The 115,343-nt window shown below is 68.7% G+C and carries 99 protein-coding genes, 3 pseudogenes and 1 CRISPR repeat array; of the genes and pseudogenes, 43 read left to right on the top strand and 59 right to left on the bottom strand.

Going from position 1 to position 115,343, the window contains the following annotated elements; genetic code table 11:
- Positions 1-141: 141 nt before the first annotated feature.
- The 6 genes from F0L68_RS35940 to F0L68_RS35915 all read right to left on the bottom strand — a co-directional run bounded on the left by F0L68_RS35940 (position 142) and on the right by F0L68_RS35915 (position 6,872).
- Positions 142-630 (bottom strand): DUF4279 domain-containing protein, encoded by a 489-nt coding sequence (locus F0L68_RS35940; RefSeq protein ID WP_149854359.1) that lies wholly within the window; start codon positions 628-630, stop codon positions 142-144.
- A gap of 235 nt (positions 631-865) precedes the next feature.
- Positions 866-3,022 (bottom strand): MMPL family transporter, encoded by a 2,157-nt coding sequence (locus tag F0L68_RS35935; protein WP_149854358.1) that lies wholly within the window; start codon positions 3,020-3,022, stop codon positions 866-868.
- A 144-nt stretch (positions 3,023-3,166) separates the two neighbouring features.
- Complete coding sequence (locus F0L68_RS35930) at positions 3,167-3,991, bottom strand: ABC transporter permease (RefSeq protein WP_149854357.1); 825 nt, start codon at positions 3,989-3,991, stop codon at positions 3,167-3,169.
- Positions 3,988-4,947: an ATP-binding cassette domain-containing protein gene (locus tag F0L68_RS35925; protein ID WP_149854356.1), complete on the bottom strand. Its 960-nt coding sequence runs from the start codon at positions 4,945-4,947 to the stop codon at positions 3,988-3,990. Before F0L68_RS35925 ends, F0L68_RS35930 begins: the two co-directional genes overlap by 4 nt.
- Before the next feature lie 29 nt (positions 4,948-4,976).
- On the bottom strand, positions 4,977-5,822 hold the full coding sequence (locus F0L68_RS35920; protein ID WP_149854355.1) for a DUF4097 family beta strand repeat-containing protein: 846 nt from the start codon (positions 5,820-5,822) through the stop codon (positions 4,977-4,979).
- Positions 5,823-5,897: 75 nt separating this feature from the next.
- Positions 5,898-6,872, bottom strand: coding sequence for an epoxide hydrolase family protein (locus F0L68_RS35915; protein WP_149854354.1), 975 nt, complete (start codon positions 6,870-6,872; stop codon positions 5,898-5,900).
- A gap of 87 nt (positions 6,873-6,959) precedes the next feature.
- Between F0L68_RS35915 and F0L68_RS35910 the strand changes: the two genes are divergently transcribed.
- Complete coding sequence (locus tag F0L68_RS35910; RefSeq protein ID WP_149854353.1) at positions 6,960-9,806, top strand: helix-turn-helix transcriptional regulator; 2,847 nt, start codon at positions 6,960-6,962, stop codon at positions 9,804-9,806.
- A gap of 42 nt (positions 9,807-9,848) precedes the next feature.
- Here the strand turns inward: F0L68_RS35910 and F0L68_RS35905 are convergent, their stop codons facing one another.
- The gene (locus F0L68_RS35905; protein ID WP_188317015.1) at positions 9,849-12,164 is read right to left on the bottom strand and encodes a tetratricopeptide repeat protein; all 2,316 of its coding nucleotides are present in this window, start codon (positions 12,162-12,164) and stop codon (positions 9,849-9,851) included.
- A 313-nt stretch (positions 12,165-12,477) separates the two neighbouring features.
- Between F0L68_RS35905 and F0L68_RS35900 the strand changes: the two genes are divergently transcribed.
- Positions 12,478-12,915, top strand: a complete 438-nt coding sequence (locus tag F0L68_RS35900; protein WP_149854351.1) for a hypothetical protein — start codon at positions 12,478-12,480, stop codon at positions 12,913-12,915.
- Positions 12,916-13,013: 98 nt separating this feature from the next.
- Here F0L68_RS35900 and F0L68_RS35895 read toward each other — a convergent pair whose 3' ends face one another.
- A complete protein-coding gene (locus F0L68_RS35895) occupies positions 13,014-13,376 on the bottom strand; it encodes a nuclear transport factor 2 family protein (RefSeq protein ID WP_149854350.1) in 363 nt (120 codons plus the stop codon).
- Positions 13,377-13,552: 176 nt separating this feature from the next.
- Here F0L68_RS35895 and F0L68_RS35890 point away from each other — a divergent pair, with 176 nt between their 5' ends.
- A complete protein-coding gene (locus F0L68_RS35890; RefSeq protein ID WP_149854349.1) occupies positions 13,553-13,954 on the top strand; it encodes a hypothetical protein in 402 nt (133 codons plus the stop codon).
- 74 nt (positions 13,955-14,028) lie between these two features.
- Here the strand turns inward: F0L68_RS35890 and F0L68_RS35885 are convergent, their stop codons facing one another.
- Entirely contained in the window at positions 14,029-15,177 is a 1,149-nt protein-coding gene (locus F0L68_RS35885) for a DUF8189 domain-containing protein (protein ID WP_149854348.1), read from the bottom strand.
- A 194-nt stretch (positions 15,178-15,371) separates the two neighbouring features.
- Between F0L68_RS35885 and F0L68_RS35880 the strand changes: the two genes are divergently transcribed.
- Entirely contained in the window at positions 15,372-17,972 is a 2,601-nt protein-coding gene (locus F0L68_RS35880) for an ATP-binding protein (protein WP_188317014.1), read from the top strand.
- An 85-nt stretch (positions 17,973-18,057) separates the two neighbouring features.
- The gene (locus tag F0L68_RS35875; RefSeq protein ID WP_149854346.1) at positions 18,058-18,582 is read left to right on the top strand and encodes a ricin-type beta-trefoil lectin domain protein; all 525 of its coding nucleotides are present in this window, start codon (positions 18,058-18,060) and stop codon (positions 18,580-18,582) included.
- Between the two features lie 106 nt (positions 18,583-18,688).
- Here F0L68_RS35875 and F0L68_RS35870 read toward each other — a convergent pair whose 3' ends face one another.
- The gene (locus tag F0L68_RS35870) at positions 18,689-19,480 is read right to left on the bottom strand and encodes a neprosin family prolyl endopeptidase (protein WP_149854345.1); all 792 of its coding nucleotides are present in this window, start codon (positions 19,478-19,480) and stop codon (positions 18,689-18,691) included.
- 199 nt (positions 19,481-19,679) lie between these two features.
- Between F0L68_RS35870 and F0L68_RS35865 the strand changes: the two genes are divergently transcribed.
- Positions 19,680-21,251, top strand: a complete 1,572-nt coding sequence (locus F0L68_RS35865) for a helix-turn-helix domain-containing protein (RefSeq protein WP_306463211.1) — start codon at positions 19,680-19,682, stop codon at positions 21,249-21,251.
- Here F0L68_RS35865 and F0L68_RS35860 read toward each other — a convergent pair.
- The 8 genes and pseudogenes from F0L68_RS35860 to F0L68_RS35820 form a co-directional block, all read right to left on the bottom strand.
- Positions 21,208-21,402 (bottom strand): annotated as a pseudogene (locus F0L68_RS35860) (transposase); the annotation flags it as partial. The gene F0L68_RS35865 and the pseudogene F0L68_RS35860 sit on opposite strands and share 44 nt — an antisense overlap.
- A 17-nt stretch (positions 21,403-21,419) precedes the next feature.
- Positions 21,420-22,085 carry an SDR family NAD(P)-dependent oxidoreductase gene (locus F0L68_RS35855; protein ID WP_188317013.1) on the bottom strand — a complete coding sequence of 222 codons (666 nt, stop codon included), beginning with the start codon at positions 22,083-22,085 and terminating at the stop codon, positions 21,420-21,422.
- A gap of 17 nt (positions 22,086-22,102) precedes the next feature.
- Positions 22,103-22,882, bottom strand: a complete 780-nt coding sequence (locus F0L68_RS35850) for an NADPH-dependent F420 reductase (RefSeq protein WP_438672345.1) — start codon at positions 22,880-22,882, stop codon at positions 22,103-22,105.
- Positions 22,800-24,311, bottom strand: a complete 1,512-nt coding sequence (locus tag F0L68_RS35845) for an aldehyde dehydrogenase family protein (protein ID WP_223199434.1) — start codon at positions 24,309-24,311, stop codon at positions 22,800-22,802. The genes F0L68_RS35850 and F0L68_RS35845 overlap by 83 nt, the downstream gene beginning before the upstream one ends.
- Before the next feature lie 112 nt (positions 24,312-24,423).
- Positions 24,424-24,840: a DUF3224 domain-containing protein gene (locus tag F0L68_RS35835; RefSeq protein ID WP_149854342.1), complete on the bottom strand. Its 417-nt coding sequence runs from the start codon at positions 24,838-24,840 to the stop codon at positions 24,424-24,426.
- A gap of 64 nt (positions 24,841-24,904) precedes the next feature.
- Positions 24,905-26,398 carry a UbiD family decarboxylase gene (locus F0L68_RS35830; RefSeq protein ID WP_149854341.1) on the bottom strand — a complete coding sequence of 498 codons (1,494 nt, stop codon included), beginning with the start codon at positions 26,396-26,398 and terminating at the stop codon, positions 24,905-24,907.
- 92 nt (positions 26,399-26,490) lie between these two features.
- Positions 26,491-27,054 (bottom strand): UbiX family flavin prenyltransferase, encoded by a 564-nt coding sequence (locus F0L68_RS35825; RefSeq protein ID WP_188317012.1) that lies wholly within the window; start codon positions 27,052-27,054, stop codon positions 26,491-26,493.
- A 28-nt stretch (positions 27,055-27,082) separates the two neighbouring features.
- A complete protein-coding gene (locus F0L68_RS35820) occupies positions 27,083-29,800 on the bottom strand; it encodes an AfsR/SARP family transcriptional regulator (protein ID WP_188317011.1) in 2,718 nt (905 codons plus the stop codon).
- 280 nt (positions 29,801-30,080) lie between these two features.
- Between F0L68_RS35820 and F0L68_RS35815 the strand changes: the two genes are divergently transcribed.
- From F0L68_RS35815 to F0L68_RS35805, 3 genes are read left to right on the top strand one after another with little or no spacing between them, the layout of a single operon-like run.
- Positions 30,081-31,103, top strand: a complete 1,023-nt coding sequence (locus F0L68_RS35815) for an AraC family transcriptional regulator (RefSeq protein WP_149854339.1) — start codon at positions 30,081-30,083, stop codon at positions 31,101-31,103.
- Complete coding sequence (locus tag F0L68_RS35810; protein ID WP_149854338.1) at positions 31,100-32,764, top strand: NAD(P)/FAD-dependent oxidoreductase; 1,665 nt, start codon at positions 31,100-31,102, stop codon at positions 32,762-32,764. The genes F0L68_RS35815 and F0L68_RS35810 overlap by 4 nt, the downstream gene beginning before the upstream one ends.
- Complete coding sequence (locus tag F0L68_RS35805; RefSeq protein ID WP_149854337.1) at positions 32,761-34,173, top strand: ATP-binding protein; 1,413 nt, start codon at positions 32,761-32,763, stop codon at positions 34,171-34,173. Before F0L68_RS35810 ends, F0L68_RS35805 begins: the two co-directional genes overlap by 4 nt.
- A gap of 140 nt (positions 34,174-34,313) precedes the next feature.
- Here the strand turns inward: F0L68_RS35805 and F0L68_RS35800 are convergent, their stop codons facing one another.
- Entirely contained in the window at positions 34,314-34,511 is a 198-nt protein-coding gene (locus F0L68_RS35800) for a hypothetical protein (RefSeq protein WP_149854336.1), read from the bottom strand.
- Positions 34,512-34,885: 374 nt separating this feature from the next.
- Here F0L68_RS35800 and F0L68_RS42825 point away from each other — a divergent pair, with 374 nt between their 5' ends.
- The 3 genes from F0L68_RS42825 to F0L68_RS35795 all read left to right on the top strand — a co-directional run bounded on the left by F0L68_RS42825 (position 34,886) and on the right by F0L68_RS35795 (position 36,322).
- Positions 34,886-35,029 (top strand): hypothetical protein, encoded by a 144-nt coding sequence (locus F0L68_RS42825; protein WP_188317010.1) that lies wholly within the window; start codon positions 34,886-34,888, stop codon positions 35,027-35,029.
- Positions 35,030-35,177: 148 nt separating this feature from the next.
- A complete protein-coding gene (locus F0L68_RS44665; protein WP_276313917.1) occupies positions 35,178-35,309 on the top strand; it encodes a hypothetical protein in 132 nt (43 codons plus the stop codon).
- A gap of 374 nt (positions 35,310-35,683) precedes the next feature.
- Positions 35,684-36,322 (top strand): MerR family transcriptional regulator, encoded by a 639-nt coding sequence (locus tag F0L68_RS35795; RefSeq protein WP_149854335.1) that lies wholly within the window; start codon positions 35,684-35,686, stop codon positions 36,320-36,322.
- A 125-nt stretch (positions 36,323-36,447) separates the two neighbouring features.
- On the opposite strand, the gene F0L68_RS35790 is transcribed toward F0L68_RS35795, so the two are convergent.
- Positions 36,448-36,882: a nuclear transport factor 2 family protein gene (locus tag F0L68_RS35790; RefSeq protein ID WP_149854334.1), complete on the bottom strand. Its 435-nt coding sequence runs from the start codon at positions 36,880-36,882 to the stop codon at positions 36,448-36,450.
- Positions 36,883-36,935: 53 nt separating this feature from the next.
- Here F0L68_RS35790 and F0L68_RS35785 point away from each other — a divergent pair, with 53 nt between their 5' ends.
- Complete coding sequence (locus tag F0L68_RS35785; protein WP_149854333.1) at positions 36,936-37,430, top strand: winged helix-turn-helix transcriptional regulator; 495 nt, start codon at positions 36,936-36,938, stop codon at positions 37,428-37,430.
- 433 nt (positions 37,431-37,863) lie between these two features.
- Here F0L68_RS35785 and F0L68_RS43905 read toward each other — a convergent pair whose 3' ends face one another.
- The 5 genes and pseudogenes from F0L68_RS43905 to F0L68_RS35765 all read right to left on the bottom strand — a co-directional run bounded on the left by F0L68_RS43905 (position 37,864) and on the right by F0L68_RS35765 (position 40,830).
- Complete coding sequence (locus tag F0L68_RS43905; RefSeq protein ID WP_223199444.1) at positions 37,864-38,022, bottom strand: hypothetical protein; 159 nt, start codon at positions 38,020-38,022, stop codon at positions 37,864-37,866.
- Between the two features lie 70 nt (positions 38,023-38,092).
- A pseudogene (locus F0L68_RS35780) lies at positions 38,093-38,602 on the bottom strand (LLM class flavin-dependent oxidoreductase); the annotation flags it as partial.
- Between the two features lie 38 nt (positions 38,603-38,640).
- The gene (locus F0L68_RS35775; protein ID WP_149854332.1) at positions 38,641-39,597 is read right to left on the bottom strand and encodes a redoxin family protein; all 957 of its coding nucleotides are present in this window, start codon (positions 39,595-39,597) and stop codon (positions 38,641-38,643) included.
- A 20-nt stretch (positions 39,598-39,617) separates the two neighbouring features.
- Entirely contained in the window at positions 39,618-39,932 is a 315-nt protein-coding gene (locus F0L68_RS35770; protein WP_188317009.1) for a hypothetical protein, read from the bottom strand.
- A 4-nt stretch (positions 39,933-39,936) separates the two neighbouring features.
- On the bottom strand, positions 39,937-40,830 hold the full coding sequence (locus F0L68_RS35765; protein ID WP_149854331.1) for an AraC family transcriptional regulator: 894 nt from the start codon (positions 40,828-40,830) through the stop codon (positions 39,937-39,939).
- 130 nt (positions 40,831-40,960) lie between these two features.
- Here F0L68_RS35765 and F0L68_RS45560 point away from each other — a divergent pair, with 130 nt between their 5' ends.
- Complete coding sequence (locus F0L68_RS45560) at positions 40,961-41,917, top strand: SDR family NAD(P)-dependent oxidoreductase (RefSeq protein WP_438672344.1); 957 nt, start codon at positions 40,961-40,963, stop codon at positions 41,915-41,917.
- Here F0L68_RS45560 and F0L68_RS35755 read toward each other — a convergent pair.
- Both F0L68_RS35755 and F0L68_RS35750 read right to left on the bottom strand, forming a co-directional pair.
- A complete protein-coding gene (locus tag F0L68_RS35755) occupies positions 41,860-42,963 on the bottom strand; it encodes a phosphatidylinositol-specific phospholipase C domain-containing protein (RefSeq protein WP_149854330.1) in 1,104 nt (367 codons plus the stop codon). The genes F0L68_RS45560 and F0L68_RS35755 overlap by 58 nt on opposite strands.
- A 247-nt stretch (positions 42,964-43,210) precedes the next feature.
- A complete protein-coding gene (locus F0L68_RS35750) occupies positions 43,211-43,693 on the bottom strand; it encodes a hypothetical protein (RefSeq protein ID WP_149854329.1) in 483 nt (160 codons plus the stop codon).
- 259 nt (positions 43,694-43,952) lie between these two features.
- Between F0L68_RS35750 and F0L68_RS35745 the strand changes: the two genes are divergently transcribed.
- Positions 43,953-46,814, top strand: coding sequence for an AfsR/SARP family transcriptional regulator (locus F0L68_RS35745; RefSeq protein ID WP_149854328.1), 2,862 nt, complete (start codon positions 43,953-43,955; stop codon positions 46,812-46,814).
- Between the two features lie 255 nt (positions 46,815-47,069).
- Here the strand turns inward: F0L68_RS35745 and F0L68_RS35740 are convergent, their stop codons facing one another.
- The gene (locus F0L68_RS35740) at positions 47,070-47,324 is read right to left on the bottom strand and encodes a hypothetical protein (RefSeq protein ID WP_149854327.1); all 255 of its coding nucleotides are present in this window, start codon (positions 47,322-47,324) and stop codon (positions 47,070-47,072) included.
- A gap of 89 nt (positions 47,325-47,413) precedes the next feature.
- On the opposite strand from F0L68_RS35740, the gene F0L68_RS35735 reads away from it, so the two are divergent.
- Positions 47,414-47,887 (top strand): hypothetical protein, encoded by a 474-nt coding sequence (locus F0L68_RS35735; protein WP_149854326.1) that lies wholly within the window; start codon positions 47,414-47,416, stop codon positions 47,885-47,887.
- Between the two features lie 257 nt (positions 47,888-48,144).
- On the opposite strand, the gene F0L68_RS35730 is transcribed toward F0L68_RS35735, so the two are convergent.
- Positions 48,145-49,329 (bottom strand): MFS transporter, encoded by a 1,185-nt coding sequence (locus tag F0L68_RS35730; protein ID WP_149854325.1) that lies wholly within the window; start codon positions 49,327-49,329, stop codon positions 48,145-48,147.
- 68 nt (positions 49,330-49,397) lie between these two features.
- On the opposite strand from F0L68_RS35730, the gene F0L68_RS35725 reads away from it, so the two are divergent.
- Both F0L68_RS35725 and F0L68_RS44960 read left to right on the top strand, forming a co-directional pair.
- A complete protein-coding gene (locus F0L68_RS35725) occupies positions 49,398-50,363 on the top strand; it encodes a DUF5937 family protein (protein WP_149854324.1) in 966 nt (321 codons plus the stop codon).
- Positions 50,364-50,393: 30 nt separating this feature from the next.
- Positions 50,394-50,558: pseudogene (locus F0L68_RS44960) on the top strand (hypothetical protein); the annotation flags it as partial.
- 91 nt (positions 50,559-50,649) lie between these two features.
- Here F0L68_RS44960 and F0L68_RS35715 read toward each other — a convergent pair.
- Positions 50,650-51,258 (bottom strand): Rossmann-fold NAD(P)-binding domain-containing protein, encoded by a 609-nt coding sequence (locus F0L68_RS35715; RefSeq protein WP_149854322.1) that lies wholly within the window; start codon positions 51,256-51,258, stop codon positions 50,650-50,652.
- The gene (locus F0L68_RS35710) at positions 51,255-51,560 is read right to left on the bottom strand and encodes an NAD-dependent epimerase/dehydratase family protein (protein WP_149854321.1); all 306 of its coding nucleotides are present in this window, start codon (positions 51,558-51,560) and stop codon (positions 51,255-51,257) included. The genes F0L68_RS35715 and F0L68_RS35710 overlap by 4 nt, the downstream gene beginning before the upstream one ends.
- On the opposite strand from F0L68_RS35710, the gene F0L68_RS35705 reads away from it, so the two are divergent.
- Positions 51,561-52,433: a hypothetical protein gene (locus F0L68_RS35705; protein WP_149854320.1), complete on the top strand. Its 873-nt coding sequence runs from the start codon at positions 51,561-51,563 to the stop codon at positions 52,431-52,433.
- On the opposite strand, the gene F0L68_RS35700 is transcribed toward F0L68_RS35705, so the two are convergent.
- Positions 52,426-52,803 carry a hypothetical protein gene (locus F0L68_RS35700; RefSeq protein WP_149854319.1) on the bottom strand — a complete coding sequence of 126 codons (378 nt, stop codon included), beginning with the start codon at positions 52,801-52,803 and terminating at the stop codon, positions 52,426-52,428. The two genes, F0L68_RS35705 and F0L68_RS35700, sit on opposite strands and share 8 nt — an antisense overlap.
- A gap of 348 nt (positions 52,804-53,151) precedes the next feature.
- Between F0L68_RS35700 and F0L68_RS35695 the strand changes: the two genes are divergently transcribed.
- The 4 genes from F0L68_RS35695 (at position 53,152) to F0L68_RS35680 (ending at position 56,869) form a co-directional block, all read left to right on the top strand.
- Positions 53,152-54,582: an MFS transporter gene (locus F0L68_RS35695; protein ID WP_149854318.1), complete on the top strand. Its 1,431-nt coding sequence runs from the start codon at positions 53,152-53,154 to the stop codon at positions 54,580-54,582.
- A 21-nt stretch (positions 54,583-54,603) separates the two neighbouring features.
- The gene (locus F0L68_RS35690; protein ID WP_149854317.1) at positions 54,604-55,242 is read left to right on the top strand and encodes a TetR/AcrR family transcriptional regulator; all 639 of its coding nucleotides are present in this window, start codon (positions 54,604-54,606) and stop codon (positions 55,240-55,242) included.
- Positions 55,243-55,405: 163 nt separating this feature from the next.
- Positions 55,406-55,846, top strand: a complete 441-nt coding sequence (locus tag F0L68_RS35685; RefSeq protein ID WP_149854316.1) for a hypothetical protein — start codon at positions 55,406-55,408, stop codon at positions 55,844-55,846.
- 75 nt (positions 55,847-55,921) lie between these two features.
- Positions 55,922-56,869, top strand: a complete 948-nt coding sequence (locus F0L68_RS35680) for a MerR family transcriptional regulator (RefSeq protein ID WP_149854315.1) — start codon at positions 55,922-55,924, stop codon at positions 56,867-56,869.
- Between the two features lie 51 nt (positions 56,870-56,920).
- Here F0L68_RS35680 and F0L68_RS35675 read toward each other — a convergent pair whose 3' ends face one another.
- Positions 56,921-57,376, bottom strand: a complete 456-nt coding sequence (locus F0L68_RS35675; RefSeq protein ID WP_149854314.1) for a MarR family winged helix-turn-helix transcriptional regulator — start codon at positions 57,374-57,376, stop codon at positions 56,921-56,923.
- Between the two features lie 89 nt (positions 57,377-57,465).
- On the opposite strand from F0L68_RS35675, the gene F0L68_RS35670 reads away from it, so the two are divergent.
- A complete protein-coding gene (locus tag F0L68_RS35670; RefSeq protein WP_149854313.1) occupies positions 57,466-58,413 on the top strand; it encodes a quinone oxidoreductase family protein in 948 nt (315 codons plus the stop codon).
- A 505-nt stretch (positions 58,414-58,918) separates the two neighbouring features.
- Here F0L68_RS35670 and F0L68_RS35665 read toward each other — a convergent pair.
- Positions 58,919-59,404, bottom strand: coding sequence for a DUF4265 domain-containing protein (locus tag F0L68_RS35665; protein ID WP_149854312.1), 486 nt, complete (start codon positions 59,402-59,404; stop codon positions 58,919-58,921).
- A 140-nt stretch (positions 59,405-59,544) separates the two neighbouring features.
- The gene (locus tag F0L68_RS35660) at positions 59,545-69,198 is read right to left on the bottom strand and encodes a LamG-like jellyroll fold domain-containing protein (protein WP_188317006.1); all 9,654 of its coding nucleotides are present in this window, start codon (positions 69,196-69,198) and stop codon (positions 59,545-59,547) included.
- A gap of 567 nt (positions 69,199-69,765) precedes the next feature.
- Between F0L68_RS35660 and F0L68_RS35655 the strand changes: the two genes are divergently transcribed.
- Entirely contained in the window at positions 69,766-71,715 is a 1,950-nt protein-coding gene (locus tag F0L68_RS35655) for a tachylectin-related carbohydrate-binding protein (protein ID WP_188317005.1), read from the top strand.
- Positions 71,716-73,615: 1,900 nt separating this feature from the next.
- Positions 73,616-75,776: a CRISPR direct-repeat array (repeat unit 29 nt; unit sequence GTCTTCTCCGCGCAGGCGGAGGTGTTCCG).
- Between the two features lie 713 nt (positions 75,777-76,489).
- Here the strand turns inward: F0L68_RS35655 and F0L68_RS35650 are convergent.
- The 11 genes from F0L68_RS35650 to F0L68_RS35600 all read right to left on the bottom strand — a co-directional run bounded on the left by F0L68_RS35650 (position 76,490) and on the right by F0L68_RS35600 (position 87,827).
- Positions 76,490-76,717, bottom strand: a complete 228-nt coding sequence (locus tag F0L68_RS35650; RefSeq protein WP_223199433.1) for a helix-turn-helix domain-containing protein — start codon at positions 76,715-76,717, stop codon at positions 76,490-76,492.
- The gene (locus F0L68_RS35645; protein WP_149854309.1) at positions 76,714-77,271 is read right to left on the bottom strand and encodes a hypothetical protein; all 558 of its coding nucleotides are present in this window, start codon (positions 77,269-77,271) and stop codon (positions 76,714-76,716) included. Before F0L68_RS35645 ends, F0L68_RS35650 begins: the two co-directional genes overlap by 4 nt.
- Positions 77,272-77,273: 2 nt before the next feature.
- Entirely contained in the window at positions 77,274-79,043 is a 1,770-nt protein-coding gene (locus F0L68_RS35640; RefSeq protein ID WP_149854308.1) for a type IV secretory system conjugative DNA transfer family protein, read from the bottom strand.
- A complete protein-coding gene (locus F0L68_RS35635) occupies positions 79,040-80,107 on the bottom strand; it encodes a C40 family peptidase (protein WP_149854307.1) in 1,068 nt (355 codons plus the stop codon). Before F0L68_RS35635 ends, F0L68_RS35640 begins: the two co-directional genes overlap by 4 nt.
- A 136-nt stretch (positions 80,108-80,243) precedes the next feature.
- Positions 80,244-81,059, bottom strand: a complete 816-nt coding sequence (locus F0L68_RS35630; RefSeq protein WP_149854306.1) for a hypothetical protein — start codon at positions 81,057-81,059, stop codon at positions 80,244-80,246.
- Entirely contained in the window at positions 81,056-82,420 is a 1,365-nt protein-coding gene (locus F0L68_RS35625) for a putative type IV secretion/conjugal transfer ATPase (RefSeq protein ID WP_223199432.1), read from the bottom strand. The genes F0L68_RS35630 and F0L68_RS35625 overlap by 4 nt, the downstream gene beginning before the upstream one ends.
- Positions 82,421-82,578: 158 nt before the next feature.
- Complete coding sequence (locus tag F0L68_RS35620) at positions 82,579-84,096, bottom strand: SCO6880 family protein (RefSeq protein WP_149854305.1); 1,518 nt, start codon at positions 84,094-84,096, stop codon at positions 82,579-82,581.
- Positions 84,093-85,517, bottom strand: a complete 1,425-nt coding sequence (locus F0L68_RS35615) for a hypothetical protein (RefSeq protein WP_149854304.1) — start codon at positions 85,515-85,517, stop codon at positions 84,093-84,095. The genes F0L68_RS35620 and F0L68_RS35615 overlap by 4 nt, the downstream gene beginning before the upstream one ends.
- Positions 85,507-86,277 (bottom strand): hypothetical protein, encoded by a 771-nt coding sequence (locus tag F0L68_RS35610; protein WP_149854303.1) that lies wholly within the window; start codon positions 86,275-86,277, stop codon positions 85,507-85,509. The genes F0L68_RS35615 and F0L68_RS35610 overlap by 11 nt, the downstream gene beginning before the upstream one ends.
- 84 nt (positions 86,278-86,361) lie before the next feature.
- Positions 86,362-86,655 carry a hypothetical protein gene (locus F0L68_RS35605; protein ID WP_149854302.1) on the bottom strand — a complete coding sequence of 98 codons (294 nt, stop codon included), beginning with the start codon at positions 86,653-86,655 and terminating at the stop codon, positions 86,362-86,364.
- Positions 86,652-87,827: a hypothetical protein gene (locus tag F0L68_RS35600; RefSeq protein WP_223199431.1), complete on the bottom strand. Its 1,176-nt coding sequence runs from the start codon at positions 87,825-87,827 to the stop codon at positions 86,652-86,654. The genes F0L68_RS35605 and F0L68_RS35600 overlap by 4 nt, the downstream gene beginning before the upstream one ends.
- Before the next feature lie 366 nt (positions 87,828-88,193).
- Here F0L68_RS35600 and F0L68_RS35595 point away from each other — a divergent pair, with 366 nt between their 5' ends.
- Complete coding sequence (locus tag F0L68_RS35595) at positions 88,194-88,640, top strand: winged helix-turn-helix transcriptional regulator (protein WP_149854301.1); 447 nt, start codon at positions 88,194-88,196, stop codon at positions 88,638-88,640.
- Between the two features lie 24 nt (positions 88,641-88,664).
- Here F0L68_RS35595 and F0L68_RS35590 read toward each other — a convergent pair whose 3' ends face one another.
- The 6 genes from F0L68_RS35590 to F0L68_RS35565 form a co-directional block, all read right to left on the bottom strand.
- A complete protein-coding gene (locus F0L68_RS35590; protein ID WP_149854300.1) occupies positions 88,665-89,255 on the bottom strand; it encodes a hypothetical protein in 591 nt (196 codons plus the stop codon).
- Positions 89,252-90,112 (bottom strand): helix-turn-helix domain-containing protein, encoded by an 861-nt coding sequence (locus F0L68_RS35585; RefSeq protein ID WP_223199430.1) that lies wholly within the window; start codon positions 90,110-90,112, stop codon positions 89,252-89,254. The genes F0L68_RS35590 and F0L68_RS35585 overlap by 4 nt, the downstream gene beginning before the upstream one ends.
- A gap of 546 nt (positions 90,113-90,658) precedes the next feature.
- Positions 90,659-90,970 (bottom strand): hypothetical protein, encoded by a 312-nt coding sequence (locus F0L68_RS35580; protein WP_149854299.1) that lies wholly within the window; start codon positions 90,968-90,970, stop codon positions 90,659-90,661.
- Complete coding sequence (locus F0L68_RS35575) at positions 90,967-91,215, bottom strand: hypothetical protein (protein ID WP_149854298.1); 249 nt, start codon at positions 91,213-91,215, stop codon at positions 90,967-90,969. Before F0L68_RS35575 ends, F0L68_RS35580 begins: the two co-directional genes overlap by 4 nt.
- Positions 91,212-91,481 (bottom strand): HC3 family zinc finger protein, encoded by a 270-nt coding sequence (locus tag F0L68_RS44955; RefSeq protein ID WP_149854297.1) that lies wholly within the window; start codon positions 91,479-91,481, stop codon positions 91,212-91,214. Before F0L68_RS44955 ends, F0L68_RS35575 begins: the two co-directional genes overlap by 4 nt.
- Positions 91,478-92,017: a hypothetical protein gene (locus tag F0L68_RS35565; protein WP_149854296.1), complete on the bottom strand. Its 540-nt coding sequence runs from the start codon at positions 92,015-92,017 to the stop codon at positions 91,478-91,480. The genes F0L68_RS44955 and F0L68_RS35565 overlap by 4 nt, the downstream gene beginning before the upstream one ends.
- 454 nt (positions 92,018-92,471) lie before the next feature.
- Here F0L68_RS35565 and F0L68_RS35560 point away from each other — a divergent pair, with 454 nt between their 5' ends.
- Positions 92,472-93,338 carry a helix-turn-helix domain-containing protein gene (locus F0L68_RS35560; protein WP_149854295.1) on the top strand — a complete coding sequence of 289 codons (867 nt, stop codon included), beginning with the start codon at positions 92,472-92,474 and terminating at the stop codon, positions 93,336-93,338.
- A 30-nt stretch (positions 93,339-93,368) separates the two neighbouring features.
- Positions 93,369-93,596, top strand: coding sequence for a DUF397 domain-containing protein (locus F0L68_RS35555; protein ID WP_223199429.1), 228 nt, complete (start codon positions 93,369-93,371; stop codon positions 93,594-93,596).
- A 247-nt stretch (positions 93,597-93,843) separates the two neighbouring features.
- Here F0L68_RS35555 and F0L68_RS35545 read toward each other — a convergent pair whose 3' ends face one another.
- From F0L68_RS35545 to F0L68_RS35535, 3 genes are all read right to left on the bottom strand, one after another.
- Positions 93,844-95,022: a cytochrome P450 gene (locus F0L68_RS35545; protein WP_188317004.1), complete on the bottom strand. Its 1,179-nt coding sequence runs from the start codon at positions 95,020-95,022 to the stop codon at positions 93,844-93,846.
- A 441-nt stretch (positions 95,023-95,463) separates the two neighbouring features.
- Positions 95,464-95,682, bottom strand: a complete 219-nt coding sequence (locus tag F0L68_RS35540; protein ID WP_149854293.1) for a DUF397 domain-containing protein — start codon at positions 95,680-95,682, stop codon at positions 95,464-95,466.
- A 509-nt stretch (positions 95,683-96,191) separates the two neighbouring features.
- Positions 96,192-97,334: a lipase family protein gene (locus tag F0L68_RS35535; protein WP_149854292.1), complete on the bottom strand. Its 1,143-nt coding sequence runs from the start codon at positions 97,332-97,334 to the stop codon at positions 96,192-96,194.
- Between the two features lie 509 nt (positions 97,335-97,843).
- Here F0L68_RS35535 and F0L68_RS35530 point away from each other — a divergent pair.
- Positions 97,844-98,023, top strand: a complete 180-nt coding sequence (locus F0L68_RS35530) for an antitoxin (protein ID WP_223199441.1) — start codon at positions 97,844-97,846, stop codon at positions 98,021-98,023.
- Positions 98,024-98,675: 652 nt separating this feature from the next.
- Positions 98,676-99,878, top strand: coding sequence for a lipase family protein (locus tag F0L68_RS35525; RefSeq protein ID WP_149854290.1), 1,203 nt, complete (start codon positions 98,676-98,678; stop codon positions 99,876-99,878).
- A 541-nt stretch (positions 99,879-100,419) separates the two neighbouring features.
- On the opposite strand, the gene F0L68_RS35515 is transcribed toward F0L68_RS35525, so the two are convergent.
- On the bottom strand, positions 100,420-101,487 hold the full coding sequence (locus F0L68_RS35515) for a LysR family transcriptional regulator (RefSeq protein WP_149854289.1): 1,068 nt from the start codon (positions 101,485-101,487) through the stop codon (positions 100,420-100,422).
- A gap of 231 nt (positions 101,488-101,718) precedes the next feature.
- Here F0L68_RS35515 and F0L68_RS35510 point away from each other — a divergent pair, with 231 nt between their 5' ends.
- The 6 genes from F0L68_RS35510 to F0L68_RS35485 all read left to right on the top strand — a co-directional run bounded on the left by F0L68_RS35510 (position 101,719) and on the right by F0L68_RS35485 (position 105,740).
- Positions 101,719-102,840 carry a radical SAM protein gene (locus tag F0L68_RS35510; RefSeq protein WP_149854288.1) on the top strand — a complete coding sequence of 374 codons (1,122 nt, stop codon included), beginning with the start codon at positions 101,719-101,721 and terminating at the stop codon, positions 102,838-102,840.
- Complete coding sequence (gene tmk, locus F0L68_RS35505) at positions 102,837-103,490, top strand: dTMP kinase (protein ID WP_149854287.1); 654 nt, start codon at positions 102,837-102,839, stop codon at positions 103,488-103,490. Before F0L68_RS35510 ends, tmk begins: the two co-directional genes overlap by 4 nt.
- On the top strand, positions 103,481-104,323 hold the full coding sequence (locus tag F0L68_RS35500; RefSeq protein ID WP_149854286.1) for an endonuclease/exonuclease/phosphatase family protein: 843 nt from the start codon (positions 103,481-103,483) through the stop codon (positions 104,321-104,323). Before tmk ends, F0L68_RS35500 begins: the two co-directional genes overlap by 10 nt.
- A gap of 64 nt (positions 104,324-104,387) precedes the next feature.
- Positions 104,388-104,885 carry an NUDIX hydrolase gene (locus F0L68_RS35495; protein ID WP_149854285.1) on the top strand — a complete coding sequence of 166 codons (498 nt, stop codon included), beginning with the start codon at positions 104,388-104,390 and terminating at the stop codon, positions 104,883-104,885.
- A 385-nt stretch (positions 104,886-105,270) separates the two neighbouring features.
- Entirely contained in the window at positions 105,271-105,423 is a 153-nt protein-coding gene (locus F0L68_RS43900; RefSeq protein ID WP_223199428.1) for a hypothetical protein, read from the top strand.
- A gap of 8 nt (positions 105,424-105,431) precedes the next feature.
- Entirely contained in the window at positions 105,432-105,740 is a 309-nt protein-coding gene (locus F0L68_RS35485) for a hypothetical protein (protein WP_149854283.1), read from the top strand.
- Positions 105,741-105,797: 57 nt separating this feature from the next.
- On the opposite strand, the gene F0L68_RS35480 is transcribed toward F0L68_RS35485, so the two are convergent.
- Positions 105,798-105,995 carry a hypothetical protein gene (locus F0L68_RS35480; RefSeq protein ID WP_149854282.1) on the bottom strand — a complete coding sequence of 66 codons (198 nt, stop codon included), beginning with the start codon at positions 105,993-105,995 and terminating at the stop codon, positions 105,798-105,800.
- A 372-nt stretch (positions 105,996-106,367) separates the two neighbouring features.
- Between F0L68_RS35480 and F0L68_RS35475 the strand changes: the two genes are divergently transcribed.
- Positions 106,368-107,357 carry a DUF932 domain-containing protein gene (locus F0L68_RS35475; protein ID WP_149854281.1) on the top strand — a complete coding sequence of 330 codons (990 nt, stop codon included), beginning with the start codon at positions 106,368-106,370 and terminating at the stop codon, positions 107,355-107,357.
- Positions 107,358-107,435: 78 nt separating this feature from the next.
- Here F0L68_RS35475 and F0L68_RS35470 read toward each other — a convergent pair whose 3' ends face one another.
- Together F0L68_RS35470 and F0L68_RS35465 are read right to left on the bottom strand one after the other, a co-directional pair.
- Positions 107,436-107,798 (bottom strand): nuclear transport factor 2 family protein, encoded by a 363-nt coding sequence (locus F0L68_RS35470; protein ID WP_149854280.1) that lies wholly within the window; start codon positions 107,796-107,798, stop codon positions 107,436-107,438.
- 723 nt (positions 107,799-108,521) lie between these two features.
- Positions 108,522-109,217, bottom strand: coding sequence for an alpha/beta fold hydrolase (locus F0L68_RS35465; protein ID WP_149854279.1), 696 nt, complete (start codon positions 109,215-109,217; stop codon positions 108,522-108,524).
- A 491-nt stretch (positions 109,218-109,708) separates the two neighbouring features.
- Here F0L68_RS35465 and F0L68_RS35460 point away from each other — a divergent pair, with 491 nt between their 5' ends.
- The 6 genes from F0L68_RS35460 to F0L68_RS35435 all read left to right on the top strand — a co-directional run.
- Entirely contained in the window at positions 109,709-111,145 is a 1,437-nt protein-coding gene (locus F0L68_RS35460; protein WP_149854278.1) for a ParB/RepB/Spo0J family partition protein, read from the top strand.
- Positions 111,146-111,458: 313 nt separating this feature from the next.
- Positions 111,459-111,947, top strand: a complete 489-nt coding sequence (locus tag F0L68_RS35455; protein WP_149854277.1) for a hypothetical protein — start codon at positions 111,459-111,461, stop codon at positions 111,945-111,947.
- Between the two features lie 105 nt (positions 111,948-112,052).
- Positions 112,053-112,412 carry a hypothetical protein gene (locus F0L68_RS35450; RefSeq protein WP_149854276.1) on the top strand — a complete coding sequence of 120 codons (360 nt, stop codon included), beginning with the start codon at positions 112,053-112,055 and terminating at the stop codon, positions 112,410-112,412.
- A 17-nt stretch (positions 112,413-112,429) separates the two neighbouring features.
- The gene (locus tag F0L68_RS35445; protein ID WP_149854275.1) at positions 112,430-113,317 is read left to right on the top strand and encodes a bifunctional DNA primase/polymerase; all 888 of its coding nucleotides are present in this window, start codon (positions 112,430-112,432) and stop codon (positions 113,315-113,317) included.
- Between the two features lie 376 nt (positions 113,318-113,693).
- Entirely contained in the window at positions 113,694-113,951 is a 258-nt protein-coding gene (locus F0L68_RS35440; RefSeq protein WP_149854274.1) for a hypothetical protein, read from the top strand.
- A 1,037-nt stretch (positions 113,952-114,988) separates the two neighbouring features.
- Positions 114,989-115,343: single-stranded DNA-binding protein (locus tag F0L68_RS35435; RefSeq protein WP_149854273.1), on the top strand; the 355-nt coding region annotated here is incomplete at its 3' end.

Here is a 115,343-nt window from a genome sequence, read left to right as displayed (position 1 = left end):
ACGGGCGTGGATCTCGGGTGCAGATGGCGCGCTTGGTGTCGCTGTCCCGGCGGCGGGCCAGGTTCATCTCGGCCGCCTTGGATGGCGTTGCCGTCACGACATGCCCTCGATGGTGGTGAGAGAGTTCGCTCAGCTTGTTCTTTAGCCTGTGGCTGGGGATCCGTGGGCGGAGTTGCCGACGCCTTCGTCGCTGAGGTCGTACTCGTCGACGTCCAGTTCGCATCGAGCGGAGGACAGGAAGTCAAGTACAGGTAGCGGCAGGCTCCAGCCCAACGGGCGATGGGCATGCGGCATCGGCGGAAAGCCGTCGAGTAGAGCCTGGACTCCTTGCTGATGATGAAAGTAGCGCACGACCTGCATGACCGGGTCGACCTCGGATTCGGCGACGAGGTCGAACAGTCGGGTATGGACTGGGCTCAACCGGTCGACGAGGTGCTGGATCTGGTCGCCGACGCTCTCGGTGCTCTGCCGAACGATCTTCCACGCGTGACAGCGGGGCACCTGCTGTTCAGGCAGCTTGCTGCCCAGCACCATGACCTCGTCGGGCTGCAAGCCGAGTCGGTCGGTGATCTCTGCTGCCGACACGGTGGTGCACTTGAGGGCGAAGTAGCAATGCTGCAAGGTGTGCATGAGGGCATCCTGGGTTGACATGGGCGCAGAGCGCCAGTCGGATTCACTCCACGCGTCAAGCCCCGTTCTGAGCGTGATCCTTGATTTCGGGCGTGGTAGAGACATCTGACCTCGCCTCGGGACCCAACAGTCCGATCACGGTGCGGCAGTTGCTCAACCAGGCCTGACACCAAGGACTCCGGCACAGCATCGCGTGCCGGAGTCCTTGGCGCAGGCCTAACTCGTGCACCCGGGGCTACCGCGAACTGCCTACCAGGTGTCGATCCCGCTCGTCGCCCCTTGCCATGGCCCGCTTGCGGTCGCCGTGACCCGGCCACCACGCGGCCCTGCCGAACAGAGCGGTCAACGACGGCGTGAGGAACATGGCCATCACGAACGCCGACACCAGGATTCCGAACGACACCGAGAAACCGAGCTGCTTCATCAGTGACTGGTCGCTGAGCATCAGGGCCGCGAACGTACCGGCGAGGATGACCCCGGCCGCGGCGATGGCGGGACCGGTGAACCGGACGGCCCGCCGCGCCGCCTCGCGCGGCGAGTGTCCTTCCTGCGCCTCCTCACGGAGTCTGGCGACCATGAGGATGTTGTAGTCGGTGCCGATGGCGACCACGAACATGTACAGGATGATCGGCATGCTGAACATCAGGCCGGACTGGTGCTGGAGTTTCTGGAAGATCCAGACGGTCGCACCGAGCGTCGACACGAAGCCGAGCCCGACCGTGACCATCAGGTACCACGGCGCGACCAGGCTGCGCAGCAGCAGTCCGAGGATCAGCATGATCAGGACGGCGGCGATGGGGAACACGACCCGGTAGTCGCGTTCCGTGGCGGTCTCGATATCGGCGAGGATCGAGGATATGCCGCCGACCTGGGCAGTGGTGCCCGTCGGGGCCGCCGCGTGCGCGGCATCCCGCAGCGGACCGCCGGCGACCGCCATCGCCGCGCTGCTGGTCGGTTCGGACTTGAGCGGGACGGAGAAGTCCGCGACCGTATGGTCCCCGTTGAACTTCGGCGGCTGCGCCTGGCCGACGCCGTCGACCTCGCCGAGCGTGCCGCCGAAGGTCTTCAGCGCGGCATCGTCAAGAGGCTTTCCGGTGTCGCTGCGCAGGTACACGTGCGACGGCTGCTGAATGCCGGCCGGGAACCCGCTCTTGAGGTCCTCGGTCGCCTTGCTCGACTCGAACTGCGCTGGCAGCGACCCGAAGTCGAAGTTGGCCTTGAACGAGAACGCGCCGACGGCCAGCGCGATCATGACCACTCCGGAGATCACGGCGACCAGCACGGGGCGCTTCGCGACGACCGCGCCAGCCGAACCGGAGATCCGGGCCTTGGGCTCGCGCTTCCAGGTCTTGGACGGCCAGAACACCTTGGGGCCGATCAGGGACACCACCGCGGGCAGCAGGGTGAGGCCGGCGATCAGGGTGACTCCGACGGCGATGGCAAGGGCGGGACCCATCTGCCGGAACCCGCCCATGGAAGCCATGGTGAGGCACAGGAACGCGACGATGACGACCCCGGCCGCCGAGGTGATGGCCTCGCCGACCCGCTTCACCGCGGACACCATGGCCTGCTTGCGGTCCTCCCCCGCCCGCAGCCGTTCGCGATAGCGGAACAGCAGGAACAACAGGTAGTCGGTGCCGATGCCGTACAGGACGATCGGCAGCAGGACCGAGGTCGAGGCGTCGGACTTGAGGCCGAACAGCTTGCTCGCGTCGGCGATCAGGCCGTTGGCCACCGCGGTGGCCAGTGCGATGAGGAAGATCGGCAGCAGCGCGATGATCGGGCTGCGGAAGATGACCAGGAGCAGCACCAGGATGACCGCGACGGTGCCGAGGCCGATGAGCATGGCGCTGGAGTTCTGCGAGTCCTGGCTGTCCAGGCTCTGTGCCGCGTCGCCGCCGATGTGCAGCTGGAGGCCGGTGCCGGAGACCAGTGGTTTGGCGGCCTCGCGCAGATCCTTGACCGAGTCGGCGCTGTCCTTGTCGGGGCCCTTGTTGACGTTGCCGTCGATCGTGGCCTGACCGATCTGCACGAGTTTGTTCGGCGACACGGCTTTCGGGTCGGTGACGATCGACTCGATCTTGCCGATGTGCCTGTCGCTGAGGCTCTTGACGACCTCGCCGACCTTGGCCTGGTCGCTGTCGCTGAGCGTGGCGCCGTCGACCCTGGTGAACACCAGCATCGCCGAGGGCTTCGCGTTCTGCTCCCCGAAGGCCTTCGCCGCCGTCTCGGACGCTTGAATCGATTCGTAGTGCGTGGGCAGGAAGTCCTTCTGATCGCTGCTGGACTCCAGCTTGGGCGCCAGCGCGATGACCGCGACGGCGATGACCAGCCAGGCCCCGATCGTCCACCATGGGCGGTGCACAACCAGCCTGCCAATTCGTTCAAACATGTGCTGTCCCTCGTCGTTGCATGGTGTTCCGCGTGGCGGTTTGTTGTGACCACGATTGCCGGCGGGCCTGACATATGACCGCCACGGCCCTGACACCGACCACGCCCGAGGCGTGGTCGGCCAGAGCACTCGCGTTCGGGGTGGTTAGCGGGCGTACTCGCGGTTGAACAGCCTCTTGGACCAGAGGTATCCGCCGAGCGCGATGGCGACGCACCAGGTGAGCGCGAGCCACGCGTTGTCGCCGATCGGCTTGTCCATGAGCAGACCGCGCAGGGTCTCGATGATCGGCGTGAAGGGCTGGTACTCGGCGAACAGGCGCAGCGCGGTCGGCATAGAGTCAGTGGGCACGAACCCGCTGCCAAGGAAGGGCAGCAGCACCAACGGCATGGGCAGATTGCTCGCCGTCTCCACGCTCTTGCTCACCTGGCCGAGCGCGACGGCGAACCACACGAGCGCGAACGTCACGACCATCAAGAAGCCGGCCGTGGTCAGCCACGCGCCAAACCCCGCCTCGGGTCGGAAGCCGACCAGCAGCGCCACGCCGATCACCATCGTCAGGCCGATCACCGCCTGGATCATGCTGCCAAGCACGTGCCCGGTCAGCACCGAGACGCGGGCGATGTGCATGGTGCGGAACCGGGCGATGATGCCCTCGGTCATGTCCGTGGCGATCGAGATCGCGGTCCCCTGGACCGTGGCCGTCACGGTCATCAGGATGATCGCGGGCGCGACGTAGTTGACGTACACGGCACGCCCGCCCGACACCCCGCCGAGCCCGGCGCCCAGCGTGCCGCCGAACACGTAGACGAACAGCAGCAGGAAGACGATCGGCATCCCGACGAGAATCACGGTCATCGACGGATACCGCAGCATGTGCTTGAGGTTGCGGCGCAACATCGTCGCCGAGTCGCGCAGCGGGTGAAAGCGAAGGTTCGCCGGGGCCGGGGCGGCGAGGGTGTGGGAACTCATCGGGTGGTCACCTTCTCGTGCGTGGGGTTGCCAGTGAGGGCAAGGAAGACGTCGTCAAGGTCGGGGGTGTGCACGGACAGCTCGTCGACCTCGATGGCCCGGTCGTCGAGCCGGTCGATCAGGGTCTTCAGCGAGCGCATGCTGCCGTCGCTTGGCACCCGCAGGGCGAGCGCGTCGTTGTCGCGCGAGACCTCGCCGAGGGCGTGCACGGCCGTTTCGAGGACGCGCGGGTCGGCGAACCGCAGGCGGACGTGCCCGCCGGGAATGCGGCGCTTCAGCTCATCCGAGGTCCCCTCGGCGACCAGCCGGCCCTGGTCGAGGACCGCGATCCGGTCGGACAGCTCGTCGGCCTCCTCCAGGTACTGGGTGGTCAGGAAGATGGTGACGCCGCCGGCCACCAGGTCCCGGACGATCTGCCACATGCTCCGGCGGCTGCGCGGGTCCAGGCCAGTGGTCGGCTCGTCCAGGAAGATCACGCTCGGGCTGCCGACCAGGGTCATCGCGAGGTCGAGCCGCCGCCGCATGCCCCCGGAGTACGTCGAGACCGGCTTCCCGGCCGCCTCGACCAGGTCGAACTGTTCGAGCAGTTCGGCGGCGCGCCGCCGGCCCTCGCCTCGGGGCAGGTGGTGCAGATCCGCCATCAGGCGCAGGTTCTCGCTGCCGGTCAGCAGGTTGTCCACCGCGGAGAACTGGCCGGTGACGCCGATCGCGGCGCGCACCGCGTCGGGGTTGCCCGCGAGGTCATGGCCGGCGACCCTGGCGTCACCGGCGTCGGCGCCGATCAACGTGGACAGGATCTTGACCGTGGTGGTCTTCCCTGCGCCGTTCGCGCCGAGCAGCGAGAAGATCGTGCCCTGTTGGACGGTCAGGTCGACGCCGTCGAGCACGACGTGGTCGCCGTAGGACTTGCGCAACCCGGTCACCGCGATCGCCGGCTGAACTTGCTTGGTGGTCATGGCTTCTCTCTCGGAAGGTCGGAATCGGATCAGGAACGGCGGATCGTGATGCCGCCGAACGAGGTGTGCCCGTACACCTCGACGGTCTCGGCGGACTCGGTGGGCTGGGCGGCGCTGTCCAGCAGGTTGCGCACCTGCCCGAACCCGGTTTTCACATCGAGCGATGCGGCGATGCCCTCGGCGATGCCGATCTCCAGGTCGCCCTTCGCGGTCGTGAGCTCCACCGAGCCTCGGGCCACCTCGCCGAGGCGGATGCTGCCGTTGGACGTCTTCGCCTCGACACTCGCGGCGGCCCGCCCGACCGAGACGTCGCCGTTGGCCGCGCGCACCCGCACGTCGCCGGCGGCGGCGTCGATTGTGGTGTCGCCGTTGGGGTTGCGCACGGTCACGCGGCCCTCGACCTCGCCGAAGCGGACCTTCCCCGAGCCGGTGCGGATCTCGGCGTCGCCCGCGACGCGGTCCGCGGTGACGTGACCGGCCGCGGTGTCCACATGCAACGAACCGGTCTGCTCAAGCCGGAGATTTCCCGCGGAGGTCGTGAACCCGCACTCCCCCAGCCGGCCCGTGCCGTGGACGTCCCCCACCTGCATGTCGGCGGACACCCGCGAACCGCTGGGCAGTTCGATGGACACGTCGACCGACCTGGTCTTGCGGGAGAAGTCGAAAGCGCGCGCCTTCGGCCCCGTGACCTGGAGGACGCCGTTCGCGTAGTCGACGTGGACCCGTTGGGCGGCCTGCACATCCGACTCATCGGACTCGTCGCTCGGGCGCACGGCGACGGCGGTGTCGGTGCGGTCGCTCGCGGTGATCCGGACGTTGCCGACGCCGAGTTCGAGCGTGACGGAAATCGGTTCTGGGGTCGCGAAATCAGGCATGGCTGTCTCCTCGTGATGGGTGGGTGATGCGGTCCCGCCGGTCGGCGGGCGAGGTGTGCTGAAAGTGAGGTGCGGTCAGCGAAGTGGGCTGAAGAACTTCCGCACGTCGGCGACGAACCGGTCGGGGGCCCGCAGGGCGGCGAACTGATCGCCGTCGATCTCGCGGGGCATTCGCGCCCGTGTCGCGTGGTCGTGGAACCGGTCGTAGTGGGAGTTCGCGGACGAACTGGCGGTTCGAGTGAGCCAGTACAGCATCACGTTGGTCAGCAGCCGGTCGCGGCTGACGGCGGCATCCTTGAGCTGGTCGGCGATGCAGGCGAGCTGCCCGACGGGCGAGTCGGTGAGCCCGTAACCGACCGTCAACGGCCGGGTGTCCTGGATCCCCGTGGACGCGGACGGGGTCTCCTCGTCCTGCCGCGCCTGCGCCCGCGTGGCTTGCTCGGCCCCGATCAGCGCGGCCCGATCGGGCGCGGCCCGGCCCATCAGCGTGGCGATCAGCGCGCCAGCGCCACCGCCCCGAACCCCGTAACGGTCGTGGCCGAGTCGGTCCATCAGCTCCACGAACGCGGCCGCGACCCGGCCGTCGGTCCAGCCGATCTCGGTGACCGGCCCGGACAGGCCGTAGCCCGGGATCGAGGGGATCACCAGGTGGAAGGCGTCGGCCGGATCGCCCCCGTGGCCGCGCGGGTCGCTCAGCGGCCCGATGACGTCCAGGAACTCCACCACCGAGCCGGGCCAGCCGTGGATGAGCAGCAGCGGGACGGCGTCCGGCTCCGGCGAACGGACCTGGAGGAAGTGCACGTGCTGGCCGTCGATGGCGGTGCGGTACTGCGGGTGCTCGTTCAGCTCAGCCTCGTGCTTGCGCCAGCCGTAACTGGTGCGCCAGTACTCGACCAGGTCCATGAGGTAGGCCGGCGGCACCCCCCGCTCCCAGCCGGCCCCGGCCAGCTCGGGCGGCCAGCGCACCCGGTCCAGTCGGTCGTGCAGGTCGTCGAGGTCGGCCTGCGGGATGTGCACCCGGAAGGGCCGTACTTCGTCGCTGTCGTTCATGTAAATGATCGTGCTCGTAAAGACCTGTGGGGCACATCATGAGAACTCATTAGTCGTGGTCGGACCGGCGCAGGGCATGCTGTGCGGGTGAGCCGCGTGGTTGTGAGTCCCGTTTTCGTCGGGCGGGACGAGCAGTTGGCCGCGCTGACTGCGGCCTGCCACCAGTCGATCACCGAGGGCGCGACGGTCGCCCTGATCGCGGGCGAGGCCGGCATCGGCAAATCGCGCATGGTGGAGGAGTTCGGGCGACGACTGACGGATGCTCGCGCCATCACGGGGGAGTGTCTCGAACTTGGCGCGGACGGCCTGCCCTACGCGCCCTTCGTGGCCATCGTGCGCCGCCTGGTGCGCGAACTCGGCGCCGCGCGGGTGGCCGCGCTGACGCCCGACGACGGCCAAGCCCTCGCGGCGTGGCTGCCCGCCCTCGGGACGCCCGCGGACGGCGATGGCCTCGCGGGCAAGGGTCGCCTGTTCGAGGAAGTCCTCGCCCTGTTCGAGGGGCTGGCCGCCGAGCACCCCACCGTCGTGGTCGTCGAGGACCTGCACTGGGCCGACCCGGCAACCCGAGAGCTGTTCCTCTTCCTGGCCCGCAACCTCCAACGGCCCGGCATCATGATCGTCGGCACCTACCGCACCGAGGAGGCCGCCCCGCTGCGCCCCCTGCTGTCCGGGCTCGGCCGAGGCGCCAGGACGTATCGGCTGACCCTGGAGCGGTTCAGCCGCAGCGAGGTCGGCCGCCAGCTCTCCGCGATCCACGGCCGCGAGGCCGACCCTGCCACCGTGACCCGGATCCATCAGCGCAGCGACGGCATCCCGCTGTTCGTCGAGGCCCTCGACGGCGCCGGGGACGCCACTCCAGACAGCCTGCGTGACCTCCTGCTCAGCGGGCTGACCCAGCTACCCGACCGCTGCCGCTCGGTGCTGCGGGCCGCGTCGGCGATCGGCATCAAGGTGCCGCACGCCCTGCTGACCACCGCGATCGGGCTCGACGAGCTGGCCCTTGAGGAAGCGCTGCGGCCGCTCATCGAACGCGAGCTGCTCCTGGTCGCCGACGACGGGTACGCGTTCCGGCACGCGCTGATCCGCGGCGCGGTGTACGAGGGACTGCTGCCCGGCGAGCGGACCCGGCTGCACACCCGGTGCGCCGAGGCACTGCTTGCCGACGGGTCGCAGCCGGCCGAGCTGGCCGCGCACTGGTACGCCGCAGGCAACCCCGTCAAGGCCCTCGCCGCGGCGTGGGAGGCGGCCGCCGCGGCGGCACGGTCCTACGCCTACGCCGAGCAGCTCAGGATGCTCGAACGCGTACTCGAGTTGTGGCGCCCGGAATCCGGGCCACAGCTCGGAATCGACCACGCGACAGTCCTCGAACGCGCGGTGGACGCGTGCCTGCACGCCGGGGAGATCAAGCGCGGCATCGAACTGGTCAGCGCAGCCCTCGCCGAGCTCACCCCGGCCACGGCTCCCGAGCGGGCGGCCGCGTTGCTGGAGATCCGCGGCCGCCTGAAGCTCCGGACCAACACCGACGGGAACGACGACCTCCAGGCCGCCCTGCGGCTCCTGCCCGCCGACGAGCCGAACGTGATCAGGGGCCGGGTGCTGTCCATTCTGGCCAGCGTCCGGCTCATGTACGGCGACCTCGCGGCGGCCGGGCCGCTGGCCGAGGAGACCGTCCGGATCGGCCGGCTCACCGGCGACCGGCTCGTGCTGGCCAGGGGGCTGACGTCGGTCGCGTCCTACCGGGTGGCATCGGGCGACGAGCAACCGTGGGAGCCGCCGATCGCCGAGGCCGCCGAGCTCGCCGAGCAGGCCGGGGACATCGACCTGCTGATGACGATCACCATGAACCAGTGTCGCCTGCTCGCCGAGTTCGGCCAGCACGAGCAGTGCGCGACTGCGGCGCGGCACGCGATCGCGCTCGGCCAGCGCTTCGGTCTCGAGCGCAGCCGAGGGGCCATGCTCGCGACCCACCTCGCCGAGTCGCAGATCCTGTTGGGGCACTGGCGGGACGCACGCGACGTGCTCCTGCAGGCGCTGTCGGTGGACCCGCCCGTGGGCTACCGTGCGGCGCTGCTCCTGCTGCGCGGCCAACTCGACACCGTCGAGGGCGACGCGGAGGCCGCGGCGACGGCCCTCGCCGAAGTGGAGTCCATCGTCGTCGGCGGTCCCAGCCCCGACATGTTCCTGGCGATTCGCATCGCGAACGCGTGCCAGCTCGCGGCAGCCCAGGGCGACCTGGGCGGGTCCGTGCAGGTGCTGCGGCAGGCGCTGTCCTCCCATGACATGTCCACGCTGGAAGACCCCTGGCGTCTCCTGCCGGTCGGCGCGCGGATGCTGCGCGATGCCGGCGCCCGAAATCCCGACGTGGCCGACATTCGAGCCGAGGTGCGCGCCCTGGTTGAGCGGCTCCCGGCCCGGGGCCCGTACCTGGCCGCCCGCCAGGCCATGGCACTGGCCGAACTGGACGGCGGCGATCTGTCCACTTGGGACACTGTTGTGGCGCAATGGCGGACACTGACCCAGCCCTATGAGACAGCGCAGAGCCTCGCACGAGCGGCCGAGGCCGCTATCGTCGCCGGCGACCGTCCGGCCGCGCAGACACGCCTGCGGGAAGCCGCCGAGATCGCCGCCCGCCTAGGGGCGGTTCCGCTGGCACGTGAGATCGCCGCGTTGGGCAGCCGCGGCCGACTCGACCGTTCCGGTGCCGAGTCGACCGCCGTGCCGTCTGAGTCCTCGGAGTTCGGCCTGACGCCCCGCGAACGCGACGTACTGACCCTGATCGCGAAGGGGCTGAGCAACCGGCAGATCGCCCAGGAGCTGTTCATCTCTCCCAATACCGCCGGTGTCCACGTGTCGAGGATCCTGCCGAAACTCGGCGCCGCCAGCCGGACCGAGGCCGCCGCCATCGCCCACCGCGCCGGCCTCGATCTCCGCTGAGCGACTGAGGCACGACAACACACCGGGTGCGGGCGATTCCGTTCAGTCGGTGCCGCCGAGGCGCTTCCTGGTGTCGATGGAAAGCCGGTGTCCGATGTCCTCGAAGAAGGCCAGCGCGGTGGTCCAGGACTGGCGGGCCCGTGCCGTGTTCCCCGCGCGGTCCATCATGTCGCCGATGTTCAGGTACGCCGTGCCCCGATAGGGGATGTCCTGTAGTTCTTCGCTCAGGGCCAGGCTGCGTTCGAAGGCGTCCAGGGCCGCGTCGGGGTCGTGATCTCTGAGCGCGTCACCGAGGTTGTTCCACATGATCATCTCGGAGTGACGGTTGGTCGCGCGTTGATGGATCTCGATGGCTCGCCGATAGTTCTCGATGCCGTCGAGCAACCGACCGCTGCGGTGACAGGCGATCCCGATGTTGCCCCGGACGAATCCCTCGAGTCGGCCGTCGTCGCGGTCGCGGCAGATGGCCAACGCCCTGCCGAGCTCGGCCAGCGCCTGGTCGAACCGGTTCTGGTCGTTGAGCACGGTGGCCAGGTTGTTCAGCGCGGTCGCCTCGCGCGTGCTCGGGTCCGGCACGCGCCGCCTGCGGGCCAGCTCGATGACCTGGCGGTGGCAGGACTCGGCCTCGGCCAGCCTGCGAAGAGTCCGGTAGACCCGCCCCAGGCCGGTGAGTACTCGGTCCTGTCCCTGACCGTCGTCAGCGGCCCGGGCTGCGGCGAGCGCGGTCTCGTAGGTGGACACCCAGTCGTCAAGGTGGTGTCGGAGCAGGAAGTAACCCTGCTGGCTGACCGCCAGTTTCCAGGCGAGGGCCGGCAGTCGGTGGTCGGCGGCGGCGCGCACGGCGGCGGCCAGATTGGCGCGCTCGGCGTCGAACCAGGCCAGGGCTTCTTCCCGGGTGGCGAACGGCGGCGGGGGCGTGCCGGGGATGTCGGCGACGCTAACGGGTGTGATGGGCGTGCCCAGGGCCCGGGCGGCTCGGTCGGCGCCGAGCAGATACCAGGACGTCACCCGGGAGATCGCCGCTGCGGCGGTGTCGGCGGCCTGGTCGGCGGTCGCTTCCGCGGCGAAGGTCCGGAGCAGGTCGTGCAGCTCGTAGCGGCCTGCGGTCCGCTGCCGCACCAGGTGTTCGTCTTGCAGGTGTTCCAGGACGGTGTCGGCCTCGGCCAGGGAGATCCCGGCCAGCGCGGCGGTCGATGCGGCGGTGGCGTCAGGTCCGGGATGCACACCCAGCAGGGCGAACACGCGGCGGACGGGCAAAGACAGGCCGTCGTAGGACAACGCGAAGGCGCGGCGAAGGCCTCGACCGCCCGCGGCGGTGGCCTCAAGCCCGCCGGAGCGCAGCCGCTCGGCCAGGACGGCCAGGCTCCAGGCCGGCCTGGCCCGCAGCCGGGCCGCGGCCAGTGCGACGGCCAGCGGCAGGTGGCCGCACAGCTCCGCGATCTGCTCGGCCACCTCCGGTTCGGCCGCGACCCGGTCCGCGCCGACGATCCTGGCCAGCAGTGCCACGGCTTCGCCCTCGGCGAAAACGTCCAGCAGGTGCACGGACACGCCGTCCAGCCCGGTCAGGGTGCGTCGGCTCGTGATCAGCACCAGGCACGACGGACCGGACGGGATCAGGGCCCGGATCTGGTCCTCGTCGGCGGCGTTGTCCAGCAGCACCAACGCGTTCCTGCCGCTCAGACAGTAACGGAACATGGCGGCCCGCTCGTCGAGACCGTCGGGGATCTGTTGGGCGGGCACCTGGAGTTGGCGCAGGAACGCGTCCAGGACCGAGGACGGATCGACCGGCGGACGCTCGGGGTCGAAGCCACGAAGGTTCACATATAGCTGGACTTCCGCATACCGGCCCGAGCGCACCAGGGTGTGGGCGGCACGCACCGCGAGCTGTGTCTTGCCGACCCCGGCCATACCCTCGATCGCGGAGATCACCACGGTGGTGGCGTCGCAGGACGAGGGGGCTGTGGTCGTGGCGAGAAGCCGTGCCAGCTCGACGCCGCGACCGGTGAAGGTCGCCAGCTCAGCCGGCAACTGGTGGAACACCCCGACCGGGCCACCGGCCTTGACGTCGACGTGCACTCGGACGCACGCCTGCCGCCATCGGTCCACGGTCTGGTCGTCGAGCCCCAACGCTCGGACGATCGCGACCACCAGGTCGATGCTCAGCCGGCGTCGCCGCGGTTGGAAGGCTTCGCCGAGCGTGGACTGCGACAGGGCCTGGGGCGGCCGCATCAACGGCCCGACTTTCCTGGCCAGCGCCCGATAGGACGGGCCACCGGCCCAGGCGCGCAACTCGTTGAGCAGTCCGACGAACTCGGCCACATCAGCAGCCCTGCCCGGATCCGGGACGCCGCCGCTCACGCTCGCCCACCCCCTGGTTGCCGTCGCCGCGCTGTGGCGCCCCATCACCCGCGTGCGCACCGATGTCGCAACCGCCGTTCGGCCGTACCGATAGTGCGGTTTGCGCCGATCATGCAGAACGAGTGTAGATGACCGGATCTGACCGGAAAACTGTCATCCATCGGCGTCGCAGCGGGATCGTCGATCGACGGCGCACGACGAATCGTTCGAGGCTCACCGGCCCATCTCGGCGTTCGTGCGCAGGTCGATGTCGAGAGGTACATCCGCGGGACTGTCACGACCAAAGGTCAACGGTCCGAAGAGGGGACACGTCATGTCGACAATCCGAAGAATAGTGTTGGGGCTCTTCACTGTCATTGCGGCGTGCGGACTGTGGGCCGCGCCCGCCTCCGCGCAGCCGGCGGTGCACCATGCCGAGGTGGTCAGGCCTGCCGACTGGCAGGACACCTCCTGCGCGTACCCGGGGATTTTCCGGGACAACTCGCGCGTCATGCACGTCACCTGGCCCGGCGACTCCAACGTGGAATGTTTCGGCATCGCGCCCAACCGCACGATCTGGCATGCGTGGAACGGGAGCGGTGGTTGGGTCGAGATGCCGGGCGGCGGGCGCGCCGACGACACCTGGGACGCCTGGCAGGACACCAACGGGAACCGCACCGTCAAGATGCAGGTGAACGGAGCCGGCTTCTGGTGCAGCACCTATCCTGCCGGTGGCAACTGGGGCTCCTGGTACCACTGCTCAATTGACTGACGACTGATGCCCGGTCGCGCCGTGACGTGCCAGCCGGCACCTCACGGCGCGTTCCGGTACCGCGTCTCACGCACCTCGTCTGCGAGCGTGGTCACGGCTCAGGCGGCCGGAACCTTGTCGAGGAACCCGTAAACCTTGGTGAAGCGGTCGTTCTCGATCACGGCGACGTCGAACCCGATCACCAGGGGCTCGTCGCCGGGAACGCCCAGGTGCCAGGTGAAGCGCGCGGTGTTGTGGTGCGCGTCGACCGGGCCGCCCGAGGTGAACACCAGGCCCGCGAACTGGGCCTGGGCCCCGGCGATGACCTGGTCGATGACATCGCGGCCGTCGGCGTCCACCAGCGGGTCGGTGTAGCAGGCGTCCTCGGCGAACACCTCAGCCAACACCGCGGCACGCTCAGCCGCGTCGGTGGCGTTCCACGCGTCGAGGTAACGGGCGACGAGGTTCTCGGTGCTGCTCATGGTGATTCTCTCCCTGCTCGGTGCTGATCTCCTGTTGTGCAACAAGCTTCACCCAGCAGAGGTCATCGCGTCGATTACCTCGCAGGTAAGGGCGAGAGTGATCGCTGCCACGGTTCGAGCGCAGCCGAAAATCACCGGCGCCGACCGTGGCTCGACAGGTAACTTGGCCCGGTCGGGTGGTCAGCATCGAGGGGTGTTCCGTGGCGCGCAGGAGTCCTCAGCAGAAGAAGGCACTCAGCTATGCCAAGGACCGCCGCAACGACTACGGCGAGAACGACAAGAGTTCCCGCAAGAACATCCGGCGGAACAAGCGGACACCCAACCGCGCGGACCGGCATCGCGAGCACCAGGTCCTGGTGGGCGCGACCGGTCCCGTCGCCATTGATGTAGCTGAGCAGGTGGAGACCACGCTGCGGGCGAAGAAGTCTGTTCGGCTGGCTGCGCCGTGGCGGAAGTGGCGCGACGCCCCGCTGGCTGACGTTGTCGCCTACAAGCTGCGTCGCCGGGCCAACCTCGGGATGAATGACCCTGCCGATGCCGAAACACGCATCGAACGCATCCGGCGTCGCCTCGGATAGACCGTGCGAGCGGCATCGGTCCAGACGCTCACCGTGGTGTCCGCGCCCCTGAGGTTGGGGCGCGGACACCACGCTCAGGCCAGGCCGCCGGGCGCCGGCGGCACGCTGGTGCCGGTCCAGCCCGGCCGGTCGGGCAGCGCCACCCCGAAGGCACCGTGCAGCTGGCCGTCCGCCCCGTGCACGTAGAGGGTCACGTTGTTGTCGGGCGATCCCGGCACGACGAGGTCGCCGCTGTAGTCGATGTCTCCCCTGCCCTCGTAGTAGGTGTCGAAGGCCCCGTGCGGCATCGCCTGCCACGCCCCCATGAGGCGGCCGTCGCGCAGCGCCAGCACTCCCACCGAGCCGTCGGCGCGGCGCACGGCGGCCGGGGTGCCGCTGACCGTCACCGCGTCGCGCACCGGCGTCGGGGCCGACCAGCCGCCGCCGGGCACGGTCTGTCCCACTGTGACGAGGATGTCGCCGGAACCCCGCAGGAACACCGACATCGTGCCGTCGCCGTTGAGGATCGACGCGGTTCCGGCGTCCGGCGCGAAGCCGGTGCCGAGGTCGGCCACGTTGCTCAGCGGCGCACCGGCCGCGTCCTGCCAGACGGTGAGCAGGTGGCCGTCGGGCCGCGCGGCGAACAGACTGACCACGCCCGCGCCGTCGACCACCGCCGACGGCGTGCCCACGATGCCGACGCCGCCAGCCACCAACGCCGGCGCCGACCAGCCCCCGTCGGGCACGGACTGCCGGGTCGTCCACAGGTTGCCGTCCGCGCCGCGCAGGAACACGGCCATCGTGCCGTCGGCGGCGGCCACCGGCAGCGGGTCGCCGGCGAACCCGCTGCCGAGGTCGCCGCTGTGATCGAACGGGCCGTCGGCGGACTCCTGCCAGTCGGTGATCAGGTGTCCGGCGGGGTTCAGCGCGAACACGCTCACCAGCCCACCAGCCCCGACCACGGCCGACGGCTGACCGCTGATCTGCTGGTGCAGGCCGGTCCACGCGCCCCACTCGCCGAGCGGCCCCGTCGGCCGGAACCCGACCGTCAGCAGTTCTCCCGCCGTGGAGCGGGCGAACAGCTGTAGGCCCCCGCCCGGCAGGGTCACCGCCTTCGCGCCGACCCGTCCCACCGCCGAACCGATGTCGGCCAGCGCGGCCGGGGCCGTGGCCACGGCCGCCGCGACTGCCAGTGCGGCGATGGCGGCCCGGCCAAGGCGGCCGGTGTGCATGTGTGCGGTCATCTCGCTCCCCCGTTGTTCCGGCGCGGCGTCGACGCGCGCCCGGATTCCCACCTACCGAGCGCATGGTGATCGTGATCGCGCCAGGGCACCAGGTCAGCGAGCGGACACAATGCGGCCATTTCGTTGGCCCACGGATCGCGGCTTCACTAGCCTGTGGTGTCGCGGCCCCGGGGGCAGCGGGAGCGAGGGGCGCCGTGACGCTGACGTTTGCCGAGTTGTTGAAGGCACACCGGCTCAGGAGCGGTCTCACCCAGGAGCGGCTGGCCGAGAAGTCGGGCGTCTCGACCCGCACGATCCGCGGCCTGGAGACCGGCAGGCGCAGGGAGCCGAGGCTGGCGTCGGTGCACCTGCTGGCCGCCGCGCTGTCCCTGAACGAGGCCAACACGGACGCGCTGATCGCGGCGAGCCGGGGCGCGGCCCCCGCCGACGCCGGCAGGGCTGCCGGCTGGCCCGGTGCGGCGCGTTCGCTGCCCTACGACGTTCCCGACTTCACCGGCCGCGAGGTCGAGCTGGCCCGGCTGATCGGCCAGGCGGACAGGTCCGAGGCCGCCACGGTGGTCATCTCGGCGATCGACGGCATGGCCGGAGTCGGCAAGACCGCGCTGGCGGTGCGCGCCGCGCACCTGCTGGCCGACCGGTACCCGGATGGCCAGCTGTTCGTGGACCTGCACGGCTTCACCCCGGGCCGGCAGCCCCTTGACCCGGCCGCCGCGCTGGACACGTTGCTGCGGATGCTCGGGGTGCCCGCCGAGGCTGTCCCCGCCGACCAGGAGCAGCGCGCCGCGGTGTGGCGCAGCGAGTTGGCGCCCCGGCGCGTCGTGCTGTTGCTGGACAACGCCGCCGACGCCGCTCAGGTGCGGCCGCTGCTGCCCGGCGCGTCGGGCTGTCTGGTGTTGGTCACGTCGCGGCGCAGGATGCCGGGTCTGCCTGGAGCGGTGCCGCTGTCGCTGGATGTGCTGCCGGCCGACGAGGCCGCCGCGCTGTTCGCGGACGTCTGCGGCGCGGACGGCGAAGCGGACGCGGTGGCCGAGATCGTTGCCCTGTGCGGGCGGCTGCCGCTCGCGGTCCGCATCGCCTCGGCGAGGCTTGCGCACCGGAGCAACTGGAGCCCGGCCCACCTGGCCGCGCGGCTGCGCGACGAGAACCGGCGGCTGGCCGAGCTCGCCGTCGACGGGGAACTCGGTGTCGCTGCGGCGTTCTCGTTGTCCTACACCGGCCTCGACGACCTGCGGCGGCGGGTGTTCCGGCTGCTGGGCTGTCATCCTGGCGGGGACTTCGACCCGCTCGCGGCTGCGACGCTCGCCGACCTCCCGCTCGCCGAGGCCGAGCGCGCGCTTGAGTCCCTTGTGGACTGTCACCTGCTGCTGTCGTCCTCGCCCGACCGCTACACCTTCCACGACCTGCTGCGCCAACACGCAAGGCAGCTCGCCGAGGCCGAGGAGTCCGCGGCCGGCCGGCAGGCGGCGCTCGGCCGGCTGTTCGACCACCAGCTGCGCACCGCCGTCGCCGCCGTCCGCGTGCTCGCGCCGCACGAGCGCGACCTGCCCGACGCGGTGCCGCCGGGCGCCCTCGCCGTCGACCTGTCCGACGACGCGGCCGCGAACGCGTGGCTGGCCAGGGAGTTGCCCAACCTGGTGGCCGGCGCGGTCAACGCGGCCGGGGCCGGCTGGCCGGACCACGCACCCGCGTTGTCGCTGACCCTGTGGCGCTGGCTGGACGACCGGTCCCGGCACGCCGAGGCGCTGACGCTGCACGGCGCGGCCCTCGCGGTGGCGCGGGCGGCCGGCGACCTGTCCGGGCAGGCCGGGGTGCTGTGCAGGATGGGGCAGTCGCACTGGCGGTGGGGGCGCTACGAGCCGGCCACCGAGCACTACCGGCGGGCCCTCGAACTGGCCGGGCGGGCCGGCGACCAGCACACGGAGTCGGTCGCGCTGAGCGGGCTCGGCAACATCGCCGGCCAGTCCGGCCGCTACGAGCAGGCCACCGAGCACTACGAGCGGGCGCTGGTGCTGCTGCGCGCGGTGGGCAACCGCGTCACGGAGGCGAGCACCCGCAACAACCTCGGCATCGTGCACCAGTACCTCGGCCGCTACGAGGACGCGCTGGCCTGCCACCGGCAGGCGCTGACGATCGCCCGCGAGACCGGCAACCGCAACATCGAGAGCATGGCGCTGACCAACCTCGGCGTCGACCAGCGCCGGTTGGGCCACTACCGGGAGGCCGTGGACTGCCACCGTCAGGCGCTCGCCCTGGCCCGCGAGGCCGGCGACGCCTACGGGGAGAGCTTCGCGCTCAACGATCTCGGCGTCGCGAACCTGCTGCTCGGCGAGCACGAGTCGGCGTTGGTCCACCACCGGCAGGCGCTGGCCGTCGCGCGCGAAGTCGGCAACCGGGTCGCCGAGGGCGGCGCGCTCAACGGCCTTGGCCGGGCGCACCTGCGGCAGGGTTTCCCAGCGGAAGCCGAGGACTGCCATCGAAAGGCGCTGGCGCTGGCGCGCGAGACCGACGACTGGAACGCCGAAGCCGAGGCGCTGCTTGGGCTGGGCGAGGCAACCGTCGCGGCGGGCGATCCGACGGGAGCGGTGGCGCACCTGCGGCAGGCGCTGGTCATGGCCGACCGCATCAAGGACCGGCACCTTCAGGCCGAGACCCACGCGGGCCTCGGCCGCGCGTTCGCGGCGTGCGGCGACGACCGCGCGGCGGACGGGCACCGGCGGCGGGCCGCCGAGCTGTACGCGGGGCTCGGCACGCCGGAACCCGTTCTGTCAAAGGACACTGAGCGGGGTGGCGAGTGACCGGTCCATGACCTGTCGGTGTCCGGTTCCGGTGCCCAAGACTCTGCCGCGGTAGGCAACACACCGCGAACAAAGGCAGGACATCGTGACAAAGCTACGCAGTCTGTTTGCGGCAGCGCTGCTGTCCGTGATCGCACTCGGCGCGCTGATCGTCGCCCCCGCCGCGGCCTCCGCGGCCCCCGGCCCGCTTCCGGACCCGGGCAGCAAGGTGAACTTCCGGATCTACAACACCAACACGGGCCGCTGCCTGTCGGCCACTCCCAGCTCCATTTTCACCCTCGTGTCGTGCGGCGACAACAACGCCGTGTGGGTCGTCTACGGGTACAGGGACGACCCCACGTTCCAGGTCGGCAACCTGGGGCAGGCCAACATATGCCTCGGCGTCGACCCGATTGGTGGGTCGGCGGGTGCGATTTCGTGCAGCGACGAGTTCAACGCCCGTTGGTACTTCGACCAGCTGTCCGGCAACGCCTGGCAGCTGCGCAGCCGGCACGCCGAGTACTTCGGCTGGGGCGACCAGTGCCTGATGGATCAGCCAGAGGGATACCTCAAGCTGGGGAGCTGCCGCGACGGCGGCGTGCGCACCATGTGGTCCCTCGTGTACGCGTAGCGGGCGGCCCATCGAGGACAGCATCGAAGGCGGCAGTGCCCGGTCGACGACCGGGCACTGCCGCACGCCCACGAGCTACCTGCTCTCGTCGAGTGAGGGGCGAGACCTAGCATCCACCAGGACCGCCCAGCCTGAAGGAGGTTGGGGTGGCCGAGCCGGCGTCGTAGTAGCTCGGATCGGTTGCGGTGACAGCGAAGTACGGCTGGGACGAGGATCCGTAGAGCTGGTAGTTGGATATCGAGGACGCTCCCGACTGGCTGCCGAAGACGCCGTCGCCCATCTGGGTGCAACTGGGCTGACTGGGGGCGGAGACTTCGCCGAAGGCGGAGACGGTGTGGGCGGTGGTGAAAGCGCCACCCCACTCGGACCCCGGGAAGTACCCGAACGGCACGTTGTTGTAGTAGGCCCACCAGTCGCCGTTGTAGTTCCGCAGCGCGAAACTGCCGTAGGTCCCCGGGGTCAGGGTCATCCCGGCGGTCACGGTGGAGGACACCTGCACGAAACCGCAGCCGGCGTTGTAGCACTGCGGCTGGCCGTTGATCCAGAAGAAGACGAACAGGTGGGTCTGGTAGTCGCCGTAGGTTCCGGGGTCGATGGTCCAGCCGATCTCGACGGTGTCGGCGGTGGTTGTGGAGTTGGTGTTCTGCAAGGCAAGTTCCTGGAGTGAGTGGCCATTGGCGCTCACGTTGGCCGGCGCGGCCTGGTACATGGTGACGCCCGCACCCGACGTCGTGGTGTGCTGCCGGCCGGTGACGTAGCTGTAGCAGGACCCGAACCAGCACGTGGCAGCGTTGGCGTCGCCGGCGGGCAGAAGGAGCGTCGCCGCGGTCGTGGCGACCGCGATCGCCGCTGCGGCTAACAGGGATTTGGGCGTGCTTGTGTTGCGGCGCAGGGACATCAGGGTCTCTCTTTCGGTAGGTGCGCGTCGTGCGCCAGGCGTCGGCCGGCCGGCGCCTGCGCGAGGTCGCGGTGCGGGAGTGCGGCAGCAGATCGTCCGGCCCGTGAACAGGGTGGGCGCGGCCGTCAGGGACAGGGTGTGGGCCGAGTCGAAACGCGGAACTCGTAGCGGACGCGCTCGGGGCCTGGACCGTCGGTCAATGGTCCCGCGCGTAGCAGGCTTCCTATTAACTAATGACATAACTGCACTTACATTGTCGGTTAACATAGGCCGAGGATGCCCGCAGCGCAAGACCCTCCAGCAGGTTCGTGGTAGGAGTGCCGTGAGCCATCGGACGCAGGACGAGAAGGAGGGCGCGATGACCGTTCCCGACACGGGTCAGGAGCGTCCGGATCAGATCGGCGCGCGCCTACAGCGTCTGCGCACCGAGCGCGGACTGACCCAGCGCGCCTTGGCAGGACCCGGTTACACCGCCGCGTACGTGTCCACCGTGGAGTCCGGCAAGGCGCGGCCGTCCGACGCCGCGCTGCGCTACTTTGCCGAACGCCTCGACGTCAGTTACGAGGAACTCGCGGCCGGTGTTCCGGCCGGGCTGCGCACCGAGATCCGCGACGGGCTGGCCGAGGCGAACCAGCTGACGGACGCGGGCAGGGGTGCCGAGGCCGAGGCGCTGCTGCACGACCTGATCGGCCGGGCCGCCGAACACGACCTGCCCGATCTCGTCGCCGAACTGCGCGCCACGCTGGGTTCGTTCCTGCTGCGGCGCGGCGCCCTGGTCGACGGCAGGGAGCAGTTCGAGCAGGCCGAGGCGCTGCTTGTCGACCGGCCCCTGCCCGCTCGGGTCCGCGCCATCCGCGGCCGCGCGACAGCCCACTACCTGGCAGGGGACGTCCGTTACTCCTGCTATCTGTTGGAGACGACGATCAGCGAGCTGAACGGGGGCGGGCTGCCGGACCCGGCGTCCCTGATGCTGTTGTACGCAGCGGTGATCGGCCCATACCTGGAGCTCGGCGCCCTCGAGCGCGCGACCAAGGCGGCCACCCTCGCTCTCGACCTGGCGTCGAGCGTGACAGATCCGTTGGCCATCGCCGCACTGCACCGCTCCGTCGCGCGAACCCTCGCGGCAGGCGGCCGGTTCGCGGAGGCCGAGGCCAGCCTGATCAAGGCGCAGGAGGTGTACCAGCAGTGGGAGATCCGAGCGGAACTCGCGCAGTGCCACTGGATGCGCGGCTACCTGCACGCCCAGCACGACCGCCTCGCTGACGCCGAGACCGAACTTCGGACCGCCGCCGAGATGCTGCGCGCCGCCGGCAGCACGTTCTTCGCCGTCCAGGTCGAGGTCGAGCTCGCCGACGTCCGCTGGCGGCTCGGTCACGTCGCCGAAGCCGCAGAACTGCTCATGCCGTTGCTCGCGGGACTGGGTCCCGGCCATGGTGCCGTCCATGCCGCCGCAGCGCACCGCCTGCTCGGCCTGATCCGCGAACACTCCGAGAACCTGGACGCGGCCGAAGGGCACTACCGCACCGCGATCGAGCTCCAGCAGGAAGCCGATGTCACGGGCGACCTGGCCGACACCTCACGTCTGCTCGGTGACCTGCTTGACCGTCAGGGCCGCACCCGCGAGGCCATCGCCGCCTACCGGAACGGGCTCACCCAGCTCACCCGCCCGGGCACCACCACCCTCGGCCCCACCCCGCTCCCGCCGCCGATCATCCCGGCCACGGCCGCGACGGACCGCGACCGGCGTCCGCAGACATCCAGCACGCGGTGAACCACACCGTCAACGGTGTGCGGGTCCGGTCGAAGATCGTGCCCGCCGTCACCGAGGTGCGGCCGCCGCAGTCGGTGCACCTGAACCGGCCATCGCCCAGCCGCCAGCCCCCGGCATGACCGCAGGCCGGGCAGACGAAGCCGCCCGGCCAGCTGTCCGGTCAGATGCTCACCCGTAGACGTACTCGGCGCGCCACTGGTCCTGCGGGCGGTGGTGCAGTTCCAGGTAGGACTCCGCGACGACATCGGGATCGAAGCGCGCGTCGCCAGGCGAAAGGAAACCCCGGATGGTCACGGTGGTGACGTGCACACCCGCCTCGCGCTGTTCCTCGTGCAGGGCATGGGCGTAGGCGCGCAGCGCGGCCTTGCCGACCGACAGGCTGGTGTAGTCGGGCGAGGGATTCAGCGCCATACCGCCGCCGGTGAACAGCACGGTCCCCCTGCCCTCGCGCAGCATCGGGATGACGGTGGTCGCCGCGACGGCGGCACCGGTCACGTTGACGGCGAAGCTGGTCGCCCAGTCCTCGACGCTGATGCCGGTCGGCCTGTCGGGGCGGGCGAACGCGGCGTTGTAGACGAGCACGTCGGGTTCGCCGAGATCGTCGACGGCCTCGGCGAGGACGGTGGCAAGCAGGCCCGGTGCGGCCGCGTCTGCCGAGTAGGCGACGGCGGAGTGCCCCGCGTCGACGAGGTCGTCGGCCAGGGTCTTCAGCCGCGGCCCGTCCCGGCCGATCAGCGCCACCCGGTGGCCGTCGCCGGCGAAGGCCGCGGCGAGGGACCGGCCGAGGCCGGGTCCCGCGCCGACGATCAGGGCGCTGCCCTTGGTGGTGTTCATCCTTGCGTCTCCAGATCTCATCGGTAGGCCGGCGTCGGCGGAATGGGGCGCCCGGCACGCACTGCGTCAACGACCGCAAGGGCGTCGGCGAGCCGGTACTCCTCGCCGTAGACGGCGTTGGGCCGACGCGGCGACTCCATCACGGCGCAGTCCGCGACGCCGCCGAGGTCCACTGGGGCGTAACCGAGGCTCTCGACGAACCCCGCGACGACCTTCTTGGCCTCCTCGTCGTCGCCGCACAGCCACTGCACCACCCGGCTGTGCCCGGAGCGCCCGGCCACAGCCGCCTGGAAGCCGGAAGTCATGGTGTTGAACGACTTCGTGTAGCGGGCCTCTGGCATCCGGGAGGCGTTGAACGCGGCGGCCGTCTGGCCAGGAGCCGGTCCGGGCCCGGAGCCGAACTGGTTGGTGGTGTCGACGACGAGCCTGCCGTCCAGCGGCCCTGCCTGTTCGAGGGCGAGGCCGACGACGCCCCACGGCACGGCGAGGACGGTCAGGTCGGCCGAGGCCACCACCTCGCGCGGCGTCCCGACTGCGGCTCGGTCGCCCAGACCGCTCGCGAAGGCCCGGAGGGTCGCGGGGTCGCGCGAGAAGCTGAGGATCACCTCGTGCCCGACGCGGACGGCCTGGTGCGCGACGTTGCCGCCGATGTGGCCGGCCCCGATGATGCCGATTCTCATGGTTTCCGCTCTTGGTTTGCTTTGGTGGCAACGATCACGACTGGAGGCTGAGCCACGTCGTCTTGTACTGGGTGTAGTTCTCGAACGCCTCGGGACCGTTCTCCCGCCCGTAGCCACTGGCCTTGAACCCGCCGAACGGCGCCGACGGGTCGTACAGGTGCCAGGTGTTGAGCCAGACGGTGCCCGCGTCGAGGCGCTCGGCCACGCGAAGGGCCTTGGCGAGGTCCCTGGTCTGCACGCCGGCGGCGAGGCCGTAGGGCGTCGCGTTGCCGAGGGCGACGGCGTCGTCCTCGGTGTCGAACGGGATCACCGGCAGGACGGGACCGAAGATCTCCTCCTGGGCGATCCGCATGTCGTTGCTGGCGTTGGCGAACACCGTCGGCTCGATGTAGAGGCCGCGGCCGTCGACGGTCAGCGACTTGCCCCCGGTGACCAGGCTGGCGCCGTCCTCGTCGCGGCCGATGTCGATGTACCGCAGGACCTTCTCGAACTCACGCCGGTTGGCGATCGGCCCGAAGTCCGAGGCAGGGTCGAAGGGATCGCCGGTGCGGGCGTTGGCGCACATCGCCGTCAGCCGCTCGACGACCTCGTCGTAGACCTCGCGCTGCACCAGCAGTCTGGAGCCGGCGACGCAGACTTCGCCCTTGTTCCAGAAGATGGCGTAGAACGCGGTGGTGACCGCGCGCTCCAGGTCCGCGTCGGCGAAGATGATGTCGGGGCTCTTGCCGCCGAGCTCCATCGTCAGGTGCTTCAGCGTCTCGGCCGAGTCGCGGATGATGGACTTGCCGGTCGCGGTCGAGCCGGTGAGCGCCACCTTGTCGATGCGAGGGTCGCCGACCAGCGCCCTACCTACCTCGGCGCCGCCGCCGGTGAGCAGGTTGTAGGCGCCCTCGGGCACCCCGGCGTCCATCATGATCTCGGCCAGCGTGATCGACGACAGCGGCGTGTCGGCGGACGGCTTGTGGATGAAGGTGTTCCCGGCTGCCAGGGCCGGCGCGATCTTGCTGACGGTCAGGATCAGCGGGAAGTTGAACGGGGTGATCGCCGCGACGACGCCGAGCGGCTGACGCCGGGTGAACGCCATGACGTCGCCGGTGGACCCGACCGGCTCCACGGTCTTGACCGCGCCTTCGAGCTTGGTCGTCCAACCGGCGAAGTAGCGGAACATGTTGGCGATGTGCGGGACGTCGATGGACATCGCGTCACGCCACAGCTTGCCCATGTCCACGACCTCGCGGAAGGCGAGGTCCTCGGCCCGTTCCTCGATCAGGTCCGCGACCTTGTTGAGGACCTTCGCGCGCTGGGACCCTGGCATGCGGCTCCAGCCGCCATCGTCGAACGCCTGGCGCGCGGCGGCGGCCGCCAGTGCCGCGTCCTCGGGGCCGGACTTGGCGACGGTCGTGGTCACCTGCTCGGTCGCCGGGTTGACCGTCGCTTCGGTGGCGCCGTCCGCGGCGTCCCGCCACTGACCGCCGATGAGCAGCCGGCCAGCGGGGACGACACGCGAGTCCACCGTCAGGGGCAGGGATTCGGTGTTGCTTGTCAACGTATTCACTCTCTGTTCTGCGCCGCGAGAGCGGTCGCGATCGACCGGCCGATCCCGGTGCCCGCGCCGGTCACCAGCGCGGTCCTGCCGTCAAGGGATGTCGGGGTGGTCATCACTCGAACCAGTAGTCCAGGTGGATCTGCGCGCCCTCGCCGAGTTTGGCGTGGAACCCGCCCTCCCCGCGCAGCCCGGCCAGCTCGCCGGTGCCCGAGCCCGGCACCACGAACCAGTCGCCCTTGACCTGGTCGCCTTCAACGATTCCGGTGTCCTGCAACAGAAAGCTGCCGGACCTCTCGGCGATGGTGCCGTTGACCCGCTCGATGCCGACGAAGCTGGCCGACCCGTCGGCGTTGGCGGACTGGAGGAACTCCACCACCCCGACGCCCTCGATGTCGCCGTCGAAGGACTCCTCGACGTGGATCCGCGTCAGGACCGGGCCGTCGGCCGGCTCGTCGTAGACGGCGGGTTCGTACTTGTGCACCGTGATGACCGCGTTCGCGCGGACGGTACCGGTACTGGGAATGCTCATCGTGTCGTTACTTTCGTTGGCTGGGTTGCCGGCGTGGTTGACGCCGTCAGCGTTGGTCGGCGCGTCAGCGGTAGCCGTAGGCCCGCCAGTTGTTCAGGACGCGCTCCTGGATCTCGACCGGCCAGCCGTTCTCGAAGCTGCCCTTCACCGGGCGCCTGCCTTCGGGATACAGGTCGGCGAGCAGGCAGTTGTAGATGACCTTCCCGGCCATGAACGTGCGCGACTCCTCCTCGGAGAGGTAGACCGCGAGCTGGTCGCTCACCTTGTGCGGGAAGTGGAACTCGCCGCGCCCGGTGTCCGGGTGGGACCGGGTGGCGAAGGCCCAGACGACCTGGCTCAGGTCGGTGATGTCGACGTCGTCCTCGACCAGCAGGATCTTGGGGGCGTTCACCGAGGGCTTGCCGGTGAAGATGACGTCGGCGACCTTCCCGACGAGCTCGGCGGAGGACAGTCCGGTGGTCTCGTGCCAGTCCCGGCTGACCGCCAGCGTCAGCCAGTGCACGGCCGCCTCGAAGTTGTACCAGGCGGAGCTGATCGGGAGCTCGGCCGCACGCAGCAGGTGGAGGATCTCCGCGGCGCTGGTGGTGCCGATGATCGTGTGGTCCTCCTCGACCGGCGGCCCCGCGGCGACGACCGGCTGGATCGCGTCGTCGCGGTAGGTGATCGCGCTGACGTGGAACACCTGCTTGGGCGACGCCTCGGTGGCGTTGTAGCCGGGGAACTCGTTGAACGGCCCCTCCGAGACGGTCTCGTCCAGGGAGATGTGCCCCTCGATGATCATCTCGGCGGTGGCCGGGACGAGCAGGTCGACGGTCTCGGCCGGGACGAGCTCGATGCCCTCGCCGAACAGCGCGCCGAGATAGTGGCTCTCGTCAACGCCTTCGGGGATCGGCATGCCGCCGACCCAGGGCAGACCGGGCTCGACGCCGACGGCAAGGGCGATCGGCATCGGCTCGCCGATCTCGGTCCACTTCGACCGGACGACCCCGAGGTGCTGCGGGCCGGGGATGAGACAGGCCAGGGTGTCCTTGCCGGCGATCATCATGCGGTTGATCGACCAGTTGGTCCAGGACCCGTCCGGGGTCCTGACGATGTTCATGCCGTAGGTCTGGATGTAGCGCCCGCCGTCGTTGCCGTGGATCAGCGGCGTCGGGAACGCGAACAGGTCGATCTCGTCGCCGAGCATGATGTTCTGCTTGCAGGGCGCCGAAGCCGCGTCGACGACGACCGGCGGGATGCCGGGCTTGGCGCGCGCGGCGGCCAGGGCTTCGACGATCCGCTGGCCGGTCGCGTCGGCGGGCAGTCCGATGGCCAGAGCGATGCGCGCGAACCGGTGCTCGGCGCTGCTGAGCGCGCCGGGCGCGCCGAAGAGCCGGAACCCGGTCCCCTGGTAGCCGGTCAGGTTGGTGAACAGCGGCGCCGGGGCCGTCAGGTCGTAGGAGCGCCGGATGATCGCGCCGACTTCCATGTTCCAGTCGACCTCGACGTCGATGGTCTGGACGTCGCCGATCTTCGCCAGCTCGTCGATGAACTCACGGAGGCTGCGCAGGTGCGTCACTGGGATTCCTCGTCCGGTCACAGGTGCGTGGTCGTGGGTCGCGGCGTCGCGGGGTGCGCCGCCGCGCGGTGGGAGCTGGCCCGGCGGACGGGTCACTCGCCCCAGCGGGGCAGGTCCGGGACGTCGATGCCGAGCAGGTCGAGGGCGCGTCCCGCGGTGTGCTCGACGATGTCCTCGACGCTGCCGGGGCGGAGGTAGAAGGCGGGCACCGGCGGCATGACGATCCCGCCCGACTCGGTGACCGCGGTCATGGCCCGGAGATGCCCCATGGTCAGCGGGGTCTCCCTGACCATCAGGACCAGCCGCCGGCGCTCCTTGAGCGTCACGTCGGCGGCCCGCGTCAGCAGGTTGTCGCCGTTGGAGTAGGCGATCGCCGAGAGGGTCCTGATCGAGCAGGGGGCCACGATCATCCCGGTGGTGCGGAAGGATCCCGACGCGATCGACGCCCCGATGTCGGCCGGCCGGTGGCAGACGTCCGCCATGGCCGCGAGGTCCCGTGCGGACAGGTCGGTCTCGTAGGCCCGCGTCTGCTGGCCGGCCGGCGTGACGACGAGGTGCGTCTGCACCCCCGCCTTCCTGGCCAGCTCCAGGACCTTCATGCCGTAGGCGATCCCGGTGGCGCCGCTGATCCCCACAACAAGCCGACGGGCTTCCATCAGTCCTCCCCCTGTTCGAGGACTGACGCTATTGGCGGGCGACAACGCGGTCATATCGCGGCGATATCGCGGCCAGCAGCTCCAGCGCGGCGAGCCTGGCCTCGACGGAGTCGGCTTCCGGCCGGGCCAGGTCGCGGAAGAGCTCCATGGCGGCCCGCCACGCCCCACGGGCCCCGGCCGGGTCGCCCGTCTGCGCGTGGATCTCCCCTACCCGCGCAAGGGACACGGCGGCTTGGAAGCTGTTTCCTGCGCCCTCGAACAGGTCGATCGCGGTGTCGTAGCAGTCGATCGCGGAGGAGTAGTCGCCGAGTCCGTGGTGAATGAAGCCGAGGCTGTCCCGGACGTGGCCCTCCAGGTTCCTGGCCCCGAGCCCCTGGACCAGTTCGGCCGCCTCGCGGCAGTGGGCGAGCGCTTGGCGCAGATCGCCGTACTGGGCCAGGACGTACCCCATCGAGTTGAGCGCCTCGGCCTGGCCGAGCTGGTTCCCCGTCGCCCTTGCGCCGGCCCGGCGACAGCGCTGGAGGTGCGTGGTGCCAAGTTCGTGCTCGCCCTCCGAGGACAGGACGCCGCCGATGAGCCGACGCCGGACGGTGTCGCCCCGCTCGCGCCACCGACCGAGCCACAGCAGGCCCGTCGACTGCGCGCAGGCCAGCTGCCAGGCGGAGGTGTCGTAGCCGCAGGCGACGGCCTCGGCGACCAGGTTGGCCAGCACCTCGTGCTCGGCGTGGAACCAGGCCGTCGCGGCGGCCCGGTTGGCAAAGCCGTCGGACCGCACGTCCGGCCGCACGCCGACGCAGTCCAGCTCGATCGGGAGCGGGCTCGTGCAGAGCACGCGGTCGGCCGCGATGCTCGAACGCAGGTAGTAGTCGAGGAGCCGATGCGTCGCCGCGCGCACCTCGTCCTCGGTCTCCTCGCGTTCCACGAGTTCGGCGGCGAAGGCGCGCACCAGATTGTGCATCGCGTGGCGCCCCGGCGCGGCCTCGGTTGTCAGGCTCATGGCGGCAAGCTCGGCCAGCAGGGTCGCGGCGGCGGAACTCGCAACACCCGCCACGGCCGCCGCGGCGGGGACCGATATCTCGGGGCCCGGCTGGAGGGACAGGAACCGCAGCATGCGCGCGGCCTCGGCGGACAGCAGCCGGTAGGACCAGGACAGGACCTCGCGGACGCTGCTCGCCGCGTCCCCGCCATCGAACAGGTCGAGTGCGCCATGCCCGCCGAGCTGGGCGACGAGGGCTTCCAGGGGGATGTGGGGCATCGACGCGGCGCGGGCGGCGGCAACGGCCAGAGCCAGCGGCAGCCGTCCGCAGCGCTCGGCAAGCAGCGCGACCGCCGCCCCGTGCCCCGCCGTGCGGAGCGCGCCGAGCCGGCGGGTCAGCAGGTCGCGGGCCCCCTCCTCGGACAGCGGGGCCAGCGGGATCGGCTCGGCCCCGTCCAGTGCCACCAGGCCGGCGAGCGCGCTCCGGCTGGTCACCAGGGTCCGGCAGGAGTCGCCGGGCGGGAGCAGCGGGCGCACCTGGTCGGCGTCGCGCGCGTTGTCGAACACGAACAGCAGCCGCCGGTCGGCGACGGTGCTGCGGTAGAGGGCGGCCCGGCCCTCCGGGGTGGCCGGATGGAGTCCGGCCGGCACGCCGAGGCAGTCGAGCAGGATGCTGACGGCCGCGTCCGGCGCGAGCGGACGGCCGTGCGCCGTGAACCCGTTCAGGTCGAGGTACAGCTGCCCTTCGGGGAACAGCGGTGCCGCGCTGTGCGCCCACGCCAGCGCCACGGTGGTCTTGCCGACACCCGCCGGGCCGACCAGGAGCGCGACGCGGCAGTCGGACCGCTCGACCCCGGCCATCATCCGCGTCAGTTCGAGGAGTTCGCTGTCGCGGCCGATGACCATGCGGGGTGCCGAGGGGAGCTGTAGCGGCGGGGTGACCGGCCAGCTCCCGGACCGATGCAGGGGGCGCGCCGCGCTGGCGGCGTGCTGTGTCTTCCGCCAGGCGTCCAGCACGTCCGCCACGGGGGCGTCGTGCAGGACCAGCTCGTGCAGCTCCCGCAATACCTGGGAGGGCTCAACCCCGAGCTCGTCGCGGAGCAGCGCCCGGACCCGGCGATAGTGCGCCAGGGCCTCCACCCTATGCCCGCAGCCGTACAGGGTGAGGAGTTGGCGCGCGTACAGCGGTTCCCGCAGCGGATGCCGCGCGATCAGGTCGGTGATCCACGGCATGGCCTGGTCGAAGCGTGCCGCGCACAGCGACGCGTCGATCCGCAGCTCCGCCAGCCGGAGCCGCAGCCCGTCGAGAGCAGGGGCGTGTTCCCCATGGAAGCGGTCGCAGTCGATGTCCTGGAGCGGCTCGCCGCGCCACAGCTCCAGGGCCTGGCCGACCAGCGTCCCCGCCTCGGCACAGTCGCCGAGGGCCAGGGCGCGCCGAGCGCGTGACTCCAGCGCGTCGGCGTGCAGGTGGTCGGCCTCGACGTCGTCCCGGATCTCCAGGAGGTAGCCGCCGTTCTCCGTCCGCAGGCGCGGCGCGACCTCGGGGCCGAGAATCTTGCGGAGCCGGGTGACGTAGTTGAGGACCGCAGTCCGCGCGCTTGGCGGGCTCGCGTCCTCCCACAGCACGTCGATCAGGGCTGGCACGGAGACGGACTGGTTCGGCCGGGTCAGCAGGCAGGCCAGCACGGCCCGCTGCTTCGCGGCCGGGACGGTGAACCGGCGGCCCCGGTCGTCCGCCACTTCGATCGGCCCCAGCAGTCCGAATCGCATCGCTGTCCTCGCCATCCCGCACAAGCCACCGCCGCGGCGGAGACGGCCTCGTCCCCCGCGCACCGCCGCGGCTACCCCAGAAACCCGCAGACCAGCTGACATCCAAGCTCGACCCTGCCGCCGGCCCACGCGACGCTACGTGCGAACGGACGCGGTGAGGGAGGACCGAACGCGCCACATTCCCGACGACCTTCTGGCGTAGGGAACTCGCTTGCCGCACCATGATCGGGATAGTTAGCTTCGGCCGTCAGGGTGCCGACGACGCGCGGAGGACTTGCACATGGCGGCACCGTCGGCCGAACCGACCGACTCCGCGGCCGTGCCACGGCTGATTCTGTCCGCCTCGGGCCAGCGCGGAGCCGACCGCAAGCGCTTGGCCGACGCCGCCGGGCTCGCGCAGTGGGCGCTTGCCGACGACTCGATCCGCATCCCCGCAGCGCAGACCCTGCGGCTGTGGGATCTGACCGAGGCGAAGTGCGACACCCGCTACGTCGGCGTCCGGGGTGCGGACTACTACCGGCCAGGCATGCTCGGGATGTTCGACCGCCTCGTGGTCAGCGCGCCCGATGTCGGGTCCGGCCTGCGGGTCGCGAGCTCGTACGCGCGCCTCGCCACCTCGGCCGAGTTCGCCTTCGCCGAGCGGGCTGGCGAGGCCGTCCTCACGGTTGCGCAGATCCCCGGGGACGGCAACTCCAGGGCGCTGGCCGCCGAGTTCATCCTCGGCGTCGTGTTGAACCTGATCAGGAAGGCGGCAGGGCGGCCGGTGACGCCGGCACGGGTCGAGTTCGCCAGCCCGGCGCCGCACGCCCACGCCGAGCACGCCGAGCTGTATGGCACCGCGTCGATCGACTTCGACCAGCCCGCCGACGCGCTGGTCTTCCGCGCCGACGACATGCGCCTGCCGCTGCCCACCGCCGACCCGGTCGCCGCCGGGCGCCTGCGCGGCCGCGCCGACACTCTCGTCTCGGCGCGGCGCGCCACCACCTGGCGCGACTGGCTGCGGCACCGGATCAACGCGCGCCTGTCCGAGGGCACCGCCAGCCTCGACGCCGTCGCCCGCGACCTGTACCTGAGCCCCCGCACCCTGCAACGCCGGCTCGGCGAGCAGGACACCACCTGGCGCGCCGAGCTCGACGCCGTGCGCCGGCAGCGAGCCGTGACGCTGCTCGGCACCAGCTCCCCGACCCGCGCCGACCTCGCCGAGGAGCTGGGCTACTCGGCGGCGCGCGCCGCCCGGCGCACGTTGCGCCGCTGGGAGGTGGCGGCCGTGAAACCGACCGATCCGCACAGAGGAGCACGATGACCACCGACACCACCACCACCGCCGACGACGACCGGCGCCCGGTCATGCTGGCCGTCGACGACGATCCGCAGGTGCTGCGGGCCGTCCGGCGGGACCTGCGCCGCTCCTACGCCGGCCAGTACCGGGTCGTCACGGTGTCCTCGGCGGCGGAGGCGCTTGCGGTGCTGGACGAACTGGCCGCGCGCGGCGAGGAGCCCGCGCTGCTGCTGTCCGACCAGCGGATGCCGGAGACCACCGGAGTGGAGTTCCTGCGCCGCTCGCTGACGCTGTTCCCCGAGGCGCGGCGGGTTTTGCTCACCGCCTACGCCGACACCGACGCGGCCATCTCGGCGATCAACGACGCCCGGCTGGACCACTACCTGATGAAGCCGTGGGACCCGCCGGAGGAGCGCTTCTACCCGGTGCTGGACGACCTGCTGGCCGACTGGCAGGCGGCGCGCGCCTCGCAGTGGCAGGGCATCCGGGTGATCGGGCTGCGGTTCAACGCGGCCACCCACGACATCCGGAACTTCCTGACCCGCCAGCTCATCCCGTTCCGGTTCACCGACGCCGGTGCCAACCCGGACGCGGCGGACGGCCTCGCGCTGCCCGTGGTGGAGTTCCCCGACGGCAGCAGGCTCGCCGCGCCGACGACCGCCCAGCTCAGCGAGCAGCTCGGCCTGGCGACGGCGGCGGAGCGCAAGGCGTACGACCTGGTGATCGTCGGCGCGGGCCCCAGCGGGCTGGCTGCGGCCGTCTATGGGGCGTCGGAGGGCCTGAGCACCGTCGCCGTCGACCGGGAGGCCCCCGGCGGGCAGGCGGGCACCAGCTCGCGGATCGAGAACTACCTCGGCTTCCCCGCCGGCCTGTCCGGCGGCGACCTGGCTCGCCGGGCGACCGCGCAGGCGAAGCGGCTCGGCGCGGAAATCCTTTCACCGCAGGAGATCACCTCGCTGCGCGTGGAGGACTCGGTCAAGGTGATCACGCTGTCGGACGGCACCGAGATCACCGCGCAGGCGCTGATCCTGGCGACCGGGGTCAGCTACAACCGGCTCGACGTCCCAGGGGCGGACGGGCTGGCTGGCGCCGGCGTCTACTACGGCGCGGCCGTGACCGAGGCGATCTCCTGCTCGGGACTCACGGTCTATGTGGTGGGCGGGGCCAACTCCGCCGGCCAGGGCGCCATGTACTTCTCGAAGTACGCGGCCAGGGTCGTCATGCTCATCCGCGGCGACTCGCTGGAGAAGGGCATGTCCCAGTACCTGGTCGAGCAGATCAGGAGCACCCCGAACATCGAGGTGCGGCTGCGGACGAAGGTCGTGCGGCTGGAGGGCGAGGGCCGGCTTGAGCGGCTCGTGCTGGACCGCGACGGCACCGAGCAGGTCGCCGAGGCCGACGCGGTGTTCACGTTCATCGGCGCGGCACCCCGGACATCCTGGCTGCCCAAGGAGATCCTGCGCGATCCGCACGGCTTCGTGATCACCGGCACCGAGCTGTCCGACGACCAGCTGGCCGAATCCGGCTGGTCGCTGTCGCGTCTGCCCTTCCTGCTGGAGACCAGCGTGCCCGGCGTGTTCGCGGTCGGCGACGTGCGGTCCGGCGCGATGCGGCGGGTCGCGTCCGCGGTCGGCGAGGGCGCGATGGCGGTCGCGTTCACCCACCAGTACCTGGCGGGCTCGTGAACCTCCGCGACATTCCGCTGTTCGCCGGGCTTTCCGGGGAGCAGCTCGACTGGCTGGCCTCGGTACTCGCCATCCGCGACGCCAGCCCTGGCGAGGTCCTGTTCACGGAGGGCGAGCCGCCCGCGGGGCTGTTCCTGTTGCTGGACGGCGAGTTGACGATGACCCGCCTGGTGGACGACCGCCAGCAGGTGGGCACCCGGCACCGGGTCGGCGGCGAGGCCCCGGACCCCGGCAAGCCGGCCGCGGCGAACTCGTTCACCGGCGAAGTCCAGTTGCTGACGGGGAATCCGCACACCGCGACGGCCACAGTGACCGCACAGAGCCGGATCGGCGTGCTGAGTCCCGCCGACTTCCAGGAGATGCTGGCGCGCTGTCCGCAGGTGGCCGGGGTCATGCTGCCGGTGGTGGCGTGGCGGCTGCGGATGACCGAGATGCAGGCGCGGGAGCGCAGCACGCTGGCCGCGCTGAGCACCGTCGCCGCCGGGCTGGCGCACGAGCTGAACAACCCGGCGGCCGCCGCGCGCCGGGCGTCCGGGGAGCTGCCGGCGGCCATCGCCGACGTGGAGTCGGCCGCCGCGGACTGGGCCATGGCAGGCGAGGAGAGTGCGCATCCCCGTGCGCTGCGGGAGGAACTGCGCGGCCGGCCGGTGCCGCAGTCCGCGCTGGGCAGGGCGGACCGCGAGGACGAGATCGAGGACTGGCTCGTCGACCATGACTGCGACGTGCGCGGTGAGGCCGGCGGTCTGCTCGCGGACGCGGGAGCAGACGCGGAGTGGCTCTCGTCGGTGGGGGCGCGGGGCGTGCCAGTCGGACCGGCCGTCCGGTACCTGTGCGCGCTGTTGGCCGTCGAGTCGCTCACCGTCGACCTGGCGGACAGCGTCGGTCGAGTGTCGGCGCTGGTCGACGACGTCCGCACCTACACCCAGCTGGACCGCGCCCCGGAGCAGGAGGTCGACATCCACGCCGGGCTGGACTCCACCCTGCGGTTGCTGTCGGCGAAACTGCGCGGGGTCACGGTCGAACGCTCGTACGACCCGGCGCTGCCCAGGCTGCTTGCCAAGGGCGCTGAGCTGAACCAGGTGTGGACCAACATCATCGACAACGCCCTGGACGCCCTCGGCGGCTCCGGCACGGTGTCGCTGCGGACCTGGCTGGACGGCTCCTGCGTGTCGGTCGAGATCGGCGACGACGGTCCCGGCATCCCGCCCGAGGTGCAGGCGCGGCTTTTCGAGCCGTTCTTCACCACCAAGGACATCGGCAGCGGCACCGGCCTCGGGCTGCACATCGTCTACCGCATCGTGACCGAGCGGCACGGCGGGTCCATCGAGGTCTACTCCCAACCGGGACGGACCCGCTTCGTCATCCGCCTGCCCGCACCCACGTCGCCGACGGCGGTCCGTTCGGGCTGACCGTGCTCCGCCTCTGAGCCGGCCAGCCCGCAGTCGCCGCCCGTTACGACAAACGCGAGCGCGGCTACCAGGGCACCATCGACGTCGCCTCGATCCGGATCTGGCTCCGTGATCCCGTCACATGATCCACGGGACACGCCCTAAGGGCCCCAGGGGTAGTGCTCGGCGGCGGTGTCGAAGGCCGCGTTCAGCTGACTGTCAGTCAACCGCTCGTCCACACTGATCCTGGACTCCGCAGCAAGTCCGGTCGTGGCGACCACGGCCCACAACGCGTGAGCGAGGCCGGCAACCTGGTCGTCACCGGCATGGTCTGGCAAGTCGATCCTGATCGTGCGCACAAACCCATTGTGCTAGAAGGAAAACAGCGACGCGCAGCATGTCATGAGAAGGATTCCTACTGTCTCCCAACGGTTTCACCCCTGCCACACCGACAATCAACAGTCGCCGCCGGACCATCGATCATGGCCGCGAGCAGGTTCTTCCCGGTCTCAGCGCCCATGGATGTGGGGGTCGCGCACGCTGACCGACGCCAGCGTGTCCGGTCGAGGCCCGGGGCATCAAAGCCGATCGGGTGAGACCAAGGCCACCAGGGTCGCTGCGCGATCCCACCCGATCGGCTGACACCCGTCCTCCTCGATCTCCTCCCCGGCGCCGGTCCCGGCGAGTGCGCCCCACACCAGTAGGGGCGCCGAGCACAGGATCGGAGCACGTGATGAGCCACCAGATCGAGGAGTTCGACGACGACACCGCCGCGTTCATCTCCCACCGCCAGGACGCCTGGCACCACCTGGGCACCACCACCCGCGACTGCCTCACCGCCAGCGAGGTCATGGCCAAGGCCTACCTCGGCGGCTGAAACGTCCGCAAGGTCCACTGACCACCCACGACGTCACCCCCACCAGAGTCATCAACCTGGAAGCGCCAGGAGCGTTCGCCACCGTCCGCTCCCACCCCAAGACCGGTGCGCCCCAACCCATCCCCGGACTTGGGGCGGCGGGCTGGCGATGGCGTTCGAGCTCATCGAGGCCGGCGAACTCGTCGAACGAGCCAACGCGTACCCCAAACCCGAAGCCGCCCAGACGATCTTCACCCACGGTTCGTCGCCGTTGCCCTGGCATCGTCCAGCAGACGCCTGACGTCGAAGTGTTGAGCGAGCGTTGGGCATCTGGCCCTCGGACACCCGACGTCCACACTCAGGAACTCATCTGCCGGCCTGCCCGGCGCGGCTGTGTCCTGCGCGGCCGTGGGCGAACGGGCCTTCCGTCCACGGCCGCAGGGCGAGCGTGCCGCTCCCTCAGAGCGTCTGCGGCCTCGCCCGATCCCCGTCGGCTTGACGTTGCCCCTGGGGCAACGTTCGACCATGGGTGGCGAGAACAGACGCCTCACGCAAACCCGAGAGAGGACCAACGATGTCACCTCGACAACTCACGAGAAGGCCGCGGCCGACAGCACACACCAGCGAGAGGTTCACGCGGACACTGCTCACCGGCGGCGCGGTCGCATCGCCCTAGTGAAGATCAAGACACTGGTCGACGCGGCGGTGCCCCTCGCCCGCATCAAGGAGCTGCTCGCCGCCGACCTCGACGTGTTCACCGCGACGATCGCCGAGATCGACCGCGGACTGCGCAAGCGCGCCGCGGAGATCAGCAGCGCCCGGGCCCGACTCGCCGCGCTCGCCGCAGGTGATCGATTGCTCGTCTCGGCCGAGGTCGCCACCTACCTCGACCGTCTCCGCCAGCTCGGCGTCAGTCGCCGCGGCGTCAACATGGAGCGCGATGGCTGGATCCTGCTCCAGTCGACATCGCCGCGAGCGGCGGCCATCTGGATCGCCGACAAGCGCGACGCCCTCGACGATCCCGAGTTCCGCGCCATCTACCTCGAGTACGACGCGGCATTCGACTGGTCCCCGCAGGACCCGCGCCTGCCCGCCCTGGCCAAGCGCGCCGAGCGCTGGAAAGCCGGCCAGCGCAGCGGCCCGGACGACCTCGGACCCGCCATCGACCCGGCACTCGCCCAGATAGTCGCCGCCGCGGTCACCGCGTCCTCGCCTGCCTGGGACCGCCTCGCCGAGATCGCCATGGCTTCGACGTCGCAGGCCCGGCACGACGCCTACCCTGCCCAGCCCGGCGCTCGCACCGAGGGCGACTGACCGCCGGACGCTCCACCGACACCGGGCGCAGGGCAGGACCAGGGCCTTGCGCGCGCCGCGGACGGCCTTGGCCGCCGCAGCGACAGCACGGTGAAATCCGGCGACGAGGCGGGCAAGCCGCAGCGCTACGGCCTCTGCCCGATCCCGCAACCCTGCTGTAGCCGGACGGCGGCATACAGGCGGGCCGTGTCCTCAAGCACGTAGTCCTCGACCATCCGGCCCCAGCGCAGCGTGACCCATTGGATTCCCTCGTTGCGGTAAGGAGTTCCGTCGGCGAGGGTGGCTTCGATCGACAGCCGGACGATCACCGTGGTCCGCCATGGCCAGCCGCGCACGACCACATCGGCCAGGCTGACCCGGATGCCAGGGAACAGGACGAACAGGTCGGCGAACCAACGCTCGAACTCGACCGGCCCGGTCAGTGTGGCGGCCGGGGGTGCCTCGCCGACGAACCGGAACCGCAGGGTCGGTGCGGCCATCGCCACGGCGGCCCGATAGTCCCCGGCCGCGACCCGGGTCCACAGCTTGCGCACTTTCGCACGCACAACGGCGTGGTACATGGCGTCACGCTATGCCGAGTGAGTTGCGACTTGCAAGTAACTATGCTGACGGCATGAACAGGGACCGCTTCGCCACCATGGCCTGCTCGGTCGCCCGCACCGCGGGCCTGATTGCCGACCCGTGGACGCTGCTGGTGCTGCGTGACCTGTTCCTCGGGGTGAACCGGTTCGAACAACTGGTCCGCGATCTCGGCGTGGCCACGAACATCCTGACCGAGCGCCTCGAGCGGCTGATGGCGTCCGGGTTGGTCGAGCGGGAGGCCTACCAGCGCAATCCGGTTCGGTACGAGTACTCGCTTACTGAGTCCGGAACCGGGTTGTACGGGGTGGTGATCAGTCTGCTGGCCTGGGGCGATCACCACCTGGCCGTCGACGGCGTGCCCATGCGGCTGGTGCATGAGGTGTGCGGCGAGGAGATCACCCCGGTCGTCACGTGCGCGCACTGCGGCACGGTACTGCGACCCGACGAGGTGACCGTGCTGGCCGGGCCGGGCGGTAGACACGCGCCCGGCACGGCGGTGATCGCAGAACTATTGACCATGCCCTGACCGAAGGCGCGGTCAGAGGCCTGGTGGTGCTTGTCCTGGTACCGCGCGAAGATCACCATGCCGGTGTCGTTCGACGAGTAGCGCCCGGTCCGCAGCACGGAGGCGGGGTAGTACCCGGGTTCGACTTGGGCATCGGGCAGTTCGTCGCGTCAGCGAGACGCGCTGGAGCGAGTTCGGTGCCAACGCGCTTTCCAGTGCTACCAAGCATCTCTCGCCTAATCGGGCGGCCTGGGCCTGCGGCCGACCCTTCAGCGCTATGACGGGTGCGGCCGTCGGCGACGTGGAAACCTTTGCGGCGCTATACCTTCCGCACCTTCCGCGTGAACATGACCAAGCTCGATAGAACGACCTGGAGTTTCCGCGCGACTTGATCAACCGACAAGCTGCTGTCCGCACTACTCGATCACATGCGAGGGCCTCGTACCCATGCTGGCTACGCTCCGGCAGCAACGATGAGCTTGGCGAACTCGGCCATCTCCGCCGGTGGGTCGGCCACCGGCTGGACGACGATCTCGTCGGCCCCGGCATCCTCCAGAGTGGCGATGCGGGCAAGGAGGTCGTCCCGGGTCCCGACCAGGGTCAGCTGGTCCATCAGCGACGGCGTGATCAGGTCCCGTGACGAGACCGGCGGCACGGCGCCCGGCGGCGGCAGCAGCCTTCGGCCCCAGCGCGGCCACCAGGAACTCGATCGAGTCGGTCGTGTTCACCTGCTGCCCGGCATGCAGGAACCGGACGCCACCGAACCGATCGCCCTCGCGGTACTCGACGGCGCACAGGTCCTGCAACGCGGCGGTGAACGTCTCCAGCTCAGCCGCCCTGGTCGGCGGCATGCCCAGAGTGCTCCGGGCACTGTTCCCAGTACCGATACCGCAGACGACCTGACCCGGTGCCAGCGCGTTGAGACTGGCGAATCCGCTCGCGGCGGCCGGCGCGGACCGCAACGCCGGTGACGTCACCCCGACACCGAGCTTGATCCGGCTGGTTGCCTGCGCACAGAGGCCAAGCGCCACGAACGGATCACCATGCACCATCGGCGTGTCGTAAACCCAGAAGCTGCTGAAACCCAACTCCTCGGCCTGCACGGCGAGTTCTGCCACGCCGGGGTGAGCGGTGACCACGATGCCGGCACGCACGACGCCTCCACAGAAGTACCGAGCATGGACGGAGACCATAGAACGCCGACGCTATGCCCTCCGCGGAACGCCGACCGCTACAGGGGGTTGCTCCGTAGCCAGGCCAGGACCTGGTCGGCATGCTCGTTCGGTGGGAAGATCGGATAGAAGACATGCTCGATCACGTCGTCGTGGATGATCAAAGTCAGCCGCCTGTACAGCGTCTGCCCGCCAGCGTCGAACGTGGGCAGATTGAGCGCCTGGGCCAGGCTCCGCGCGGGGTCAGAGAGCATTGGGAACGGCAGGTGGAGCCGCTCGACGACCTCGCGTTGATAGTCGGTGTCCTGGCTTGACAGGCCGAACAGGCGGCCCGCGCCGGCGGCGAGCAGTTCCTGATAGTGGTCGCGGAAGCCGCATGCCTCGGGAGTGCAGCCGCGCGCTCCGGGGATCGAGTCCCAGCCGTCGGGCAGGTCGGTGCCGGGGCGGCCGGTGAGTGGGTAAATGTAGATCACCGTCCGGCCCGCGCCGAGCGCGTCGATGCGGATCGTCGCACCGCCGGTACCCTGAAGTTCCAGCTGTGGCACCTTCATCCCGGGTAGATGAGTGGCCGCACCGTCGTCCTTGGGGACGGGCAGGCCAGCGGGCACGCTCGTGTGGTCAGTCATCAGATCCTCTTTTTCGTTGACCGGTGAGACGCGGCTATTGCGGTAGGCGGCCTCCTGTAGGTGCGCGATCAGTACCGTTCGGCGTGTGGTCAGTCCTTCGATGTGCCGCGTGAGCTCGTCGATTGCGTCCTGGTACCCGGCCAGTGAGGCTGGGCAGTCGTCGGCGTGTCGATGGCCAGCTGTGAGGCAGTCCAGGAACGGCCGGGTGCGCTCAACGGGAATTCCGAGGCTGCCGAGCGCCCGGATCTCCTGCGTGAGTCGTACGTCGTGCTCGTTGTAATCTCGGTAGCCGTTGGCAAGCCGCTTGGGCATGAGCAATCCCAGCGATTCGTAATAGCGCACCGCCTTGGTCGTCACGCCCGCCCGGCGGGCAAGTTCACTGATCCGCATAACTCCCACCTCGAAGAACGCTAAACCTTGCCCCGCAGGGCAAGGTCAAGGCCCTGTCGAGGACGTCCCAGTAATCGCCACGCCACTGCGGTGACTACTGCGGCCAGTGTCGCCAGGGCCAGGTGCAGGTCGTTGGCCCCGTAGAACAGGAACATCGTCCAGACGGTGATCATCGAGAAGTTGCAGCAGAACCCGATGAGCGCCAGCCATCGCAGGATCGGTGTCTTCAGGATCCAGGCCAGGCCGTCGCGCATCTCCGTCAGCAGGTGCCGCCGCTTGGGTGCTGCCGGGCGGGGTTCGCGGGTGCGGATCGTCAGCAGCGACAGGATCGACACGCTCCTAGCCTCTGTGCTCGCTGCGGTAGGTGCCCGGGGCGATTCCGTACTCGCGTTTGAAGGCTTTGGCGAAGGCGAATTCCGAGGTGTAGCCGACGTGCCGGGCGACGGTGGCCAGCGGGGTGCGGTCGCCGCGAAGAAGGCGTGCCGCCGTGATCATTCGCCAGCGGGTGAGATAGGTGAGGGGCGGCTCGCCGACGAGCCTGGTGAAGCGGCGGGTGAAGGTGGCCCTGGCCAAACCGGCCTCGGCGGCCAGGCGGTCCACGGTCCAGGACTCGGCGGGCCGGGAATGCATTCGCTGCAGGATGTGACCAGTCGCCGGATCGGCCATCGCGGCGGTCCAACCCGTGGATCTGCCGTCGTACCAGGCCCGCAGGATGTAGACCAGGAGGACGTCGACCAGCGCCGCCACGATGGCTTCGCCGCCCGGATCCCGCGACGTGATCTCCGCACTGAGCAGTGCGGTGACGGCGTGCAGCCGACGGTCCCGGCCGCCGGACAGGTGGACCACATCGGGGAGGTCGGCGAGCAGCGGGTGCCGCCTGCCTGATTCGATGCGGTAAGCCCCGGAGACCACGACGGTCTCCGCGCCGTCACCACCCACTCCCACCCGGTCGATGCGGCGGTCGACGACCAGGTTGAGGCTCTCCGTGTCGGGCGCGTCCGCGAGGGCGTGGACCGCCCCGCTGGGCATCAGCACGACGTCCCCGGCTTGCAGCGGGAGTGGATCGGCGTCGTCGCGAACCAGCAGACATTCGCCGGACACGACCACATGGAAGCCGAATCCCCGCCGTCCACCGAATCTCAGACTCCAGGGCGCACGGGCGCGGATGTGGACCGACAGCGCGGGCGCCGTAGTCAGGGCGGCGACCGTATCGCTGAGGGGATCGCTGCCCATCACACTCTTCCGGTGATCCGTTCGAGCATGTTTTGGGCACAATCCACCATGGTCCGGATCATTGTCGCCGCATAACGTCGTTGCGACAAGGCAATTCGCCAACCTTCCGCGTCCTTCAGGGAGACACCGCGTGTCACACATTCCGACCGTCATCGTCACCGGTGCCGCCCACGGCATCGGCCGCGCCGTCGCCGAGCGGCTGGGCTCGACAGGAGCCAGAGTCGTGGTCAACTACCGTTCCGACGCCGAGGCGGCCGAGTCCGTCGTGACCGCCATCCGCGCGGCGGGCGGCGAGGCGACCGCAGCGCACGCCGACGTCGCCGTGCCCGAGCAGGTCAACCGGGTCTTCGACGTCGCACGAGAGTCCTACGGCGACCCGCATGTGGTGGTGCACTGTGCCGCCGTCACCCACTTCGCTCCGCTCGCCCAAGCCACCGACGCCGACTACGACCGGGTCTTCGACGCCAACACCAGAGCCGCCTTCGCCACCTTGCGCGCAGCGGCCGGACGCGTGGTGGACGAAGGCCGGATCATCGTCATCTCCAGCGGCGCGGCGGCGGTGCCGCGCGCGAACGCCGGCCTGTACGCGGCGAGCAAAGCTGCGGGCGATCAGCTGGTCCGGGTGCTGGCGACCGAGCTCGCGGATCGCCGCATCACCGTGAACAGCGTCCGGCCCGGCCCGACCCGCACCGAAAAGGTCGCGGCCATGCCACCGGAGAAGCTCGCCGCGGTCGCCGCCGAAATCCCCTTTCGGCAGGCTCGCCGAGCCCTCCGACATCGCCGATGTGGTCGCCTTTCTGGCCTCCGACGCCGGTCGCTGGATCACCGGCCAGGCCCTGCACGCCGGTGGCGGGATGTTCTGAGTCGCGCTTGTGTGGTGCTCAGGGCCCTTGTGGGAGCGGTTGTTCAGCCGGCGCAGCAGCGTCACCGAGGGTTCGTGGGCCACCACAAGGAGGACAACCGTCCTCGACACACCACAGGAGCCACCGCATTGACGGTCGTGGCTCCTGCGGGCCTCGTCAACGGAACTCAGGGACAGGTTGGGTTGCGGTCGATGATGGCGGCGACAAGCGCGTACCCGGGGTAGTCCATCCTGAGCAGACCGGTGTGGGTAGGGCTGCTGGTGTCGAGGTAGTCGAGCAGGCGCTGGTTCTCCCCGGTGCCCCCAAAGTAGCCGCCGGCCATGTCGGCTGGGCCTGCGCCAAGCGGGGCACAGTTGGCCGAGGTGTAGGTGATGTACAGCGCGCCGGAATGGTCTTCGTTGGCGTTGACCAGGTTGGCCTCCGCCTCCCGCCATTTCTCCGCGAGGTCGCACTGTTTCCAGTCGTTCTCGACGCGGCCGCTGTTGTCTCCGACGGTCAGCTGCGTCAGGCCGAAACCGGGATAGATCTGGCCGCGCGGCCCGGTGAAGTCGGTCAGCACGATGCGGCCGCGAACCTGGCCGAGGGTGGGCATGGCGGAGGTGCTGTTGCCGGTGACCGTTGGCGCGTAGAACAACCCCGGGTAGCGGGCGAGGTAGCCGGTGAAGATGGCGATCCGGTCGGCCTGGGTGGTGTTGGACGGATCGTCGGCGCAGCGACCGATCGAGGAGCTCCCGCTACCGCCCTCGGTGGTGTCCGCGTCGCACTCGCCGTGCAGGTTGAGCAGGATCGTCTCGGTGGGTTCTGCGTTGAGAAAGGACTGCGCGCGGGCAAGCACGTCGTCGAAGTTCGCGTACTGGTAGACGTCGGCGTGGTGAATGGCGAACGCGTCGCCGATCACGCGCACCCGGATGTCGATGGCTCGGATGCCGGCGTCCAGTTGCGCGGTGAGGGTGGCGGCGCTGTCGCCGTGGTTCTCCTGGGCCTCATACGCCCACGGGGCCAGGCCGCCGTGGATGGCCAGGGTGTCGTGCGTGCCGGGGATGGACAGGGCGCCGAGGCCGGTCGGGTCGGGCACCTGACTCATCCAGTCGGGGTGGCTGGACAGGGTCACACTGTTGAAGGCACTCGAAGACCAGAACGGTTGGGCGAGGGCCGGGCTTGACGAGGCGAGCATGCCACCGGCAAGGGCGCCGAGGGCGAGGACGGCCAGCGCCGTCCTGGCGATGCGGCGCGGCGGGACGACACGCCGCGACTGGCGGGGCTTGTGCACGGGCGGAATCCTTGTCAGCTCAGGGAGTATGTCGGCGGGAGTATGTCGGCGAGCCGGGCCCGCCGATTGATGTCGCCGTGCGTCGAAGGGCTCATGGTGTTCCTTCTCGTCGAGACTCCCGGCCCTCACCTGTCCTGACGGACCGGGAGTCTCGACGACAACTACCGTGATCGCTCAAGTCCTATGGCACAGCGGGTTTGGGTGTCAACTAAACGGGCCGCCGCCCACCGGACCGACCCAAGCCCGCCTACCTGCAATTCTTGTAACCGTGCGCCACGGATACCGGGTAGGCGAGAGCCGGGGCAGGGATGGGGATCTTGATTCCCAAGCAGTTGCCGTGTGAGTAGTACACGTGTGCCTTGCTCGCGAACTGTCCGGCCTTCCATCGAACGAAGGCCTCGCACGCTGACGCAACGGCACCATTGGGGATGAACCGGCACAGCGCTGCACCATGTTCCACGATAAAGGCCGCGGACTGCGCGTTTCTCGTCCAGTTGCGGTCGAGTCGGACCGTGCACGTGATCCATCCGCAGTCGGCCTGAACGGCTCCGGCGACGGCCACCGCGTTGTCGTCGGCCAGGACGCCGGCGGGGGTGTCGAACGAGATCGACGCCGTGTCGTTGGTATCGGTTGTCGCGGCTCCGGCCACTGCCGGGGCCAAACCCACGAGAGTGGCAACGGCGACGAGAACCAGAGCCAGTCGAGCGATCTGACGCCTGATGTACAGCATCAAGACTCTCCTTTCGTGACATACGTATCAGTGCGCACACGAAGGCGTGTCGCTGGCTCGCCGTCGAACCGTGAATGGTGACCCTGTCGGCATTGCAGACGCCGTCGATGTGCCGGTGAACCGTGTCGCCTGTCCCGTACACATCGCTGTCACGACGCTGTCTCGGCTGGTCGCCGGTTCGAGGCATTCGCCCGTTCGGTGCTAGTTTCGGCGGCTCGAAGGCACCTACGGTTGTCGGGTTCACGGCCGGGGAGGGTTTGTGACCAACGATGGGTTCAGTTATTGCGTGCTGGGGCAGATCACGGTGGGGCGAGCTGGGCGAGAGATCGAGCTGCGGCAGGCCAAACTACAGGCCGTGCTGGCGATTCTGTTGCTGCACCTGAACAAACCGGTACCTGTTACGGCGATCATTGACGCGGTATGGGAGGAAAACCCGCCGCGAGGCGCTCGAAACGCCGTGCAGACCTACGTCAGCCGCCTTCGTCAGACACTGCAACCGGGGTGCGGGCCCGGCGATCCGGACGTCGTGCTGGTGTCCGAGGACGCGGGGTATCTGCTGCGCGGCGACCCTGCCCAGTTCGACGCCGCCGTGTTCGAGCACCACCTCACGCTCGCGGGAGAACACCGCAGATGCGGCGATCTGACGGCGTCAGCGGCGGAGATCGACGCGGCGCTGGTGCTGTGGCGCGGTGACCCGTTCGGCGGACTGGGCGGTTCGCTGATCGACACGGAGCGGCAGCGGTTGCGCGAGCACCAGTTGAGCGCCCTCGAACTGCGCGCGCAGACCAGCCTCGACCTCGGTGAGCACACGGCGGCCATCGCAGAACTCATCCCCCTGGTCGGTGCGTATCCGCTGCGGGAGCGGTTGCGGGCGCTGCTGATGCTCGCCCTGCATCGAGCCGGTCGCCGGGCCGACGCGCTGGCTGTCTTCCAGGACACCCGTCGGCAGCTCGCGGAGGAACTCGGCATCGATCCCGGCACGGAACTGCGGGAGCTGCACGAGCGGATCCTGCGTGGTGACGTCGAGTTGGCCAGGCCTCTCCTTGCGGCACAACAACTTTCTGCTCCGGCGGCAAGTCAGGCCGGCGAGCCTTCGGCAGATCGCGTCGACCGGGCGATGACGGATCTGGCGACGGCGGTTGGCCGGCAGTGGACGGCGGAGGTCGAACTGCGGTCCCTGCAACGGCCGGAACCGGTGCGGGTGTGGTGGTCCAGCACGGGCCGGCCGGTGGCCGCGGCGGCGTCCGCCGTGCTCGGCGAGGAAGGCGGCGAAGGCCGACCGGAGCCGCTGAAACTGCGCGGTGACCTCACGGACGTGCTGGTGGAGTTCCGGCGGCTTCCCGCGCGTCAACTGGTGGTGCTCGGCGAACCCGGTGCTGGCAAGACGGTGCTGGCGATCCTGTTGACCCTCGGGCTCCTTGGCGACCGGATGCCGGATGAGGCGACGCCGGTGTTGCTGCCGCTGTCGTCCTGGGATCCCCACCGCCAGCACCTGCACACCTGGCTCGCCGGCAAGCTGGTTGAGGAGTATCCAGGTCTGGCCAACGCTGCCACCTACGGACCGGAGGCCGCCATGCGGCTGGTCCGAGAGGGTCGGGTGCTGCCGGTGCTCGACGGTCTCGACGAGACCCCGCCGGGGCTTCACGCGGCGGCGGTGGACGCGCTCGACCGAGCGATAGCCGGCGGCCGCCCACTCGTGGTGACCTGCCGCAGCGCCGAATACGAACAGGCGGTCCGGCACGGAGGCACCATCCTCGCCAGGGCTGCCGTGGTCGAGATCGAACCCGTCGAACTCGACGACGCCATCACGTTCCTCATCGCGCGGCAGCAGGTCGGCGACGTCCGCTGGCAGCCGGTCGTGGAGCACCTGAGACAGCACCGGCACGGCCCGCTCGCCGACACGCTGTCCACCCCGTTGATGGTGGACCTGGTCCGCACGGCCTACGCTCAACCGGCCAGCGATCCGACCGAACTCTGTGACACGACACGCTTTCCGGACCGGGCAACGATCGAGGAACACCTGCTCGACTCGTTCGTGCCCGCCGTCTACGCCACGCGGCCACCGCCGCCGGGACACCGGTCGGCCGCCCTGCTCGGCTACCACCCGGCCCAGGCTCAACAGTGGCTGGCCTTCCTCGCCAACCATGCCCAGCGCCTGCACACCCGGGACCTCGCCTGGTGGCGTCTTGTTGCGGCGATTCCCCCGGTTACCAGGGGAATCGTGCTCGGGTTGCCGTCCGCGCTCATGTTCGCGCTGGCCGGCCTCCTCGCGGGCGGCCCGGTTGTCGGCGTGATCGACGGGCTGTCCACCGCCGTGGCCGCCTGCCTCGCCAACGGGCTGGGCACGCGGCCGGGGCCACTGCGGGTCGAGGTGCGATTCCGGGGCACCATCACCCGATTCCTCGGTCGCTTCGCGATCGGCCTGCTGATCGCCCTCGCGTTCGGGTTCGCCTGGTCACTCCCGATCGGTGTGGTGTTCCTGCTCGTGGCGGTGTTCGGGTTCGGCATCGGTCTGCACGTATGGCTGGACACGCCCGCCGACGCCCAACAAGTAGCCAGCCCGGCCACGGAACAGAAACAGGACCGCGTCGCGACGCTGTCGTACACCCTGTCCTTCGCGCTGTCGCTGGGCATCTTCTACGCGGTAGCCCTCGGGGCGAGTCGGCAGACCCCCAGTGCCGGTGCCGTCGGCGAGACCTTCGATGGCGAGGCCTTCTATCTCGGACGCGCGCTGCCGGCCGGCCTGGTGACGGCGCTGCTCGGCTGGTTCGCGTTTCGACGGCCGGGGAGCCTCGGCTACGGGCTGGCTGGCGCCGCCGTCGCAGGCACGGCCATGCCTCATCACACCCCCATGGCCGCCGCGCTGGTGGCCGGGGCGCTGTTCGGGCTCGCGGTCGGGCTCACGGTCGCCCCGTGCCGGTCATGGGGCGCCTTCGTCCTCGCCCGAACCTGGCTGGCCCTGCGCGGGCAGACACCACTTCGGCTGACCCGGTTCGTTGACGACGCCCACCGCCGTGGCGTGCTGCGACAGGCCGGCGCGGTGTACCAGTTCCGACACGCCCGGCTCCAGGACCGCCTCGCGAGCCGTGTCCATCAACCTCCTGCAACGGCAACTCGGTGATCAACACCCACGACTACCACCCGAGGATCAGGCGTTGCTCGCCGCACTTCTCGTGCCGCTGTTCCGAGCGACGCTGCGCCGACTGCGTCTGCTGGTCAGCCCGGACACCATCCCGCGGCGGCATCGCGACCTGATGAAACGCCGGCCCCTGCCCCGACCGGGCGCTCTGCACGGGATCCGAGGGCGACTCCCGACGCGCGCCTCCACGTCAAAGCGTTGAAGTTCCGGCACCGGGGTGCCGCCGCCGCTGTACGATCACGCGATCAACATCTCGCCCAGCAATCCGGCCACCGGGACTGTCTCGCACGTGCCCGAGGTGACGACGCGAGTCGTCGGCGTGCTCAGATCGAGATGTTCGGTGTCACGATGGGAGCCTGCCACGTCACGGCCGATCCCGGGGTGGTCGGCTGGCGCCTCCCGCGGCCGGAGCGCGGACTCGCAGGCAACGTGGTGCTGCCGCCATCCGGTGACGCGGGCGCGAGGAAGTTCCTCTTCCCGCTCATCGATCACAATCGCTCCCCGGGAGGACGCCCGACTGCCCGGCATCGCCGTGTCCTTCGGGCTCACCGCGTTCACGTCCAACGATGGAGGAGGCGCCGATGGCCCCGGTTCGTAGGTGCCGTCTCGGACTGCTGGCGGCCATCGGCCTGCTCATGCCCGTCCCGGTCGCGGGGTGCGACTCGGGGTGCGACACCACGTTGACCGCGACCGAGGGCACGGCGCAGCGGACCGGCTCGGGTCCCGTCAATGCGGAGATCCAGCTGAATGTGTCAGCCACGCTGACCTCTGGCGGTCGTGGAGTCGGCGGTGTGCGGATCGCGTTCGACGGCATCCCTCCGGGCGGCGGCGACCCCGTCGACGCGGGGGGCGCTGTCACCGACGCCAACGGCGTCGCCCGCTACTCCGGCCCCGCGGATGCCGGCCTGGCCAGCGCGCTCACCCCGATCACCACGGCCACCACGATCAGCTACCAGGCACAGCCACAGGTCCTCGGCAGCAATAATCCGAGGACTCCCGTCTGCAACCTGCTCAGCGCCCGCTCACCGCGGGCCAACCTGCGCTATCGACCCTGAACGGGCCGTTTACCGTGGCGGCCTCGGCCCGTGTGCCGCGTCAGAACCTGGTCGGACGTGCTGACGTGGGGTCTGGTTGGGCTATCCGGATCAGGGCATGATCACCGGCTCCAGCGCGTTCAGTGTGAACGCCCGGCATCCAGCCGGACATGCCTTGTGTCACAGCACATTCCGGCCACGGCATCGAGCGACTCGTAATGCGCCAGTCCTCGAAGAGGTCGTCATCCTCGTCCTCATGACGACGCAGCCAGGCCACCTCACGCGTGGCGGTGTTCGGCCTCGACCTCGGGTCCGGCGAGGTGATCGAGCACGTGGGTACGGCGTCCGGCCCGGGAGCGCAGCAGGACGAATGCGGCGGCGAACGGGGTCGCCGAGGCGAGTAGGCCCACCGCCGTCGCCGGCAGGGCGGCCAGAGTCAGCGATCCGGCCGCGAAACCCAAGCCCTGGGCGGTGTTGAGGACCGCGAAGCCCTCGGCGCGCCGGTGCTCGGGCATCAGGCGTTCGGCCAGCACGGAGTTGATGGTCAGCACCGGCCCCACGCAGACGCCCGCGATCACGAGCCCGAGCATCAGCCACGCCCAGCCCGGTCCGGTCGCCGCCACCGCTCCCCCGGCGCCCATCACCGCCAGCAGGGCGGCGGCCAGCCGCGCGGAGCCGGCCGCCGACAGGACCGCGTAGCCCAGCGAGCCCGCGATGCTGGCGCAGCAGAACACCGCGACCAGGGCCGAGGCTCCCGCCTCGCCCGCGCCGAGACGGTGAGCCAGGGGCAGCGCGGCGACCTCGACGGCGCTGCACAGGTGTCCCACCGCGAACCCCGCGACCGCCCAGCCCAGCAGCGGGCGCACCAGCCCTCGACCGCTTCCGATACGCCGGGTCGCGGGCGGGTTCGCGACACGCGGCACCGCCAGTGCGGCGCAGGCCGAGGCGGCGACGACGGCCAGTAGCGGGGCCGGCGTTCCGGCCAGCGCGAGAGCCGCCACCAGGACCGGACCCAGCACAATGACCACGTCCGTGACCATCGCGTTGACGGCCACCGCACGCGGCACCAGGGGCTCCCCCACGACGCCGGACAGCATCGCCCGGAACCCGCCGGGCACCCCAGCCTCCACCGCACCGGTCACCGCGGCCGCCACGAGGGCTGCGGACGGCGAGCGGCTCAGCAGAGCCACCAGCAGACCTGCGTAGGCGACTCCCTTGGCCAGCAACAGGATCCGCGCGCCGCGCGCGACGCCGACGCGGTCGAGCAGGCGGCCCGCCGGCACCGAGCACACCACCTCGGCGACCACCCATGTCGCCACGAGGACGCCGCCGAAGGACGCCGAGCCCAAGACGGACTCGGCTGCGGCGGTGAGGGCGAGCGGGGCCATCGCGGACGGGAGCCGGGCGAGCTGCGCGGCGGCGGACCAGCGCCAGAAGCCAGAGTGGGCGATCAGTCGGGGCATGCGCCAAGGCTTGTCGGGTCGCGGTGCGGACCGTATAGATTCGGAATATTCCGAATCCTGGAGCGGCCGTGTTGGAGTTGACGTTCGGGTCTGTCGGGGCGCAGCGGGTCAGGTTCGCCGTCGTGCCGGCGGAGGAGACGCTGGGCGCGGTGCGTGCCGCCGCGATGCCGGACCGAGCGCCGTTGCACCGCGCGTGGGCGAGCACCGCCCACGCGACGCTGGCCGGCCTGGACGCGGCTGAGCTCGTCGCGACGATCACGGGGCGGGACTACTTCCCCGACTTCCTGTCTCCGCCGCCGGCCGGCCAGGACACGACCCTGGCGCAGCAGCTCGACCGGCTGCGCGAGACCCCGGCGGACCAGGTCGCCACGGAACTGGCGCTCGCGTTCGCCGGCCGCCGGCTGCCGAACCGGCTCGTGGGAGACCCAGCCGCCGCGCGGGACCTGTTGGCGCAGCAGATCGAGCGATGTTGGCAGGCGTTGCTGGAGCCGATCTGGACGAGGGTCGCGGACGTGTTGGCCGCCGACATCGCGCACCGCGCCCGGCAATACGCGGCGGGCGGCCTGGCGGCGGTGCTGGCCGACCTGCACCCGGCGGTCAGCCACCGGCCAGGCGCGGTCACCGTGCGGTCGCGCCACCGCGCGCACATCGAACTGGACGAACGCGGGCTGATACTGGCGCCCAGGGCGATCAACTGGCCAGAGGTGGGCGTGATGATGCTGCCGCCGTGGCCGCCGATGCTGGTGTATCCGGCGCGGGGCGCGGCCACGGTGTGGGAGGGGCCGGCCGAGCCGCCTCCCGACCTGGCCGGGGTAGTGGGCAGGGCCAAGGCACGGCTGCTGGCGGAACTCGTGGAACCGGCGAACACCGCCGCACTGGCGCGGCGGCTGGGGTTGGCGGCCGGGACGGTGTCGGAGCACCTGCGCGCCCTGCGGGCCGCGGGATTGGTCGGCTCGCGGCGGGTGGGGCGGGTCGTGGAGTACGAGATCACGGGGTTAGGTCGGGCGCTGGTCGAGGGGGTAGATCCGCGATGAGGGCGGGATGCGTCGACCACTGAAACCGGGGTATCAGTGCGGACCTTGCACCACTATGACCGGATCGGGCTGGTCCGGCCGGGCAGCCGCAGCCTGGGAAGTGCCGTAGGTGGCCTGAGCGGCCGGGGCCGTGGTTCGCGGGGATGTGCCTACCGCGCAAGGAGTTCACCACTGGCGCCGTCGACCGGCAGCTGATGCGCCCCGACTTGGCTGGTGTTGCAGAAGTGGACCGCCGGATCGACCACAACAGACATCGACCACACCAGTCCCGAAGCCAGCCGACTTTTCAAGCCTCACAGGCATAAGCCTTGACCGCCTCCGGATGATAGGCGGCCGGTCGGGAGTTCCAGGCCGCGAGCACCTGCTGTTCTTTCTCGTGGGAGAGACCGAACGGCAGGACGCCGGGTGCGGGCCGGACTTCGCCGCCCGCTCGCAACCATTGCCAGACATCCTGTACGGACTCGCCAAACGGCCGGGTGCGCAGGCCGGCCGCAGTCGCGCTGGCGCCGGACACTGCCCAGAATCCGGCGGTGTCGGGCCCGTCGGGCAGCCACAGCGGGAGCTCGCCCCATGGCGCGACGCCATGGGAGAACAGGAAATCTTCGTCCATCCACACGGGTGTGGCGTTCGAGCCGGTAACCTGCACGCAGTGATCGAGCAGCCGGCCCATTGTGGTGTTCGGTGCGTCGGGGACGACGTTGTGGATGCCGCCCGCGTGCGTCTCGGCCTGGTCCAGCACGAAGGCGGACAGGTCGCGCACATCGATCAGTTGCAGCCCGCGGGCGGGATTGCCGGGCGCGAGCACCTGGCCACCTTGGGCGATCCTCGTGAGCCACCATGGCAACTGGCCCACGTTGTCGTGCGGGCCCACGATCAATCCGGCGCGCGCGATCATGCAGGCATCCGGTCCGTAGGTCTGTTCGAGCGCCAGGGTGCGGATTTGGCAAGTGCCCGGGCGGTGCGCAGCACGTGGGCCGGTACCTGCCCGCTGGGGTCGATGACCGCGTCGAAGACACGGCCGGCGAGTTGCTGGAGACCCTCGTCGGTGGACCGGTCACCGTGCAGCGTCTCGACGCCGTCGACGTCCTTGCCGGCCAGCCTGCGGTTGAGGGTCGTGACCTGGTGTCCCCGGCCGAGGGCGTCCTCCACGATGGTGCGCCCAGCGAACGACGTGCCGCCGATGACCAAGAGACTCATGTGCATCCCTTCGATACGCCGACAACAGATGTTGTCGAGCAACGCGCCAAGCTGACCGCCGCCATCGAGCAACTGGCGTGGACGGTGGGGCGGGAAACCCTGGAACTCGAACCGGATGCGGAGCCTCGCTCGGATCTGCCGGACGCCGACCTGCGGCAGTTGTGGCTGGCTGCGCTGACCTCACTGCTGGCGATCCGAGACAGTGCTGAACAGCTGTCGGCCTCCGCTGCGCTGTCGGCGGCGCAACGCGGCGCCGACTATCCCGCGATCGGGGAGGCTGCGGGGATGACCAGACAGGGCGCCCGGCGCAAATGGCCCGGGCTGGCCGGACTCGCCGGTCACCGGCAGCGCAAGCTCACCTGGTGGAACACCCGAGGGGATCAATTCATCGAGTGTTTTCGGACCATCCTCGCCATGGCCGAGAGGCAGCCAGGATTGCCATGGCTGGCGAATCTGCACACGCGGCTGGCCGAATTGGAGCAGGCATCGCCGGCGCAACGACTCGACGCACTGGACATGATGCTCGTGGACGCGCACGCGGCGGCGCTGAACGCCTCCCCGCCGAGCGACTCCACCACCGGACGTCCGATCGGACTGCTCGCAGCGCTGACCGCTGACGCATACGCATACGCAGCGACGAACGGTCATTCACTCCTGATCACTCGCGACGCCAAAGCCTGCGGGACGCACGACTGCACCCGCGACGCGGTCGTCGAACTGCTTTCTCCCGACAGCGGTCACCAGACCCTGCCGGCAGGCCGGCAGCACGCCGTCGAAGCACTCCGACACACCGCCAACCGCATCGTTACCGCCTACCAACCCGACGTGGCGCTGTCAGTGTTCGCCGAAACGCACGGCAACCGGCTCATGTGATCACCCTGACGGCCAGCGCGACCCAGCCCACGGTCGTCGCGGTGAACACGACCGCCGCGAGCACCTGGAACGCAGGTGCTCGCACAAGCTGTGGTCTCAGGGCCAGCGGCAGGAAACCCAGCGGCTGAGCGATCGCTCCGAACGCGATCAACGCCGCGATCCACCCGGCCATCGGCTGCACCGCTGCCCCGACGGCGACTTGAATTACGCCCATCATCACCAGGTCCAGGTGCGCCTGGCGGATCCTCTTGAGCTGACGCACTCCGGCGCGGCGCAGCACCGCAGGTGCCCGGACCACGAGGACCATCAGCCACCCCGACAGCACCGCGACGGTGAGTTCGGCAACGCCGACCGTGACTAGTAGGGGCATGACAACCTCCGGTTCACCAGTTCACGGTCAGGTCAGCGACCCGGACCGGATCGTCGGACATGGGGCCATGCCCGGCATCGAGCAACCGGGCATGCCGTGTGCCCGATAGCCGCCCGTGGGCACGGCGGGCCGGACCACCGATCAACGGCCGGTCCTTCGCACCACGCGATCGTGACCGCATCCAGGTCACGCCCGGCGCCGGCAGCACGATCGGTGGCCCGTTCGCACGCCGCTCGAACCGTGGTTCCACCACGCCCACCTCCGCTTAAACCGAACACTGCTGTTCGATTTATCTCGGCACGAAGCGTACCTTAACTCGTACATTGGTGTTCGAGTTAAGGAGTGGTGATGAGTCAGACCACCGCTGCCGGGCAGCACCCGGCGCACGCCTCGCCCACGCCGCGTCGCTGGCGGGTGCTCGTTCTGCTGTGCCTGGCGCAGTTCATGGTCATCCTGGACGTGACCGTGGTGAACGTGGCGCTGCCGGTGATCGCCGACCAGCTCGGTCTTGAGCGGGCGGGGCTGACCTGGGTCGTGACCGCCTACACGCTCTGCCTCGGTGGCCTGATGCTGCTGGGCGGTCGACTCGCCGACGCGCTGGGGCGGCGCCGGGTGTTCCTGATCGGACTGGCGGTGTTCACTCTGGCCTCGCTCGGCTCCGGGCTCGCTGTGAACGCGACGATGCTCGTCGCCAGCCGGGCGGCACAGGGCATCGGCGCTGCGCTGCTGTCCCCGTCCGCGCTGTCGATCGTGACCACCACGTTCCACGGTCCGGAGCGGAACAAGGCGCTGGGCGTGTGGGCGGCGCTCGGCGGCGCCGGTGCTGCGGCCGGCGTGCTGCTGGGCGGGCTGTTCACCGCTGGTCCGGGCTGGGAATGGGTCTTCTTCATCAACGTGCCGGTCGGCGTGCTGGTCGCGATCGCCCTGCCGCTGCTGCTGCCCGGCGGCGCGACCGCGAGCGGCGGCAGGGTCGATGTGTCCGGCGCGCTGCTCGTCACAGGCGGAGTTGCGGGGCTGATCTACGGCCTGGTCCGCGCCGGGGACACCGGCTGGGGTGAGGCGGGCACACTAGCGGCCCTGGCCGCAGGGGCGGTGCTGCTCGCCGCCTTCGTCGTGATCGAGCGGAAGAACGTGAATCCCTTGGTGCGGCTCGGAATCCTGGCCCACCGTCCGGTGCTGGCGGGCAACCTGGTCATGCTGGCGGCGTCGGGGCTGTTGCTGTCGAGCTTCTTCCTGTGCTCGCAGTACTTGCAGCACGTGCTGCGGTTGAGTCCACTCTCGACAGGGGCGCTGTTCCTGCCGGTCGCGCTGGTGATCGGGCTGGGCACGCACCTTGGCATACGCGTCATCGGCCGGTTCGGCGGACGCCCCGCCGCAGCGGTCGGGTTCGCGCTCGCCGCAGTCGGCGCGTTCCTGCTCGCCCAACTGCCGGCAGAGGGCAACGCGTGGACAGACGTGCTGCCCGGTTTCGCCGTGGCCGGTCTCGGGCTCGGGGCGGCGTTCGTCACCGCGACCACCACCGCGATGGCTCACGTCGACCCGCACGACGCGGGCATGACCTCCGGGCTGATCAATACCGGGCACGAGCTCGGCGCGAGCCTGGGCATCGCCTTCGTCTCCACGCTGGCCGCCGCCAGCCTGGACACCGGCGGGATCACCGGATTCTCCACCGCGTTTACCGGCATGGCAGTCGTGGCAGCGGTCATGGTCGTGGTCGCAGTGTGGCTGGTGCCCGCCGGGCGGCCCCCGGCCACCGACGGCCCGGTCTTCGCGCACTGACCGCTCGTAGGCTGGACCACTGTGAACACCACGAGCTCGCGCGGCGCCGGGACGCGACCAGAGGGCGCGCCCCGGCGCCGCGCCGACGCTGAACGCAACATCGCCGCGATCCTCGACGCCGCCGCGGGCTGTCTCGGCCGGCAGCCGCAGGTCAGCATGGCCGACGTCGCGCGAGCGGCCGGAGTCGGGCGGGTCACCCTGTATGCGCATTTCCCGTCCCGCGAGGTGCTGCTGGAGGCGGTCCTCGACCGCACCATCGCCCAAGCCGGCGCCGTCATCGAGCAGAGCCAACCTGACGAGGGACCGGCTGACGACGCGCTGCGCCGGCTGCTGCGGTCCTCCTGGCAAGTCCTCGACCGCCACCTCCGGCTGTTCGACGTCGCCCAGCGCGAACTCGGACCTGCTCGGCTGCGCGAGCACCACGACCCCGCCATCAGCCGGATCGAACACCTCCTTGCCCGCGGCCAGAAAGAGAAGACCTTCCGCACCGACCTACCGTTGAACTGGCTGGTCACCTGCGTCTACACCCTGCTGCACGCTGCGGCCGACGACGTCAACAACGGACGACTCGCGCAGAAGAAGGCTGGCCACGTACTCGAAGCCACCATCCTGTCCGCCCTGGCCGTTCCCCCCAACGGCAGTCAGCGCCGAGCAGGTTGATCCCAGACTTGGCCAGTCGGTTCAGCCCGATCCCCGCCTATCTCCTGCGTCGGCGAGTGAAACCCGGCGCCGACGCGACCGGCGACCACGGACTGATCGCAAGACCTCTGGCTCGCCTGAGTGCGATGCGCGGGGCGGCGGCCTGGCAGGCTAGTTTTGCCTGGTGAGTCTCCTCGAGGATGTGGCTGAGCGCGACGGCGGGCGGTGCTGGGTGTGCGACGAACCGGTCGACCCCACCATGTCGGTGAACGACCCTCGAGGGCCCAGCGTCGACAGCCGGACCACCGACCGGAAGGCCAAGGTCGCCGAGCGGCTCGCGCACCGCGGGTGCAACACCCGCAAGGGCGCGGTCAAGGTGGTCATCGCCTGGCCGGACTGCCTGCACGTGGTCGAACCCGCGCCGCTGATCACCGTTGCCGGGAGGCTGGAACGCAAGGGGGGCCGCGAGATGGTGGCCCGTTGTCCGACCAAGCAGGACGCCCAGGAGGCAGCGGGCTGGCTGGTGGACCGGTTCTCCCGGCTGGTACCGGGGCTGCCGGTGACCGCCAACATCGAGGCGGGCGGCGGCCAGTTCCTCGTCATCCTGGCCACCGGCCGTCGCTGACCGGGGATTGCCAGGCGCGCACTCACGTCGAGCCGAACTGTCGGCCAGGTACGTGTGGAACTTCGGTTTCTGCCGATGAGAGTTTCCGGCGGGCTGGTTTACCGGGTTGACCCTCACGCCACGTCAGGGCGCACAGTCAGCGGCATGAACGACGGATACACGGTGGGCACCGTGGCGGAACTGGCCGGGGTGTCAGTGCGTACGCTGCACTACTACGATCAAGTCGGGCTCGCTAAGCCGAGCAGCCGCAACGCCGCCGGTTACCGGCTCTACACCGATGCTGATCTGGTGGTGCTGCGGCGGGTCGTGTTCTACCGAGAGCTGGGACTGGACCTCGGTGACATCGCGGACATCCTCGCCAACCCGGATGTCACCGATGAAGACCACCTGCGTCGGCAACGCGAGCTGATCGAGCAGCGGATCTCCCGGTGTCACGCCATGTTGACGGTGATCGACCAGGAACTGGCCGCCCGAGCCGCAGGTATCGCCCTCACCCCGCAGCAGCGACGAGACGTCTTCGGCGGCGACCGCCTCCTGGAGCACGTTGACGACGCCCGACGCGAGTGGGGTGACACGCCAGAGTTCGTTCAACGTCAGCAGCGAACCGCGCGCTACACCGAGCAGGACTGGATGCGGCTGCGCACCGAACTCGCCACCATCAACCAGGAGTTGGCCGCCGCCATGGCGCGGGGCCTGCCGGCTACGGACCCGATCGCGATGGACCTCGCGGAGCGGCTTCGACAGCACACCCATCACTGGTTCCACGACTGCGACTATGAGACTCACCGCGGATTGGCGGAGCACTACCGCGTGAACAGGCGAAGCGGGCGCAACTACGACGACATGGCGCCAGGGCTGTCGCAGTACGTCCACGACGCCATCATCGCCAACTGCCAACGCGCCAACCCGCCTGACATCGATCGCATGCGCAACGGCTCGGCGAGCCAGATGCGCCCACCAGGAGCCGCCGGGACGGGTGTTAGTGGTCAGGTATCTCGCCTCGCTGATGGCCAGCAGATCTAACACACGTTGACAGACAACGGTTTCCCTATGCCGGGCGGCAGGTGGGGGTAGTCAGTTGGTGTGGGCGGTAGGGGTCTGCTCGATGAGGGTGGCGGTGGCGCGGTCGAGGTATTCGCAGAACTGCTTGTGCTCGTCGGAGGTGAACCGGTCGGTGAGGGCGCGTTCGAGCACGATGACTTCCTGATAGGCGTGGTTGAGCAGGTCGCGGCCTGTGGGGGTGAGGGTGGCGATCATGACTTTGGCGTGCACGGGCGACGGCTTGCGGTCGATGAGCTGTTTGTTCTGCATGCCGGTCAGGACGGTGGCCATGCTCTGCTGGGTGACTCCGCACGCGCGGGCCAGTTGGGCGCCTGACATGGCGTCATCGCGGGACAGGGTCAGCAGCACTGTGTACTGGGTCATGGTCAGCCCGTAGCCGCGCAGCACCGCCTCGTGGTGGGCCATGAGCGCCTGCTCGGCGCGGCGGATGCGGGTGCACACGTACTCCTCGACGGGCATGTCAGCCATGTCACAACTCCCTGTGTTGACTCAGTATCCTGATACTTCGTAGGTTCCTGAGTATCAGGATACTGAGTCAACACAGAAAGTTGTAAGCGATGAAGGCTGTTGTGCTGGACACCGATGATCAGTTCCGGATCTCGGAGATGACCGAGCCCGTGGCCGGACCCGGCGAGGTCGCGATCCGGGTCGGCTACGCGGGGGTGCAGTACGGAGACGTGCTCGTGCGCGGAGGGCACTTCCCGATCCCGCGCCCGTTCGTGCCGGGCTTCGAAGCCGCCGGCGAGATTGTCGCGGTGGGCGACGGCGTAGACGAAGCTCGGATCGGCGAGCAGGTCGTCGCGCTGATCGGCGGGGGCGGTTACGCCCAGATCGTGACCGCGCCTGCGGTACTGGCGATCAACGCCGCTGGTGTCGACCCACGCACCGCGGCAGCGTTCGGGTGGGTCACTCCGACCGCGTACGACCTGATCACCACCGTCGCCGGAGTCCGGAACGGGGACAGTGTGCTGATCCACGCCGCCGCCGGTGGGGTCGGGTCGACAGCCGGACAGTTCGCCGTCGCCGCGGGTGCGCAGCGGGTCGTCGGGGTGGTCGGCAATGCCGGTCAGCTCGACTACGCGCGCCGGTTCGGCTACCACGAGGTGCTGACGCGAGAACAGTTCCCCGATGCCCTCGGCGAGGAGATGTTCGACGTGATCCTCGACCCGATCGGCGGGTCCACCCGGGTCGCCAGCCTGGCCCGACTGGCACCGCACGGGCGGATCGTGGTCTACGGCAACATCGCCACCTTCGAACCGGTCACCGTGTCGGCCAACGATCTGCTGATGCGCGGCCAGTCGCTGTTGACCTACAACAGCAACCTCGCCAGCCAGACCCGACCGCAACGGCTCGCCGACAGCGCCGCTCGCGCGATGGCGCTGGTCGCCGACGGGTCGGTGCGCATCGATGTCACCGCCGAATACGCCCTCGCCGATGTCGAGACCGCGATCGCGAACCTGGCCGGCGGAGTGACCCGCGGCAAGAGCATCGTCCGCATCGAATGAATCACCGTCGGCAATCCGGCCAGGGCACTTCCTCACGTGTCCTGCGCCGGATCGCCGAACTGCCTGCCAGCGACGAAGACCGACGAGGAGATCCTGGCCGCCTACGACCTGACCGACAGAACTCCCGGGCACACCAGAGATCAACAAGGAAGCGACTGAAGACGACGCCGCGAAGAAATCGCAGGTCAGGTAGGTGAAGAAGCGTGCCCCCGGTGCGACTCGAACGCACACTGGACGGATTTTGAGTCGCCGTTCTTCTCTTTCGGATTGTGACAGTGAATGACCTGAAATGTTGTCCTCGCAGCTCATCGCCGGTATGGAGTGTCGGCAACTATCGACGGATGACGGGTGTGTCCGGAACTGCCGGGCACACCTCGGGCACACCGACTCGGGCGCGGAGTGTCAGTGTCGCCTCGCTTGACCCTGCGGTTCACCACCGACCTGGCCATCCGCGTTCAGAACGTACTGAAACCTCGACGCTCGCCGCTGGCGACCGAACATCCGGCTACGCCGAAAAAGGAAGTGAGTCACCCCACTCCCAAAAAGCCACACCCGCTTCCTCTTCGCGCTCAATAACTTGCATGAGAGCTGTTACATCAACCATGGCCGGCACGTCAATCGCAATATGACGATCACCGCTCCACTCATTGAGAAGCCCACTCGAGGTGACTTCACTTTTAATTCGAGAAATCCCTTCGGTCAATTCCAGTTGTCCAGCTTCCGAAGTCAAAAGCACCCTTAGAACCCTACGCCCGGATTTAGCAACAAGTCCCGCGATGAGCGATCCGTCGTCGGATAGCCGAACCCTATCATTCAGCGACATTCCATAAACCCGAAACGGTATGCAGCAAAGCTCGAATGAATCATCTTCACACTGCATGAGCCAAAGTTGCTCAACTTGACCACCGAACCCGAAAGGAGTCAAGTCAGCTCGCGCGATATAGTTACTCCGACTCCTCAATACAGGGTTCTCATGAATAACAAAATTCACCGATCGCTCCAATTCGCATTCTCATTTCTCCGCCGTCGCGCATCCTATTTAACTCACAACAGTACCCACCTCAAATTAGGGCGCACAACATACGACTCGATGGCCCGGGGTACTGGTCGCCGAGCCATCGAGTCCACTAATCAACCATCAGCTAACGGTCTCATCCGTGCCGGCCACCACGAGGGAGGCCACGGACCAGTGTAGTTGGCTGGCGGATTGAGCGGTGCCACTCTGTCACGCTTGGAACTGTTACAGAACGTACACGAGGGTGTCAAATTAGGATCGGTCAGATCGCCATTCTTACTGCGCGGCAGAACATGGTCCAAACTCGTACCCGGATTTGCCCTACAGTAGGAGCAGAGAGGAGCAGTACTACCGGGCGTTGCCCCAACTCCAATATCGTAATCGCGCAACTTTTCGGCCGGAATTCTGCGACCTGCACCAGGTCCACCCTCAGAACCAGGAGGAATTTCAAAGATTGGCTCTCCGTTCAGGCCACACCCAATCGGGGCATTAATGTTATGCACGAGGATCGGTGTAGCGCCCGCTTCAACGTAGAAAGTGTGCAGTGCTTCAATCGTGAGATTGAAAGTTCGAAGCTGAGCCGAATAGTGACGACTGGCAACAATGTTAACTCGACCGTTGCCTGGAGTATTAAGTTCATCGCCGACCTTGAGGTCTTCGGCTACAGTCCAGGCACGCGTCGTACTGTCATAAAACAGATGGTGCACCGTCGACGTAATCGACTTGAAGCCCTCCGGCGTCGCAATAGTCAGATCAACAAAGTCACGGTCTGCATCTGTAATATGAATTGCAGTAACGACATGCCGCTGAGAAGTCTCGCTATCTGGAGCGCTGTTTTCAACGCGGTCACCCACTTTAACGTCCCGAATCGGCTTCGAAACTCCGTCAGCCATCAATACGGGAGTGTCCCCACTAAAGCTATTCCCCAAGCAACTTTCCGAAGAGCGCACTTCACCTTCTGCTCTTCGGAGAGCTCCAGCCTCTCGGATTTCGTTACCAGCAGCCCTTACTGCCTTCAGTCCTGGCAGCACAGCCAGGAGCGTCATCCCGCACGCCTTCAGGTCTCCCCGAGTGAAGCAGTTCTGCGCATCGGCAATACCGGTTATGTCCTTGAAGACTTTCTTGGCGTTCTTGAAGAAGTTGTCAATACTCCAGCCAGTGTTGGCTAGTTCCGACGGCGCATTAGTTGAGTCCTTCACGCTGCCAATAACGGCCCGGGAAGCGTCTGTGATCGCATTGACGATTTCCCGATACGAGCGCTGCACGTCATCCACCGGATTCGCCTGGACACCGACCGTCTTCGACGAACTCGTCGGAGACGACGACACTGGCGCTTCGGTCGAACCCCCGTAGATCGGCGCGAGCATCGCTTGGGGCACAGGCAGCGGATTAGACCGCACGGCCTCGCGCTGTGCCTGACGCGCGCCCACCGCGGGGTCCGGTGGTGGAGGTGTGGAGGGATGAGAACGCGGAGGCGTGTTCGAACCCGGATGCCATGGTCGGCCAGGGTCCGGGCCAGGCTGCACAGGATCGGGACCGGGATCCGCTCCGGGGTCCGTACCTCGATATCCGCACGACAAGCCGCCCCCAGCATCCCGACTGGGATCGTGTGGAACTGGCGGTGGAACAGTTCCACCGCACGTGTTCGGAGGCGGCGGGCTGCAGTCCCATGACACTGCCGGTACCCAGCTGACCCCCGGAGCCCCACTGCACGGATCCTCAGGGGGATCGACAGGCGCAGGGTTGGCATGGCCAGGAATCTTGTTTGGTCGGAACCAGCAGATCGGGTCGGCCCAGGAGAACGAGTCGTCGCAGAACGACCAGTCGTGACCTGTGGGGTCGATGTAGTTAAGCGGTGAACCGCCCGCGTAGGTGTAGCGATTCGACGCGCTGGACGGGTTGTCAGGTAGCGAGACGTCGTCGCGGCTGGTGAAGCTGCCGCTGGCGGGGTTGTACCAGCGGGCGGACATGTTGACCTGGTTGGTGTCCGGGTCGGTCCAGCCGCCCTGGAAGCCGATCGGGCGCTTCGTGCCGCCGGTCGCAGTGACCTGACCGAACGGGTCGTAGGTGATGGAGTCCGCGAGCTGGGTCAGGGCGCCGGTCGGGTTGATCGTGCCGACCAGGTCGCCGTGCCGGTCGGACACCGCGAGGCGCTTGTCCGCTCCCTGCGCCAAGGCGAGCAGGTCGCCGCCGGGGCCCCGGCTGAAGGTGCCGGTGCCGTCCGAGGCGAGGGTGTTGCCCATGCCGCTGTAGGCGAAGGCGCGGTCGTTGCGCTTGACCACCCGGTCCAGACCGTCGTAGCCGTAGTTCGTCGTGGCCTCGGCGACCAGTCGGTCGAACGCGTCGAAGGAGAAGTTTTCCTGCGCCGGCCCGGTCTTCTTGCCTGCGGTGGTGCCGCGGGGACTGTAGTTGTAGGTGCTGGTGCCGTCGGACAGCAGGCGGTTGCGTTCGTCGAAGATGGCGGTCTTGTCGCCGGCCTTGGTCCGATTGCTGGCCGCGTCCCAGCCGTAGGCGGTGGTCTTGCCGCCACCGGTCCACGAGGTGAGCCGGCCGAGCTGGTCGTAGCCGTAGGTGTTGTCTCCGGCTCCGGCCACGCCCGTCGTGGTCTTGCCGGTGAGCTGATCACCCAGGTCGTAGCCGTAGTGCACGGAGCTGACCTGGGCCGCAGCCCGTTGCTGTGTCGGGTCTGCTGTCACGCCGAGCTTGTCATCAGTGAGGCGGCCGAGGTCGTCGTAGCCGAAGGTGCGAGTCCGCCCAGCACCGTAGTCCACAGTGGACACTTGACCGGCCGGGTTGTAGCCCGGTGTCTGCGTGGTGCCGGTGATGGCGTCCACGACGCTGGACAACCGCCCTGCCGTGTAACCGAACGCGGCAGTGCCGGCGGCATCGACGCGGCTGGTGGGTTGACTGTCCGCGTTGTAGGCGAAGCCGGACTTGCCCGAGGGGCCGTCGGTGCTCAGCAGCGCGCCTCGGTCGTTGTAGGTGAACGTGTCGTCGGCGCCGGGAGCGCTGATCCCGACGAGTCGCCCCAGTGCGTCGTAGGAGCTGACCCGATCGGCCGTGGCCGATTCCGCGCCGCCGCCGGTCTCCTTGGTCATGCGGCCCAGGCCGTCGAAGGTGCGTTGGCGGGTGATGCCGCCTGGGGCCGTCATCTGGGTGGGGTGGCCGGCCGCGTCGTAGGACACCGTCCAGGTGCGGTCCCCCGCGTTGGGGTGCGCCTGGGTGGACGGCTCGATCACGGACTCGGGCAGGCCCAGGACGTTGACGGTGTAGTTGGTGGCGTTGCCACGACCATCGGTGTAGCGGGTGCGGTTGCCCGCCGCGTCGTAGCCGAAGGACGTCGTCACCGACTCGGGTTCGGCCTGGTTGGTCAGCCTGCCCAGCGCGTCGTAGGTGAAGGTACTGATGCGGCCCAGCACGTCGGTGGTGCTCGTGAGGTTGCCGGCCACGTCGTAGGCCGCGGTGCTGCGACGCAACAGGGTGCCGTTGGGTGCCAGGTCGGCGGACGCGACCGGGTGGCCGGCCAGGTCGACGGTGGTGCGCTGCGCGCGGCCGAGGCCGTCGACGGTCTTGACGTTGCGGCCGGCCAGGTCGTAGCCGAACTGGGTGGGCACGCCGGCCGGGTCGACGGTCTTGGTCAGTGCGCCCACGGCGTCGTAGGTGTTGCGGGTCGTGGCGCCGCTGGGCGTGGTGGCGACGGTGAGGTTGTTCGCGTCGTCGTAGCCGACGCTGCTGGTGAAGGTTCCCGCCGTCGGGTAGCGCTCGCGTTGGGTCGCGGTGACACTGCGGCCGAGGTCGTCGTAGGTGGCTTCGCTGATCGCGCCGGTGGGGTTGGTCACCGACAGCTGCTCGCCGACTCGGGTGTAGGTGTAGTGCCAGACTCCTCCGGGCTGGCCGGGGTTCTTGGGGTCGGGATCGGTGCGGTCAGTGAGCCGGTGCAGCTGGTCGTAGGCGAAGCGGGTGACCGCGCCGAGCGGGTCGGTCACGGCCTTGATGTTGCCGGCGCCGTCGTAGTCGATGCGGCTGGTCGGCGTGATCGCCTGCTGCGCGCCGGGCTGGGTGTAGTTCGGTGAGGTCGCGCTGACCGTACGGCCGATCCTATCGACGCTGGTGTGGCGGGTGTTGCCGTTGGCGTCGACGCTGTCGGTGGTTTGCCCGAAGGAGTTGTAGCCGGTCCTGGTGGTCGGCTGCGCCGGGCTGGGCTTCTTGCCCGCGGACTCGACCGAGACGGTCGGCGCGGTCGAGGTGACGGAGCGGCCGAGGTCGTCGTAGCCCAGCGTGGTGGTGTAGGCCGCCGGGTCGGCGCCGGCGACCGCGCCGCGCGGGTCGGTCACCGAGGTGAGCAGGCCGCGCTGGTCGTACCCGCGGGTGGTGGTGAGGTTGTCGGTGTCGGTCTCGACGGTCTCGGTGGTCTGCCGTCCGGCGTCGTCGTAGCCGTAGTCGACGATCTCCGCGTCGCTGGAGTTCATGACGCCGGTGTTGGACTCGTTGCCGGTGCGGGTGACGCGGGTGACGTTGCCGGCGAGGTCGTAGGCGAACAGTGTGCGGCGGGCCAGGCCCTTGGGGTCGACCGTGGTGCTCGCGACCCGGCCGACCGCGTCGTAGGCGCTCGCGGTGACCCGCCCGCCGGCGGTGGTCTGGGAGACGAGTTTGCTTGCGGCGTCGTAGGTGTTGTCGGCGAGCACGATGTCGCGCGTGGTGTTGTCTGGGTTGTGGAAGCCCCGAGCGATGGTTTGCCGCAGCAGGCCGTCGGAGTAGTAGGTGTAGCCGGTCTTGCGGCCCATCGCGTCGGTGTGCGCGACGAGCTGCCCGGCGAGGTCGTAGGCGTAGGAGTCGGTGACCAGGTAGTCACCGGGACCCGGTTCGCCGCGGCCCTGTTCCCGCCAGCCGCGCAGGCGCACCTCGGCGATCTTGTTGCGAGCGGTGTAGGCATACTCGTACTTCACGCCGTCGGGGCCGACCATCCAGGTGCGGTTGCCGAAGGAGTCGTAGCCGTAGTGGGTTTCGCGGCCCTCTGCGTCGGTGACCGCCGACCGGCGCCCTCGGTCGTCGTAGGCCATGGTCGAGGTCCGGGTCGCGTCGCCGCCGGTGAGGTCGCTCGCGTCGACGCGGTCGGGGTTGCCGTCGGGGTCATAGTGCGTGGTGGTGCGCAGGGTGTGCGTGACGCCGGTGACGGGGTTGGTCACGCCGGGCTGGGTGGCCGTCGTGGGCCGCGACAGGGCGTCGTAGCCGATCGTCGTGGTGATGCCGGCCGGCTTGTCGGTCGTGATCTGAGTGACCGTGGCGCGGCGGCCCAGCGCGTCGTAGGTGAAGCGCGTGATCAGGTGGGTGGCGCTCTCGACCTCGGCGAGGTCGCCGGTGGCGTAGTACCGGTACAACGTGGTGGCACCACGGGGATCGACGCTCTTGGCGACGAGTCCGGCCGGTGTGTTGCCGCCGCCGATGGCCGCGTCACCGGCCGCGGTGTAGGTGTGGCGGACGACCGCGCCGTCGGGCGTGGTCTGGGTTGCCAGGTTCCCGAAGGTGTCGTAGGTGTAGCTGGTCTTATAGGTGTTGTCGGTGGCACTCGCCGAACGCGCGTCGCGCGTGGCGGTCACCTTGTCCAGTCGGGGGTCGGTGAGGTTGTCACCGGTGAAGTACTCGAAGCTGGTGGTCTGACAGTCGGTCGGGCCGGTGCGGCAGGTGGTGCGGGAGACGATGTTGCCGCGCTGGTCGTGTTTGAGGGTGACCTGGTTGGCGTTCTCGTCGGTGATGGTGCTCTGGAACCCGGTCTCGTCGTAGTCGTAGCTGCGGGCGCCCTGCAGGTCGACCGGGATGAACGTGCCTGGTCCGCCGGAGACCGGCACGTCGCAGAACTGGCCGCCCGGTCCCGGTGTGGTGCAGGTCGGGGTCGGCGGCGGCGTGGTGGTCGTGGTCGGCGGCGGCTTGTCCTCGGAGCGGGCGTCCATGCCCAGCGGCGCCAGATAGCGGATGATGCGCCCGCGCATCGGGTCGAAGTCGTAGAAGTGCGCGCGCTTCCCGGGGTCGATGACCCGGACGGTGCGCACGATGTTGGTGTCGGTGCCCGTGGTGACCGGGGTGCTCAGCTGCCAGGTTCCGCCGTTGCGGTCGGTGTAGCTGGTCAGGCGGTCGTTGGTGGTGTCATAGCTCAGCTGCGCGGCGCTCTTCCCGCTGGGCAGCGTGATCTTCGCGAGTTCGTCGGCTCCGGACCGGGCTGCGTAGTGCGCCTGCACCGCAGGCTGGCCCAGCGCGTGCTGGTAGACCGCGACCTCGTCGATGACGCCGGTGAAGGAGCGGCGCGTGTCGGTGCCGAAGTGGTCCCAGTCAGACGGCGCGAAGGCGTAGGAGGCGCCGATCTGGCTGTGCGCCAGGGTGGAGTTGTCGATGGCGCCGTCCTTGCTGCCCACCGGCTTGCCGTCCAGGAACAGCGTCTGTGTGGCCAGCGAACTGGTGAGCACCACGTGGTGCCAGCTGCCGTCGTTGACCGGCGCGGCGGTGGTGATCGGCGCGGGCGCCTGGTTGATCCAGAACTGACCGCGCAGCTTGCCGTCGGTGCCGACGTAGAGCAGCGGCACCGCGCCGTTCGGATTGGCGCCGTAGGCGGCGTTCTGGGCGCCGAACAGCGGGCCGTCCTTGGTGGTGTTGAACCACAGTTCGACGGTGAGTTCGCGGCTCTTCTTCACCAGGCCGTCCGGCAGCGTGACGGCGGCGTTGTTGCCGGTGAAGGACGCCGCGGCGTCACCGGAACCGGCCAACGCGCCGGGCGAGAGGAGTTTGACGTCGCTGTTGTAGGTACCGTTGTCCTTGCCCAGATTGATGCTGACCTGGCTGCTGGCGGTGGTTCCGCCGCTCTCACCCAGACGCCAGTAGGAGTCGGGCTTGGAGTCCAGCACGGCACTGCGGTAGTGCGAGCCCGCCGCATAGTCGTAGCGGGTGCAACCGCCGGCGGGGTCGCAGACCTTGGTCAGCTTGTCGCCGTTGTACTCATAGGTCCACGTCGACGCCGTGCCGTTGACCGGGTCAGTGCTGACCGTGCGGACATGCGCACCCGACCACGCGAAGTGCAGCGCACGTCCGCTGGTCTTGTTGGTGGCGGTGGCCAGCGCACCGCTGGCGTCGTAGGAGAGTTGGACCCAACGCCCGGCGGTGTCGTGCTGCTCGATGAGGCGGCCGGCGGCGCCGAAGACATAGAAATTGTCGGCCTTGTCGGTCATCGTCCAACCGCCGCCCTGCGCGGCGGAATATGGGACCAAGGTTGCGTAGCGTCCTGCCGGCGGGACGAGGCGGCCGCCGGTGGGCTGTCCGCTTGAGTCCTTGTTCGCGCCGAAGCGGACCTGCTGGCCGTCAGGGTAGGTCACCACCACGTTCCCGGAGCCGTCGGAGTCCGGCGTGATGCGCATGTCGTAGCTGGAGGACCAGCCGGCGCCGAACGCGGCGTCGCGACGCGGGTCAAGGCTGTTGTAGGTGCGCGCCACGGTCAGCTCGGGGCCGACCGTGGTCGCCGAGGCGTCCACCGCGCTGGAGGTGTAGTTGCCGACCTGTGGGTCGAAGTCCTTGTCACCGCCGCCGTAGGGGGCGTTGCCCAGGTGTGAGGTGACCTCGGGCTGCGGCACGGTGGTGAGCAGGTCGCTCAGCGGCAGCGCGGGGCTCTCCGACGTGCCGTCCCACGCGAAGGCCTGCCACTGGTAGGTCTTGCTCCAGCCCAACGCCCCCACCGGAACCGTCCACGTCTGGTTCGCCTGCCGGCCGGAGTCCACGCAGTTGGTGGTGCCCTTCTCGCAGACGTGGAACCGGTACTGCAGGCCCGCGTCCGGCGGCGCGTCGATCTTGATCGCGCGCGCCCACAGGCTGGGCGTCAGCGTCGGCGCGGAGTACCCGTTGGGCGGGTACTGCTCCTTGATCGCCGGCGGAATGTTGATCACCTGGAGATCCAGGGCAGCGCTGGGGATCTGCTCGTCGGTGAAGAACACCACGCCCCGGCGGATCATGGTGAACTCGAACCGGTAGGTGCCCGGCGGAGTGGGCTGGATGTAGGCGTCCAGGCTCACCGAGGCGCCCCTGGGCACGTTCTGCGGCAGCGTGGACGCCTCCGCCCACCCCTGATAAGTGCCGTCCGAGGTGAAGTAACGGTAGGCCAGGGCGTACTCGCCGGTGGTCCAGGTGTCCGCGCCCTGGTTGGTGACGGTGAGCTTGACCTTGCCGCCCTGGGTGCGGGTAACCGGCGGGTCAGGCACCGGGTTGTCGAACCGGTAGGTCGCGTCGTAGGCGGTGTGGGTGATCGACAGCAGCGGCGGGTTGGCGGTGCCCGCGCCGGTGAACTTCTTCCACCCGAACTCGTCGGTCTCCGAGCCTCGCACGGTCAACCCGTAGTTGGCCTGCTGGCCGGTGACCCAACGCTGCACCAGGTCGCGGCCGGCATCGCCCAGACCGATCGCCTCGGTGGCCGTCGGGCATGCCGACGCGGTGGTGCCGCTGGCGATGAAGCCGTGCGCGAACTCCGCGCTGCCCAGGGCGTCGCCGTAGGCGGGGCCGGGGTACTTGTAGCCGGTGCCGGCCTGCCACACCTCGGTCACCGGATAGACGGTGACCGGGCGAGGATTGCAGGACCAGGACTGGTAGTTGGTCAGTCCCAGTTGGACGCCGAAGATCTTGTGGTTGCGCAGGGAGTTCTCGACACCGGGGAAGGCCACGTAGGTCGCGGCGGTGTAGTTGCCCGAGGAGTCGTAGCTGTGGCCAGCCTTGAGTTCGCCGTCGACCTGGCTGAAGTTGGTGCCGTCGCCGTTGCGCTGCACGTACATGCTCGAGCCGGCGCTGTCGGTCTCCACCGGCGGGTCGACCCGCACCGGATAGGTTCTGGCGGGGTCGTTCAGCCACGCCGAGTCCAGGTCGACTTGGAGTAGCTGTTGGCCGTCGCGCTGCACCAGGGAGTAGGTCACGCCGTAGGAGGTGGCCGGGTTGCCGGTGTGGTTGTCGACCTTCGCGTCGGTCATGAACCCGCGCGGGAACTGGGCGCGCTCGACGCCCTTCTCGTCGCGGAGCACGACGCGCTTGTCCACCACGGTCGCGGTCAAACCGTTGAGGTGCAACGGGAACAGCCACGTGCGCGGCGCCTGCGGAGAACGCAGGACCAGGGTCTCCTTGAGTCCACCGGGTTTGACCTGCAACTCCAGGTCGGAGTTGGCCCGCACGCCCGGGTAGGTGATGGTGCTGCCCTGGGTGTTGCCTGCGATGTCGGCGGCGCCGTCCAGGCCGAACTTCAGGCTGTGCTGCGGATCCAGCGTCAACTCGGCCACCGCTGCCGCGCCCGATCGCTCGGCGAAGTGGACCTGCACGGCGTCGGCGGTGTTACGCCAACCGTGGTCGGCTACCAGGTTCGTGTCGATGGGCGCCCAACTGCCGTCGGCGCGCTGGTAGTTCAGCGGAGTCTTGGAGAACTGTGTGGTCTGGGTGCCGTCGGCGTTGGCGTAGGTGCGTTCGTTGCGGGACCGCTTGTCGGGCAGTTCCTTGCTCGAGGTCGCCTCGAAGCCGCGGGCCTTCTTGCTCGCGGCGATGGCGACGTGGGCGCTGTTCGCCGCCGAGTGCGGGTCGTCCTGGCCCTTGATCGGCGGGTACTTGGCCTGCTCGGCTCGCGCGTCGGCGGTGTTGCCGCGGTTCGGCGCGTCCTGGTGACCCTGGCCCTCGGCAGACCCCCAGCGCTGGTCCGGTCCAGGCCCGGGAGTGCCGACCTGGGCCTGTTGGGTGGCCAGCTGCTCGCGAACGACTTCCGCCATGGCGGGCCCGTACAGAGTGGCCGCGACGGCCATGACTCCGAACAGCGCCAAGCCACGACGCAGCGACCTCGACCTGCCCAGCGCAGCACGACGACCGGTTCTCCGCACGGAAAGCACCTTCCCCCAACGCAACATCCAACGCCCGAGGTCACCAGCGCCCCCGTCAGCGCGCACAAGAATGAAGCATCATGAGGTTCAAGACAAGCCGACCGAGAACAGCCATCAAGAATGCGTAGTCACGCCTTCGAATCACACCGCCGTTACATAGAGACATAGTGACATGAACCACTTAACAAAGTCTTGACAGTGTTGACCTGCCCATATAAAGCCAACTTTGACAAACCGACGCTACCGCAACCGGCCAGATAACGATTACGAAGTGGACGTAACGTCCCACTCCAACCTTCGATAACGACCGGGGGAATCAGGTCGGCAGAGAGATCAAGAAATGATCTTGAACTGATCGCTGGACCCATTTACCACACGTTACAGATTCAGAGAAGGGGGGCGTTCGTGGGAACACGAACACCACACGCACGAAGTGCGGTCTGCCGCGTACTCATCGCGTTGCTCGCCGCACCCGCACTTGCCATCGGCCTCGGCACGCAGTCCGTCGCGGCCGCTGACCCGGTCGACACCGTCGACTGCCACAGCAACGTCTCGGTGTTCCTGTCCGAGGCACCCGCCGGCGACCTCTGGCTGTACCACCACCTCGACCCCGAGAACGGCACCTTCAACTGGGACCAGAAACAGCAGATCGGCAACGGTTGGACCGGCCGCACCATCGCCGGCCCGAACGGCTACGTCTACAGCATCACCGACAACGCCACCGGTGACCTCCGCCGCCTGCACTGGACCGGCTCCGCCTGGGACACCTACGACGCGGCCGGCACCCAGTACCAGGTGATCGGCCAGTGGTGGAACGGCTGGACCTCGCCGCAGTTCCGCAACCGGGTGGCCGTCGACGCCAACGGCGACTTCTACACCGACGAGTCCGACGGCAACCTCTACTGGCAGCACTACGACGAGGCCAGCAAGACCTGGACCCGCAGGCTGGTGGACACTGGCTGGGGCGGCTACGACCACATCGTCGCCGCCGGACCGGGCATCCTCTACGCCCGCACTCCCAGCGGCGACCTGTTCCGCTACGTCTACGACGCGGGCTCACAACGCTGGCTGCAGAAGAAGAAGCCATCCGGCCAGGGCTGGAACATGTTCACCCAGATCTTCTCCCCCGGCGGCGACATCCTCTACGGGCGCGGCACCAGCGACGCCAAGCTGCTCTGGTACCGGTACCAGATGAACGCCGACAAGTGGATCACCGCCAACGACGGCACCGGCAAGGTCGTCGGCTACGGATGGAACACCGAACTCGACGTCACCGCCGACCCCGGCGCCTGCAAGCTCTCCACCGCGCTGACGCCGGCCCGGCCCGCGGTCACCGCCCAGCCCCACGCGAGCAACACGCTGCTCCGCTCCAGCAACGGATACCTGCAGTGGGCCTACACCAACGCCAACGGTCGCCCCACCTACGCAGAGATCCGCGACATCACCAGCGTCACGCGCTCGAACTTCGCGGCCGTCCCCGGCACCACACTGGTCACCGGACCGCCCGCGCTCGGCGAGAACGCCGACGGCCGCATCCAGGAACTCGCCCAAGGCACCAACAACGCCGAGTTCTACAGCAACACCCAGTCCACGCCCGGCAACGCCTGGGCGGGCGACACGACACTCGGCGGCTTCATGGTCAGCCCACCCACGCTCGCCCGCAGCAGCGACAGCACGCTGACCGCGTTCGCCGTCGACGCGCAGGGTCAACTGTGGACCCGCCAGCAGGCCACCAAGAACGGGCCGCTGCTGCCGTGGCTCCCGCAACCGAGCAAGAACATCACGGCCAACCAACTCACCGTGGCCGCCTCGGGCAACAACCTCCGCGTCGTCGCCCTGCACACCGACGGCGTGTTCCGCACCGCCACCGTGACCCAGGGCATGGTCGGTGCCTGGACCGACATCTCCGGACTCGCCGGGACAGGCACTGCTTCCGCAGTCGTCATGCCTGACAGCACCCTGCAGGTCTTCGCCCGCGGCACCGACAACCAGATCTACACCAAGCGCGAAACCAGCACCGGCTTCCCCGGTGCCTGGACCGTCATCCCCGGCATCACCGCGGCAGGTTCCCCCTCGGCGACCCTCGGGCCCGACGGCGCTCTGCACGTCGGCGTGCGCGCGAGCGACAACTACATCTACACCACCGGCCAGCAGGCACCCGGCGCGGCCGCTTACAGCGCCTGGCAGGAGATCACCGACAAGACCACCCTCACCTCCACCGACCCCACGCTCGTGGCGATGCCTGACGCCAGCACCTGGGTCGTCGCCTTCCGCAGCGACCTAGACGTGCCCAAGCTCCGCCGCAACCAACCCGCAGCACCGGCCGCAGCCACGCCACGCAGCCAATCCACCGCCCAGGCACCACGCTCGACCTTCGTCGACGTCCCGCTGAACGCACCGACCAACTGATCGCAGAGGGGGCGAGCCGCACGGTCCGCCCCCTCACGGCGGTACCGGCAGTTGCCGCCAGCTCGACGTCAACCTGAAGCAGGTGGAGATCGATGTCGAGTCGAGGTTGAACATGCAACTATCCAGCTATTGGATTAGTGTCAATTGCGGTCAAACGCTACGCTGCAGCCGGAAAACACCAGCTCACGAAGCCTGATCTCCACGCACGTGGAGGTGGTTCGAGGCGGGTCAGGACACCCTCATACGCCCGTTGCTGATCTCCACGCACGTGGAGGTGGTTCGTCCTCGTCAGAGACCTCAATCGTGACCAGCGCCTGATCTCCACGCACGTGGAGGTGGTTCGCAGTTCGACTTCGCGGTGCCGCTCGCTGCCGGCTGATCTCCACGCACGTGGAGGTGGTTCGCTCACCAACGGCGTCGACCAGGCAACGGTCCCCTGATCTCCACGCACGTGGAGGTGGTTCGTCGCCGAGTTCGGTCTCCTCAGCCACGGTAGGCTGATCTCCACGCACGTGGAGGTGGTTCGTTGACTTGGTCAACGTCGAGTTGCCGGTACAGCTGATCTCCACGCACGTGGAGGTGGTTCGACTGTCCTCGCCGGGCGCGGAACTCCCGCCGCCTGATCTCCACGCACGTGGAGGTGGTTCGCCTGTCAGGCACCCGCCACCGCCCGCCGGTCCCTGATCTCCACGCACGTGGAGGTCGTTCGCGGCTTCCGGCAGCCCGTCGGGGTAGAGGGCTCTGATCTCCACGCACGTGGAGGTGGTTCGTGCTGGACGTCAGCAACGATGACGGCGACGCCCTGATCTCCACGCACGTGGAGGTGGTTCGTTGTAGACACCGGACTCCGCCGACCAGAAGGGCTGATCTCCACGCACGTGGAGGTGGTTCGGCCGTCGACACCCCCTCACCAGGGCCGGCTGGCTGATCTCCACGCACGTGGAGGTGGTTCGCACACTCCGGTCCAGTCGGATTGGCTGACGTTCTGATCTCCACGCACGTGGAGGTGGTTCGCAGCATCAAAGCCCTCTTCCGGACCTACAAGGCTGATCTCCACGCACGTGGAGGTGGTTCGGGGGTTTCGCCGCCCTCCAACGCCCGGAGTTCCTGATCTCCACGCACGTGGAGGTGGTTCGGTACCACAGTGGACCCCGGCAACCCTGTGACCCTGATCTCCACGCACGTGGAGGTGGTTCGTCGTTGAGAACGCCGCTCTTCGGGTCGCGGCGCTGATCTCCACGCACGTGGAGGTGGTTCGGCTTGCGCGCCACCACCACACCCCGTGCGGCACTGATCTCCACGCACGTGGAGGTGGTTCGTTGGGGTGCTCCACTGGCAGTCTTTGCTGGCACTGATCTCCACGCACGTGGAGGTGGTTCGCGGCGGTGTCGAGATGACCGCCGTCCGCGCACCTGATCTCCACGCACGTGGAGGTGGTTCGACGGTGGTTCCGGCGTTGGGTTCTCCGAGCGACTGATCTCCACGCACGTGGAGGTGGTTCGTTTCCCCGCGAGCCGCGCCATTCCCCGGCCCGCTGATCTCCACGCACGTGGAGGTGGTTCGCTCGCCGAGCTCGCCGCCGACCCGGCACGGTTCTGATCTCCACGCACGTGGAGGTGGTTCGACGGTCGGCGGGTTGCCGATGGCGGCCTGGGTCTGATCTCCACGCACGTGGAGGTGGTTCGGTTGTGGGGATCGGGCATCGTTGGCACCTCTTCTGATCTCCACGCACGTGGAGGTGGTTCGCTCCGCCGTCCGGAGGAGCTGGTTTCACCGCTCTGATCTCCACGCACGTGGAGGTGGTTCGTACTCGGCCATGTGCCCGGTGGCGATCTTGCCCTGATCTCCACGCACGTGGAGGTGTTCCGGACTACCTGGAGCTTGAGGCGTACGCCTCCGAGTCTTCTCCGCGCAGGCGGAGGTGTTCCGATCTCCACTATCTGGTTTCTGCCTCCCCCCGTGTCTTCTCCGCGCAGGCGGAGGTGTTCCCAGCGCAGCGGCCTGGTCGACCAGCTCGGGGGAGTCTTCTCCGCGCAGGCGGAGGTGTTCCGTGGTTTTCCGGTCAGCGTCAGAACCTCTTTCCGTCTTCTCCGCGCAGGCGGAGGTGTTCCGCAGGGCACTGCTGGGCTCGGACCAGGCCCACGGTCTTCTCCGCGCAGGCGGAGGTGTTCCGTCAGCGAGACCATGGCCGGCATCACCGCAGCCGTCTTCTCCGCGCAGGCGGAGGTGTTCCGCCGTGGTGTCGGCGCATCTCTCGGTCCAGGACGTCTTCTCCGCGCAGGCGGAGGTGTTCCGCCAGGTTGACCGCTGGCCGTCGGGTACAACGGTCTTCTCCGCGCAGGCGGAGGTGTTCCGTTGATGATCGCGGCCCGAGCTGTCCCTACCCAGTCTTCTCCGCGCAGGCAGAGGTGTTCCGCCAGTCGTACCAGGCCAACATGCGCATTCGTCGTCTTCTCCGCGCAGGCGGAGGTGTTCCGCTGCTGGACATCCCGCTCGACCAACTCACCTAGTCTTCTCCGCGCAGGCGGAGGTGTTCCGTCCGACTCGTTGTTGCTGGCGTTCGCGCCGCGTCTTCTCCGCGCAGGCGGAGGTGTTCCGGCACCGACCAGCCGGCTGATCTCGTCAGGCAGTCTTCTCCGCGCAGGCGGAGGTGTTCCGGCCGCTCTCGCAGTACTGGCACTGCCGGTTCCGTCTTCTCCGCGCAGGCGGAGGTGTTCCGGTGCCCAGCAGCAACGACCCGCCGCGCTCCGGGTCTTCTCCGCGCAGGCGGAGGTGTTCCGCCCGAGGTTAGATTGGCGAATGGGCCTTCATTGTCTTCTCCGCGCAGGCGGAGGTGTTCCGCCGGGGGCCGACCGTGGCCCGGGGCGGGTCGGGTCTTCTCCGCGCAGGCGGAGGTGTTCCGTCGCCATCAGGTGGATGTGGTCATCCGCGTGCGTCTTCTCCGCGCAGGCGGAGGTGTTCCGTCACCGCCCTTGCTCGCACAGGCCGGCGAGGTGTCTTCTCCGCGCAGGCAGAGGTGTTCCGGCGGACCAAGCCCGCGGTCTCGCACCACACAGGTCCTCTCCGCGCAGGCGGAGGTGTTCCGTACTCGGCCTCGTCCGTGTGCTCGGGGCCAGCGTCCTCTCCGCGCAGGCGGAGGTGTTCCAGCGGCCCGTGTCGAGGCCCACGCGTGGATCAGGGTCCTCTCCGCGCAGGCGGAGGTGTTCCGTTCACCGGCCGTGTCACGCTCCGCACAGTCCGGTCCTCTCCGCGCAGGCGGAGGTGTTCCGTTACTCGTCAGTCTCAGCGCGGTGCCATCTCGGTCCTCTCCGCGCAGGCGGAGGTGTTCCGACCCTGTCCGTCGGCCAGGTCGACGCTGGGGCGTCTTCTCCGCGCAGGCGGAGGTGTTCCGCGTTCTTTCCGGTCTTGCCTGTTCGAGTGAACGTCTTCTCCGCGCAGGCGGAGGTGTTCCGCGATGCAAAGCGCACTAGGTTGCTCCGTGTGCGTCTTCTCCGCGCAGGCGGAGGTGTTCCGGTCGACAACACGCCCGGCGCGCTCGTGCGCCAGTCTTCTCCGCGCAGGCGGAGGTGTTCCGTTTTGGCCGACTTGAGGTGAGCGGGTTGATTCGTCTTCTCCGCGCAGGCGGAGGTGTTCCGGCGGTGGGGGACTGGTTCGCCATCCGGCTGGGGTCTTCTCCGCGCAGGCGGAGGTGTTCCGTCGTCCCGTCCTCCGGGCCGTCGCTCGACGAGGTCTTCTCCGCGCAGGCGGAGGTGTTCCGCCCAGACCGAGACCCGGCGATCGACCCGGTCGTCTTCTCCGCGCAGGCGGAGGTGTTCCGTGGCTGGCCAACATGCAGGCCGAGGGGTTCCGGTCTTCTCCGCGCAGGCGGAGGTGTTCCGCGTTCGAAATCATGCGCCACGTTCGCGCAGCCGTCTTCTCCGCGCAGGCGGAGGTGTTCCGACCCGCGCACGCGCGTCCCGGAGACGCTGGACGTCTTCTCCGCGCAGGCGGAGGTGTTCCGGCGGCACGTAGGTGGAAGGCCCGCGGCGTCCTGTCTTCTCCGCGCAGGCGGAGGTGGTTCGCCAGGTTCAACCCTATGGGCCGTGAACACGAGCTGATCTCCACGCACGTGGAGGTGGTTCGTACCTCGCCGGGTGATCGCACACAGCGCACGGCTGATCTCCACGCGCGTGGAGGTGGTTCGTACGCGTTCAACGTCGACTTCATCGGGTCGGCCTGATCTCCACGCGCGTGGAGGTGGTTCTGCTGAAGCTGCTGTCCCAACGCCGCGATGGTCCTGATCTCCACGCGCGTGGAAGTGGTTCAGGAGGACTTCACCGGCGAGCGGCGCCGCGAGTTCTGATCTCCACGCGCGTGGAGGTGGTTCGCTCATCGTCGAGCCCTCCACGCCCGCGCAACCCTGATCTCCACGCGCGTGGAAGTGGTTCGTGCCGTTCGGCTTCCCCGACCGCCCGCACCGTCTGATCTCCACGCGCGTGGAGGTGGTTCGCTGTGGGAGGCATGGAGAGGTGCCGAGAACAACTGATCTCCACGCGCGTGGAGGTGGTTCGCCGCCGACGTCTACCTGGCCCGCCGGATCGCCCTGATCTCCACGCGCGTGGAGGTGGTTCGTCCGGGGGGAGCTGGCCTGGCGGATTCAGCGGCTGATCTCCACACGCGTAGAGGTGGTTCGCCCGACGGCGGAATGAGGTAGATCGCGCATCCCTGATCTCCACGTGCGTGGAGGTGGTCCGGCCAGCAGCCGGTGTCCAGGACGGTAGCGATCTACGCGGCGCTACAGCGCATTGTGCCGCGCGAGAGGTAGGTCGACGCCAAGGAGGTGGAGCAGTCCGGCGGTGGGCACACGATATGTGTCACCCACCTTGATGACCGAGCAGGGGAAGATCCCCAAGCGCGCGAGCTCGTAGGCCTTGGTGCGGCCGAATCCGAGCGCGCGGGCTGCCGTCATCAGATCGACGGCGGCGGGCAGGTCACCCAACTCCGACAGTTTCAACGGCATCATGGCCTGGCTCCTTCCTTGTCTCGTGTCACGGCATCCACGACGCGGTGGTCACCTTCCAGGCACTCGGCGTCCGCCCAGTCGGTGATGCGGGCGGCGAAGGCGGGGCGCCATCGGTCGTGCCAGTGCTGGGCGTCGCGCTCGTTGGCCTCGGGCCCGAGGTTGGCCTGCCGCCACGCGTACGCGAGCGACGCGATCTCGGCGGCCAGCGCTGGATGCTGCTGCCAGCAGGCGGGAATCGAGACGGTGTGCCGGCTGGCTTGGAAACGTGCCGGCGCGGCGTAGGTGGTGTTGTACCAGGAGACGAAGTTTGCCACGAAGGTCGTTGGCTCGTCGGCGATCTCCGGTGATGTGCCCAGCACCCACGGCGCTGGTCGGTCGGCGGGGCGTTGGTCGCTGTGGAACAGGACGTCGATCCGTTCCTCGACATGGCGCAGCCGGCCGCCCAGCAGCGTGAGCCTGGCCGAGAGGCGGCTGAGGATCGTGGTGAGGTCGCGGATCTGACCGTCCACCGTGGTGTCCGGGCCAGCGGGGGCGATCTCGTCGTCGTGGTCCATGGTCAGCTCTCCTGTCCGTCGCGGACACTGCGGATGTCGCGGCGCAGTGCGTGCCAGTCCGGTCGGCGGGACACGTCGAGCACCTTCGCCAGGATCGGGCGCAGGTGTCGGTGGATGATCAGGACGTGGTTGCGGCGCAGGGTGCGGACTTCGCCGGGCCGGTAGGTGGGGACGCTTTCGGTGCCGACGGAGGTGCGGCCGGGCGCGAAGAGGCCGTCGGAGAACTGTTGGTAGCGGCGGCGGTCGTGTTGCCCGGTGAGCAGGGAGATCCATTCCAGGGTGCGTTGGTCCTTGAGTCCGCCGAAGACGGTCAGTGTGGTGGTGTTGTCCACCAGCTGCCGGGCGCCTTCCAGGCCGTAGAGGTCTTCGAGTTGGGCCAGGGACTGGGTGCTCCAGTGGATGAGCACGCCCCGCCCTGCCGAGTCGGAGATGACCTTAGGGAGGTGGAAGATGGGGGTGGCGTTGGGGAGTTCGTCCAGGACGTTGCTCGCCGGCGGATCGAGGCGCTTGTGCGGCTGTTCCAGGGCGAGTTCCTGTTCGGTGGACAGCAGGTGGTCGGCCAGCGCGGTCAGCAGCGGCACCGCGTGAGCGGCCTGCTGTTCGCCGGCGATGATGAACAGGGTCCCCTGCGAGGCAACGAAGTCCTTGGCGTTGAACCCTTCTCCCGGTGCTGGGCTGCACAGGTCGCGGAGGCGGGGGTCCATGAGGGGTTCGGTGACGCGGCGGACGCTCATCCAGACCGCGTCGGAGGTTTCGGCGACCATGCCGAGTTCGGCGCGGAGGTTGCGGGCGAGGTCGGGGTAGTGGGGTTTGAGGAGTTCGACGGGTTCGGTGTCGCGGGTGGTCGACCACCGCACCAGCGCGTCCACGGTCCGGTCGTTCAGGGCGGCGGCGAGCAGGTAGGCGGCGAGGACGGTGGTGGCGCGGGAGCGGAAGACCTTGTCGTTGCCTCCCACCTGCGCCAGGTCGATCGACGCCGCCTCGACCATCGTCTCCGCTCGCTGGCGTGCGACTGTGGGGTCGGTGCAGCCGTCGACCGGGGACCAGCGCAGCTGGTGGGGCCAGGTCACGGTGCCGGTGGCGTCAAACACCACCACCGGGCCTTGACCGTGGCGTTGTCTGGCGAGCGCGGTGAACTCGAACAGGTCGGGTTTGGTGCTGGAGCACAACAGCATGCCGGGCGCGGCCAACGCCTTGTGGACGAGGTCGCCTCGGCTCTTGCCGGACTGGGTGGGGGCGATGACTCCGGTCGGGTTCTCCAACGGCGTCCACAACCGCGCACCGCCCGCAGTGCGGTGGCACGGTACGGCGAGATGCTCGACAGTGGCTCTGCGGCGTTGACTGGCGGTCAGTCCCGGTCGGGTCCAGGCCGCCGTGCGGCGGGCCGTGGACACCGACAGCTCGGCGCGGACCTCGGCGCGGGAAGCGTGTCCGGGCTTGGGCGGCCAGACGAAGCGCCGGATCCCCACGCCCAGCATGACGCCCACGAGAACGGTCACGGCGAACAATCCGGCGGTGACGGTCCAGTACAGCTCCTGCCTGCCTGCCAGCTCCGGCCTCCACGGGCTCGGCGAGGCGGCGGGGGTGAACGGGTGGGTCGCCACCGTCAGCCACTCGCCCAGGTCGGGGATCTGCCAGGGTCCGCCGGCCAGCCCGGTGGTGACGGTGAGGCCGAGGACGAGGTCGGCCAGCAGCGCGCCCAGGCACGCGGCGGTACTGGAGATCAGCGCCAGGAGGGCGAAGTCGCGGTCGGCGCCCGCTGGGGTGGTCATGTTGGCCTCCGGATGGCGACGATCTGACTCACCCACGCATGTACCTGGGCGAGTTGGATACGTTGGCCTGGTTGGGGTGCGTGCACCAGGAGTCCCTGCCCGATGGCCAGGCCGACGTGTCCGGGGCTGGCTGCGGTGCCGTCGTCACCGGGGATGAACAGCAGGTCCCCAGGTTGGATCGAGGCCGGGCCGAAGACGGGGAGGCCGTCGTTGGCCTGTGCCTGGGTAGTGCGGGAGATCGCGACCCCGGCCGCCGCCCACGCGGCCTGGGTCAGCGAGGAGCAGTCCCAGGAGTCCGGGCCGCTCGCGCCCCAGACGTAGGGTTTGCCCAGCTGCGCCAACGCGAACTCGACGGCGGCGCGTTGCCGAGCGTCCGTCGGTGGGCTCCACCCCACAGGCAGTGTCGCAGCGCCGGGCGTCAGCGGTAGTGAGGTTCCGCCGTGGTCGAGGCAGCCGGGCGTGACGACCGGGGTTGCGCCGAGGTCGGGCGGTTGACCGGTCGAGTTGTCGGGTCCGATCCAGTATTTGTCCACCAGGAGGCCTGCGTTGTGTTCCCAGGGTGCGTAGCGGTCGGGGAACGCTGAGCGCTGCACTTCCTGGGCGACCTCGCCCAGGGGGCGCTGGGCCCAGTGGTCGATGTGGACGAGGTGGTCGAGGAAGGTGTTGGTGGCGTAGGTGGGGTTGAGGATCTGTTCGCGGGTTCCCCAGCCTTGGCTGGGTCGTTGTTGGAACAGGCCGAGGGAGTCGCGGTCGCCGTGGTCGAGGTTACGCAGCCCGGACTCGACGATCGTCACGGCGATGGCGATGACGGCGGCGCGTCTGGCGAGCAGGGGCCGTGTTCCGGTGACTTGGGTGATGGTGCGGGCGTTGGCCAGCTGCTCCGCCGTCCACGACTGGTCGCCGACCTGCTCGGCCGCTCCCCCAGGCCCGACACTCGAACCCGTGCAGACCGCTGCTATGCCTTCGTCGTCGGCCAGCCACGCCACCCCGATCAGCATCAGGGGCGCCCCAAGCAGGTAGGCGAGACCGACAGCGGCAACGAGCAACGTTCTGGTGCGGTTCATGACGGATGTCCTGGGGTGTCGGCGTTCGTGTCAGACCGATCTGGTGTGGCGTCGGCACGCATCGAGTTCACGGGTACACGCCGGCCGGTGCCGCGGTGCGAGTGGCGGGTGGTGTTCGGGTTCGAGGACATGACGATCAGTAGCCCAAGCCCGAGCTGAAGCCGTCGTCCTCGCCGAGCTGGTCGTCGTCGTGGAGGTGGCTCTCCGTGGCGGTGCGGCGGTCCAGGGACGTGTCCAGGGTGGCGGGGTCGGGGCCGAGGATGTCGGCGAGCAGGCCGTCGATGCGGGCCTGGGTCTCGGCCGTGAGGGGTCCGGTGTCGGCGGTCTGGTCGCCCAGCAGGGCAACCAGATACTCCTGGGAGGCGATGCCGTAGCTGCGGCCGTCGAGGATCACCGGGCTGAGCAGCCGGTCGGGGTCTTCTTCGCGGGTCGGCCAGCCCCACCGGATCTCCAGGTCCTGCTCGCCGCGCGTATAGGTCTCGGCGTGGCCGCCGTCCATCGCGTAGAACGCCTCTGCGCGCCATCCGTTGTCCCGCAGGAGGTCGGTGACGTCAGCGCGGTGTAGTTCGGTGATGAACCCGCCCGGCTTATACAGGCGATCGATCAACCTGTCGAGCTGCTCGCCGTACTCAGACGGCAGTGGATAGGACCGCAGATCGGTGAAGATCATGAGGGCTGAGGCGCGGCTGTCGGCGAGGAAGATGCTCAGATCGTCAGGGATCACCGCGAAGTCGCTCACGGCGTCGATCACGCCGGCGGGGTGGGTGATCTCGCCCAGGTGCCGGCCCGCGTCGAAGGCGAGGATGTCCCGGCCGTCGCGGTCGCGGCCGTCGATGACGTGGGCGTAGTAGGTTTGCAGGGCCTCGTTCCAGCCCACGTAGATCTCGCGCGCGTCCTGTGGTGAGGTGCCCAGGGGTTGGAGTCGGAACCGGCTGTCGGCCATGGTGGTCACCGCCCTGTCCCACCGTCAGCGGATGGCGGTCGGGCGGGTGTGGGGCGGAGTTGGGCGTTGGTGTCGAACAGGCGCCGCTCGATGCTCGACAGCACGGCCTGGACCTTGTAGCCGGGTCGGTTCTCGACCTTCCACAACGCGCGGCCCGGTCGCTCCATCGCCCATCCCGTGGTGGCGGCGTCTTCCTTCTCGTTGAGGGCGAAGTCCTCGGTCAGTTCCGACGCGACGCGGGTGGACTGTCCGAACAGGACGCGCGTGGAGCACAGGGCGAGGAGGTCCTTGGCGATGGTGACTTCCTGGCTTCCGGCCGCGCCGACGGTGAGCGGGTCGGAGGGTTTGTGCATGACCAGGATCTGGATCTTGCGGTCCTTGCGGGACAGCCGCAGGTCCGCGTCCACGCTCTGCACCGCCCGCAGGCCCAGGCGCATCTGGCGCCAGACCTCGTCGCGCACCACGATGCGCAGGTCGCCGTCGGCCTGTAGGTCGGTGGCCATGCTCGACCAGGACCCCAGACACGTCAACGCGACCGCCACCGCCTGATCGCCGCGTGATCGGAGGCGTTCCAGGTCCATGGACTGGATGGGGGCGTCCCAGTCGAGGTCGAAGTTGGTGTCGGCGTCGAACAGTCCCGCCAGCGGACCGGTGATCAGGTTCGAGAGGGTGTCGGTGATGCCGCGGCAGTGGTCCAGGAACTGACGGGCGGAGGCGAACCGCGCCTCCCGCCACAGCCTCTGGTCGGGGTGGGCGAGTTCGTGGTGCACCTGGGGAATGGTGATCGGGCGCAGTCCGCTGTAGCCGTCGGTGACGCCGAGCAGGGTGCGCAGCACGGTGGACAGGACCATCTCGTCGGTGACGGTGGCCCGGTAGCCAGCTGCCTCGGCCAACGCGGCCAGCAGCATCACCCAGCGGCCGATCACGCCGGCGATCTCCTCGCGCTGCCGCGCCACACCGAAACCCGCCCACCGCGCGGTGAGGGGTCCGAGGTCCAGGGCGTTGAGGCGCGTGCGCAGGCCACGCCCGAGTTCGATCGGCGTGACACCCAGTTCCCGCAGCAGCGGGCTGTACTCGCCCTTGACGTCGCCGGAGACGAGGGTTTTCACGCCGAAGGGCATCATCCGCAGCAGCAGCGCGCCGACCACGGAGGTCTTGCCGCGACCGGGTTCGCCGAACACCACCATGTTGGGGTTGGTGCACAGCTTGCGCAGCACCCATTCGACGGGGTGGCAGTAGAACGCGCCGCCGGCGAGGGTGTCGTAGCCGATGCGGGCGCCGACCGCGGGCATGCCGTTGGCGGCCAGCAGCGGGAACAGGCCGCCGATCTCGGTGGTCGCCGCCCGGTAGGTGGTCAGCGGGGCTTCCACCGGCGCCCAGCCACTCCCCCGCCGTCGGTGTCCTCGACGCGGCGCGACGGGCCGGTTGACCGGTCGCCGAGTCCGCGTCGGCGGTGCCGGTGGTGTGGGCGGGGGTGGTGTGCCGAAGTCGGTGAGCAACTGCGCCACGGTGCGCTCGGGAGACCGGTTCATCGCAGGCCTCCCCGGATCCGGGGCAGGCCGACGCCGACGGGGAGGCAGGCCGCGACGAACGCGGTGTCCTGCGCCAGTTCCAGGCGCAGCAGCGGGAATCGCCCGGCGACGTCGGTCTCCAGCCGGGCGGCGTGGTCCTCGACGTTCCAGTGCGAGGGCACCGTCACCGACGCCACCACCGCGTAGCGGACCAGGGCGTGCCCGCCGGCCACCGCGTGTTCCTGGGCCTGGGCGCCGGTGTGGTCGCGGCGGTCGGTCGCGGTCGTGGTGAACCCGCGCGACCGCTTCAGGTCCGCGACGATCCCGGACCGGTGCCGTTGCGCGCGCACCGCACGGGAGGAGCGGGCGGCGTCGAGGACCTCGTAGTGGATGGCCAGGGCGCGGCGCTCCCCCGGGGTCCGCACCGCCAACAACGGCCCCAGGGACCCGAAGACGGTGCCGGCCTCGGGCATCAGGACGCTGTAGGTGACCGAGGTGAACCCGTCGTGGGTGTAGGACCGCGCCGAGGGTGACGGTGCGGTGGTGGGGCCGGCCGCCGCCAACGGCAGCGCGCCCGCGTGCTCGCCACGCAGGTTCTCGGCGGTGAGCACGGCCTGGCTTGCGGGGTTGAACCCGGTGCGCAGCGCGTGGGCGACGCCGTGCCCGTCCAGCCACCGCACCGAGTCCACACCCAACGCCTTGAGGGGTTCCTCCAAGCCGTCCAGGGCCCGGTAGAGGACGTGGGCCCGGCCTTCGACGCCGCCTCCCGCTGTGGTGGCGGGTTTGCGGAGCGCGGTCTCGGGGCCGGAGACGGTCACGAAGATCTCGTGCTGGACGCTGACCTTGCCCACCGTCACGGTCAGCTCGTCGGTCGCGGCCACCGCCAGCGGGGGCGCGTCGGGGGTGTGGTGGCGGGCGCGCCACAGGTCGTACTCGGTGCCGTCATCAGGCACCGTCCGCACGTACAGGGAGATCCGGTCCACCAGTTCGCGGTGCCCGATACCGACCAGGAGGTTGCCGAGGCGGGCGGCGAGGCGGGCGCGGTGCTCGTCGGTGAGCATCCCGACTCCGGTGTGGGTCAACCGCGCCGTGGCGCCCCACCGGCCCTCGCCGGTGTCGTGCAGCAGACAGATCCTGCCGTGGTGGCGGAACGGCGGCCCATCGGGCATGGCGACCCTGGTCAGGACACCGGGCAGGTCGGGCTCGCCGTGGCGAACGGCTTGTCCGGCGGAGGCGGCGGACTGCCACCGCGACCAGCCTGTCCGCGCACCGAGCTGGTGGAGCAGGAGGTGGATCAACCATCGCACCGCAGGACGGCCGCGCACGGGCGTCACGACCAGCGTGGCCGCCGATCCGCACACGACCAGCAGGACCAGCGCGGCACGGAATCGCCCCTGCGACAGCGCCATCAACACCGGCAGCGCCAACACGACACAGGTCAACGCCTGCGGCGCGGTCACCCCCAGGATCCAGCCGGCCCGCTCACGGCGGTTGAGGCCCCGATAGATCCGCGGTCCCGTTTCTGGCGTGCTCACAACATCACCGCCGCGTCCTCGGCCGCACCGGCCGCACTCGCGCCGCCCGAGGGACCCGGCCCGTTCTTCGGGCCGCCGCGCGGGTTGCCGCCGTCGGGCGCTGGCGGTTGGCCGCCGTCTTCTTCAGCAGCAGGGGGCTCGTCGTCCCCGCCGCGCCGGGGCGCGGCACTCGTGGTGTGGTCCGTGGTGGTCGCGGTGCTCGGAGTCGAGTCGCCGCCCACACCGTGGGTGGCGTCGGAATCACGGGACCGCTCACCTGAACCGGGCGCCGTCGGGCTGGTCGTGTCACCGGACCGTGTCTGGCCACCGGAGGTCTCCGGCCCGGTGGTGTCCTCGGCCGGCAGAGCATCGGTGTCACCACTGCTGCTGCCGCTGTGGTCGTCGCCGAGGTCGAGGTCGTTCTGGGCCTCGTCGAACCGGCTGGTGTTGGTGTCCTCCTCGCCGCCTCCCCCGACACCCTGACTGAAGTGCTGGCCCAGAGCAGCGAACCCGGGCACGTGGTCGCGGTAGCCGTCGACACCCTGCGCCGACCACCAGCTCCGCAATCCAGCGCCCGCGTCGGTGTTCGGGTCGACGAACGCGAACAGGGAGAACAACGCGAACGGACACAACAGCGACACCAACAGCACGCCGACACCCACCAGCAGCCCGGCCGCGCCCTGCGCGCCGCCCACCATCGCCACCCCGACCACCAACGCCAACGCCAGCACCGGTTTCATCGCGATCGCCGCGAGCAGCCACCGCACGACCTTCCAGAACCACCGTGTGGTCACCTCGGCCAACAAACCGGCCGCCACCAACGGCACCGTGGCCACCAGGACATAGACCGCGGCGGCCCGGAACAGCATCTCCAGCACGTAGCCGAACGCCGCCGGCACGACCCCGAAGATCGCGCACAACCCCAACACCACCGCCTTCACCCCGGTGGCCACCGCGTTGTCCAGGGTGGTGTGGCTCAACGCCTCCTGGAAGTTCGACGTCTGCAACCCCGTCTGCAACAGGCCCGTGGTCAGGCCGTCGGCCGCAGCCAGGAACGTCGCCACCGCGACAGTGGTCATCGTCAACGCGAGCCCGTAGTGCACCGGACCGGTCAGCAGGCGGGCGAAACCCCGGCCACCACGCAACGCGGTCGCGGTGAGCTGGAAGAAGAACAACCCGACCGCCAGCGTCCCGGAGATCCACAACATCACCGGCCACAACGCACCCACCGGCCCCCACGTCGTGGACACGGAGAACACGGTCAGCTTGTCGGCGAGCTCGAACGCGGTGCGCAGCACTGCCAACGCGGCGTCCCACACCACCCTCATCGCCATCTCGAACGCACTGCCCGCCGCGCTCGCGATGGCCTCCCCGACCACCCACACCGGAGTCGGGCCGAGGGGACTCACACCCGGAAGCAACAGCACACCGTCAGGAGACATGACGCAACTCCCGGTATCCCACGCGGACAGCGTCGCGGCTGCCCGGCCACGCGTTCGGCGCCGCCGCCGCCAACCGGGTGGGGCTGACCTGCCAGCGACCTCCGTCGAACCGCAGCGCCTGGCAGTCCCCGATCCCGGCCTTGGCCGAACGGGTCTGGTAGTCCGCCGCGAACTCGCCCAGCACACACGCGACGACGAAGTCACCGCCATCGGCCGTGCCTTTGATCAGCCCCTCCACGGGGGTGAAGGTGACCGTGAGCCCCGGAACCGGTCCGGTCGCCGGCAACCCGGCGTGGGCACGGAAGTCCACAGCGAACCGGTACAGCTGCGTGTCCCGCGCGACCGGACCATCCGTGGATGAGAGTTCGCCGTAGGCCCGCTCCACTGTGTCGGGGTCCGCGCCCCGCAACGCGGTCGACGCGAGTTCGGCCAGCTGCGCCAGCGCGCCTTCGGGTGTCGCTGGCAGGCCGGCGTCGGCGGTCCACTGCCCCAGGCGCGGGGACGGGGTTGGGAGCTGGATCGGCGGACCGGCCACGTCCTGCGACAACGGTTGCGGCTGTGAGGCTTCCAGCGGCAGCACCGGCATCGGAGCGGTCGCGAGCGCGTCCTCGTTCTGGATGTCCCACACCCGTCCCGGCTCACTGCCCACCGTGCCCGCAGGCCGGATGGGCGGGGAGGTCAGAGCCGGGACGGGTGGGGTGGCGCCCCGCTGCGCGGTGGTGAGGGGAAGGTAGCGGGCCAGCACTACCGTGAGACACACCGCGAAAAGCAGGACGCCGGCCACAACCCACCGCGCACGGCGGTGGGAGCTTGCGTGGGAGCTGGTGTCGTTGGGAGACATGGCTCAGCTCCCGGCGAAGTGGGAGATCAGCGGATAGCCGATGGCGAAGGCCAGTCCGCCGGCGACGCCAACGATCATCATGATCGCGCCGATCCGCCCCGCCCGGTGATGGTCGACCGCGCGGCCGGCCGACCACACGGCCAGCCCGGCGAAGAAGCACAACACCAGCGACAGGCCGGCGATCCACTTGATGTTGCCGACGATGCTCTCCATCTGCTCCGAACCCGGAGGGGCCACCGGCGGCGGGTTGGGAATCTGATCCACCAACCACACCACCCATGCGACCGACGAGGTCATGACAGTGCTCCCTTCACGCCCGGCAGGCGCCGCACACCTGCGGCCAATCCCCAGCGCCGCAGCAACGGCAACACCGCGTCACGCAACCGTCGGGGCGTGACCAGACCAGTGACGCCGCCGACGGCGATGTCCTTGTCGTGCGGCAGGAACACCGCACCGTCCACCAAGGGCGTCAGATGCGTGCCGGCCACGCCCACCACACCGGGTGGCCACCGCCGCGCGCCCACGACGATCAACGCGACGGGCATCGTCACCAGCCCCACCGCAGACCACACCCGCAACCGGTGCAGGACCTGCTCGGCATGCAGCAGCGACGGCCGCGTCGCCCGCACCACCAGGATCGGCCGCGGACACGGCGTGCCCTGCCGCAACCACGCACCCGGCCCATCCAACGGATTCGCCGCCAACCTCCACAGGTCCGCCGCGACATCGACCACGGTCACCTGCGGCTGCCCCACCGGCGAAGCCCAGAACCGAGGCGGCGGCACCATCTCCGGCGCCAACACCGGCACCGTCGTCTCCAAGCGCGCCACCAACGCCGACCCACGCCACGAATGCCGGATACGCACCGCAGGATGCGGGCCGGCGCTCCACGGCCCGTCGCTCACCGGCGCCGCGGCAAGACCCGACCGCACCGGATCGGCCGTGTCCACCATCAACACCCGCCAGGCCAACAGCTGCACCGCATCCGCCAACACAGCCGTGACCACCGAAGCTCCAGCGCCAGGCGAACCCGCCAACACCGGCACGACACCACCGAACGCAGACCAGTCGCCCGTGATCGTCGGCGCTGGTTGTGGGTCACGATCGCCGATCGGCACAGCGACCTCGACGGTCTGCACTGTCACGTCGTCGTGAGCTGTGGCCGCAACGGTTCGCTCAATCGCACTCTCGACGTCACAACGCACATCTGCACCGACGGCAGCGATATTCGCATCGGCCACCCGGGATGTCGACAGCACCTTCCCCATATGGTCGGTACTGGTACCGACGTCGCCATTGAACGAGGCGGGCACCACTCCTGCGCGCGACGTGCATTCCTGGGGCGTCGATACAGACATGTTGCCATTCATCGTGATCTCCACGTCGACATTGGGTGTGACCCAGTATTTCGCGGTCCGAGTTCCCATCAGGTGTACCTCACGGTCCACAAGGGACAGCAACGTCCCCATGAAGGGACTCTGTAGTCCCTAATGAGATTTCACGGCCTTTTCACCCGTTCGAGTGAACGATCCCGGTCAGCCTTCGACCTGCGGTTCAACGTTCCAAGAGGATCGTGACCTCGTCGAACATCAGCTACGTGATCGTTTCTCACTGGCACGCCCCACGGGCGGCCGCAAGCAGAGCATTCGTCGGCGATGTCGCCTTGAGGCGTCACCCGAATTAGGTAACCTTGCCCGCTTTGAGTAGGACTACGCTGCGGTAACTCACCCATTCAGCTTAATGTGACTGCGGACCTGCGAGAAGCCGACAACAGGGTGGCCATTCGGAGGCCGAAGACGCGGCCACGTGACGCCAGACGTGGAGGACCGGGGGCGATGGACGACAAGCTGTACCTACAGCGATCAAGGGACGTCCGCCATCTACTGAATGGCGAATGGATCTCGGACATCGTCATGTTGCTGGGCCACGGCCCCATGCGATATTCAGAAGTGATGGCCAAATTGCGAGCCGCGAGCGAGGTCGACCCCTGGACGGGTGCCGAACGAAGTATCCAGGGTCGTCAACTCACTCGGACGCTACGACGCCTGGAAGAAATCCGACTAGTGAATCGCAACGAGGAACCCGGTCATTTTCCTCGCCGCGTCACCTACTCACTGACCGAGGCCGCCCGAGAACTACTGCTGAGCGTGGAGCCGTTCGTGGCCTGGGCCGAACGGCATTCCGACTTGATCGACCTCGCTCGACGAATGCAGACAGACCAGCGCGGCGGTGCGCCACAGAGCCTGCCCGATGGCCCCGATGACGACTACCTCGACGAGTAGTTCAACAAGAAGTCGATGATGCTTTTACCGAAACAGATCCACTGTGGACTGTCGATCGACCGCGAAAGCGGTTACGTACCAACCAGGACCAGGAACTTCATACTCAAGATCGAGCACCATTTTCGCATGAGCCAACTTCGCATCCCATCCTTCCATCGCACGCTGCCGCTCCAGGCCGGCCATGTCGATCACCGGGACATGTTCATCGTGGAAGACGATGTGGTGGGCGGCAAGGTAGAGCTGCGGGACTCCCCAATTGACGTAGGGGATCAGGTACACGCCCAACCGCCGTACGGCTTCCCGTCGCCGACGAGCGTAGGTCTTCGCCGCTGGATCGATCTTGAGACCAACCGACGTGAGCAGACGCCGGAACGCCTCTTCGGCGAACTCCTCACGACCAAGGTCATACCAACCCGGCGCGAAGTGACCGGATGTGTCCCTCGCCTTGATGCACCAACGGTTCTCCTCGCAGGACAGGTTGAAGCCGTAAGCGAGGATGCCAACCGCGGTCGCGCCGCGAGGAAGTTCGTACGTCACGTACCCGCCGTACCGCAGGTGACGTCCCACCAGGGCGGCCTGCCCCATCAACGCAGGATTACGTTCGTTCTTGTTCACGGCTTCTCCTTACCTGCCGAGGGAGAACTGCGTGCTCGCAGTGCGCGGAGCAGCGCGATCAGGTCACCCGTGGTGACCTGACACAACTGCGCCAATGACTCCACGGTGCTCGGCTCAAGATCGAGGTCAGTGCCTGCACCAAACGGCATTTGGTCAAGCCTGCGACGAGCCCAGTCACGGAGTGGACGCAGTTCACGGTGGTTGTCGGCAACGATTGCTGGCAGGTCGAGACGGATCTGGCCATGCGGCGGTTCCTCGCCGGGCAGTTGCTCGTGCACTCGTCGGAGAATTTCGTGGGCGTGAACATCCAGAGCCGCGCAGATCTGACACAGGCGCGTGACCGAACACTCGCGGGTGCCCAGCTCGTAGGTTGCGAGTGTCTGCAATGAGATCACCGGTCGCCCCATGCGTTCCACCAGGACCTTGCGCGTCCACCCCTTCACCTTGCGCATGTCGCGCAGCACCTCGCCGAGGATCTTCTGCCGCCGCAAGGCGACCGCGGATTCGGCTTCGGCGCCAGCAGAACCTCGTCGCCGCTGACCTCGGGCGGCGATACCTTCCTCGGCCAGCATCCGCACGGCCATGTGCTCGGTGACGTCGTGCTCGTGCGCGAGCATGGCAACGGTTCGGTTCCCATCCCGCCAGTCCGCCGCCATCGCCGCTCGCACTTCGGTCCACGATCGTCCCCCCAGAGTGGCGATGGCCGAGGACCAGCGAGGATTCGAGTCACCATGCTCCCGCAGCACGGTGCCGACCAGTTCCATTGGTATGTCAAGCTTCTCCGCAACGGTAATCAGATTCTGACAGCGCCCCCATATCAGAATCGCCTGCTCCGCAAGCTCTGCGCTCATGTTCATGGGACCCTCCGTTCAGACCGTCGACGGGCGCAGATGCCGGCCTCGGCCAGCAGCCGAACAACCTGATCCCTGCTCAGGCCGTGCAAGTGCGCCAACGGCGAACCGACCAGGTCTCCGACAGAGACGTTGCCCTTCCTCCAGAGCGACGCCAGGGCGCTGCGAACCTGCACTCGCGACTGCCCCCACAACGCCCGACCGCCTGACCGCCGATCGCCGCTGCGGCGCAGCACGTCCGCGACCATGCCAACCGGGAGTCCAGTGCACTGCACCACGCGGTCAAGGTTGCGAGCAGAGTCATGCCACAAGCTCAGGATCTGTTGGGATACTTGAACATGGCGAGGGTGGTCGAACGGGATGTAACGCAACCGCGCCCACATCGCCCATCGCGCGACCGCCGGCGAGGTGCCCAATCGGGTCAGGCTGAAGTCCGGCACGGCGATGCCCCCTGCCCGGGAACGAGAAGAAGTACTGTCATCACCACGCACAAATCGCACGGTGAACGCAGCTGGCACCTCACGTCGGCCACCACGGCGTGCGCCAGCTTCATCAGATCGCCTCATCGATGCCAGGGAAGCCCGGATCGGACTCCAGGACGACTCCATCGACTGTGGGCGGGGCCAGAACATCGGCAGCATCCAAGTAGATCTGACCCAACTCGATCAGGTGCTTGCCGATCATCCGGTAGCGCTCGACACGCTGACGATCGCTCGCGTTGCCGAGCATGTCAGCGAGATCTTCGCTGAGCACTACCGCCGCCCCAGGCTCGTCACGCGCAACGGCTTCGGCAAGCCGCTGCAATCGCCAAAGCAGAGACTCATGGATGTCACCGCGATTCGGCCCGATCGCGGCGGCCATCATGGATTGTCACCGTCTCGTGTCGATCCTCGGACCACTGCAACCGGTTCAAGCACCCCGTTCCGGCGACGGCGGATGAACACAGCATCACCCTCAACGACTGCGCGGTACACGGCCTGACCGCAATCGACCAGTCGACGCAGCGCCTCGACGATGGTGATGCCCTCGCGTTCGGCCATGTCTTCCAAGCCTGACAAAGCTCTTCCCGAGACGTTCGCCGTGATACTGAACATGTCAGAGTCCGTCATGGCGTCAACTCCGGAGCTACCTTGGTCAGCTTGGACCGACTAACAGCAGGGTTGAGAGGGATGTTCTCGCGACAGCGCCAGATATAGTCGCAATCCCAACAGGTCTCCCAACATCCAGCTTGCTTGTCCCATTGCGCCGGCACCTTCGGAACCGGCTTCCCGCACAAGGTGCGGCCACTCGTGTTGGGCTCGATGGCGTCGTCGATCGCGTGGCGTCGGCCCGAGAAAGGTAGCCACCGAAACTGCGAGGTGCCCGACCCGTTCACGGTGCACCATCCGCTGTCGGTACGGCGATGATCTGCGCACTGCCACTGACGGTCCGTCTGGCCAGATCTGCGACGCCTGGAGCATCAAGACATCCTGGTTTGACCGGTGCCGTCCGCGCTGCGTGGCTGACAAGCTCGGCCGCTGACGTCGGCCGCCGCTGCCGATGGACAGAGATGCTGCCTGCCGGTGGATGCTCGGGTACGCGGCAAGCTGGAACAACTCGCTGAACGAAGGACTCACCGTCGGTGTGCCTGTCGGGGGCAGACGGCGCCGACGATGAGTCCCCCGCGTGCCGTCCACGCCCGGCCGGGGCAGTAGGCGAGGACGGCGATCTTGGGGAAAGGCACTCGCGCGCCGAGCGTGGCGCGGTGCCGTTCAGGGCGATCACAAGTTGCGCCGCGAGCGTCTGGACCTCCGTCCCCAGCCGGTAGACCAGCATCCGCGTCACGAAGTAGAGGATCACCGCGCACAGCAGTGTGGCGCTGCCGAAGACAGCAAGAATCGCCCAGGTCGGAACGGCCACGGAGACGGTCATCAGCTCACTCCTCACTGGTCGTCAGCGAGGTGTCCAGCGCGCCCTGTGGTTCTCGGACGGCACCACGGACGGCCGTGCGCTGACCGAGCCGTGGTGCCCCCGTTCGCCGGCTTGGGCAGGCGGCAACGCACATCCAGGTACGGCAGCGCTGCACACCGCTGCGGATGTACTCGGATGCCGCCAACCGGCGAGCTGTTGGCGGTGGCCTCCGCCCAGGCCCGCGAGGCGGGACAGACCGACGACAGCGTGTGCGGGGAACGGGCCGTCCCCGCGGCCGGGACTGAGCCTCTATCACGTGTATTCATTGCCAAGTCGCTCCTCCGGCATCGGGCTGACCTGGCTCAAACCATAGACTAGATATCTAACTTGTGTTATCTACCCATTGGAGTGAACTTGCTCCTGCTACGGTCTGTGACGTCTTCTTGGGGCTCGGCACTACCGGAGGTTCCGCTGCATGGCCGACCGTGCGTCCATCCCGCCCTTCGTCTACAAGGTCATCTCGGGCCGGAAGCTCGACGCGCTCCGAAGCCGAGCCGGCCTCACCCAGGAGCACGTGGCAAAGCACCTCGGGTGTGCGCAGTCGAAGATCGCCAACATCGAGTCGGGCCTGAGCAACGCTCATCCTGACGATCTCGCCGAACTGCTGAACCTGTACGACGCCGACCCCGCGACGCGCCAGGAATGCGAGGACCTGGTGCGGTCCGGCCGCAAGCGAGCACCGCGCAACGCGCTGCGGTCGCGGTTCGAAGGAGAGATGCAGCAGGTCGTTGACATGGAGGCCAGTGCGAACGTCATCTGGGCACGCAGCGCCATGATCATCCCTGGCCTGCTACAGATCGAGGCGTACATGCGTTACGTCTTCCGCGCCTACCGACCGTCGCTGACCCAGGAACAGATCGATCGGTACACCGAGAACCGACTGGCGCGTCAGGAGGTGCTGGGCAACCTCCATCAGCGCTTCTGGTTCAACATCGACGAAGCCGCGCTTCGACGCATGGCGAACATGGATGGCGGCTCGGAGATCATGCGCCAGCAGATCGAGCACCTGATCTCGATGATCGACCGGCCGAACATCGAGATCCAGGCGGTGCCCTTCGAGACCGGCTACTACATGGGCCAGGACATCAACTACCGGATCTTCGGCTACGAGACCGATCCGCCCGCGCAACTGGTTTACGTTGAACAGTACGACGGCGGCAACGTCCTCCACGACGGCAAGAGCGTGCACAGGTTCTTGTCACTGTGGGATCACCAGAAGGCGGTTGGGCTCGGGCCGGACCAGACCCGCGCCTTCTTCGCCAGGGTTGCCTCGTCGCTGTAACTGCACGCAGCGGAAGGGGACCAACCCCAAGTGAACAAGACCGTGACTTCGCTGGATCTGGACATCGACACATGGCGCAAGTCCAGCCGCAGCGAGGGAAACAACAGCGATTGCGTCGAGATCGGGCACTCGACCACCGTGGTTGCCATCAGGGACACGAAGAACCGAGACGCTGGCATCGTCGCCGTCGACCGAGGAGCGTGGTTGAGCTTCCTTGGGGCCGTCGACCGGGGAGCCTTCGACAGCCCTGGCCAGTGAGATGAAGCTGAGCAACATCGTTTGGTAGCTCAAGTGGGAGGCTGGACCCGATCACCTCGGCCACAGCCTCCCACGTCCGGCGCACTCCCAATCGCGCCAGGCTGCGCCTGATAGTCAACCCCGCCAATGGCAACCGGCATACCCGATGGCGGACACACAGCGAGACAGTCGACACCAGCAGGGTTTCCCGCAAGACGGGGAGACCACACAGGTTTGCGCGCCATGGGCGATCTACCGCACGGGACCGTCAGCGCTCAAAAGTCACTGGCAGGCTGTCCAGGCTGCGAACCAATCGACCAGGCACCCATCGCGGACGATGCCCCTCGACGAGCGTGAAGTCGGGGACCAGTCGCAGAACTTCCTCCGCAACCACCCGCATCTCCAGCAACGACAGGTGCTCTCCGACGCAACGGTGCACGCCGGTGCCGAAGGTCAGATGCGGGTTGCGGTCTCGAGGGCAAACGAACTCGTCCGGCCGGTCGAAGACCTCGGGGTCGCGGTTGGCCGAGCTGAGCACCATCAGCACCCGCTCACCCGCGTGCAGCGACTGGCCCGCCAGCTCCGCGTCCTGCCCGACCGTGCGCGCGATCCCGATGACGGGCGACTCGAAGCGCAGGCTCTCATCCACCATCTTGCCGATCAGGTCCGGCCGCTCGACCACCTTCTCCCGCAAGCCGTCCACGGTCGCCAGGCAGTACAGCATGGTGGCGATCCCTGCCACCGTCGTCTCATGGCCAGCCAGGACGAGGAGCAGGATCATGCCAAGCTGCTCGCCCTGGGTGAGCGCACGGCCATCCCCGTCCAGACGGCCGTCGGCGATCGCGGTCGTTACGGTGTCCGCGCCAGCCCTCCGCTGTCGGTCGATCTCTGTTTGCAGGTAGGACGCTATGATCCCGAACGTCCGTTGTTGACCAGCGAGGTCGCCCATGACGGCCGCCGCGAACAACTCGTTGGTCCAGGACACGAAGAGCTGGGCATCCTCATGGGGCAGCCCCATGACCTCCGCGAAGGCAATGGGCGGAATGACCGCGGCGAACTCGGACACCAAGTCGGCGCCACCTTCGGCGGCCAACGCGCTCAGACGTCGGCCGACCAGTTCCCGCAGAGCCGCCTCGTGCTTGGCGACCGCAGCGCGGGTGAAGTGCTTCTGGATGATCGCGCGAAACGCAGCGTGCTCGGGCGGGTCGTACTGCATGGGCGCCATGACCACGTCCTGCGTGACGGGTGGGATCGCGATGCCTGCCGCCGAGCTGAAGCCGCGGGTGTCCAGAGCTGTGGAGCGGACAGCGCCGTGGCTGAACGCGGACCAGAATCCTCCGTGCCGATCGCTATGGGCTACAGGGCAGTTCGACCTGAAGGCGGCGAACACCTCGTTCATCACCGGCGCGAGCCCAGGGTCGAGGTGATCGAACTGGTTGGCAGTCATACGAGTCGCTCCTCGATCAAGATCGGTCGGGCGGCACGCAGAAGTGAGGTCGTGGCCAGCAGAACGCGACCACGACCTCACTTGCATGGTTGAACGCCGAGGCCGATTTTCACGCGTGTGCGGTGACCCGGGTACCGGCAAACATGTGGATGTCGCGTGGCATCCGGAGGATGTCAATCCGGCGACCCGGGCGGCGAGCTCGGCGTTGGCCGGGGAGGCCGCGGCCCACAGTACGAGCGGCACGCCGACACGTTGACCACATCGACCCCACCCAGCACCAGCCCAGCTTGGCCGCTTGCGACTCGGCCATGCTCGCCATCCTGCTCGCGCCCACCACGGGCAGCAGTCGAGCCAACGCGTGCGACCGAGCAAGAGCCTTCTGAGATCAACGCCGGAAACCCTTTCGGTCGCCACGGTACCGTGGCCGATTTCCCACGCGAGCTAGAGACCGAAGCGTCCCACCTTGACACCAGCTAAGAAGTGCGCAAGGAGCTTCCCATCGAACAGCAAGATCGGACCGGTCGGATTCTTGCTATCCCTGACAGCGGTGGTTGAACCCGCCCTGGCGAGCTCGACGCACGAGGCGTTCAGATTGCTACGACTGGACTTGGTCCATCGTCCCACCGGGGTGAAGGTTCGAGATGAAGGCGAACCTGTCATCGAAACTCCTTGCGCACGTTGTGGATGAGCGCCAGTGTGGCTCTCGGCTGAGTGCACGTCCGGATACGTCGTCGAAGCTGGCAGTGCACTCGCGCACTGTCTCGCGCCGGTCGATCAGCTTGGTCGACGTGACTTGTTAGGTTGGCGGGCTGCGCCAGTTCGGGCGTGTGGGGATCATCGACGACTCCCGCAAGAGCCGCAGTTGCGTGCCCGTGCTGTTCGAAAACGGTGTCACGCACATGTGCTTGATCGGCGAGCTGCAGATCATCCCGCAACGGTAGATCGCGCGCACTCGCAGACCGCGTCGGATCGTCGACCTCGAAGTGAACATCCTTCGTACGTCCGCATCGCACACGAACGCTGCCACGCCGGCCGGGTCGAACTGGGCGTCGGCGTCGGCGAGTGCGCCGACGCCGACGGGTCACGATGTCCTGTGCGTTCTCGTTGGCGGAGATCATCCGGCCGCGACGCAGGTACGCCTCACAGTGCGGCCCCTGGGCAACGGTGGGTCAGCTGAACAGGCCGCGTAGGTAGGTCAGGGTGTCGGCGAGGCTGGCGTCAAGGACGCTGCGGTGATCGGCGCCGGGGTATTCGTTGAAGACGACGCCGACGCCGTTGGCCTGGAGGTCGGCGACGAGTTTCTTGGAGAGCTCGATGGGGAGGTCCGTGTCGTCGGAGCCGTGCGCGATCATCAACGGCCGGTCATATCCGGCCAGGGGGATGTCGATCACTGGATGGGCGATGGTGGCGAAGTCCCCCTCGGACATGGGTTTGGTGAGGGAGGCGCCGATGGTGATGTGCTGGGCCTGGATGTAGTCGGTGAGCTCGCGCAGGCATGTGGTCTCGGCCTGTTTGATGAGATCGGCACCGACGGGGGTGAGGTAGTCGGCCAGGTCGAAGCTGGGGCGGGCGGCTTTGAGGCCGCGCAGGACGTAGGCGAAGTAGGCGATTCCGCCTGGGGGCACGATGTCGGGAGTGCCGGGGCCGACCTCGTCGACGAACTGGTCGACGATGCCAGAGGCGGGCGCGAGGGCCAGTCCGCCGCGGAAGTCGAGTTCGGGGGCGTAGCGGGTGGCCAGGGAGGTGGTGAACAGGGCGGCGTGCCCGCCCTGGGAATGACCGATGGCGGCCCAGCTCCGGGACACGGTGTCGGGGAAGATCTCGCGGGCGGCGCGGACCATGTCGATGGCGTTACGGGCGGCGGTGCTGCCGTCGAGGTAGGGGTGCACACCGGGGTCGCCAGGGATGACGTAGTCGGTGGCGACGATGGCGTAGCCCTGGTTGAGCATGGAGGTCAGGTAGTCGCGGACGTGATCGGGGTAGCCGGCGGTGGAGGGGGCGCATCGCGGGGCTAGGCCGACGGTGCCGTGTTCCCAGGACAGCACCGGCCAGCCCCCGGCGGGTGTCTTGCCCTGGGGCAGGAACGCCGTGCCCTGCACGAGAACGGGTTCGTTGTGGGAGCCGGTGGACCAGTAGGTGAAGCGGTAGGTCTCGGCGGTGCCGTCCAGCCATAGGTTGGCCGGGAGTGGCTCGATGTCCTCGACGGCGCCGGGTGCGTCCTGTAGGGCTTGGGCGGCGGGGACGGCTGGGCTGAGCCACGTGCCGGCGAGCGTGGTCAGCAGGGCCGCGAGCACCATGAGCCGGTGTTTCACGGTGGTCGTCTCCTATTCTGCGCAAGGGGTATGGGTTCCGGCGGGCACCCGCATTCGCACGAGGATGGGTGCGATGCGTGTCCGGGTTTCTACTTTCTGGACGGTATCTGCGAGCGGTGTTGAGGCGAACCACTGAATGGGTGGGCACGATATCAACCGATAGAGTCGACGAAAACACTTGTGTTACACGGGGTTTGGTGCGTGCGCACGAAACTATCCGGGACGGCGGCCGGCGCGCGGCACGGGTGGCGCTGGCGCGTGCGAAGAGGCGAGAGTCTCACCAGGACGCTGACAGCGCCATACAGACGTTCTCAGCTTCGCTTTCTCACCGATCTTGCGCCAAGTCTGAGTCGGACGCGCGACGCATCCGCAAACCAAGGGTGATGGCGTGTCGCTCGATGGTGGCCTTGACAGTCACTCTGACTTTCTCTGAGAGTGAAAGTTCGCGAACGGCGTTGCGGTTCGTTGGCCGCGCACCGCTGACATCCCAGGAGGTCGTTGTGTCGGTGATGGACAAGCTCAAGCAGATGCTGAAAGGCCACGAGGATCAGGCTGGCAAGGGTATCGACAAGGCAGGCGACTTCGTCGACGAGAAGACTCAAGGCAAGTACAGCAGCCAGGTGGACACCGCCCAGGACAAGCTCAAGGAGCAACTCGGCAGTGACCATGACGATCCGCGACAGTCCTAACGGCCTACGGGCGCGAACCGGACACCTGTCAGGACTCGACGTGGCCTTGTGAGCGCGTGCGGCCTCGGCCGCATCGATCTCCGCCAGCTCCTGGTCGAGGCGAGCCGATCGGCCGGATCCGCCACTCCCCAGTAGACCTTGCACAGCAACCGGCGCGAAGCCAGCTCGACGTCCTACGCACGCGCAAGCCGAGCCCGTGCCGCTCGCGCAGCCAAGTCGGAGGCATCGTCCACAACGCCCATGGCCTCTTCAGACCGGAACGAATCGCGGTGGTGCGGCCGAGAAACGCCCGCGCGTACGGGCCGTCGGTCACCTCGATCTCCCAGAGACGCCCGACTGCGTCCCACACCTCGGCCAACCGCCACGCCTCCAGCAACACCCGCGCCAGTTCGTGGCTGGCCGTCATCTCCGTCCCGATGTCCTCCCTCTCTCGCCAGCGCCCACGCCAGCCTGCAGACCGCCTCCACCTCCTTCCCACTGCCCCAGCAGAAACTGGGCCTAGCCGATGCAGTTGTTCGGGCGACTCGTCGGCTTGCCTCGTACCGCACCCGCCCGCCGTCGTCGACGATCGCGAGCGGCGTCCGCGCGGTGCGGACCCTGACAGAGGGAGCGCGAACCTGTGAAGCCCTTGATACGTGCGACTGTCGCTGTAATGACTTTCTGTTCAACCTGGCTGCTGGTCCTGGGCGCGCAACCGGCCAGCGCCCAGTCGTCATCACCCACGGATCGGATTGCGGAGCGCCCCGCCTTCTACGAGCCTCCGGCCGTTCTGCCCGCGAACAACGGTGACGTGATCCGCTCGGAGCGGGCCGTCTTCTACCTGGACGCGCTCAAGGTGTTCAAGGTCGATGCGAGCGTCCAACGAATCATGTACCGCTCGACCGACCGTTCCGGCACGCCCATCGCGGTCACCGGCACCGTGCTCACCCCGAACATCGCCCACGCCGCGCCGCGGCCGATCGTCGCCTTCGCTCCCGGCACCCAGGGACTGGCAGACAAGTGCGCGCCCTCCCGCCAGATGGCCGACGGCACCGAGTACGAGGCGCTGCCGATCAAGCACCTCCTCGACCAGGGCTGGGCGGTGGTGGTCACCGACTACCAGGGGCTGGGCACACCTGGAGTGCACACCTACATGGCCCGCGAGCCCCAAGGACGAGCGGTGCTGGATTCGCTGCGGGCGGCCCAGCGGCTGAAGGGGGCGCACCTGCCCGATGCCGGCCCGGTCGCCCTCTACGGGTACTCCCAGGGCGGCGGCGCCTCCGCCGCCGCGGCCGAGCTCGCCCCTACCTACGCCCCGGAGCTGCAGATCAAGGGAGCCGTCGTCGGCGCTGCGCCCGCGGACCTCGATGCGGTGGCCGCCAACCTGGACGGCTCCGCCTACGGCGCGTTCTTCAACTACTCGCTGTCCGGGCTCGGCGCCGCCTACGGCATCGACATCGACCAGTACCTGAACTTCCACGGGAAGCAGGTGACCAGGGACCTTCGCGACAACCAGTGCACGACACAGGCCCTGGCCAAGCACCCGTTCCTGAACTCCCGCTTCCTGACCGTCGACGGCCGACCCCTGACCGAGCGTCTCAAGCACGCGCCGTGGAAAGCGATCGTCGCCGACCAACGGCTAGGCACCCGCACGCCAGGCGTGCCCGTTCTGCTGTCTCACAGCCGTCTCGACGACGTCATCCCGTACCGGGTCGACCAGCAGTTGGCCACGGACTGGTGCCGGCTGGGCACTACCGTCAAGTTCAGCACCAACTACGTCCCCGGCCACATCGCCGCCACCGCAGCCACCAGCAACGAAGGCGCACCCTGGCTTGCTGACCGCTTCGCCGGCAAGACAGCGCCATCCACCTGCTGACAACCCCGCCGACCCCCAGACACGACACAGGAGAGACATCCAGGGGGCGAGCAGGTCGGCGGGCGCCGGGCGGGCAGGACGGTGGTGTCCTGGCGCGGCACCGGCTTCTGCCTACCCACCTTCGGCCAGTTCCCTCTGGAAGCTTTGGAGACCGGGGAAGACGGCAAGCACCTGAACCGCGCTACGCCTGATCCTGGGCGATGATCAGTACGCCACGTCGCGGAGGTTGGCACGCACCGCCGCTGACGCCGAGGAGTTCAGCGCCACAGTTACGCGCGTGGAATATCCTGCACAACCGCTGGCTGCACCGCTCACTCAGCCGGACGTCGTCCTGCACTCGATCACTGTCATTTCACGCGCACGTCACAGGATCCACGAGGGACTTACGACCTGGAGATCCCTGAGCGCACCGACGTCGGCTGCGGAATTCTTCGCCCTTACTAACCTCACTTGCATAATTGAACGCCGAGGCCGATTTCACGCGTGTCCGGTGACCTGGGTACCGGCAAACATGTGGACGTCACGTGGCATCCGGAGGATGTCAGCCCGGCAAGGTGGCGAGAACCGACCTCGTCGGGGTCGCTTCGGCGAACGCCTTCCACAGCAGGTTCAGTGGGTGGTCCTCGGCGTACCGCTCGCGCTCGCCCTTGCGGGCGAAGATGCCGGTGACGATCTCCAACGCGGGTTCGTAGTCGTTGGCGAGGGCGATCTTGCGGAGTCCGCGGCCTGGCAGGCGCCCTTCCAAGGCTGCGTCGGCGACACGCTCGGTCGTCAGCATGCAGCCGTACAGCAGCTCGGTCGTAAGCAGGTTCAGCCCATAGTTGAGGGAATCGATGTCGGCGATGACGTCGAGCGTGCCTCGGTAGTCCGGGCCGTACCAGCGGCCGAGGAACTGGGCGAGCAGGCCGGCTGTCGGCGCGAGCAGTGGCAGGCCGGGCAGTCTGGCGGCAGCGATCGGGGTGTCGGGCAGTTCGCGCGTGGTGAGATTGGTCAGCAGGGCGACGCGTTCGCGGTGCCACTCGAGGAAGTCGTAGTCCAACTCGGCGGGGCGCCCGGTCTCGGCAGCGAAGCTGCCGCAGACCAGATCGACCTTCTTCGCGTCGAGCTTGCGCCACAGATCGCGTGTGCGGACGTGCTCGATGTTGAGGTGCACGTCCCGGCGTTCGAAGTCCGCCCGCAGACCCGGCCAGACCGCGCCGAGGAATTCCACGGTGAACTCGGTGGTGCCGAAGGTGACGGTGGATCCGACCCGGCGCCGGCTGCGGTGCAGGCTGTCAGTCCAGGACCGCAGGGTGTCGGTGGCCAAGGCCACGAGTTCCTCGCCCGAGGGAGTGAACAGGAAGTCCTTGCCCCGCCCCTGTTTGACCACCAGTGCCTCGCCGACCAGCCGGGTCGCGGTGCGGTTGAGGTTGTCCAGTTGCTTCTGCACGCTGGACTGCTCGCGTCCCAGTGCGCGAGCTGCCCGCTGCGCGGTGCCGGTGGTGTGGACGACCGCGAGCGTGCGCAGCTGGTCGAGGCTGACGTCGAGCATCTCGGGCGGGCACGCCAGCAGCGTCCCGAGCAGGCCTGCCGCGTCGACCTCGTCGTCCGCCGTCTCGGGGCTGGGCACCGCGCCTCCTCGTTCCTGCTGCCTGGTGGCACACCCTGGCACGTCTGTTGTTCGGATGGACAGTTGGGCTGTCGCTGATCGCAGTTCCCGTCGAGTTGTCCAACAAGTGTCCGCTTGAACATCTCAAGTCACGATACTGTTCGACCGAACATCTAGTGAGGCACGCTCGCCAGCCACGCACACATTCCTTGCGGCAGCTACGAACTGGTGCCGAGGACGCGGAGGTTCCCGATGGTCACTGCTCGCAGCATCGCCCAGGACTCGCGCGCCACGTCCTGCTACTTCCGTACCACCGTGGACACTCCGCACCGCAAGGCGTTGGTCCAGATCAACGAGGACTGCAATCTCCGCTGCGCCCACTGTTTCGTCTCCGCCACCCGCATCGGCAAGCAGATGCCCTTGACCGACGTGGTCGAGAAGGTGATCCCCCGGCTGGCCGCCTGCCGGGTCCGACGCGTCACTCTCACCGGCGGCGAACCCACTATCCACCCCGACTTCATGGCCATCGTGCGCGCGTTCCGCACCGCCGACATGGACGTCGGAATCTGCACCAACGCCACCACCCTCGCCGAGGATCAGATCGACGAGCTCGCGAACTTGGGTGTGCACTGCAACGTGTCCCTCGACGGGTTCGCCGCAGACTCTCACGGCAAGTTCCGAGGAGACCGGTCTTCTTTCGCCATCACCGTCGCCACCGTGCGGAGGCTCGGCGCGGCCGGGATCCTGCAAGGGTTGCTGTGCACCCCGAACTCCTTGGCGCAGAACGAGGAGTACGCCACACTCTGCGCGTTCGCCCGCGACAACGGGGCACGCTACGTCCTGCTCAACCCGTTGGGCAGCATGGGTCGCGGCGTCAAATCCCAACGCACTCTCGCCAAGACCACCATGCACATGCAGGAGATCCACGCGCTGACCGCGCCGTTCGACGGCCCCGACCTGGATATCGCGCACATCCGCTTCCCCAACACCGAGGCGAAGCCACTGTCCGGCTGTGAGGCGGGCACGATCATCTACGTGTTCACCCCAGGCGAGGTCACCGTCTGCCCCTACCTGGTCTTCGCCGCAAGAACTCCCGGTTCCCAACACGCCGACACCGAGTTCATCGTCGGCAACATCTTCACAGACCTCGATATCGCGCAGCGTTTGGACGACTACCGCTTCCACGACCGCTACCAGGTCGGCGCCAACACCACCTGCCGGTCATGCTCGATGAACTCCGAATGCGGCAAGGGATGTCCCGCCGCCGTGGTCGCCGGCGGCGGGCGGATCGGCGACCTCGACACCGACCAGTGCCCCATCACCGACCGAGCGGTCGCCGAGGGACGGCGGCTCCTGCCGCTGACACCGGCATGACCGGGCCGTTCGCCGAAACCCGCCGCCTGGCCGGGACTCTGATCACCCTCGACGGCCCAGGCGGCGTGGGCAAGTCCACCGCCGCGCGGCTGGTCGTCGACACCCTCGCCGACGCGGGGCTCCCCGTACACGCCACCACCCAACCCTCGCACACGCCGCTGGGCGACCTGGCACGTCACGGCACCGACACCTACCAAGGGATGGCGCTGGCGTGCCTGTGCGCCGCCGACCGGCACCATCAACTCGACGTGGAGATCAAGCCCGCGCTGCGAGCAGGCAAGGTGGTCGTCTGCGATCGCTACCTCGCGTCCTCGCTGGTACTGCAAGGACTCGACGGGCTGCCCGCCAGCACCGTGTGGCAGCTCAACCACGGCGTGTACCGCCCCGACCTCGCCGTCATACTCACCGCTGACCCAGCCGTCATCGACGCCCGGCTACGGGCGCGGGGCGGACACAGTCGCTTCGAGCGCGCCGAGGACAACAGCGACATGGAGTCCGGGCTCTACGTTCACGCCGTCGTCGATCTCAGCGAGAAGCAGTGGCCGGTGACGACCGTGGACTGCACCACCGACAGCCCCAAGACGATCGCCGCCAGGATCACCTTGGCCATCCACGAGGTCCTGAAGGAGAAGAGCGCGGCATGCCGTTGACCCTGCTCACCATCAACGTCGGCGCCCCATCGATCGAACGCGCCCACCGCCAACTGCGATGGTTGGCCGACCGGCCCGAAGACGTGTTGGTGCTGACCGAGACCAAAGCCGCCACAGGCAGCCATTTCCTGGCGGAGGCGTTCACCGCGGCCGGGTACTCAGTGACCTTCCCCGAACACCCTGTCGGCGAACTCGGCGTGATGATCATCAGCAGGCTCGCCGCGACGGTCGACCCGATCGGCGCGGCGATGGACTATCTGCCCGCCCGCGTCGCCGGCATCGTGCTCGACACCACCGACGGCCCGTTGCGCGTCGTGGGCACCTACGTGCCCTCCCGCGACGCCACCCTGCGCAAGACCGAACGCAAGAAGACCTGGATCGAACGATTCCACGCCGCCCTGGACACGACCGCCTCCGGGGCGCCGCTGCTACTCCTTGGCGACCTCAACGTGCTGGAGCCAACCCACCGCCCAGCCCACCGGGGACAGTTCGCTCCGTTCGAGTATGACTTCTACACAGCTCTCACCGACCGACACGAGCTGGCTGATCTCTTCCGGCACCTGCACCCCGAGAGCATCGAACACAGCTGGGCACGCCGCGCCGACCTGGGCTACCGCTACGACCACGCCCACGGCTCGCCAGCGCTGCTGGCGAAGCTCACCTCATGCGACTACGTGCACGAAACCCGGCAGCCAATGCCTGACGGTTCGCGGCTGACCGACCATTCCGGACTCACCGTGAAGATGACATTGACCGCCTCCACGCCGCTGCTAACCTCGGACCCCATCGCGGCGGCCACCGCACGGGATCAGCCAGAACCGACACTGTTCTGACCCGCACACCTCGTGCGCCGGCTGCCGAACCGACTGCCAGCCGACCACGAGGAACCGTCGCCGGATGTCTGCCACTACCGCCAGTATCACCCCACGAGTCGGCGCCCGCGTCCTACTGCTCGACCCCGCCGACCGCGTCCTGCTCATCCACGCCCGCGACCCCCAGGACCTCAGCCACCACTGGTGGGAGTTGCCCGGCGGCGGCCTGGACGAGGGCGAGACCCTGCACGACGCCGCCCGCCGCGAGGTCGCCGAGGAATCCGGCATCGTCGTGACCGACCTCGGCCGCGAACTGTGGGTACGCGAGTCCCGGTTCCACTACCAGGGCCGCGACCACCACCGCATCGACCACGTCTTTCTCGGCCGCACGTCCGACACAGCACCCCAGGTCCCGCTCAAGCCCACCGAGAACGAGAAAGCCGGGCTGATCGAACGCCGCTGGTGGACGGCCGCAGAACTCCGCCAGTGCCAGGACAAACTCCTGCCCGCCACGCTGCCCGACCTGCTCGACGACCTCCTCGCGGGCCACCTCGCCGATACGCCGCTGTCCCTGGTCGACTAACCGCCCTCCGCACTGCACTACATCGCGGACCGCAGCACCGTCGGCTGACCTGTATCCCTTACTGCCGCGCGTCCGCCGTGTCACTGACAGTGCACAGGCCTTGCGGTAAGCCCCACATCTCAAGCCCGAGCACCGTGCCGGTCGCCGACTCCTAGGTGACCCGACCCACCATCGAGTCTCGATCGAACACGTGTGCGAATCGAATGGTACGTTGCTGCTCATGGACGTGCGCAGCCGGGAAACCACTCGACCTGACGGTGACTTGCGGTATCGAGTCGACCACGTCGGCGCGACAGTGGCTGTGCTTCCAGCGACCTGCAAAGCCGGCCAGCATTCACTCACCGTCACCGGGTATCGCGCCGTCGCCAGCGAGGGCGAACTCCACGTGAGCTGCCGAGCCTGCACCCTCACCCTCGTCGCGGACTCCACCTGGCGACTGACCATCGCCAGGCCCAGCACGGAGCGTGCGGAGCTGGACGACGAGCCCTACCGCGACGTGCTGCCGTCGCCGAGCCGGACACCTGTTCGCCGTCGGTAGGTGATGGTGTGGTCGACAGTCCTTACACCCGGTGGACGGGCGACAACCTTCATGGCAAGTCGAAGGTGCTCACCGCCGTGTGGGTGCACCTGGACGCGATCTACGTCCGCGTCCCTGGCGCGCCCAGCCACGTGATCGACACCGGTCTGGACATGACCGGTGAGGTACCCGGCCGGCTCCACGGCTGGTTCCCGACCGTCAAGGGCGACTGGCTCGGCGTGGTGGACTTCGAAGTCCCCTACGCCGACGGACGCCGAGCCAAGCTGCACGTCACCGACCAACTGGTCCCCGCCTACGCCCTACGCCGCCGCGAGTAACCGAACAGGCGACCAGCAGACACTCCACGGCCCGCACCACGTTCACGCCCAGTGCGACTAAGGGCCCCAGGGGTAGTGCTCGGCGGCGGTGTCGAAGGCCGCGTTCAGCTGACTGTCGGTCAATCGCTCGTCCACGGTGATCGTGGACTCCGCGGCGAGTCCGGTCGTGGCGACCACGGCCCACAACGCGTGAGCGAGGCCGGCAACCTGTTCGTCACCGGCGTGGTCGGGCAAGTCGATCCTGATCGTGCGCACAAACCCATTGTGCTGGCGGGAAAACAGCGACGCTCTGTCGTCACGAGAAGGATTCCTACTGTCTCCCAACGGTTTCACCCCTGCCACATCGACAATCAACAGTCGCTGTCACACCATCGATCATGGCTGCGAGCAGGTTCTTCCTCGCCTCGGCACCCGTGGATGTGGGGGGCGCGCACGCTGACCGACGCCGGCGCTCCCGGTCGAGGGTCCGGGCATCAAAGCCGATCGGGTGAGACCAAGGTCACCAGGGTCGCTGCGCGATCCCACCCGATCGGCTGACACCCGTCCTCCTCGACCTCCTCCCCGGCGCCGGTCCTGGCGAGTGCGCCCCACATCCGTGGGGTGCCGAGCACAGGATCGGAGCACGTGATGAGCCACCAGATCGAGGAGTTCGACGACGACACCGCCGCGTTCGTCTCCCACCGCCAGGACGCCTGGCACCACCTGGGCACCACCACCCGCGACTGCCTCACCGCCAGCGAGGTCATGACCAAGGCCTACCTCGGCGGCTGGAACGTCCGCAAGCTTCCACTGACCGCCCACGACGTCACCCCGACCGGCGTGGTCAACCTGGAAGTGCCGGGAGCGTTCGCCACCGTCCGCTCCCACCCCAAGACCGGGGCGCCCCAACCCTTGGGCACCGTCGGCAACGACTACACACCAGTGCAGAACGAGGAGCATTGCGAACTGCTGGACCTGTTGGTCGACGAGTCCGGCGCACACTTCGAGACCGCCGGCAGCCTGCGCGGCGGGCGCGAGGTCTTCGTGACCATGAAACTCCCCGCCACCCTGCGCCTGGCCGGCATCGACGACATCGACCTATATATCGCGGGGTTGAACTCACACGATGGCACGAGTGCTTTCCGGATCCTGCTGACACCGGTCCGGGTGGTGTGCGCGAACACCCAGGCGTTGGCCATCCACCGCGCGAAATCGTCCTACGCCATCCGGCACACCAGCGGCGCCAAAGCCAGAATCGCCCAGGCCCGGCAGGCGCTGGGACTGGTGTGGCGCTACGCCGAAGCCTTCGAAGCCGAGGCCGAACGCCTCATCACCACGGAGCTGGACATGGTCGAGTTCCAACGGATCATCGACCGCACCTGGCCCCAGGACACGAACCCCAGCACGCGCGCGGACAACAACACCGCACGCCGCAACCACCACCTGCGCGAGCTGTTCACCACGGCAGGCACCCAGGCCGCCATCCGCGGCACCCGATGGGCGGGCCTACAGGCCATCACCGAATACCTGGACCACTTCGCGCCCGCCAAGGACACCACCGTCCGAGCCACGAGGGTGCTGACCAGTGCCGCGGTCGCGGCCAAGAAGCAGCGAGCCTACGAACTGCTGGCGATCTAGCCAGCGGGTGGTGTGCCGGGTCCGCTTCCCTCGGGCCCGGCACACCACCCGCACCTCGTCGGCAGGCGCGATCACGGCTCAGGCCGTGGGGACCTTGTCGAGGAAGCCGTAGACCTTGGTGATGCGGTCGTTCTCGATCACGGCGACGTCAAAGCCGATCACCAGGGGCTCCTGTCCGGGAACGCCCAGGTGCCAAGAGAAGCGTGCGGTGTTGTGGTGCGCGTCCACCGGGCCGCCCGAGCTGAACACCAGGCCGGCGAACTGGGCCTGGGCTCCGGCGATGACCTGGTCGATGACGTCGCGACCCTCGGCGTCCACCAAGGGGTCGGTGTAGCGGGCGTCCTCGGCGAACACCTCCGCCAACACCGCGGCACGCTCGGCGGGGTCGGTGGTGTTCCACGCATCGAGGTAGCGGGCGACGAGGTTCTCGGTGCTGCTCATGGGTTTCGCTCCCTGCTCGGTGCTGATCTCCTGTTGTGCACCAAGCTTCACCCAGCAGGGGTCATCGCGTCGATTACCTCAGAAGTAAGGGCAACCGTGACCGCCGCCACGTTCAAGCGCAGATGACGTTGAGCCGACTGCACGCCGGGAGCAGCGCGCAGTTGTACACCCGGACCCAGTGATCGCGAGCCTCCGACGAGCCAACGTGCCGCATCTGCCGAGTCGAGGAGGTTCACCAGTGAACTGACCGCCGCTGCGGCGGCGATCAGTGCGGCCAGCAGCGGTCACGAGTTGGGCATTCACCCATTACGAGTATCAGGTGCCGAATCCAAGAGGCCCACCGGCACAGGCCAGCGCCGTACGACTCGTTCAGTCGACAATGCCAGCCACGTTCCCCACTACGCCTAGGAACTGGACTGTCAGTGGCCAGTTCGAACTCCCCACTGACGGCCAGTTAGTGGGGAGACAACTGGCCGTGATGCGTTACCGCGAGTGATGAGCTTCCTTGTGGTGGGTCGTCCCCGACACGACCGGAGTGATCGGCGGCAAGCCAACCCGGGCGCAGAACGTCCCAGCAGTCGGGCATCGGAAGCGCGCGGCGGCCTGCGGTCTCGGGGGCTGCCAACGGAATTCGCTGACGTGAGGTTGCGTGGCGTGTGAGCGAGCGACCTTCACCGCGCTTACGCGGATCACCTGCCCTGTGGTCGTCCATATCCGAGCGGATCAGAACCAGTCGTGGAGAGCCGCTGAGAACGCGTCGGGGTTGTCGTTGTGGATGTTGTGGCCGGCGTCGGTGACAATGCTGAGGTCGTAGCCTTCGGAGCGGAGTTGCTCAGCCAGCGTGGTGTCGATCATGGGCTGGGTGTCGCCGACGAGCACGAGTGAGGCCACAGCGGGAGGAACGGCGCGAGGGCCGGGATATTCGCCCGCCACCTGTGTGGTGTTCGGGTCCCAGAGCGCGAGGGCCTTGTGTTTCTCCCGGATGGCTTCGGCAGGCCAACGAGGGTGGAACTTGGCGAGTTGTTCGACGGTCCAACTGCGTTGCCTGATGATGAACTCGACCACGTCCGGTCCTGGTGGGGTGCCCCACGGTGGGTCCTCGAAGACGGCGCGAGCAGGGTGCACTCGCTCAACAACGGCGGAGGCGACGAGCCCGCCCAAGGAGTGCCCGATGATCAGGTCTGGGGTTTCGGGGATCGTGTCGAGCAGTGCGTCGGCCATGCCCGTCAGGGTGTAGTCGTTGCGGTCATGGTGGTCGCTGTGTCCGTGGCCGGGCAGGTCGGGGGCGATGACCCGGTAGCCGTGTTCGGCGAGCATCGGACCGGTATTCCACCAGGACCCGGAGTCGGTGGTCATACCGTGCACCAGGACTGCCAGCCGGGCGCCGGAGCCCCAGGTGCGTGTGTGTAGTCGCGCCATCCTCAGTTCTTTCGTACGGGCCGCATCGCTGCTGGCTTATGGCTATATCCTTGGCGAACACCCAAGATGGTGATCTTCTTCCCGCTGCAACGCAGCCGTTCCAGCCCGATACGCATCAAGCGCCTCGTGCCATCACCCGCCCCTTGACCACCGTCACGTCCGCACCGGAGCGTTATCCCAGCTGCTGTGCTTCAGGCCGCAACGCCCTGAACCTGTTGCTGGGTCTCATGCCTTCCTCCTGCGCCCTCGCCCTTGTGGGGACGGCGCACTCTAGCGGCGTCCACGGTCAGGTCCACCGAACCGGCCCGACCCAGCACGGGTGAACCGGCCTCTCCCCTGGCCCGAGCGGCGCCGGCAAACCGCTGCACGGCTCCGTCGGTTCACGCCGGCTGGGTGACCCAGAACCCGTGGCCCTTCCCTTACGGCCACCGCTGGAGGGAGTGCGCCCCACAAGGGCGTGTTCCGAAGACTCCAGCGGAAGGACCAGAACAATGACCACGACAGAATCACCCGACGCCGCGATCCCCGCGGCCCGGACCGAGCAACCCGCGCCGACACTCCTGCACGTCGACCCGCGCACGCTGGTCGTCGAGGCGAACGTGCGCACCGAAGCCCGACTGGACAAGGACTTCGTCGCTACCATCCGCGAACACGGCGTCCTCACCCCCATCCGCGCCTGGCGCGCCCAGACCGGCGAACTCACCGTGGTGATGGGCAAACGCCGCACCCTCGGCGCGATCGAGGCCGGCTGCCAGACCGTGCCGGTCCACGTGGTCGAGGCACCCAGCGCCGAAGCGGCCAGGATCGTCTTCCAGCTCATCGAGAACGACCACCGCACCGCGCTACGCGACGCCGAACGAGCCCAGGCATACCACCAGCTGTCGCTGCTGGGCATGCCCGCCGCGCTGATCGCGCGACGCACCTGCACCCACCGCAAGCAGGTCGACACCGCCCTGCGGGTCGGGGCCAGCGAGCTGGCCGCCAAGGCCATCGACCGGTTCGAGCTGACCCTGGACCAGGCCGCGACACTGGTCGAGTTCGAGGACGACACCGAGGCCGTCAAGGCACTCACCGTCGCCGCGAAGAAACGCCCCGACCAGTTCGAGCACATCGCCCAACGCCTGCGCGACGAGCGGCGCGACACCGCAGCCCGCGCGGACCTGGCCGCCCACCTCGCCGAGGCCGGCGCCACGGTGATCGACCCCATCAGCCACGACGACCACAAAGCCAGGCGGCTGGACGAACTCCTGGTCAGCCAAGAGGTCCCGTCGGCGTTGACACCGGACGTCCACAAGGACTGCCCCGGGGACGCCGCGTTCGTCAGCGAGCAGGGCTGGGGTGAACACCGCACGGTCGTGGCGGTGTTCGTGTGCCGGGACTGGCAGGCCCACGGCCACATGCTGCGCTACCCCACGGCGACATCCGGGGTGAAGCAGCCCATGACCGAGGCGGACAAGCTCCAGCGCCGCACCACCATCGCCAACAACAAGGCGTGGGACTCCGCCGTCGCGGTCCGCGAGCGGTGGCTGACCGGGTTCCTGGCGGGCAAGACCCCACCAAAGGACGCGCAGCGGTGGATCGCGGTCATGCTGGCCAAGGGCAGCCACGCACTGCGCCGGGCGATGGAGGACGGCCACGCCACCGCCGCGAAACTCCTGCGGTTGCGGACAAAGCCCGCGACTCCTGCGGCTGGCGCGAATCCGGTGTCGGTGGCCGCGTCGAAAGCAGGCCCGGAGCGCGCCACGATGATCACGCTCGCCGTGCTGCTGGCGGGGTTGGAGAAGGCCGTCACCCGAGAAGCATGGCGCAACCCGACCGAGGCTGACCGGGACTACTTCACCGCGCTGCAACACTGGGGATATCCACTGTCCGATGTGGAGCAGCTGGTGATCACGCCGCCAGTCGGCGTTCAGCAGGACGCGCAGTAGGCCTTGGTGGCGGGGCCGTCCTCGTACTGGGGCGGCTCCGCCACACCGCCCGCGCACCCGTTGCCGTTGAGGGCGGCGCACTCTCAGCGCCCTCTCGCGGCGCCGCCGATGGCCCGATGCCCGACTCAGCCGGGCGAACTCGGCTCTCGGGTTCTCTGGTTCGCCTCGCGTGAGCCACGCCGGTTCACGCCGCCTGAGTGACCACCGGTCCCCCGCCGCTGTGCGTCGCGGGCGCTGGACCGAGCGCGTCCCAACGGCCCCGGGGGCGCACAGCCCCTCGGCCGGTCGACGTCGACCCGAAGGACGGCCCGTCATGACCCCATCCACGGCTGCGCAGTCGTTGTCCACCGCAGTGGTGTCGATTGTGTTGCGCGCTGCCGGAGTCCTCCCCATCCGGATCATTCCCCACGCCCAGGGCACTCCCGAGCGTCAGGTCGTGGCCATCATCGGCGACCTCATGCTCACCGTCACCGACATCGAGCTCGCCCGGCGGTTGCAGCGGCAGTGGGCGGCCACATACCCGCTCTCGAAGAAGGCGCCCAACGTGATGCCGGCGCTGGCGTGCCGGTTCTGGCTACCGGCCGACCCCCAGCGACGTCCAGTGGCCGTCAGCCTGAAGTTGTTCAACACCACGACGATGTCCGCCCAGTGGGCTCCCGCCGAGCAGCAGACCGCGACGCCACCACACCTGCGGGTCACCCTCGACCGAGTGGTCTGGCAGGTCTGCGACCGCACCGCGTGGTCCCAGATCAACCGGGTGTTCTGGGACATCCGCAACTTCCTCGAAGACCACCCCCGATAGACACGCCACCTCGGGGGTGCGGGCGGATGTCCACACCCCCGAGGTTGTCCACACCCCAACCAGTTCCTCGATCCGTGACCGGTTCTCAGCGAGAGGCTGGACACCATGACGACCAACAACATCACACCCCGCTCGCACACCACGCACGTCGCGATCGACCCCCCGGTCGAACACCACTGGACGGTGCGTTCCGGCCGCAGACGCGCCACCGGAACCGAGCACAACCACCGTGCCGCACTGATCGCCGCGCTCGCGGCGGCCCGCGCGTTGATCCTGCGCTACGACCTGGTCGGCGTGACCGTCATCGTCGACGACGACGCCATCGTCATCAGCCCCGGACGCACACCCGCCGGGATCAATCTCACCGGGTTGGACCGTGCGCTGATCGAGATCGTGCAGGCCGCCACCGGCCACCTCGTCGCCGCCGAGCTGGCCGAACACGGACCAGCTCCATACCCTCGATAGCGAAAGGAGACGCCACCATGGCTACCAACCCTCCAACACCCACCACGCGCCGCCTGCTGCGTGCCGCACTGGAGGCCGCCGACCGAGGCTGGCACGTCTTCCCCCTGCGGCCCCGAGGCAAACGACCAGCGCTGCGGGACTGGGAACACCACGCCACCACCGACCACGACATCCTCACCACCTGGTGGGCGACCACGCCGCACAACATCGCCGTCGCGACCGGTCCGTCGTCGCTGGTGGTCGTCGACCTCGACGCCGCGCACGGCCAGCAACCACCACCCGAGTGGGCAGCGCTCGGCGTCACTCACGGCAGCCACGTCCTGGCCGTACTCGCCCACCGCGCCGACGCCCCACCATCCATCGCCACCTACACCGTGGCGACACCGACCGGCGGACTGCACCTGTACTTCACCGCACCGCAGAACCCCGTGTTGCGCAACACGGTGAGCACGTTGGGATGGCACGTGGACACCCGCGCCGCCGGCGGCTACGTCGTCGCGGCCGGCTCGACAGGTGGCCAGGGCCGCTACACCGTCACCGACCCGAGTCCGGTCGCCCCGCTGCCCGGCTGGCTCGTCACAGCGCTGACACCACCACCGGTCACCGCGCACGCCAACGCACCGGCCGGCAACGCCGGTGCCTACCTGCGCGCCATCATCGACGGCGAAACTCGGCGAGTAGCGCGAGCCGTTCCAGGCACCCGCAACCAGGAACTGTTCAAGGCCGCCGCCACCCTGGGCAACCTTGTCGCCGGCGGCGAACTCGACGACGCCACCGCCCTGTCGACCCTGCGCCGGGCCGCCGCCATCCACATCGGAGTCAACGACTTCACCCACGCCGAGATGGACCGCACCATCGACTCCGGCCTCCGCCGCGGCAGCCAACACCCCCGCACCCTGAGCTGAGTGCCGTCACTCGAGCCGGTCAGCCTTCCCTGTCGACCCTGACCGGCGTGCTGTCCAATCGATGCAGCGTCATTGCCAGGCCCAGCGTCGGTGGAACGCCCGGAGGCCAGCAGAGCGGTACGGAGGCGAGCGGCGATGAACCCGGACCCAGCACGCCCCCGCGAACCGGTCGCGCCGGCCCCGCCGTCGCCTTCCTGGACCACGGTGCCGGTCCACGCGGGCGTGCGACCCCGGAACCCCCGCCGTCCCTTCGGGACCCCCGCACCGCCCCGCTGAGGCGAGCCGCGTCCCACCGACGCCGAGCCCACAGGACCCGCCACGGTCGGCCAGCTCCTCGGGCGGCGTCCGGTTCACCCAGCACAGGGAGGCATCCGTCATGAGTCGCCATGTCCTCACCCCGCTGCCCGACCGCGACGTCTGCGAAGTCGTTGCCGGTTGGGACGAACGACTGGGCACCTACTTCTCCCAGGTCATGGTCCAGACACCCGAGGGCGAGATCAGCTTCCCCGTCCGGACCGGACTCACCGAGACCGTCATCGATCCAACCGTGGTCCTCGACGCGATCCGCGACTACGCCCATATCCCCGAGCACTTCCACATCACCTTGCTGGTCGACTGCCTGGTAGGCCAGTAGTCGATGGTCGGGTCCGGTCCCGGCGGCCGGACCCACCAGCACCTCACGCCTCGGCGCCTCGCGATGGTGAACCCAGTGTGTCCTCGCCACGAGGCCTTTCCTACCCCGGCCGCAGACGTGGCCGCGCTGGGATCGCGCCCGAGTCGCGACGACGACCACCCGTCGACGCCGGCCCTCACCTCCGCGGCCTCCGGAGGCCGTCAAGGACGAACCCGACCTACCGGGTGCGGTCGAGGGCAGACGTCGATGAACCCGGCCCGCACCAGCCCAAGCAAACCGGCATCTCCCGTGTCAGTGGTGCGCGCCGGTTGTGGTGTGGCCGGTCCAGCCGGGCTGGCGACCCGGAACCCCGCCGTGCCTGCGGGACTCCCGACCGCACCTGGTGACAACGGTTCTCGTCCTGGACAACTCCAGAGAGGAAACGGCCGTGAGGACCCACAAACGCCCTCGCCCGGCCGCCCTCGCCTGGCTATGTGGACCTCGGCTCTGCCGCACCGGCTTCATCGAACGCGCCCAGATCGAGCGCCTGAGCAACGACGAACACCTCGGCCAGTGCCTCGACTGCCACGACCGCACCCACCCCATCCCACCCGGTGACCCACGCGGGGCCAACCCCAACCAGGGCCGAACCGCTCACCGTGTTCGACAACCCGCCACCAGCACGAGGAACCACGTACGCGCACGCGCCACCAGACGACTAACCGCGCTCGCTCCGGCAGCGCTAACCGGAGCACTGCGGAGGCACGCGTTCGACGGGGGGCGCGACGACTTCTCGATCACGGTGCGCCGCCGGGCTCAGCGCGAGTGGACCGCCCCCAGGGTCAGCAGACCGGCGCGGAGGCAAGCGCCGATGAACCCGAACCCGGCACGCCCCAGTGAACCGGCCCACCCCTGACCGTCCCTCGAGTTCCCGCTTGTCGCGGCCGGTCCACCTCGGGCATGCGAGCCCGGAACCCTCGACGTCCCTTCGGGACCCCCACACCGCCCCGCTGAGGCACGCCGCGTCCCACCCACACCGAGCCCACCGGAGGCCCGTCATGAACGAGCAGACCATCCACGGCCACATCACCGCCGACCCCGTCATCCGCTTCGCCAAGTCCGGCTGCACCGTCGCCACCTTCACTATCGCGGTCAACCGCCGCCGCTACACCAACGGTTCCTGGTCGGACCTGCCGACGGTGTTCCACAACGTGGTGTGCTTCGCGCAGCTGGCCGACAACGTCGGCGCCACCCTCCACAAGGGCTTCGCGGTGACCGTGTCCGGGGAGTGGGGCGATGACTCCTACACCCCCGACGGCAGCGACCGCATCATCCGCCGCATCAAGTTCGAGGCGAACGACGTCGCGGTGAGCCTGCGGTTCGCCACCGCCGCGCTGCCTGTCAAGTCAAGTG

It is taken from the genome of Solihabitans fulvus (genome assembly GCF_008386585.1).
Lineage (GTDB): Bacteria > Actinomycetota > Actinomycetes > Mycobacteriales > Pseudonocardiaceae > Solihabitans > Solihabitans fulvus.
The sequence above is the reverse complement of the archived record's forward strand: the minus strand, read 5'-3'. Positions and strand labels throughout refer to the sequence as shown.

Bases quoted from the DNA above. Each gene is read 5' to 3' on its own strand.
- F0L68_RS35940 (WP_149854359.1), bottom strand. From the start codon at position 630: ATGCACACCTTGCAGCATTGCTACTTCGCCCTCAAGTGCACCACCGTG.
- F0L68_RS35935 (WP_149854358.1), bottom strand. From the start codon at position 3,022: ATGTTTGAACGAATTGGCAGGCTGGTTGTGCACCGCCCATGGTGGACG.
- F0L68_RS35930 (WP_149854357.1), bottom strand. From the start codon at position 3,991: ATGAGTTCCCACACCCTCGCCGCCCCGGCCCCGGCGAACCTTCGCTTT.
- F0L68_RS35925 (WP_149854356.1), bottom strand. From the start codon at position 4,947: ATGACCACCAAGCAAGTTCAGCCGGCGATCGCGGTGACCGGGTTGCGC.
- F0L68_RS35920 (WP_149854355.1), bottom strand. From the start codon at position 5,822: ATGCCTGATTTCGCGACCCCAGAACCGATTTCCGTCACGCTCGAACTC.
- F0L68_RS35915 (WP_149854354.1), bottom strand. From the start codon at position 6,872: ATGAACGACAGCGACGAAGTACGGCCCTTCCGGGTGCACATCCCGCAG.
- F0L68_RS35900 (WP_149854351.1), top strand. From the start codon at position 12,478: ATGTCGACAATCCGAAGAATAGTGTTGGGGCTCTTCACTGTCATTGCG.
- F0L68_RS35895 (WP_149854350.1), bottom strand. From the start codon at position 13,376: ATGAGCAGCACCGAGAACCTCGTCGCCCGTTACCTCGACGCGTGGAAC.
- F0L68_RS35885 (WP_149854348.1), bottom strand. From the start codon at position 15,177: ATGACCGCACACATGCACACCGGCCGCCTTGGCCGGGCCGCCATCGCC.
- F0L68_RS35870 (WP_149854345.1), bottom strand. From the start codon at position 19,480: ATGTCCCTGCGCCGCAACACAAGCACGCCCAAATCCCTGTTAGCCGCA.
- F0L68_RS35865 (WP_306463211.1), top strand. From the start codon at position 19,680: ATGGTCCCGCGCGTAGCAGGCTTCCTATTAACTAATGACATAACTGCA.
- F0L68_RS35855 (WP_188317013.1), bottom strand. From the start codon at position 22,085: ATGAACACCACCAAGGGCAGCGCCCTGATCGTCGGCGCGGGACCCGGC.
- F0L68_RS35835 (WP_149854342.1), bottom strand. From the start codon at position 24,840: ATGAGCATTCCCAGTACCGGTACCGTCCGCGCGAACGCGGTCATCACG.
- F0L68_RS35825 (WP_188317012.1), bottom strand. From the start codon at position 27,054: ATGGAAGCCCGTCGGCTTGTTGTGGGGATCAGCGGCGCCACCGGGATC.
- F0L68_RS35820 (WP_188317011.1), bottom strand. From the start codon at position 29,800: ATGCGATTCGGACTGCTGGGGCCGATCGAAGTGGCGGACGACCGGGGC.
- F0L68_RS35815 (WP_149854339.1), top strand. From the start codon at position 30,081: ATGGCGGCACCGTCGGCCGAACCGACCGACTCCGCGGCCGTGCCACGG.
- F0L68_RS35810 (WP_149854338.1), top strand. From the start codon at position 31,100: ATGACCACCGACACCACCACCACCGCCGACGACGACCGGCGCCCGGTC.
- F0L68_RS42825 (WP_188317010.1), top strand. From the start codon at position 34,886: ATGAGCCACCAGATCGAGGAGTTCGACGACGACACCGCCGCGTTCATC.
- F0L68_RS44665 (WP_276313917.1), top strand. From the start codon at position 35,178: ATGGCGTTCGAGCTCATCGAGGCCGGCGAACTCGTCGAACGAGCCAAC.
- F0L68_RS35790 (WP_149854334.1), bottom strand. From the start codon at position 36,882: ATGTACCACGCCGTTGTGCGTGCGAAAGTGCGCAAGCTGTGGACCCGG.
- F0L68_RS35785 (WP_149854333.1), top strand. From the start codon at position 36,936: ATGAACAGGGACCGCTTCGCCACCATGGCCTGCTCGGTCGCCCGCACC.
- F0L68_RS43905 (WP_223199444.1), bottom strand. From the start codon at position 38,022: ATGGACCAGCTGACCCTGGTCGGGACCCGGGACGACCTCCTTGCCCGC.
- F0L68_RS35775 (WP_149854332.1), bottom strand. From the start codon at position 39,597: ATGCGGATCAGTGAACTTGCCCGCCGGGCGGGCGTGACGACCAAGGCG.
- F0L68_RS35765 (WP_149854331.1), bottom strand. From the start codon at position 40,830: ATGGGCAGCGATCCCCTCAGCGATACGGTCGCCGCCCTGACTACGGCG.
- F0L68_RS35750 (WP_149854329.1), bottom strand. From the start codon at position 43,693: ATGCTGTACATCAGGCGTCAGATCGCTCGACTGGCTCTGGTTCTCGTC.
- F0L68_RS35735 (WP_149854326.1), top strand. From the start codon at position 47,414: ATGGCCCCGGTTCGTAGGTGCCGTCTCGGACTGCTGGCGGCCATCGGC.
- F0L68_RS35730 (WP_149854325.1), bottom strand. From the start codon at position 49,329: ATGCCCCGACTGATCGCCCACTCTGGCTTCTGGCGCTGGTCCGCCGCC.
- F0L68_RS35715 (WP_149854322.1), bottom strand. From the start codon at position 51,258: ATGATCGCGCGCGCCGGATTGATCGTGGGCCCGCACGACAACGTGGGC.
- F0L68_RS35710 (WP_149854321.1), bottom strand. From the start codon at position 51,560: ATGAGTCTCTTGGTCATCGGCGGCACGTCGTTCGCTGGGCGCACCATC.
- F0L68_RS35700 (WP_149854319.1), bottom strand. From the start codon at position 52,803: ATGCCCCTACTAGTCACGGTCGGCGTTGCCGAACTCACCGTCGCGGTG.
- F0L68_RS35695 (WP_149854318.1), top strand. From the start codon at position 53,152: ATGAGTCAGACCACCGCTGCCGGGCAGCACCCGGCGCACGCCTCGCCC.
- F0L68_RS35680 (WP_149854315.1), top strand. From the start codon at position 55,922: ATGAGAGTTTCCGGCGGGCTGGTTTACCGGGTTGACCCTCACGCCACG.
- F0L68_RS35675 (WP_149854314.1), bottom strand. From the start codon at position 57,376: ATGGCTGACATGCCCGTCGAGGAGTACGTGTGCACCCGCATCCGCCGC.
- F0L68_RS35670 (WP_149854313.1), top strand. From the start codon at position 57,466: ATGAAGGCTGTTGTGCTGGACACCGATGATCAGTTCCGGATCTCGGAG.
- F0L68_RS35660 (WP_188317006.1), bottom strand. From the start codon at position 69,198: ATGGCGGAAGTCGTTCGCGAGCAGCTGGCCACCCAACAGGCCCAGGTC.
- F0L68_RS35650 (WP_223199433.1), bottom strand. From the start codon at position 76,717: ATGATGCCGTTGAAACTGTCGGAGTTGGGTGACCTGCCCGCCGCCGTC.
- F0L68_RS35645 (WP_149854309.1), bottom strand. From the start codon at position 77,271: ATGGACCACGACGACGAGATCGCCCCCGCTGGCCCGGACACCACGGTG.
- F0L68_RS35640 (WP_149854308.1), bottom strand. From the start codon at position 79,043: ATGACCACCCCAGCGGGCGCCGACCGCGACTTCGCCCTCCTGGCGCTG.
- F0L68_RS35635 (WP_149854307.1), bottom strand. From the start codon at position 80,107: ATGAACCGCACCAGAACGTTGCTCGTTGCCGCTGTCGGTCTCGCCTAC.
- F0L68_RS35615 (WP_149854304.1), bottom strand. From the start codon at position 85,517: ATGTCTCCTGACGGTGTGCTGTTGCTTCCGGGTGTGAGTCCCCTCGGC.
- F0L68_RS35605 (WP_149854302.1), bottom strand. From the start codon at position 86,655: ATGACCTCGTCGGTCGCATGGGTGGTGTGGTTGGTGGATCAGATTCCC.
- F0L68_RS35600 (WP_223199431.1), bottom strand. From the start codon at position 87,827: ATGGGGACGTTGCTGTCCCTTGTGGACCGTGAGGTACACCTGATGGGA.
- F0L68_RS35595 (WP_149854301.1), top strand. From the start codon at position 88,194: ATGGACGACAAGCTGTACCTACAGCGATCAAGGGACGTCCGCCATCTA.
- F0L68_RS35585 (WP_223199430.1), bottom strand. From the start codon at position 90,112: ATGAACATGAGCGCAGAGCTTGCGGAGCAGGCGATTCTGATATGGGGG.
- F0L68_RS35580 (WP_149854299.1), bottom strand. From the start codon at position 90,970: ATGATGGCCGCCGCGATCGGGCCGAATCGCGGTGACATCCATGAGTCT.
- F0L68_RS35575 (WP_149854298.1), bottom strand. From the start codon at position 91,215: ATGACGGACTCTGACATGTTCAGTATCACGGCGAACGTCTCGGGAAGA.
- F0L68_RS35565 (WP_149854296.1), bottom strand. From the start codon at position 92,017: ATGACCGTCTCCGTGGCCGTTCCGACCTGGGCGATTCTTGCTGTCTTC.
- F0L68_RS35560 (WP_149854295.1), top strand. From the start codon at position 92,472: ATGGCCGACCGTGCGTCCATCCCGCCCTTCGTCTACAAGGTCATCTCG.
- F0L68_RS35545 (WP_188317004.1), bottom strand. From the start codon at position 95,022: ATGACTGCCAACCAGTTCGATCACCTCGACCCTGGGCTCGCGCCGGTG.
- F0L68_RS35540 (WP_149854293.1), bottom strand. From the start codon at position 95,682: ATGACAGGTTCGCCTTCATCTCGAACCTTCACCCCGGTGGGACGATGG.
- F0L68_RS35530 (WP_223199441.1), top strand. From the start codon at position 97,844: ATGGACAAGCTCAAGCAGATGCTGAAAGGCCACGAGGATCAGGCTGGC.
- F0L68_RS35525 (WP_149854290.1), top strand. From the start codon at position 98,676: ATGACTTTCTGTTCAACCTGGCTGCTGGTCCTGGGCGCGCAACCGGCC.
- F0L68_RS35510 (WP_149854288.1), top strand. From the start codon at position 101,719: ATGGTCACTGCTCGCAGCATCGCCCAGGACTCGCGCGCCACGTCCTGC.
- tmk (WP_149854287.1), top strand. From the start codon at position 102,837: ATGACCGGGCCGTTCGCCGAAACCCGCCGCCTGGCCGGGACTCTGATC.
- F0L68_RS35500 (WP_149854286.1), top strand. From the start codon at position 103,481: ATGCCGTTGACCCTGCTCACCATCAACGTCGGCGCCCCATCGATCGAA.
- F0L68_RS35495 (WP_149854285.1), top strand. From the start codon at position 104,388: ATGTCTGCCACTACCGCCAGTATCACCCCACGAGTCGGCGCCCGCGTC.
- F0L68_RS35475 (WP_149854281.1), top strand. From the start codon at position 106,368: ATGAGCCACCAGATCGAGGAGTTCGACGACGACACCGCCGCGTTCGTC.
- F0L68_RS35470 (WP_149854280.1), bottom strand. From the start codon at position 107,798: ATGAGCAGCACCGAGAACCTCGTCGCCCGCTACCTCGATGCGTGGAAC.
- F0L68_RS35465 (WP_149854279.1), bottom strand. From the start codon at position 109,217: ATGGCGCGACTACACACACGCACCTGGGGCTCCGGCGCCCGGCTGGCA.
- F0L68_RS35460 (WP_149854278.1), top strand. From the start codon at position 109,709: ATGACCACGACAGAATCACCCGACGCCGCGATCCCCGCGGCCCGGACC.
- F0L68_RS35455 (WP_149854277.1), top strand. From the start codon at position 111,459: ATGACCCCATCCACGGCTGCGCAGTCGTTGTCCACCGCAGTGGTGTCG.
- F0L68_RS35450 (WP_149854276.1), top strand. From the start codon at position 112,053: ATGACGACCAACAACATCACACCCCGCTCGCACACCACGCACGTCGCG.
- F0L68_RS35445 (WP_149854275.1), top strand. From the start codon at position 112,430: ATGGCTACCAACCCTCCAACACCCACCACGCGCCGCCTGCTGCGTGCC.
- F0L68_RS35440 (WP_149854274.1), top strand. From the start codon at position 113,694: ATGAGTCGCCATGTCCTCACCCCGCTGCCCGACCGCGACGTCTGCGAA.